This window comes from Synechococcus sp. MIT S9451 (assembly GCF_047304725.1).
Classification (GTDB): domain Bacteria; phylum Cyanobacteriota; class Cyanobacteriia; order PCC-6307; family Cyanobiaceae; genus Synechococcus_C.
The window spans coordinates 494538-604911 of sequence record NZ_CP138971.1 but is presented as its reverse complement, the minus strand read 5'-3'; the positions used below and the strand labels follow the sequence as shown (position 1 = coordinate 604911).

113 protein-coding genes (2 of these 113 only partly in view) are annotated in these 110374 nt (G+C 60.1%); 65 read left to right on the top strand and 48 right to left on the bottom strand.

The features are described from left to right. The 3 genes in view from SIB72_RS03305 to eno are tightly spaced (at most 1 nt apart) and all read right to left on the bottom strand, a layout consistent with a single transcriptional unit that may run on beyond the window. On the bottom strand, positions 1 to 309 hold the 5' portion of the coding sequence (locus tag SIB72_RS03305; protein WP_413744585.1) for a hypothetical protein. Its footprint begins 462 nt before the window's first position; only the first 309 of its 771 coding nucleotides appear in the window; its start codon is at positions 307 to 309; its stop codon lies beyond the left edge, outside the window. Position 310: 1 nt separating this feature from the next. Then, a complete protein-coding gene (locus SIB72_RS03300) occupies positions 311 to 1087 on the bottom strand; it encodes a phytanoyl-CoA dioxygenase family protein (protein WP_413745028.1) in 777 nt (258 codons plus the stop codon). Further along, positions 1087 to 2379: a phosphopyruvate hydratase gene (eno, locus tag SIB72_RS03295; protein ID WP_413744584.1), complete on the bottom strand. Its 1293-nt coding sequence runs from the start codon at positions 2377 to 2379 to the stop codon at positions 1087 to 1089. Before eno ends, SIB72_RS03300 begins: the two co-directional genes overlap by 1 nt. A gap of 99 nt (positions 2380 to 2478) precedes the next feature. On the opposite strand from eno, the gene gloA reads away from it, so the two are divergent. From gloA to rplL, 8 genes are all read left to right on the top strand, one after another. Continuing rightward, positions 2479 to 2880, top strand: a complete 402-nt coding sequence (gloA, locus tag SIB72_RS03290; protein ID WP_413744583.1) for a lactoylglutathione lyase — start codon at positions 2479 to 2481, stop codon at positions 2878 to 2880. 17 nt (positions 2881 to 2897) lie between these two features. After that, positions 2898 to 5771 (top strand): AAA family ATPase, encoded by a 2874-nt coding sequence (locus tag SIB72_RS03285; RefSeq protein ID WP_413744582.1) that lies wholly within the window; start codon positions 2898 to 2900, stop codon positions 5769 to 5771. A 76-nt stretch (positions 5772 to 5847) separates the two neighbouring features. Next, the gene (secE, locus tag SIB72_RS03280) at positions 5848 to 6087 is read left to right on the top strand and encodes a preprotein translocase subunit SecE (protein WP_115016143.1); all 240 of its coding nucleotides are present in this window, start codon (positions 5848 to 5850) and stop codon (positions 6085 to 6087) included. Positions 6088 to 6150: 63 nt separating this feature from the next. After that, entirely contained in the window at positions 6151 to 6810 is a 660-nt protein-coding gene (gene nusG / locus SIB72_RS03275) for a transcription termination/antitermination protein NusG (protein ID WP_115016069.1), read from the top strand. Between the two features lie 109 nt (positions 6811 to 6919). Further along, positions 6920 to 7345: a 50S ribosomal protein L11 gene (gene rplK / locus SIB72_RS03270; protein ID WP_115016070.1), complete on the top strand. Its 426-nt coding sequence runs from the start codon at positions 6920 to 6922 to the stop codon at positions 7343 to 7345. Positions 7346 to 7428: 83 nt separating this feature from the next. Continuing rightward, on the top strand, positions 7429 to 8136 hold the full coding sequence (gene rplA, locus SIB72_RS03265; RefSeq protein ID WP_115016072.1) for a 50S ribosomal protein L1: 708 nt from the start codon (positions 7429 to 7431) through the stop codon (positions 8134 to 8136). A gap of 280 nt (positions 8137 to 8416) precedes the next feature. Then, positions 8417 to 8944, top strand: a complete 528-nt coding sequence (rplJ, locus tag SIB72_RS03260) for a 50S ribosomal protein L10 (RefSeq protein ID WP_413744581.1) — start codon at positions 8417 to 8419, stop codon at positions 8942 to 8944. A 47-nt stretch (positions 8945 to 8991) separates the two neighbouring features. Continuing rightward, positions 8992 to 9384 (top strand): 50S ribosomal protein L7/L12, encoded by a 393-nt coding sequence (rplL, locus tag SIB72_RS03255; RefSeq protein ID WP_115016076.1) that lies wholly within the window; start codon positions 8992 to 8994, stop codon positions 9382 to 9384. Between the two features lie 278 nt (positions 9385 to 9662). Here the strand turns inward: rplL and SIB72_RS03250 are convergent, their stop codons facing one another. After that, complete coding sequence (locus SIB72_RS03250) at positions 9663 to 10391, bottom strand: DUF3747 domain-containing protein (protein ID WP_413744580.1); 729 nt, start codon at positions 10389 to 10391, stop codon at positions 9663 to 9665. A 59-nt stretch (positions 10392 to 10450) separates the two neighbouring features. On the opposite strand from SIB72_RS03250, the gene SIB72_RS03245 reads away from it, so the two are divergent. From SIB72_RS03245 to SIB72_RS03225, 5 genes are all read left to right on the top strand, one after another. Beyond that, positions 10451 to 11221 (top strand): ribonuclease H family protein, encoded by a 771-nt coding sequence (locus tag SIB72_RS03245; protein WP_413744579.1) that lies wholly within the window; start codon positions 10451 to 10453, stop codon positions 11219 to 11221. 7 nt (positions 11222 to 11228) lie between these two features. After that, on the top strand, positions 11229 to 12422 hold the full coding sequence (locus SIB72_RS03240) for a quinone-dependent dihydroorotate dehydrogenase (RefSeq protein ID WP_413745027.1): 1194 nt from the start codon (positions 11229 to 11231) through the stop codon (positions 12420 to 12422). 33 nt (positions 12423 to 12455) lie between these two features. Then, positions 12456 to 14084 carry a PilN domain-containing protein gene (locus tag SIB72_RS03235; protein ID WP_413744578.1) on the top strand — a complete coding sequence of 543 codons (1629 nt, stop codon included), beginning with the start codon at positions 12456 to 12458 and terminating at the stop codon, positions 14082 to 14084. Beyond that, on the top strand, positions 14081 to 14821 hold the full coding sequence (locus SIB72_RS03230) for a hypothetical protein (RefSeq protein WP_413744577.1): 741 nt from the start codon (positions 14081 to 14083) through the stop codon (positions 14819 to 14821). The genes SIB72_RS03235 and SIB72_RS03230 overlap by 4 nt, the downstream gene beginning before the upstream one ends. Before the next feature lie 87 nt (positions 14822 to 14908). After that, complete coding sequence (locus tag SIB72_RS03225; protein ID WP_413744576.1) at positions 14909 to 17152, top strand: type II secretion system protein GspD; 2244 nt, start codon at positions 14909 to 14911, stop codon at positions 17150 to 17152. Between the two features lie 16 nt (positions 17153 to 17168). Here SIB72_RS03225 and SIB72_RS03220 read toward each other — a convergent pair whose 3' ends face one another. Then, positions 17169 to 18020 (bottom strand): pentapeptide repeat-containing protein, encoded by an 852-nt coding sequence (locus SIB72_RS03220; RefSeq protein ID WP_413744575.1) that lies wholly within the window; start codon positions 18018 to 18020, stop codon positions 17169 to 17171. A 90-nt stretch (positions 18021 to 18110) separates the two neighbouring features. On the opposite strand from SIB72_RS03220, the gene SIB72_RS03215 reads away from it, so the two are divergent. Continuing rightward, on the top strand, positions 18111 to 19220 hold the full coding sequence (locus tag SIB72_RS03215) for a pyridoxal phosphate-dependent aminotransferase (protein WP_413744574.1): 1110 nt from the start codon (positions 18111 to 18113) through the stop codon (positions 19218 to 19220). A 14-nt stretch (positions 19221 to 19234) separates the two neighbouring features. Here SIB72_RS03215 and SIB72_RS03210 read toward each other — a convergent pair whose 3' ends face one another. After that, entirely contained in the window at positions 19235 to 20314 is a 1080-nt protein-coding gene (locus tag SIB72_RS03210) for a UDP-N-acetylglucosamine--N-acetylmuramyl-(pentapeptide) pyrophosphoryl-undecaprenol N-acetylglucosamine transferase (protein ID WP_413744573.1), read from the bottom strand. 42 nt (positions 20315 to 20356) lie between these two features. Between SIB72_RS03210 and SIB72_RS03205 the strand changes: the two genes are divergently transcribed. Further along, on the top strand, positions 20357 to 21154 hold the full coding sequence (locus SIB72_RS03205) for a hypothetical protein (protein WP_413744572.1): 798 nt from the start codon (positions 20357 to 20359) through the stop codon (positions 21152 to 21154). A 42-nt stretch (positions 21155 to 21196) separates the two neighbouring features. On the opposite strand, the gene SIB72_RS03200 is transcribed toward SIB72_RS03205, so the two are convergent. Further along, the gene (locus tag SIB72_RS03200; RefSeq protein ID WP_413744571.1) at positions 21197 to 22126 is read right to left on the bottom strand and encodes an NAD(P)-dependent oxidoreductase; all 930 of its coding nucleotides are present in this window, start codon (positions 22124 to 22126) and stop codon (positions 21197 to 21199) included. Between the two features lie 75 nt (positions 22127 to 22201). Between SIB72_RS03200 and SIB72_RS03195 the strand changes: the two genes are divergently transcribed. Next, a complete protein-coding gene (locus SIB72_RS03195) occupies positions 22202 to 22651 on the top strand; it encodes a hypothetical protein (RefSeq protein WP_115121169.1) in 450 nt (149 codons plus the stop codon). A gap of 53 nt (positions 22652 to 22704) precedes the next feature. On the opposite strand, the gene SIB72_RS03190 is transcribed toward SIB72_RS03195, so the two are convergent. Beyond that, positions 22705 to 23910, bottom strand: coding sequence for a phosphoglycerate kinase (locus SIB72_RS03190; RefSeq protein ID WP_115121170.1), 1206 nt, complete (start codon positions 23908 to 23910; stop codon positions 22705 to 22707). 101 nt (positions 23911 to 24011) lie between these two features. Here SIB72_RS03190 and SIB72_RS03185 point away from each other — a divergent pair, with 101 nt between their 5' ends. From SIB72_RS03185 to SIB72_RS03175, 3 genes are read left to right on the top strand one after another with little or no spacing between them, the layout of a single operon-like run. Beyond that, positions 24012 to 24395 carry a universal stress protein gene (locus tag SIB72_RS03185; RefSeq protein ID WP_115121256.1) on the top strand — a complete coding sequence of 128 codons (384 nt, stop codon included), beginning with the start codon at positions 24012 to 24014 and terminating at the stop codon, positions 24393 to 24395. Next, on the top strand, positions 24392 to 25270 hold the full coding sequence (gene ylqF / locus SIB72_RS03180; RefSeq protein WP_115121171.1) for a ribosome biogenesis GTPase YlqF: 879 nt from the start codon (positions 24392 to 24394) through the stop codon (positions 25268 to 25270). The genes SIB72_RS03185 and ylqF overlap by 4 nt, the downstream gene beginning before the upstream one ends. Beyond that, positions 25267 to 26268: an RluA family pseudouridine synthase gene (locus tag SIB72_RS03175; RefSeq protein ID WP_413744570.1), complete on the top strand. Its 1002-nt coding sequence runs from the start codon at positions 25267 to 25269 to the stop codon at positions 26266 to 26268. The genes ylqF and SIB72_RS03175 overlap by 4 nt, the downstream gene beginning before the upstream one ends. Positions 26269 to 26420: 152 nt before the next feature. Here SIB72_RS03175 and SIB72_RS03170 read toward each other — a convergent pair whose 3' ends face one another. From SIB72_RS03170 to SIB72_RS03155, 4 genes are all read right to left on the bottom strand, one after another. Continuing rightward, on the bottom strand, positions 26421 to 27533 hold the full coding sequence (locus tag SIB72_RS03170) for a transporter substrate-binding domain-containing protein (protein ID WP_413744569.1): 1113 nt from the start codon (positions 27531 to 27533) through the stop codon (positions 26421 to 26423). Positions 27534 to 27714: 181 nt separating this feature from the next. Beyond that, entirely contained in the window at positions 27715 to 29544 is a 1830-nt protein-coding gene (locus SIB72_RS03165) for a CHASE2 domain-containing protein (protein WP_413744568.1), read from the bottom strand. Further along, a complete protein-coding gene (locus SIB72_RS03160) occupies positions 29541 to 30224 on the bottom strand; it encodes a FecR domain-containing protein (protein ID WP_413744567.1) in 684 nt (227 codons plus the stop codon). The genes SIB72_RS03165 and SIB72_RS03160 overlap by 4 nt, the downstream gene beginning before the upstream one ends. Before the next feature lie 558 nt (positions 30225 to 30782). Continuing rightward, complete coding sequence (locus SIB72_RS03155) at positions 30783 to 32405, bottom strand: ABC transporter ATP-binding protein (RefSeq protein ID WP_413744566.1); 1623 nt, start codon at positions 32403 to 32405, stop codon at positions 30783 to 30785. Positions 32406 to 32461: 56 nt separating this feature from the next. Between SIB72_RS03155 and SIB72_RS03150 the strand changes: the two genes are divergently transcribed. Beyond that, on the top strand, positions 32462 to 34795 hold the full coding sequence (locus SIB72_RS03150) for a RelA/SpoT family protein (protein ID WP_413744565.1): 2334 nt from the start codon (positions 32462 to 32464) through the stop codon (positions 34793 to 34795). On the opposite strand, the gene SIB72_RS03145 is transcribed toward SIB72_RS03150, so the two are convergent. Further along, entirely contained in the window at positions 34786 to 36234 is a 1449-nt protein-coding gene (locus SIB72_RS03145) for a sensor histidine kinase (RefSeq protein ID WP_413744564.1), read from the bottom strand. The two genes, SIB72_RS03150 and SIB72_RS03145, sit on opposite strands and share 10 nt — an antisense overlap. A 2-nt stretch (positions 36235 to 36236) precedes the next feature. Continuing rightward, positions 36237 to 37196 (bottom strand): phosphate/phosphite/phosphonate ABC transporter substrate-binding protein, encoded by a 960-nt coding sequence (locus SIB72_RS03140; RefSeq protein ID WP_413744563.1) that lies wholly within the window; start codon positions 37194 to 37196, stop codon positions 36237 to 36239. A gap of 82 nt (positions 37197 to 37278) precedes the next feature. Between SIB72_RS03140 and SIB72_RS03135 the strand changes: the two genes are divergently transcribed. Next, on the top strand, positions 37279 to 38763 hold the full coding sequence (locus tag SIB72_RS03135; RefSeq protein ID WP_413744562.1) for a protein adenylyltransferase SelO: 1485 nt from the start codon (positions 37279 to 37281) through the stop codon (positions 38761 to 38763). On the opposite strand, the gene SIB72_RS03130 is transcribed toward SIB72_RS03135, so the two are convergent. Then, on the bottom strand, positions 38703 to 39221 hold the full coding sequence (locus SIB72_RS03130) for a DUF2062 domain-containing protein (RefSeq protein ID WP_413744561.1): 519 nt from the start codon (positions 39219 to 39221) through the stop codon (positions 38703 to 38705). The two genes, SIB72_RS03135 and SIB72_RS03130, sit on opposite strands and share 61 nt — an antisense overlap. Positions 39222 to 39324: 103 nt before the next feature. On the opposite strand from SIB72_RS03130, the gene mnmE reads away from it, so the two are divergent. Then, positions 39325 to 40719: a tRNA uridine-5-carboxymethylaminomethyl(34) synthesis GTPase MnmE gene (gene mnmE, locus SIB72_RS03125; protein ID WP_413744560.1), complete on the top strand. Its 1395-nt coding sequence runs from the start codon at positions 39325 to 39327 to the stop codon at positions 40717 to 40719. On the opposite strand, the gene SIB72_RS03120 is transcribed toward mnmE, so the two are convergent. Continuing rightward, positions 40652 to 42265 (bottom strand): NCS2 family permease, encoded by a 1614-nt coding sequence (locus tag SIB72_RS03120; RefSeq protein WP_413744559.1) that lies wholly within the window; start codon positions 42263 to 42265, stop codon positions 40652 to 40654. The genes mnmE and SIB72_RS03120 overlap by 68 nt on opposite strands. Before the next feature lie 31 nt (positions 42266 to 42296). Here SIB72_RS03120 and nadC point away from each other — a divergent pair, with 31 nt between their 5' ends. The 3 genes from nadC (at position 42297) to argS (ending at position 45809) form a co-directional block, all read left to right on the top strand. Beyond that, positions 42297 to 43208, top strand: coding sequence for a carboxylating nicotinate-nucleotide diphosphorylase (nadC, locus tag SIB72_RS03115; RefSeq protein ID WP_413744558.1), 912 nt, complete (start codon positions 42297 to 42299; stop codon positions 43206 to 43208). 74 nt (positions 43209 to 43282) lie between these two features. Continuing rightward, positions 43283 to 43972, top strand: a complete 690-nt coding sequence (locus SIB72_RS03110; protein WP_115121186.1) for a response regulator transcription factor — start codon at positions 43283 to 43285, stop codon at positions 43970 to 43972. A gap of 49 nt (positions 43973 to 44021) precedes the next feature. After that, positions 44022 to 45809, top strand: a complete 1788-nt coding sequence (gene argS, locus SIB72_RS03105) for an arginine--tRNA ligase (RefSeq protein WP_413744557.1) — start codon at positions 44022 to 44024, stop codon at positions 45807 to 45809. Between the two features lie 18 nt (positions 45810 to 45827). Here the strand turns inward: argS and SIB72_RS03100 are convergent, their stop codons facing one another. Then, positions 45828 to 47531, bottom strand: coding sequence for a protein adenylyltransferase SelO family protein (locus SIB72_RS03100; protein WP_413744556.1), 1704 nt, complete (start codon positions 47529 to 47531; stop codon positions 45828 to 45830). Positions 47532 to 47658: 127 nt separating this feature from the next. Between SIB72_RS03100 and SIB72_RS03095 the strand changes: the two genes are divergently transcribed. From SIB72_RS03095 to SIB72_RS03075, 5 genes are read left to right on the top strand one after another with little or no spacing between them, the layout of a single operon-like run. Further along, complete coding sequence (locus tag SIB72_RS03095; protein WP_413744555.1) at positions 47659 to 48780, top strand: pyridoxal phosphate-dependent aminotransferase; 1122 nt, start codon at positions 47659 to 47661, stop codon at positions 48778 to 48780. A 58-nt stretch (positions 48781 to 48838) separates the two neighbouring features. After that, a complete protein-coding gene (locus tag SIB72_RS03090) occupies positions 48839 to 49771 on the top strand; it encodes a DUF3365 domain-containing protein (protein WP_413744554.1) in 933 nt (310 codons plus the stop codon). Positions 49772 to 49776: 5 nt separating this feature from the next. After that, a complete protein-coding gene (locus SIB72_RS03085; protein ID WP_413744553.1) occupies positions 49777 to 50688 on the top strand; it encodes a phosphate/phosphite/phosphonate ABC transporter substrate-binding protein in 912 nt (303 codons plus the stop codon). Then, entirely contained in the window at positions 50688 to 52847 is a 2160-nt protein-coding gene (locus tag SIB72_RS03080) for a protein kinase domain-containing protein (RefSeq protein WP_413744552.1), read from the top strand. The genes SIB72_RS03085 and SIB72_RS03080 overlap by 1 nt, the downstream gene beginning before the upstream one ends. Further along, entirely contained in the window at positions 52844 to 53860 is a 1017-nt protein-coding gene (locus SIB72_RS03075) for an asparaginase (protein WP_413744551.1), read from the top strand. The genes SIB72_RS03080 and SIB72_RS03075 overlap by 4 nt, the downstream gene beginning before the upstream one ends. A 25-nt stretch (positions 53861 to 53885) precedes the next feature. Here the strand turns inward: SIB72_RS03075 and SIB72_RS03070 are convergent, their stop codons facing one another. The 6 genes from SIB72_RS03070 to prfB all read right to left on the bottom strand — a co-directional run bounded on the left by SIB72_RS03070 (position 53886) and on the right by prfB (position 57619). Continuing rightward, positions 53886 to 54581, bottom strand: a complete 696-nt coding sequence (locus SIB72_RS03070) for an MBL fold metallo-hydrolase (protein WP_413745026.1) — start codon at positions 54579 to 54581, stop codon at positions 53886 to 53888. Between the two features lie 68 nt (positions 54582 to 54649). After that, entirely contained in the window at positions 54650 to 55258 is a 609-nt protein-coding gene (locus SIB72_RS03065) for an anthranilate synthase component II (RefSeq protein WP_413744550.1), read from the bottom strand. Positions 55259 to 55266: 8 nt separating this feature from the next. Then, positions 55267 to 55704, bottom strand: a complete 438-nt coding sequence (locus SIB72_RS03060) for a diacylglycerol kinase family protein (protein WP_244281662.1) — start codon at positions 55702 to 55704, stop codon at positions 55267 to 55269. 25 nt (positions 55705 to 55729) lie between these two features. After that, entirely contained in the window at positions 55730 to 56323 is a 594-nt protein-coding gene (ybeY, locus tag SIB72_RS03055; protein WP_413744549.1) for an rRNA maturation RNase YbeY, read from the bottom strand. After that, positions 56323 to 56487: a DUF3285 domain-containing protein gene (locus SIB72_RS03050; RefSeq protein WP_115121197.1), complete on the bottom strand. Its 165-nt coding sequence runs from the start codon at positions 56485 to 56487 to the stop codon at positions 56323 to 56325. Before SIB72_RS03050 ends, ybeY begins: the two co-directional genes overlap by 1 nt. A 3-nt stretch (positions 56488 to 56490) precedes the next feature. After that, positions 56491 to 57619 (bottom strand): peptide chain release factor 2 gene (prfB, locus tag SIB72_RS03045; protein WP_413745025.1). Its coding sequence is split into 2 segments (ribosomal slippage): positions 56491 to 57543 and positions 57545 to 57619, totalling 1128 coding nucleotides; the frame shifts between segments, so codons are not numbered across the junction. Between the two features lie 81 nt (positions 57620 to 57700). Here prfB and grxC point away from each other — a divergent pair. The 3 genes from grxC to SIB72_RS03030 all read left to right on the top strand — a co-directional run bounded on the left by grxC (position 57701) and on the right by SIB72_RS03030 (position 60979). Beyond that, complete coding sequence (gene grxC / locus SIB72_RS03040; protein ID WP_413744548.1) at positions 57701 to 57961, top strand: glutaredoxin 3; 261 nt, start codon at positions 57701 to 57703, stop codon at positions 57959 to 57961. Between the two features lie 12 nt (positions 57962 to 57973). Beyond that, positions 57974 to 58897: a glutathione synthase gene (gene gshB / locus SIB72_RS03035; protein WP_413744547.1), complete on the top strand. Its 924-nt coding sequence runs from the start codon at positions 57974 to 57976 to the stop codon at positions 58895 to 58897. Positions 58898 to 58969: 72 nt separating this feature from the next. Next, on the top strand, positions 58970 to 60979 hold the full coding sequence (locus SIB72_RS03030; protein ID WP_413744546.1) for a S9 family peptidase: 2010 nt from the start codon (positions 58970 to 58972) through the stop codon (positions 60977 to 60979). Here the strand turns inward: SIB72_RS03030 and SIB72_RS03025 are convergent. Continuing rightward, positions 60941 to 62392 (bottom strand): isochorismate synthase, encoded by a 1452-nt coding sequence (locus tag SIB72_RS03025; protein WP_413745024.1) that lies wholly within the window; start codon positions 62390 to 62392, stop codon positions 60941 to 60943. The genes SIB72_RS03030 and SIB72_RS03025 overlap by 39 nt on opposite strands. 68 nt (positions 62393 to 62460) lie before the next feature. Here SIB72_RS03025 and menA point away from each other — a divergent pair, with 68 nt between their 5' ends. The 4 genes from menA to SIB72_RS03005 are packed head-to-tail and all read left to right on the top strand — an operon-like array spanning position 62461 to position 65976. Continuing rightward, positions 62461 to 63441: a 2-carboxy-1,4-naphthoquinone phytyltransferase gene (gene menA / locus SIB72_RS03020; RefSeq protein WP_413744545.1), complete on the top strand. Its 981-nt coding sequence runs from the start codon at positions 62461 to 62463 to the stop codon at positions 63439 to 63441. Positions 63442 to 63446: 5 nt separating this feature from the next. Beyond that, on the top strand, positions 63447 to 64439 hold the full coding sequence (locus SIB72_RS03015; protein ID WP_413745023.1) for an o-succinylbenzoate synthase: 993 nt from the start codon (positions 63447 to 63449) through the stop codon (positions 64437 to 64439). Beyond that, on the top strand, positions 64436 to 65701 hold the full coding sequence (locus SIB72_RS03010) for an AMP-binding protein (RefSeq protein ID WP_413744544.1): 1266 nt from the start codon (positions 64436 to 64438) through the stop codon (positions 65699 to 65701). The genes SIB72_RS03015 and SIB72_RS03010 overlap by 4 nt, the downstream gene beginning before the upstream one ends. After that, positions 65698 to 65976, top strand: a complete 279-nt coding sequence (locus SIB72_RS03005; protein ID WP_413744543.1) for a TM2 domain-containing protein — start codon at positions 65698 to 65700, stop codon at positions 65974 to 65976. Before SIB72_RS03010 ends, SIB72_RS03005 begins: the two co-directional genes overlap by 4 nt. Positions 65977 to 66175: 199 nt before the next feature. Here the strand turns inward: SIB72_RS03005 and SIB72_RS03000 are convergent, their stop codons facing one another. Then, a complete protein-coding gene (locus SIB72_RS03000; protein WP_413744542.1) occupies positions 66176 to 66631 on the bottom strand; it encodes an acyl-CoA thioesterase in 456 nt (151 codons plus the stop codon). Positions 66632 to 66638: 7 nt separating this feature from the next. Further along, a complete protein-coding gene (locus tag SIB72_RS02995) occupies positions 66639 to 66917 on the bottom strand; it encodes a hypothetical protein (protein WP_413744541.1) in 279 nt (92 codons plus the stop codon). 623 nt (positions 66918 to 67540) lie between these two features. Here SIB72_RS02995 and SIB72_RS02990 point away from each other — a divergent pair. Continuing rightward, on the top strand, positions 67541 to 68224 hold the full coding sequence (locus SIB72_RS02990; protein ID WP_413744540.1) for a hypothetical protein: 684 nt from the start codon (positions 67541 to 67543) through the stop codon (positions 68222 to 68224). A 63-nt stretch (positions 68225 to 68287) separates the two neighbouring features. Here SIB72_RS02990 and SIB72_RS02985 read toward each other — a convergent pair whose 3' ends face one another. Together SIB72_RS02985 and SIB72_RS02980 are read right to left on the bottom strand one after the other, a co-directional pair. Beyond that, positions 68288 to 68698, bottom strand: coding sequence for a DUF2752 domain-containing protein (locus SIB72_RS02985; RefSeq protein WP_413744539.1), 411 nt, complete (start codon positions 68696 to 68698; stop codon positions 68288 to 68290). A gap of 25 nt (positions 68699 to 68723) precedes the next feature. Further along, complete coding sequence (locus SIB72_RS02980) at positions 68724 to 69908, bottom strand: NAD(P)H-quinone oxidoreductase subunit H (RefSeq protein ID WP_413744538.1); 1185 nt, start codon at positions 69906 to 69908, stop codon at positions 68724 to 68726. A 44-nt stretch (positions 69909 to 69952) separates the two neighbouring features. On the opposite strand from SIB72_RS02980, the gene rsmH reads away from it, so the two are divergent. Next, positions 69953 to 70879 carry a 16S rRNA (cytosine(1402)-N(4))-methyltransferase RsmH gene (gene rsmH / locus SIB72_RS02975; protein ID WP_413744537.1) on the top strand — a complete coding sequence of 309 codons (927 nt, stop codon included), beginning with the start codon at positions 69953 to 69955 and terminating at the stop codon, positions 70877 to 70879. On the opposite strand, the gene SIB72_RS02970 is transcribed toward rsmH, so the two are convergent. Next, positions 70872 to 71618 (bottom strand): hypothetical protein, encoded by a 747-nt coding sequence (locus tag SIB72_RS02970; RefSeq protein WP_413744536.1) that lies wholly within the window; start codon positions 71616 to 71618, stop codon positions 70872 to 70874. The genes rsmH and SIB72_RS02970 overlap by 8 nt on opposite strands. A gap of 58 nt (positions 71619 to 71676) precedes the next feature. Next, positions 71677 to 72861 (bottom strand): cysteine desulfurase family protein, encoded by a 1185-nt coding sequence (locus SIB72_RS02965; protein WP_413744535.1) that lies wholly within the window; start codon positions 72859 to 72861, stop codon positions 71677 to 71679. Positions 72862 to 72864: 3 nt separating this feature from the next. On the opposite strand from SIB72_RS02965, the gene SIB72_RS02960 reads away from it, so the two are divergent. From SIB72_RS02960 to SIB72_RS02935, 6 genes are read left to right on the top strand one after another with little or no spacing between them, the layout of a single operon-like run. Then, on the top strand, positions 72865 to 73398 hold the full coding sequence (locus SIB72_RS02960) for a hypothetical protein (protein ID WP_413744534.1): 534 nt from the start codon (positions 72865 to 72867) through the stop codon (positions 73396 to 73398). A 41-nt stretch (positions 73399 to 73439) separates the two neighbouring features. After that, complete coding sequence (locus SIB72_RS02955) at positions 73440 to 74189, top strand: response regulator transcription factor (RefSeq protein WP_413744533.1); 750 nt, start codon at positions 73440 to 73442, stop codon at positions 74187 to 74189. After that, a complete protein-coding gene (locus tag SIB72_RS02950) occupies positions 74189 to 75214 on the top strand; it encodes a pseudouridine synthase family protein (RefSeq protein ID WP_413744532.1) in 1026 nt (341 codons plus the stop codon). The genes SIB72_RS02955 and SIB72_RS02950 overlap by 1 nt, the downstream gene beginning before the upstream one ends. A gap of 15 nt (positions 75215 to 75229) precedes the next feature. After that, a complete protein-coding gene (locus tag SIB72_RS02945) occupies positions 75230 to 75826 on the top strand; it encodes a hypothetical protein (RefSeq protein ID WP_413744531.1) in 597 nt (198 codons plus the stop codon). A 13-nt stretch (positions 75827 to 75839) separates the two neighbouring features. After that, positions 75840 to 77006 (top strand): DUF2157 domain-containing protein, encoded by a 1167-nt coding sequence (locus SIB72_RS02940; RefSeq protein WP_413744530.1) that lies wholly within the window; start codon positions 75840 to 75842, stop codon positions 77004 to 77006. Next, entirely contained in the window at positions 77003 to 77497 is a 495-nt protein-coding gene (locus SIB72_RS02935) for a hypothetical protein (protein ID WP_413744529.1), read from the top strand. The genes SIB72_RS02940 and SIB72_RS02935 overlap by 4 nt, the downstream gene beginning before the upstream one ends. A 28-nt stretch (positions 77498 to 77525) precedes the next feature. Here SIB72_RS02935 and bchM read toward each other — a convergent pair whose 3' ends face one another. Both bchM and SIB72_RS02925 read right to left on the bottom strand, forming a co-directional pair. After that, complete coding sequence (bchM, locus tag SIB72_RS02930; protein WP_413744528.1) at positions 77526 to 78239, bottom strand: magnesium protoporphyrin IX methyltransferase; 714 nt, start codon at positions 78237 to 78239, stop codon at positions 77526 to 77528. Positions 78240 to 78269: 30 nt separating this feature from the next. Continuing rightward, positions 78270 to 79439 carry an N-acetylglucosamine-6-phosphate deacetylase gene (locus tag SIB72_RS02925; protein ID WP_413744527.1) on the bottom strand — a complete coding sequence of 390 codons (1170 nt, stop codon included), beginning with the start codon at positions 79437 to 79439 and terminating at the stop codon, positions 78270 to 78272. Between the two features lie 95 nt (positions 79440 to 79534). On the opposite strand from SIB72_RS02925, the gene purE reads away from it, so the two are divergent. Next, positions 79535 to 80065, top strand: coding sequence for a 5-(carboxyamino)imidazole ribonucleotide mutase (gene purE / locus SIB72_RS02920; RefSeq protein ID WP_413744526.1), 531 nt, complete (start codon positions 79535 to 79537; stop codon positions 80063 to 80065). Positions 80066 to 80120: 55 nt separating this feature from the next. Further along, the gene (locus SIB72_RS02915; RefSeq protein WP_115121219.1) at positions 80121 to 81173 is read left to right on the top strand and encodes an AI-2E family transporter; all 1053 of its coding nucleotides are present in this window, start codon (positions 80121 to 80123) and stop codon (positions 81171 to 81173) included. Here SIB72_RS02915 and cysC read toward each other — a convergent pair. Next, positions 81154 to 81801, bottom strand: a complete 648-nt coding sequence (gene cysC, locus SIB72_RS02910) for an adenylyl-sulfate kinase (protein WP_413744525.1) — start codon at positions 81799 to 81801, stop codon at positions 81154 to 81156. The two genes, SIB72_RS02915 and cysC, sit on opposite strands and share 20 nt — an antisense overlap. A 75-nt stretch (positions 81802 to 81876) precedes the next feature. Continuing rightward, entirely contained in the window at positions 81877 to 82203 is a 327-nt protein-coding gene (locus SIB72_RS02905) for a translation initiation factor (protein ID WP_413744524.1), read from the bottom strand. Between the two features lie 38 nt (positions 82204 to 82241). Between SIB72_RS02905 and SIB72_RS02900 the strand changes: the two genes are divergently transcribed. Both SIB72_RS02900 and trpB read left to right on the top strand, forming a co-directional pair. Then, positions 82242 to 83201 (top strand): class I SAM-dependent methyltransferase, encoded by a 960-nt coding sequence (locus SIB72_RS02900; protein ID WP_413744523.1) that lies wholly within the window; start codon positions 82242 to 82244, stop codon positions 83199 to 83201. Positions 83202 to 83240: 39 nt separating this feature from the next. Then, a complete protein-coding gene (trpB, locus tag SIB72_RS02895) occupies positions 83241 to 84497 on the top strand; it encodes a tryptophan synthase subunit beta (protein ID WP_413744522.1) in 1257 nt (418 codons plus the stop codon). A gap of 18 nt (positions 84498 to 84515) precedes the next feature. Here trpB and hrcA read toward each other — a convergent pair whose 3' ends face one another. Together hrcA and SIB72_RS02885 are read right to left on the bottom strand one after the other, a co-directional pair. Then, a complete protein-coding gene (gene hrcA, locus SIB72_RS02890; RefSeq protein WP_413744521.1) occupies positions 84516 to 85514 on the bottom strand; it encodes a heat-inducible transcriptional repressor HrcA in 999 nt (332 codons plus the stop codon). Between the two features lie 41 nt (positions 85515 to 85555). Next, positions 85556 to 85918 (bottom strand): rhodanese-like domain-containing protein, encoded by a 363-nt coding sequence (locus SIB72_RS02885; RefSeq protein ID WP_413744520.1) that lies wholly within the window; start codon positions 85916 to 85918, stop codon positions 85556 to 85558. A 75-nt stretch (positions 85919 to 85993) separates the two neighbouring features. Between SIB72_RS02885 and SIB72_RS02880 the strand changes: the two genes are divergently transcribed. From SIB72_RS02880 to SIB72_RS02840, 9 genes are read left to right on the top strand one after another with little or no spacing between them, the layout of a single operon-like run. Then, entirely contained in the window at positions 85994 to 87640 is a 1647-nt protein-coding gene (locus tag SIB72_RS02880) for a DUF3352 domain-containing protein (RefSeq protein ID WP_413744519.1), read from the top strand. Continuing rightward, positions 87618 to 88118 (top strand): SixA phosphatase family protein, encoded by a 501-nt coding sequence (locus tag SIB72_RS02875; protein ID WP_244281658.1) that lies wholly within the window; start codon positions 87618 to 87620, stop codon positions 88116 to 88118. Before SIB72_RS02880 ends, SIB72_RS02875 begins: the two co-directional genes overlap by 23 nt. Before the next feature lie 19 nt (positions 88119 to 88137). Next, a complete protein-coding gene (locus tag SIB72_RS02870) occupies positions 88138 to 89334 on the top strand; it encodes a citrate synthase (RefSeq protein ID WP_170953933.1) in 1197 nt (398 codons plus the stop codon). A 60-nt stretch (positions 89335 to 89394) separates the two neighbouring features. Further along, positions 89395 to 90513 carry an NADH-quinone oxidoreductase subunit NuoH gene (nuoH, locus tag SIB72_RS02865; protein ID WP_170953937.1) on the top strand — a complete coding sequence of 373 codons (1119 nt, stop codon included), beginning with the start codon at positions 89395 to 89397 and terminating at the stop codon, positions 90511 to 90513. Positions 90514 to 90567: 54 nt separating this feature from the next. Beyond that, positions 90568 to 91209, top strand: a complete 642-nt coding sequence (gene ndhI / locus SIB72_RS02860; RefSeq protein WP_115016267.1) for an NAD(P)H-quinone oxidoreductase subunit I — start codon at positions 90568 to 90570, stop codon at positions 91207 to 91209. Further along, complete coding sequence (locus tag SIB72_RS02855) at positions 91206 to 91808, top strand: NADH-quinone oxidoreductase subunit J (protein ID WP_115016268.1); 603 nt, start codon at positions 91206 to 91208, stop codon at positions 91806 to 91808. Before ndhI ends, SIB72_RS02855 begins: the two co-directional genes overlap by 4 nt. 40 nt (positions 91809 to 91848) lie before the next feature. Next, positions 91849 to 92178, top strand: a complete 330-nt coding sequence (nuoK, locus tag SIB72_RS02850) for an NADH-quinone oxidoreductase subunit NuoK (protein ID WP_115016271.1) — start codon at positions 91849 to 91851, stop codon at positions 92176 to 92178. Between the two features lie 19 nt (positions 92179 to 92197). Continuing rightward, positions 92198 to 93154: an NAD(+) kinase gene (locus SIB72_RS02845; RefSeq protein WP_115121227.1), complete on the top strand. Its 957-nt coding sequence runs from the start codon at positions 92198 to 92200 to the stop codon at positions 93152 to 93154. A 9-nt stretch (positions 93155 to 93163) separates the two neighbouring features. After that, positions 93164 to 93664: a CYTH domain-containing protein gene (locus SIB72_RS02840; protein ID WP_413744518.1), complete on the top strand. Its 501-nt coding sequence runs from the start codon at positions 93164 to 93166 to the stop codon at positions 93662 to 93664. Between the two features lie 206 nt (positions 93665 to 93870). On the opposite strand, the gene SIB72_RS02835 is transcribed toward SIB72_RS02840, so the two are convergent. After that, on the bottom strand, positions 93871 to 94122 hold the full coding sequence (locus SIB72_RS02835) for a helix-turn-helix domain-containing protein (RefSeq protein ID WP_413744517.1): 252 nt from the start codon (positions 94120 to 94122) through the stop codon (positions 93871 to 93873). Positions 94123 to 94243: 121 nt separating this feature from the next. Here SIB72_RS02835 and SIB72_RS02830 point away from each other — a divergent pair, with 121 nt between their 5' ends. After that, complete coding sequence (locus SIB72_RS02830; RefSeq protein WP_413744516.1) at positions 94244 to 95140, top strand: methylenetetrahydrofolate reductase; 897 nt, start codon at positions 94244 to 94246, stop codon at positions 95138 to 95140. Here the strand turns inward: SIB72_RS02830 and SIB72_RS02825 are convergent. The 6 genes from SIB72_RS02825 to SIB72_RS02800 form a co-directional block, all read right to left on the bottom strand. Further along, positions 95121 to 96299: a nucleotidyltransferase family protein gene (locus SIB72_RS02825; protein ID WP_115121232.1), complete on the bottom strand. Its 1179-nt coding sequence runs from the start codon at positions 96297 to 96299 to the stop codon at positions 95121 to 95123. The genes SIB72_RS02830 and SIB72_RS02825 overlap by 20 nt on opposite strands. Positions 96300 to 96343: 44 nt before the next feature. Then, entirely contained in the window at positions 96344 to 97249 is a 906-nt protein-coding gene (locus tag SIB72_RS02820) for a segregation/condensation protein A (protein ID WP_115121233.1), read from the bottom strand. A gap of 73 nt (positions 97250 to 97322) precedes the next feature. Continuing rightward, complete coding sequence (locus SIB72_RS02815; protein ID WP_413744515.1) at positions 97323 to 97712, bottom strand: lipopolysaccharide assembly protein LapA domain-containing protein; 390 nt, start codon at positions 97710 to 97712, stop codon at positions 97323 to 97325. Positions 97713 to 97790: 78 nt separating this feature from the next. After that, on the bottom strand, positions 97791 to 99455 hold the full coding sequence (locus SIB72_RS02810) for an NAD(P)H-quinone oxidoreductase subunit 4 (protein WP_115121235.1): 1665 nt from the start codon (positions 99453 to 99455) through the stop codon (positions 97791 to 97793). 128 nt (positions 99456 to 99583) lie between these two features. Beyond that, positions 99584 to 101584 (bottom strand): NAD(P)H-quinone oxidoreductase subunit 5, encoded by a 2001-nt coding sequence (locus tag SIB72_RS02805; RefSeq protein WP_413744514.1) that lies wholly within the window; start codon positions 101582 to 101584, stop codon positions 99584 to 99586. Between the two features lie 34 nt (positions 101585 to 101618). Continuing rightward, on the bottom strand, positions 101619 to 102320 hold the full coding sequence (locus SIB72_RS02800; protein ID WP_115121266.1) for an NnrU family protein: 702 nt from the start codon (positions 102318 to 102320) through the stop codon (positions 101619 to 101621). A gap of 172 nt (positions 102321 to 102492) precedes the next feature. Between SIB72_RS02800 and SIB72_RS02795 the strand changes: the two genes are divergently transcribed. Beyond that, positions 102493 to 103506: a LysR family transcriptional regulator gene (locus SIB72_RS02795; protein WP_413744513.1), complete on the top strand. Its 1014-nt coding sequence runs from the start codon at positions 102493 to 102495 to the stop codon at positions 103504 to 103506. Here the strand turns inward: SIB72_RS02795 and SIB72_RS02790 are convergent. Both SIB72_RS02790 and SIB72_RS02785 read right to left on the bottom strand, forming a co-directional pair. After that, entirely contained in the window at positions 103503 to 104108 is a 606-nt protein-coding gene (locus tag SIB72_RS02790) for a DUF3172 domain-containing protein (RefSeq protein ID WP_115121237.1), read from the bottom strand. The genes SIB72_RS02795 and SIB72_RS02790 overlap by 4 nt on opposite strands. After that, positions 104105 to 104452 (bottom strand): NAD(P)H-quinone oxidoreductase subunit M, encoded by a 348-nt coding sequence (locus SIB72_RS02785; RefSeq protein WP_115121238.1) that lies wholly within the window; start codon positions 104450 to 104452, stop codon positions 104105 to 104107. The genes SIB72_RS02790 and SIB72_RS02785 overlap by 4 nt, the downstream gene beginning before the upstream one ends. A 105-nt stretch (positions 104453 to 104557) precedes the next feature. Here SIB72_RS02785 and pds point away from each other — a divergent pair, with 105 nt between their 5' ends. Both pds and SIB72_RS02775 read left to right on the top strand, forming a co-directional pair. Beyond that, entirely contained in the window at positions 104558 to 105976 is a 1419-nt protein-coding gene (gene pds, locus SIB72_RS02780; protein WP_413744512.1) for a 15-cis-phytoene desaturase, read from the top strand. Between the two features lie 3 nt (positions 105977 to 105979). After that, positions 105980 to 106888, top strand: coding sequence for a phytoene synthase (locus SIB72_RS02775; protein ID WP_413744511.1), 909 nt, complete (start codon positions 105980 to 105982; stop codon positions 106886 to 106888). Between the two features lie 87 nt (positions 106889 to 106975). Here the strand turns inward: SIB72_RS02775 and SIB72_RS02770 are convergent, their stop codons facing one another. Next, entirely contained in the window at positions 106976 to 107404 is a 429-nt protein-coding gene (locus SIB72_RS02770) for an RNA recognition motif domain-containing protein (protein WP_115016300.1), read from the bottom strand. Positions 107405 to 107465: 61 nt separating this feature from the next. After that, entirely contained in the window at positions 107466 to 108743 is a 1278-nt protein-coding gene (locus SIB72_RS02765; RefSeq protein ID WP_413744510.1) for a CCA tRNA nucleotidyltransferase, read from the bottom strand. On the opposite strand from SIB72_RS02765, the gene SIB72_RS02760 reads away from it, so the two are divergent. From SIB72_RS02760 to SIB72_RS02750, 3 genes are read left to right on the top strand one after another with little or no spacing between them, the layout of a single operon-like run. Further along, the gene (locus SIB72_RS02760; RefSeq protein WP_115121241.1) at positions 108742 to 108993 is read left to right on the top strand and encodes a Ycf34 family protein; all 252 of its coding nucleotides are present in this window, start codon (positions 108742 to 108744) and stop codon (positions 108991 to 108993) included. The genes SIB72_RS02765 and SIB72_RS02760 overlap by 2 nt on opposite strands. Then, entirely contained in the window at positions 108990 to 109610 is a 621-nt protein-coding gene (tsaB, locus tag SIB72_RS02755; protein ID WP_413744509.1) for a tRNA (adenosine(37)-N6)-threonylcarbamoyltransferase complex dimerization subunit type 1 TsaB, read from the top strand. The genes SIB72_RS02760 and tsaB overlap by 4 nt, the downstream gene beginning before the upstream one ends. Before the next feature lie 5 nt (positions 109611 to 109615). After that, the gene (locus SIB72_RS02750; RefSeq protein WP_413744508.1) at positions 109616 to 110197 is read left to right on the top strand and encodes a YdcF family protein; all 582 of its coding nucleotides are present in this window, start codon (positions 109616 to 109618) and stop codon (positions 110195 to 110197) included. Here SIB72_RS02750 and SIB72_RS02745 read toward each other — a convergent pair. Beyond that, positions 110167 to 110374, bottom strand: partial view of a lysophospholipid acyltransferase family protein gene (locus SIB72_RS02745; RefSeq protein WP_413744507.1) — the 3' end only. It continues 479 nt past the right edge of the window; the window shows 208 of its 687 coding nt (coding positions 480–687); the start codon falls outside the window, past its right edge; its stop codon occupies positions 110167 to 110169. The genes SIB72_RS02750 and SIB72_RS02745 overlap by 31 nt on opposite strands.

Genomic DNA, 110374 nt, shown 5'->3' with positions numbered 1-110374 from the left:
CCCGTGGCGATCCAGTGCCAGATCGCTGAGCTCAGCCGTTAACAGAAAGAGGCTGGTGCAGATATCCACCGTGGGTGCCAGTTGCTGGCGACGCTGCTGGAGCCATTGCCAGCGCAGGTCATCAAAGTCGGGTTGCCTGTGCTGCTGGATCAGCAGGGGTGCTGCATCCATGCCGAATTCGTGGACGGCATCGGGGAGGCTGCAACTCAGTGCTGTAGAGCCCATTTTGGGCAGGCACTGAACGAACACATGGCGGCCATGCTTCCGGCCGGTTGCAATGGCAGCAGAGAAGTCGCGGAACCGGATCATTTCAGAGCACTGGATGTCGGCTCCCTTGCACCAGTGCTCCTTCAGCCTCCGCGCCGAACAAGGTGCACAAAGTGGTGCTGCGCATACGAGCGCCAGCCGGCCCCGCAAACCCTGGTGGATTGGCACACAGACGGGTCCCTTCCGCCACAAAGGCCACCCCTAGGGCGCGGCGCCAGTGCGGAGTGTTGTTGGCCGGCCCGTAATGCCAGACCTGCCCCTGGTGGATGTCCACATCTCCGGGTTGCATCGCCGGAAGCTGACGCATCGGTGCTCCATGGCGAACCAGCAGCCGACGCAGGCTGGCTTGGTCCGGCACATCGCTCTGCTCCGGCGGCAGCATGGCTGTTCCCTCTGCATAAACCAAGGTGCAGTGCTCAGGGATTGGATCGAGGGGGATCCAGCAGGTGTAGGACTGGCGATCGATGGGCAGGAAGTCGCGATCTCGGTGCCATGGGGTCCCCTGCCCTCCTGGGGCCTTGGTTAGCAGATCAAACTGCAGCGGTCGGATGGCTGCTAGCCCACTCACCTGTTTGACCGCTGCCACGAGGTCTGGCGCGGTGAGGAGGGCGAACAGCTCCTGGTGAAAGCGGTCAGCGGTGAGGTGGCTGCCGTCGGCCTGGATGCCCAGCAGTGCTTCCCGGCCAGCTTGTTGGCCCTGGTTGACCGCGCCGGTCTTCAGAGTCTCGTTGATCGTCGCCAGCCATTCAGAATCAAGCAGCTGGGGCACCAGCCAGTGCCCTGCTGCTTTGTGTTCTGTGTCAGGACTAGGGCCCGCGATCAGCCGTTGCCGCGGGGGCCTTGGCCAGCAGCACCGGCGTAGACGGCCTGGCTGCCCAGTTCGTCTTCGATGCGCAGCAGCTGGTTGTATTTGGCGACTCGCTCACTGCGGCTGAGGGAGCCGGTTTTAATCTGTCCGGCGCGGGTGGCGACGGACAGGTCGGCGATGGTGGTGTCTTCGGTCTCGCCGCTGCGGTGGCTGATCACGCTGGTGTAGCCGGAGCGGCCAGCCAGGTCGATCGCCTGCAAGGTTTCGGTGAGAGAACCAATTTGATTCACCTTGATCAGGATCGAGTTGGCAATGCCTTGATCGATGCCCCGCTGCAGGCGCTTGCTGTTGGTCACAAACAGGTCGTCACCCACAAGCTGCACCTTGCCGCCTAGCCGCTCTGTGAGCAGCTTCCAGCCGTCCCAGTCGTCTTCGGCCAGCCCGTCCTCGATCGACACGATGGGGAAGCGGTTGACCAGTTGCTCCAGCTGGCCGACCATCTCGGCGCTGTCATAGCTGCCTCCATCAAAGGCGTAGCGACCACCGTTGAAGAATTCGGTGCTGGCCACGTCCAAGGCCAGGGCAATCTCATCACCAGGTTTGTAGCCGGCTTGTTCGATCGCTTGAACGAGGATGTCCCCAGCTTCGATGTTGCCCAGATTGGGAGCGAAGCCACCTTCATCCCCCACGGAGGTGCTCAGGCCGCGGTCGTGGAGCAGACCCTTGAGGGTGTGAAACACCTCGGTGCCCATGCGCAGGGCTTCCCGGAAGGTGGGAGCGCCGTGGGGGACAAGCATGAACTCTTGAAAGTCCAGGCTGTTGGCGGCGTGGGCCCCGCCATTGATCACATTCATCAGGGGGACCGGCAGCAGAGAAGCCATGGGGCCGCCCAAGTAGCGATAGAGCGGAAGTCCGACGCCGTTCGCGGCAGCACGCGCTGTTGCCATGCTCACGGCCAGGATGGCGTTGGCGCCGAGATTGGATTTGTTCTCGCTGCCGTCCAGCTCTTGCATGGTGGTGTCGACGGCCGCCTGATCCAAGGCCGAGAGTCCACAGAGGGCAGGGGCAATCCGGTCTTCGATGTGGTCGACCGCTTTGGTGACACCCTTGCCCATGTAGCGGTTGCCGCCGTCCCGCAGTTCATGGGCTTCATGGGCACCGGTGCTAGCACCGCTAGGCACAATCGCCCGGCCGCTGGCTCCGCCTTCAAGCAGCACTTCTGCCTCCACCGTGGGGTTGCCGCGGGAATCCAGCACCTCCCTGGCCACGATGGTGTCGATGACGAGATCGAGGGAATCGAGCACGTGCAGCCGGTCAAAGATGAAGAGATCCTATGGAATGCCCTCTGCCGCATCCCTGTGCTCTTTGGCACCATGCGGTGAGAACGGGCGGAACCACAGCGCATGCGCATGCTTCACACCATGCTCCGAGTGGGAGATCTGGAGCGATCCCTGAGCTTCTACACCGATGTTTTGGGGATGCAGTTGCTGCGCCGCAAGGACTACCCCTCTGGCCGTTTCACCCTGGCTTTTGTGGGCTATGGGCCGGAAAGTGACAACACGGTGCTGGAGCTGACCCACAACTGGGACACCAATCAGTACGCCCTTGGGGAGGGCTACGGCCATATCGCCCTCGGTGTGGATGACATTGATGGCACGTGCCGGATGATTGCGGATCGAGGCGGCCGTGTGGTGCGTGAACCAGGTCCGATGAAGCACGGCAGCACCGTGATCGCCTTTGTGGAAGACCCCGATGGCTACAAAGTGGAATTGATCCAGCTTTCGTCTCGTTCGGACGCTGCATAAACCAGGTTCAGCCCGCCATGACCTCTTCGGCCCGCTCCAGCGTTGAACCTCCCGCCAGTCTCACGGCTGAGCCTGATCGCTTCAGCGATGACGCCTGGGAGCTTCTTCTGGCCGGGCAGGATCTCGCCCGCCGTTGGCGTCACGGTGAGCTGGATGTGGAGCATCTGCTCCAGGTGTTGTTCAGCGATCGCCATTACAGCGAGCTGGTGGATGCCCTCAGCCTCGATTGCGAAGAACTGCTTGATCAGTTGGAGGGATTTCTGGCTGATCAGCCGATGGCCCGCGGCGATGAATTGTTCATCGGTGAGGATCTTGAGGAGTTGCTGGAAGAGGCCGACCGCTGTCGTGGTCTCTGGGGCTCCCGCCTGATCGAGGTGTCCCATGTGTTGATCGCCATGGGGCGTGATCCTCGCGTTGGTGCTGATCTTCTCGAGCGGCAGGGTCTGCCGGCAGACCGTCTTGAGGCAGAGGTGCGTCAATGGCGTCCGTCACAGCGCACCGCTGTTGCGCCGAGAGACGAGGCACTGGCACCTCTCCCGTCGCGGCCTCCGATGCAGTCGACTGGTGCACAAAGCTCTGCGCGCCGGCCTCCGGCTCCGGCCTCAGGCCCCCAGCCCACCAGCCCGTCCGCCGCCGACCCTGCCATGACCCGTCGGCGCAGCAGTCGCAGCGCCCCCGTGAGCTCGGTGGCGCCACCGGAGTCAACACCGGCCGCCGATCCACTCCTGGCCGATCAGGCGCCCGAGGCAGACGCCACGGCGCTTGCGCTTTATGGCCGAGATCTCACCGCCGCCGCGTCTGAAGGCAAGCTCGATCCGGTGATCGGTCGTGACTCCGAGATCCGCCGCCTGATCAAGGTTCTCTCCCGTCGCGGCAAGAACAATCCGGTCTTGATCGGTGCCCCCGGTGTCGGCAAAACAGCCATCGCTGAGTTGCTGGCGCAGCGGATTGTTGCCGGTGAGGTGCCGGAGTCTTTACAGGGTCTTCGTCTGGTTGCTCTCGATGTCGGCGCTTTGATCGCTGGAGCCAAGTTTCGCGGCCAGTTCGAGGAACGCCTCCGCGCTGTGCTTGCCGAGGTGAGCGACCCCGATGCAGGGGTGGTGCTGTTCATCGATGAGCTGCACACGGTGGTGAGTAGCGACCGAACCAGTGCTGATGCCGGCAGCTTGCTCAAGCCCGCTCTGGCGCGGGGGGATTTGCGTTGCATCGCCGCCACAACGCCAGAGGACTACCGCCGCACGGTTGAGAAGGATCCCGCTCTGCATCGTCGCTTTCAGCAGGTTCCGATCCTGGAGCCCTCCCTCGAGCTCAGCGTGGAGATCCTGCGCGGTCTCAAGGAACGCTACGAGCTGCACCACGGGGTCACCATTACCGACGAGGCGGTGGTGGCATCCATCCGCTTGGCTGATCGCTACATCAGCGACCGTTGCCTGCCTGATAAAGCCATCGACCTCATTGATGAAGCGGCTGCGCAATTGAAAATGGATGTGACCTCCAAGCCCCAGGTTGTGGAGGATGCGGAAGCAGAGCTGCGCCGCGTGGAGTTGTCGTTGCTTGCAGCGGAGCAGGCACCGGAATCGGAAAGGGTGCAGCTCCAGCGTTCCAGGCTTGAAGCATCCAGCCACTTGGAGAACTTGCGGGATCGTTGGCAGGCTGAACGGGACCAGCTGGCGGAACTGCGGCAGTTGTTGCAGGACGATGAAGACTTGCGGCATGCGATGGCGGAAGCCGAACGCAGCAGTGACCTCGAGGAGGCGGCCCGACTGGAATACGACCAGTTGCATCGCGTTCAGCAGCGCCGCCACGATCTCGAGCAGGCCCTGGCCGAGGCCCAGGCGGCCGGTACGGCTCTACTGCGTGAGCAGGTTGAGGCTGGCGATATCGCCGACGTGGTCGCCCGCTGGACCGGCATCCCGGTGCAAAGGTTGATGGCGGGAGAGCGCCAGAAGCTGCTCGAGCTTGATGTTCACCTTGGTGAACGCGTGATTGGTCAGCCAGAAGCGGTGCAAGCTGTTGCCGCTGCCATCCGCCGTGCCCGGGCTGGGATGAAGGATCCGCGTCGTCCCGTGGGTTCTTTTCTGTTCCTGGGCCCCACAGGTGTGGGCAAGACGGAGTTGGCCAAGGCTTTGGGTGCTCTCTTGTTTGACGAGGACGAGGCCCTGGTGCGTCTGGACATGAGCGAATTCATGGAGCGCAATGCTGTGGCGCGCCTGCTTGGTGCACCCCCTGGCTATGTCGGCTACGAGGAGGGTGGGCAGCTCACGGAGGCGGTGCGTCGTCGCCCCTATGCCCTTTTATTGCTGGATGAGGTGGAGAAGGCCCATCCAGATGTGTTCAATGTGTTGCTGCAGGTGCTGGATGATGGCCGCCTCACCGATTCCCAGGGCCGCACGGTTGATTTCCGCCACACCGTTGTGGTGATGACCAGCAACTTGGCCAGCCGCGCCATTCTTGATACGGCCCGCCAGGTTCAGCAGGAGGGCTCGGATGTGGAAGCCCTGGAGCGGGCCCTTGCTGGGCAGGTGGATGACGCCATCGGCCGTCAGTTCCGTCCGGAGTTTCTCAACCGTATTGATGAAGTGATCCGCTTTCGACCTTTGGGGGTCGACGATTTGGAGCGGATCGTGCGCCTGCAGTTGGAGGACCTCTCGCTGCTGATGGCGGAGCAGGGGCTGGCCCTTGAGGTGGATCCTCCGGTGGTCAGGGCTCTGGCGGAACTTGGTCATGAGCCCGAATACGGAGCGCGCCCCCTGCGTCGTGTGCTGAGGCGCCATCTGGAGAACCCGCTGGCGACTGAACTGCTGGAGGAGCGTTTCACTGGAGCGAAGACGGTGCGTGTCAGTGCCGGGGAGACGTCGGCAGATCCCTTCCGATTCGCTGCGGACTCTTGACGAGAAAGGCATCCGGTATGGTGTCTGTTTGCCGGCAGGTGCCTTTGGTACCGGCGTCAGCACCGGCCGAGGATCCGTGACCACCCCCACCTCCGAGGACACAGCAGCGACCAAGCCTCAGGCCCCCTCTGGCGATAGCCGGAAGGGAGGGTTTGTTGCCGCCACTTTGGAAGAGCTCAAACTCGTGGTCTGGCCCACCCGTCAGCAGCTGTTCAGCGAATCAGTCGCTGTGATCTTGATGGTGAGTCTGTCGGCTGCTGCGATTGCATCAGTGAGTCGTTTCTTCGATTGGTCGGCCTCTCAGGTGTTTCGTTGATCAGCGGCAATTCCGGTCGTGATCTGTTGTTCTCGTCTTTCAGTTTTTACTTCTCCTTCGCCCGTGTCTGACGTCGACCTCACTGATCAGAGCGCTGATGTGCTCGAACTGCCAGCCCCCAACGAGGGTGAAGTCGGTACGGCTTCGGTGGCACGCACAGCCATTGCCCGCTGGTACGCGGTGCAAGTGGCGTCCAGTTGTGAGAAGAAGGTGAAGGCCACCCTGGAGCAGCGAGCTGTCACCCTCGGCGTCAGCAACCGCATCCTTGAGATCGAGATTCCCGAAACGCCCGCGGTCAAGATCAAGAAGGACGGCAGCCGTCAGTCCACCGAGGAGAAGGTCTTCCCCGGATACGTACTGGTGCGCATGGTTCTGGATGAGGACACGATGATGGCGGTACGAAGCACCCCCAACGTGATTAATTTCGTCGGGGCTGAGGACCGTCGTGCCACTGGTAAGGCCCGTGGTCATATCAAACCCAGACCTCTGAGCCGTTCGGAGGTGGATCGCATCTTCAAGCGGGCGGCAGAGAAGAAGACTGTGGTCAAGGTTGATCTCACCGAAGGTGATCAAATCCTGGTGACCGCCGGGCCCTTTAAGGATTTCCAAGGCGAAGTGATCGAGGTCTCGGGCGAGCGCAGCAAGCTCAAGGCTTTGCTGTCGATTTTCGGGCGGGAAACCCCGGTCGAACTCGAGTTTTCCCAGGTCAGTAAACAAGGCTGATCCAGCGGCGGCCGTCTCCCTGCGGAGGGCGGCCTCTGAGGTGGTTCACCACCTCGCCGCACCTGCCCCGAGGGTCAGGTGATCCGCAGATGTCCAACCCCGCTAGCCGATGGCCAAGAAAGTCGTAGCTGTGATCAAGCTGGCCCTTCAGGCCGGCAAAGCCAACCCTGCACCACCGGTGGGCCCTGCCCTCGGTCAGCACGGGGTCAACATCATGGCGTTCTGCAAGGAATACAACGCCCGCACGCAGGACAAGGCCGGGTTCGTGATTCCGGTGGAGATCTCGGTCTTCGAAGACCGCAGCTTCACCTTCATCACCAAGACGCCTCCGGCGTCGGTGCTGATCACCAAAGCCGCTGGAATCCCCAAAGGTTCCGGTGAGTCCGCCAAGGGAAGTGTTGGTTCCATCAACCGCGCCCAGCTCGAGGAAATCGCTAAGACAAAGCTGCCCGATCTCAACTGCACCAGCGTTGAGTCGGCGATGCGCATCATTGAAGGCACCGCCCGCAACATGGGCGTCGCCATCAGTGACTAACGCGTTCAGCCTTTCAGCGTTTTCCGCATTCCGTTCACCTCATTGGGGGAGACCTTTCCGGTCGCCTGCACCCCGTACCTGTCATGCCCAAACTCTCTAAGCGTCTGGCCAGCCTCGTCGGCAAGATCGAGGACCGTGCCTACGAACCTCTTGACGCGATCAAGATCGTCAAGGACAACGCCAACGCCAAATTTGACGAAACGATCGAAGCGCATGCGCGCCTTGGCATTGATCCCAAGTACACCGATCAGCAGCTTCGCACCACCGTCGCTTTGCCTGAAGGCACTGGTCAGACCGTGCGCATTGCCGTGATTTCTCGTGGTGAGAAGGTGGCCGAGGCCAAGGCTGCTGGTGCCGAGCTCGCCGGCGATGACGATCTGGTGGAGACCATCGCCAAGGGCGAGATGGATTTCGACCTGCTGATTGCCACCCCCGACATGATGCCCAAGGTGGCCAAGTTGGGTCGTGTGCTTGGTCCCCGTGGCCTGATGCCGAACCCCAAAGCTGGCACCGTCACGACCGATCTGGCTTCGGCGATCAAGGAATTCAAGGCCGGCAAACTCGAATTCCGTGCCGATCGCACTGGCATTGTTCACGTGCGTTTCGGCAAGGCAAGCTTCTCTGCTGAAGCCCTGCTGAATAACCTCAAGACTCTGCAGGAAACGATCGACCGCAACAAGCCCTCTGGCGCCAAAGGTCGTTATTGGAAGAGCCTTTACGTGACCTCGACCATGGGTCCCTCTGTGGAAGTGGATGTCACGGCGTTGCAGGACATCGCTCAGGACGAGTGATCACTGCGTCGAGTCGTTCAGAAGGCAAAGCCTCCACCTTGGTGGGGGCTTTGTTGTAAGTTGGGCAACTGGCGAAAGCCAGACGGGCACGCGCCCGGCCAAAGACAGCAGGTGATCGTGTTGGTTGAAGACCTGCTCTTCAACCGATTGATATAAGCCCTGCCGAGGACAACGCAACGATTTTTCTCCCTTTGGGATTGGATCGGCACGCGGCCTCGATTCCTTCGGGAATTGCAACGGCTGCGTGCCCAGCTTGTTCCCCCGATCCGATCCAATTCCTATGGGCCGCACGCTGGAGAGCAAGCAACAGATCGTCGAAGAGCTCAAGCAGCTTCTCGGCGAGGCCGAAATGGCACTGGTCCTGGATTACCAGGGTCTTTCCATCAAAGAGATGTCTGATCTGCGGACTCGTCTGCAGGCCAGCAATGGTGTGTGCAAGGTGACCAAAAACACCTTGATGCGCCTGGCTATTGATGGTGACAGTGCTTGGTCGGATCTCAAGTCCCTGCTGTCGGGCACCAACGCCTTCGTTCTGGTTAAGGGCGATGTTGGTGGTGCCGTGAAGGCTGTTCAGTCCTTCCAAAAAGACACCAAAAAATCCGAGACGAAAGGCGGCCTTTTCGAAGGCAAGCTCCTCTCTCAGGACGAGATCAAAGCTATTGGCGATCTTCCTTCCAAGGAAGTGCTTATGGCCCAGATTGCCGGTGCCGTCAACGCAGTGGCCACCAAGGTGGCTGTTGGCATCAACGAGGTTCCCTCCGGTCTCGCTCGGGCGCTCAAGCAGCACGCCGAATCCGGCGACAGCTGATCGTCTTCGACCCGACTGTTTTTTTGATCTGTTGCTGATTCCCAACCATGTCTGCAAAAACCGACGAAATCCTCGAATCACTGAAGTCTCTTTCCCTGCTTGAAGCTTCCGAGCTGGTCAAGCAGATTGAAGAGGCCTTTGGTGTTTCCGCTGCCGCATCTGCCGGTGTGGTGATGGCAGCCCCTGGCGCCGCTGGTGGTGCTGGTGGTGAAGCCGCAGAAGAGAAGACCGAATTTGATGTTGTGCTGGAAAGCTTTGATGCTTCGGCCAAGATCAAGGTCCTCAAGGCTGTGCGCGAAGCCACTGGACTGGGCCTGGGCGATGCCAAGGCCATGGTCGAGGCTGCTCCAAAGGCCATCAAGGAAGGCGTGTCCAAGGACGACGCCGAAGCCGTCAAGAAGGCCATCGAAGAAGCAGGTGGCAAGGTCACCCTCAAGTGATCCTCCGGTCGGAGTTCGCTCCGGCTGCACCCTTTGCTTTTGAACCGGTTGCCCCTCAGGGGGTAGCCGGTTTTTTCATGGCTCCTCCCCGATGGCGCATAAAAAAACTCCGCCGAAGGCGAAGTCAATCAGGGAGGCGCATGGCAGGCGTCTGGCCTTGTTTCGACCCTGCAGAGGCGCGCAACACTCCTCACACATCTGTTTTGTAGATGCTGGGCTCTGATCTGCCTCCCCTGGGGTGGCGCTCTGGTAACTGTCCAGCTGGTCCTGCCCTGGACTCAGGGGCGGAAGGGTATGACCTCTAGCCGGATCGGCCCCTTCCCAAGCCGGTTTGTGTTGCGAGAGATCAGTTGTGGGGGGCGGGGGGCGCTGATTCCCATCCTGCTGGCTCCGGTGGATGGTCGTTGTCCAGCCTTGGCCAGCAGCGTGGTGGTCGGTTCAGCGTGGGCGAAATACACATGGCTGAGGGTGCGTCCTTTGTAGGCCCGACGTTCCAGGCTCCAGCCCGGTTCGAGTTTTAGTTCGACGAAGGCATCCCGCTTCCGTTGCACTTGTTCGGAGCGGGCTACCACGATCGGCACTGCTCGGTTGGGATCGAAGGCGGTGAGCACAAGCCCCCGGCGGTCACTTTCGATCCGTAGGCGGAAGGCGGAATCCATGTCGCTGCCGCCAGTGCGCAGTGAATACCCATTGCTATCGAGGTATCGGCTGCAGATGCCGGTGAAATCAAATCCGTTGAGCGCAGGATTCACCAGTCCATCGCTGCGCTTTTCCCAACACAGCGGGCGGGTTTTGATTTGCTCCAGAACCAGCAGTGTCCAGCGGTCTTGACCTACGGCCCTGGCCAAGACCGCGAAACGTTGTTCATCGAGCGGTTGGCTGTCAAACAAGCTTGCGGCTGCAAGCGGGATGCCAGCCGCAGTCAGCCCGGCGGCCACCACAAGGGCTGCAGCTGTCCTTGGCCCGAGGGGCTGCGGGCTCCGCTGGTCGGGGTAGGTTCGCGGCATTGCTTTGGGCCCGCGGGGGAAGGAATCTGTGTTCTACCGAATTTGGCGCGGAGAAACCAATGGTTGAGGGCCGCGGACGGGTGATTGCGGCAGCCACCGATGGGGCTTGCAGTGGCAACCCAGGGCCTGGAGGCTGGGGCGCACTGCTGCGCTTTGAAGACGGCAGCGTTGAGGAGTTTGGTGGCTTTGCTCCCGCAACGACCAACAACAGGATGGAGCTCCAGGCGGCGTTAGCTGTGCTGGAGCGTCTGCAGGAGCTGCCACGCCATCCCGACCTCCGCCTGCGCACCGATAGCAAGTATTTGATTGATGGACTGAGCTCCTGGATGAAGGGCTGGAAACGGAAGGGATGGAAAACCGCAGCGGGTAAACCCGTGCTCAATCAGGATCTTTGGAAGGCTCTCGATGCAGCCCGTCTGGATGATGTGCCTCTGGCTTATGTGAAGGGGCATAGCGGTGATCCCGACAATGAGCGCGTGGACCAGATTGCGGTTGGTTTTTCTCGCGGTCAGTCGCCCGTCTCCACCAGGGCTGGAGTCGTCAATCCAGCTGCTGAGGCTGTCGTATCTCGCGCTGATCCCAACGAGCAGGATCAGGCCCCCCCAGCCCTTGTCAGGCTTTTGAGCCGGCTGGAACTGGCCGACCGTTTGGCGGATGGGGGCTATTCGCTCACGCCGATTGAACTGGCCCAGCTTGTGGAACAACCGCTGGCCAGGCTCGAGCAGAAAAAGGACGCTTGGCGTTGGCGCGATTGGGAGCTGCAGCCAGTGGAGCAGGGAAAGCGATGGCGGTTGCACCGTGGCGCGGCAGGATCAAAGCAGTCGGGATGAGGACGGGATGGGTCAACCGTCGCCTATGGCCAGTGGAGCTTCAGGCCCAATGTCTGCCGGAGGCTTCTATCAACGTTGGTTAGGCCCCGTGTTGGCCAACGATGAGGGTGTGGATGCAGAGCAGCTCAGCCGAACGGCGCTGACCGCTTTAGGACAGGCCAGTCTGCGCCGGAGCTGGCCCGGCATCTCCACTGTGCTCGATGGCGTCTCCTCCGAGTTGCAACGTCGGGATCTACGCCTGGAGCAGGTGTTGTTTGGCTGTCGTTTCAGCAATCCAGTCGGTCTGGCAGCTGGATTCGACAAGAATGGAGTCGCAGCAGGAATCTGGGATCGTTTTGGTTTTGGTTTTGCCGAGGTGGGGACCGTCACCTGGCATGCCCAGCCGGGAAATCCACGCCCTCGTTTGTTCCGATTGGCCCAGGAACAGGCAGCCCTGAATCGCATGGGCTTCAACAACGATGGTGCTGAAGCGATGCTGCGCACCCTGGAGCGCCAGGCTCTGCCACCTCCGGGGCAGCGTCCTGCGGTGTTGGGGATCAATCTTGGCAAGTCGAAGATCACCAGTCTGGAGCTCGCTCCCGACGACTACGCCTCCTCCCTCGAGTTGCTGGCGCCGATGGCTGATTACGCCGTGATCAACGTCAGCTCCCCGAATACTCCCGGGCTCAGAGATCTTCAGGACTCCGCTCAGCTTCGACGGCTGGTGGAGCGGTTACGGCGTCTCCAGGCTTGCCCACCTCTGTTAGTGAAGATTGCGCCAGACCTGGAGGATGACGCCATCGATGCCATTGCGCGAATGGCCTATGAGGAAGGGCTGGCGGGGATCATTGCCGTGAATACCAGCCTTGACCGCCTTGGACTGGGTGATCGGGTCATGCCTCAGACCGGACAAACCTTGGCTGAGGAAGCCGGTGGTCTGAGTGGGGCGCCTCTGCGGTATCGCGCCCTGGAGGTGATGCGTCGCCTCAGGGCCAGCGCCGGTCCTTCTCTGCCGTTGATCGGAGTGGGTGGCATTGATTCGCCTGAGGTGGCATGGGAACGGATCACAGCCGGCGCCTCTCTGATTCAGCTTTATACAGGCTGGATTTTTCAGGGGCCCGCTCTGGTCTCGCGGATTTTGGAGGGGTTGAGCCTTCAGTTGGATCGCCATGGCTTCCGCAATCTCACTGATGCGGTGGGCAGCGGCGTGCCCTGGCAATGATCGATACCCTTCACGTAGGGCTGAATCCCGTGCTTGGAGCTGGCTGACCTTCTGGATCGAGTACCAGCGCTTCGGCGTCTGGATGTGCTTTCCCATGCCTTTGCTCCGCGTCAAAGGGTGGTGATGGCGGTGGAGGGCGACAGTCTCACCCTCTCGTGGTTGAAGGATGGCAAGCGTCAATGGCGTTGTGAGCGCTTGCCGGCAGATCTCTGTCGTGATGGCCTGCCGATGCAGCGTCAGGCTTTAGGCGAATTGTGTGCCGATTTGCTGCTGGATAGTGGCCTGTCCACGCCTGGGGTGGATCTGGAGTTACTGCTCCCTCTTCAGGCCTGTCAGTGGCGTTTGCTCGAGGGTGATGCAGAACTGACGGTGCTGGATGGAGAGGCGTTGCGTCAGCTGCAGCCCAGGCTTGATTGGCCCTTCAGCCTCGAGGATGCCTATTTGGCGCTGCATGCATCTGTGGGCACGCCAACGATGTGTGTGCTCGTCGGTACCCAGCGCTTGATGCTGCAGGCCTGGGTGGATGTGGTTGAAGCGGCCGACCTACGTCTGCATCGGGTCGATTGGTTGCTGGCCTCCGCCTGGAGTGGTCTGGTCGGCTCCTTTGATCAGGTGCCTGACGAACTGATTTGGCTGATCCGTAGCCGTGGTGGATGGAGAGTGCTGTTGCTGCGCCATGGGTTCCCGGAGTTGGATCGCTGGCTTGGCGACGTTGAGCTTTCGCCAGACTTGGCTAAGGCTGAGGCTCTTCAGGCTGAACTGAAGGCCATGCTTTTGGCCTGGGATCGTGATCATCGCCCCGCCCAAGCTCAGCCGCAGTGGGAGCGCACTTGGTGGATTACAGCTCTTCCTCAGGACCGGGAACAATGGTTGCCGTGGCTTGGGGCGATCGCGGAAGGACCGGTGCGGGGCTTTCCCCAGGGAGCGACTGCTGGTCTTGTGTCCACAGAAAACCCGCTGATGACTCTGGCTCTCGATGGGGGAGACAGGCTGGATTTGTTGGCGGAACGACGGCCGGAGTTGGGTCTGTCGCCTGCCGCTCCACCCGTTAGAGAAAGCCGAAACTTGCTTCTCCAGGGTGCTGCATGGGGTGGTGGCGTGCTGCTGCTCACCCTGGTTGGGCTGGGGGTGATGCGTTGGTGGGAGACCTATCAGCGCCAGCAACTGGAAGCCTTGCTGCCTGTGGAGCAGACGATGTTGGCGACTGAGGCAAAGCTGCGCCGGCTGAAGCTGCGGACGGCGAGCCTTGAGAAGGACAACAGGCAGATCGCTCAGCAACTTGTGGCGGTGCGTTCCGGTTCAGCCCTTCTGGAGCAGTTGCGCCGTATCACCCCTCAGGGGGTTCAGCTTCAGGATCTCAGCGTGAATGGTGATGCGATCAGTGTCAGCGGTGTCGTGCAGGCAGGGGGTCGCCCTGGCCCGTTGGAGCGAATTAATTCCCTGGTGTTGGCCATGGCCGCCTTGCCTGCCTCGAAGGATGAAGGAGTCAAGGTGGTGAAGATCACACGGACTGAGAAAGGGGACGGCTCGGTTGTGAGCTTCAGCCTCACCTGGGGCCTTGATCTCTCGGTTCAGCCAACTTTGGCGGAGTTCGAGGCGCTTGGTGCGAAGGGGATGGCCGAGCGCTTGCGGCTGCTGCAGTTAAAGGGGGTGGCACTGTGACCAACCTCAGCCCCGAACTGCCAGCTTGGCAGCGGCGTTTCACCCGCGAGCGCGTGCTGGTGGGATCCCCGCTATTGGGTCTGCTGGTGGTGATCCTTGTATTGGTGGGCGTTGATGGCTGGCCTCGCTTTGGACGCCTGCAGCAGCAGCAGCAGCGACTTGAGGAGCTGCGCCAGAAGCAGGGAGCCTTACCTGGCTTGCAGCGGCAACTTGTGAATGCACAGATCCGGGCCCGGGAGGAGGAGGAGCAACAGGCCCTACTGGTGGATCTGATTGCCGGCCGGGAACGGATTCAGACCTTCTTGGCCCAGCTCAGCCGGGAGGCGTCTTCCACAGGAGTGGTGATCGAGCTGTATGAACCGGAGGCTTCAGCCCTGCCGCCGGATGCCGGGCCGCCCGGTTCTCCCAATCGCTCCAGTGGCTCGCAAGCAGAGGAGCAGGGCAAGGATCCACTGATGAACCTCGGCTACAGCAAAACGAGTGTGTTGTTCCAGGCCAAGGGTTCGTACGCAGCATTGCAGGCGTTTCTTCGCAGGATGGAAAACCTCCAGTTGCTCGTTCAGCCCAGTGACCTCGCCCTCCAGGCCCTGGATGATCAAGCCAATGTCCAGGAGCCGGGTGTGGTGGTTCGCCCTCTCACCCAATTGAAGTTGCGCTTGAGTTTCTTTGATAAAACAGTTGGGGAGGCCAACCCCTCTGCTTCAGGTGCGGGCCGCTCAGAGGCCTGGCGTTCCTAATCCTTTGACATTTCGGTCGCACCCCGCTGGCTGAGGTCGGATGCGATCGATACCATCCGCCCATCACGTGATGTTGGTGGCCGGCCCATGACTTCTTCCCGGCGACTGACGCCTCTTGTGCTGGCGTTAGCCCTGGGGGGGGCGTGCCTGGATGGGGTGGCCCTTGCCTGGAACGGCAGTGGCCAGGCCCTTGCGCAGAGTCAGCACCAAGGGAGCATGCAGCTCACGTTGCGGCGTCAACCCAATGCGCTGGAAGTGGTTCTGGAGGGAGTGGGATCGAAGCCACTGTTGCAACAGCGTCTGAATGACGGTGTTTGGGAGGGGCGACTGCGGACCCAGGGCACGCCAGGGCTTCGGCGTGGCCCTCAGACCCTGAGCTTGCCCTCGCTGGGGATTGAGGCCGTGTCGCTCAGCGGTGGTGGCGATACCTATCGGGTGACAGTGCGGCAGGCCACTGGTCAGAGTCTGAAGGATCCCGTGGTGAGCGCTGATGGCCGCAATTTGATCCTGACCTTTGACGGCTTGGGAACGCCCCAGTTGCAGACCGGACGCCTGGATCTCAACACGCCAGGACGGGTCTCCCAGCAGCGTTATGCCCCCCCCTTGCGTCCTCGGGCGATCGCCCCGCCGCTAGGGGACATGGCCGTCGGCACCATGGTGCTGCAGAACCGCAGCTACGTGAATGTGAGTGGGCCGTCTGTGACGCTCACGCTTAAAGATGCTCCTGCGAAGGATGCTCTGATGGCCCTGGCTCGCCTAGGCGGTTATGGCTTCGTGTTTGTGGATGATCCTGGTGGGGCGGATGCCGGAGCCACAGACGCTTCCGCTGCGGACTCGGGGGCGGATGCCCAGGCCAAGACTGGTCGGCCCGTTTCGATCGCCTTTCAGAACGAGTCTTATTCCAGGGCGCTGAACGGAGTGCTCTTGGCTTCTGGTCTGCAAGGCAAGCTTGATGACCGTACTTTGCTGATTGGACCGACAGTCGCTGCCAAGACGTTTGGCCCTCAGATGTCGAAAGTGATCAGATTGAACCAAGTCAGTGCGCGAGCAGCGGCTGAGTATTTGGGGAATCTTGGAGCCACCGTGAATTTCACCAACACGGTGACAGTCACCTCAGGAGAACCTGCTTCTCAAGGCACCGCTGATATCAGTAATGCAACGTCTCAAGAGAAATCGACCATTACGCAGACCGAGAGCTATGGCGCCTCAACAGGTCCATTAAGAGGGCTTGTGGTGACGACAGATTCCAGGCTTCAGACGGTGACACTCGTGAGTGATTCCAAGCTCGTGAAAATTGCCGAGGGCTATCTTCGGCAGATTGATTTACGCCAGCGTCAGGTTGCACTTTCGGTTCGAATTCTTGATGTCACTCTTGATAATGATGCTGCTATCAGCAATAGCTTTGCCTTCCGCTACGGCAATAATTTCATCGTGAGTGATCGTGGTGAGCTTGTTGGTGCATTTGGCAATTTTTTGCCTCCCAACGACAATAACTTTAATGCTATTGCTGGAGATGCGCAGAGCGGAAAGCGGCAAAGGATCACGTCAACTGGGGCGGATGCACAAGTGGCGCAGGAAATTCTTGAGCCCCTGGATCCAGCTCGAGTTAATCCCGGCACGATCTACCCAAAGGACAACTTTTTCGACTTTATTAAGGCGCTCATCACGTCCAATAGTGCGAAGACATTGGCTGCTCCCACTCTTATCCTTAGTGAGACCCCTCGCGAGATTGCTGGTGGTGCGGAGGTCTCCTCCTCTGGTGGTGACTCGGCCTTGAGTAACGCCACGATTGGTCGTCCTAGGGCGAATGAATCCTTTGTGACAGTGGGTACTCAGGAAATCGTGAGCTATGCCGTTCAGGCTGGGCAGAATGGTGCACCTAATACGTGCCAGCCAGAGTTTGGAACTGCAGGTCTTGCATTTGGCGCGAGGGTTTCCAAAATTGATGACAATGGGTTTATTTCTTTTGCTCTTTCGCCCGCAATTTCTGCTGTGACCCGCTTGGAGGATGTGCCCAATTGTGGCCCCATCAGTATCCTTAGCTCCCGCCGCTTGGATACAGGTAGCTTGCGTGTTCGCGATGGTCAGACGCTGATTCTTACGGGTGTCATTCAGGATAGAGATATCCAGCAGGTGAGAAAGTGGCCAATTCTTGGCGATCTGCCTTTGATTGGTCAATTCTTTCGGCAATCCAATGCCTCTCGTAGCAAAAATGAATTGGTCATCCTGGTAACGCCGCGCATCATTGATGATCAGCAAGGCGGTACCTATGGCTATGGATATCAGCCCTCGATCCCTGCCGCACGGCAGTTGACAGGTTCCAGCTACTGAGCTGCCAGCGCGCTATTCAGAAGCCCACTCCCATGGGGGCTAGCACCTTCACCGCCAGTGGCGCCAGAGCCTGCGTCACAGACGCCACTCCGCTGAGAATTTGCCCGCCCCAACCGTTGCTGTGAGGCTTGCCAACGGTCTCCGTCCGTCGTTTCTGAACGCTGGTGGCAGCCTGCTGAAGTTGCGCCACGACCTCGACATTGCCGCGCTGTTGGTAGAGGACGGCCGCGTAACGGAAATCTGCAGCGGCGAACGAGTCCTTCGCCTGTTCCGTACGGCAGATTCCTCGAGCCACCCAGCTCAAGGGCTCGTGCGGGTGGCGTCGGATTGCATCGCTGAACAACTGTTCGGCCTCGGACCAGCGGCCGGCCTGAAAAGCCTCGACTCCAGCGTTATGTAAGGCCGCATGGCTGCGTGTGCCGTGAGTAATGCCGCTGGCGCCTTGCCAATGCGCCTCCTCGAGGGCGTTCGGGCTGAGCTGGGCACCGCTCAGATCGGCTTCACGCAGGTCTGCTCCATACAGGTTGCTGCCCCTGAGATCGGCCCCCCGAAGCGAGGCGCCACGCAGGCTGCTGAAGTTGAGATCGGCGCCGCTGAGGTTCGCTCCATCAAGGCGAGCTTGCCCCAGATTGGTGCGCATCAATTGTGCGCCTCGAAGGTCGGCATCGCGGAGGTCGGCGTGGACTAGATCCGCGTCAGCCAAGTTGCATTTCGGGCAGTGTTTGTTCTGCAGCAGCGACAGAACCGCATCGTTGGCATGAGCCGGCCGGGGTTGTGATGACGATGCAATCAACATCGCAACCAGGATCCAGCGATGTCCCAGGGCGGCCATGGCACTGCGTAGCTGTGGGTTGGTTGTATCGGTCATTGATCGTCCCGTCGAGGCGTTGTCGGTCTGACCTGTTGCGGGGGGGATGGGGCTGGAACGGCAGGATGCTCTGATCTGGAGTCAGCTCCCTTGACCAGCCAGGGTCCCGCCCATGGCGGCAATCTCAGCGATGAAGCGCGGAGGCTGGGATGCGACCCGCGCCGGCTACTGGATGTGAGTGCGTCGCTGGTGCCGTTTCGGCCGCCTTCAGTGATGCGTCGGGCCTTGGCCGCGGCGATCGATGGCAGTGCTCTGCGTGATTATCCCGATCGAGGCCAAGCAGACTTGCGAGAGGCGATTGCGCAGCACCATGGCGTTGATGCTGAGTCTGTGTTGCCCGGCAATGGGGCTGCTGAATTGTTTACCTGGGCCGCTCGTGACGCGGCTGCTGTGGGCGTCAGCCTTCTCCCCACTCCAGGATTTTCGGATTACGTCCGCTCACTGAAATGTTGGGATGGCGCTCTGTTGCCCTTGCCATTGCCGTTGTCCTGGGGTGATGTGTGGCCTCAGTTCTTCCCGGAGACCGCACTCTCAGGACATGGCTCTGATTGTTTGTGGATTACCAATCCTCATAACCCCACCGGTCAGCTCTGGGATCTGAAATCGTTAACGCGTTTGTTGCCTCGCTATGCCCTCGTGATTTGTGACGAGGCATTCCTGCCCTTAGTTCCTGGAGGGGAGGCTCAGTCCATGATTCCACTGCTGCAGGACTATCCAAATTTGGTGGTCATTCGCAGCCTCACCAAGCTGTTTGCTGTTGCCGGTTTGCGTTTGGGCTATGCAGTGGCGTCTTCGCAGCGTCTGCAGCGTTGGGCAGCCTGGCGAGATCCATGGGCTGTGAATGGACTGGCTCTGGCTGCAGGAGTGGCGGTGATGCGTGATCGATCGGGCCTTCAGCGCTGGACGCAGAGGGTCCACGATTGGGTTCAGCATGAGCTGCCTTGGCTTCGTGCTCAGCTTGATGACCTGCCTGGGCTGCAGTCGTATCCCAGCAGTGCGAATTATCTGCTGGTGGAAGCCAAGCATTCACTCATGGCCCTGCGCGAAGGGGTCGCGCGGCGTGGAGTGTTGCTGCGTGACTGCCGTTCTTTCGAAGGCCTGGGAGAGTGTTGGCTTCGGATTGGTCTGCAGACTCGCGCCAACAACCGCCGCATCATCCATGCGTTACGCCAGGAGCTGGATCATCAGCCCTTGGTTTGATCGGTGCCACGAGCTCAATGGCCGACTAGCTCATGCAACAGCCGCACTAGTTGGTGTTCGGCATCGCGCACGGCGAGTTGTTCCATGCCTGCTGCCATCGTGATTAAAGGATCAGCAGCTGGATCACAACTGCGCAGACGTGGTCCCAGGAGACGCCAGAGGGTGTTTCGCAGCGTGTGGTGTTCAGGCTCGTGTTGGTGCACGATCACGGCGGCGCCCAAGGCGGCGGCACAGGCTGCATTGGCATCCTGGTGTTGATCGGCAGCCTGGGGGAACGGCACCAGAATGCTGGCTGTGCTGGTGATGGCGAGTTCGCTCAGGCTGCCGGCTCCAGCTCGGCTGATGGCCAGATCGGCATGTTGCAGCAGCCCTGGAATCTCATCGCTGAAGGGTTGTTCCGCCAGTTGTGGGTGCTTCAGGCTGCCTGCTTCGGGATCGTTACTGCCACTGAGGTGCACCACCCGGCAGCCGGCTTCGAGCAGATCGGGTAGGACGGCACGCACCATTCGATTCAGACCGACGGCGCCTTGGCTACCGCCCATCACCAGCACGAGCGGCCCTGTGCCGGACGGCACCCAGTTCGGTAGGGGTTGGGGCGTGAGAAAGCTTTCGCGCACCGGCGTACCGGTGACGACGGCTTTGCAGCCGGGAATGCGTTCCACCGCTGTTGGTAGACCAACCGCCACCTTGGTGCAAAAACGGCCTAACAGGCGGGTCACCCGACCCGGAATGGCGTTCGATTCATGCAGCACCACAGGGATGCGGCTCCAGCGGGCCGCCAAAATGGCTGGTGCAGCGATGTAGCCGCCGGTGGTGAAGACCACCTGCGTGTGCTCCTGCTCGATGAGGCGCCGCACGTCCTTGCTGGCGACGATCAGTTGAATCAGCTGAAGCAGTTTGCGCAGCCCCCGCCCCTGCAATCCTCCCGCTTTCACCGTGATCAGTCTGAAGCGGTCGGGAACCAGTGAGGTTTCCAAGCGATCAGGTACTCCTAGCCATCGGCTGCTCCAGGAGGTGGGCAGCGCCTCGGCAACAGCGAGCGCAGGAAAAAGATGCCCGCCGGTACCGCTGGCGGCGATCAGAAGCCGTGACATGGCAGCGGGCATGGCGCGAACAGGCGCCCTAACTTAAGGGTGATGCTCGCAACTGTTGACGTGCTGCAACCTCTTTCGCGGATCGGCAGCATTTTGGGCCGCTCCTCTCTGGGATCCCTGATGCTGGGCACGCTCCTCTCGGTTGCGGTGTCTCCTCTGGCTTGGGCTCCTGTTGGTGCCTCAACAGAGGGGCAGGAGCTTGTGGGCAGATTGGAGCAGGCTCTTAATGCTCCGGATCAGGCTGGTTTGGACGACCTGATTGTTCCGCAGCAACGAGATCAGCTGTTGCTGCGCTTGCGCCGTTTTGCTCAGCGCTTCCCCAACGCCCGCTGGCGCCTTTCCGTCGGTTCTCCTTTGGCGGATGGACGGCTGCCGGTCGGTGTGGCCATCACCGGGACCACTGAAAAAGATGATCTTCTGTTTTCCTTGGATGCCCGCCAGCAACTCACTCTCATCACGGAAGGAGGCTTGATCAGCGGCCAGGAGTTGCGCCAGGATCAATCCGTGCTGGCGAGTTCCCGAGAGCCGATCGCGGTGACGTTGTTGATTCCTGATGCGGTGCTGACGGGAAGCCGTTACGACGTGGATGTGGTTCTGGATGAACCGCTTGGAGATGCCCTTCTCGCCGGCGGATTGACCGGTCTCACACCTCTTCAGGTTCGCGAGCAGCGCAGTCCAGACATCCAGCTTGAGCCGCTTGGCGGCGGTGGATTGTTTAAGTCGGTTCAGGCGCCTTTTCAGGCTGGTGTTCAGACCTGGGCCGCCATGTTGGTTCATCCCGACGGTGTGATCACTGTCACCAAGCAGGTGCGGGTTGTGAACGAACAAAGTGAGTTGTGAGCGCAGGCGACTCTGCGTTCTGGATCGGCATCGCTTGATGCGCTAATCCTCGAGATCCTGCGTTGCCTGGCTGTTCGGCACCCCTCTGCGCAGCACCCCTCTGCGGAGCACGGACACATCAGCATTCCCGAATCCTTGCTGCATCAAGGCCTCTTCCTGCTCTCGTACGGCTGCGGTGATCGGTAGGGTCAGGTCACAGTTGTCTGCTGCTTGCAGGGCGATCCCCAGATCCTTGTGGTGCAAGGCCAACTTGAAACCAAGGGGGTAGTGGTCCGCAAGCATCGCTGCTGAACGGTGCTCCAGCGCCCAAGAGCCAGCGGCCCCATTTTTGAGTGCCTGCACCACCTGCTCCATCGGCAGTTGTAGATGTTGCCCCAAGGCGACCGCCTCGGCCACGGCGGCGTAGCTGCCTGCGACGAGTACCTGATTGATCGCTTTCACCTGTTGTCCTGCCCCGACAGGGCCGAAGTGGTTGATGGATCCACCGATGCTTTCCAGGACAGGTCGGGCTCGATCCAAGTCGGCGGCCTCGCCGCCACAGAGCACAGTGAGCGTGCCGGCTTTGGCACCTTCCGTTCCGCCTGTAACTGGGGCATCCAGATACTGCACGCCCCTTGCGCTCAACCGCTTGGCCATGGCCTGGGAGGTTGCCGGCGCGATCGTTGAGCAGTCGATCACCACACTTCCGGGGGTTAGCGCGGGGCCTGCTCCGTGCTCTCCCCAGAGCACCGTCTCCACAGCAGCGTCATCGCTGACGCACAGCACCAGCGCCTGGCATCCAGTCACAGCGGCGGCGGGGCTGGCACAGGCAAGGGCGCCGTCCAGGGCTGGGTCGGTTTCAGGCGTTCGGCTTCGGGTATGCACCCTGAGGCTGTAGCCGGCTTGTCGCAGAGTGATCGCCATCGGTAGCCCCAGGGCGCCGAGGCCCACGCAGGCCAAGTGGGCGGGGGGGTGCAGGTCAGATCTTGTCATCACTGGCGGATGTTCTGGTCAGATCCTCGCGGGTTATCACCCACAGCATGGAACGGTGATTCGACTTTTTGCGTGATGACCGCATCCACGGGTTGGCAGCGTTTCTGTTTGATCTCTTGTGCAGCTTTCACTGCTTCGTCCCTGCAGGCCTGGAGCGCTCAGGTGGAGGCCCGAGATATCAGCGGTGAGCGCTTGGCCCTCACGCAGGCCCAGAAGCAGGCCCTCTTCAAGGCTCGCCGGGACTGGGAGCTGAGCAGCTATCCCCAGCGTTTGGCCCTGCTCAAGAATCAGCAGCGTTGTGTCAAAGATGCTTCCAGCCTGGATGCCTACCGCAGCTGCAAGCATCGGCAGCATCAGGCTCGTCGGGCGTTACTCAAGCAGGGGCGCAAGCAGATCAATCGCGAGCGGGAGCGGTTGGGGCTGTTGCCGATGCCTGAGCGTTCTGTTCGCCATCGCCGCCGCGGGGCCGTTGACTCAGATCCGTCAAAAGGCCATTCCTGGTGGAACGGCCCGGCAACGAACTGATCAAGGTTGGATCGGCGATTGGGTCACCACCGATCCGATCCAGGCACGTCTGATCAGGCTGCGTCGAGGGCAGACACGCCAGGCAGCACCTTGCCTTCCAGCAGCTCGAGGCTGGCGCCACCGCCGGTGGAGATGTGGGACATCTTGTCGGCGAGGCCAGCCTTCTCCACAGCTGCCACGGAGTCACCACCGCCGATGATCGTGCAGCAGCCCTTGCCGCTGAGGTCGGCCAGGGTGGTGGCAATGGCGTTGGTACCACCAGCGAATTTGTCGAACTCGAACACGCCCATGGGGCCGTTCCAGATCACGGTCTGGCAATCAGCCAGGGCGTCCTGGAACACCTGCACAGAGTCAGGACCGATGTCTAAACCCATCCAGCCGTCGGGGATGGCATCCACCTTCACGGTCTGGCTGTTGGCATCTGGGGCGAAGTTGTCAGCCAGGATCACGTCGGTGGGCAGCAGGAACTGCACGCCTTTGGCTTTGGCCTTGGCTTCCAGCTCCTTGGCAAGTTCCAGCTTGTCTTCTTCCACCAGGCTCTTGCCCACCGAGAGGCCACGGGCCTTGTAGAAGGTGAAGATCATGCCGCCACCGACGAGGATCTTGTCGCACTTGTCGAGCAGAGCCTCGAGGACGCCGATCTTGGAGCTCACCTTGGAGCCACCCACGATTGCGGCCAGAGGACGCTTGGGAGCATCGATCGCTCCCTGCAGATACTGCAGCTCTTTCTCCATCAGGAAGCCGCCGACACTGGGCTTCAGGAACTTGGTCACACCCTCTGTTGAGGCGTGAGCACGGTGGGCTGCACCGAAGGCATCGTTGACGTATACATCGGCGAGGCCGGCGAGCTTCTCGGCGAAGGCTGGATCGTTCTTCTCTTCTTCAGCGAAGAAGCGAACGTTCTCCAGCAGCACCACATCACCGTTGGCCATGGCGCCCACCTTGGCTTCGGCGTCGGGGCCGATGCAGCTGTCGGTTTTGGTCACGGGCTTGCCCAGCAGCTCGCTGAGGCGGGCTGCCACGGGGGTGAGGCGCATGCTGTCGTTCACCTGACCCTTGGGACGGCCGAAGTGGGCCGAGAGGATCACCTTGGCGCCCTTGCCGATGAGATCGTTGATTGTGGGCAGGGCGGCGCGGATGCGGGTGTCGTCGGTGATTGCACCGGCGTCGTTCAGGGGCACGTTGAAGTCAACCCGCACGAGAACGCGTTTGCCGCTGAGGTCGGCGCCGGTGAGGCTGGCCAGGGAACGCTTCGCCATGGGGTTGTGTCGTGCGGTAAGAAAACGAGGGGAGATTAACCCGGGTGGCGCTGATCTGGCGCTAGACCGTCCATATCGGTTCTGCCCCCGTGGAGGAACGCATGTTCAACACCGTTCTGTTCCCGATCGATCAGAGCCGTGAGGCGATCGAGATCGCAGGCAAGGCTTTGGAGTTGGCCCGTCGTCATGGCAGCAGCATGGTCTTGCTGTCGGTGGTGCAGCCAGAACGACCAGAAATGCATGACCATGCAACGGTTGCGCCCTTGCTGGAGCAGGCCCGCAGTCGTTTTGAGCAGGCTGGGGTGTCCTGTGAGCTGGTGGAGCGAGAAGGGAAGCCCGCCTTTGAGATCTGCAATGTGGCCGACGAGTTGAATGTGGATCTGATCGTGATGGGCACCCGCGGAGTGAATCTGGAAGACGACACGGAAAGCACGGCAGTGCGTGTGATTCAGCTGGCGCCCTGTCCCGTGCTGGTGGTGCCGTGAGCACCCCCCCGATTCAGTGGTACCCAGGCCATATCGCCAAGGCGGAGCAGCAACTCAAGCGCAATCTGGACAAGGTTGATCTGGTGATTGAGGTGCGTGATGCCCGCATCCCTTTGGCCACTGGTCACCCCCATCTCAGCCGCTGGGTGAAGGGCAAGCAGCACCTCCTGGTGATCAACCGGCGAGACATGATTACCGCCGAGGCGCGGGAGGCCTGGCAGCAGTGGTTCAAGAGCCAGGGCCAAGCCACGGTTTGGTGTGATGCCAAGGCCGGAACTGGGGTGAAGCAGTTGCAGCAAGCGGCCATCCGCGCTGGCAATCAACTCAATGAACGGCGCCGAAACCGCGGCATGCGCCCTAGGCCGGTGCGGGCGCTCACTCTTGGCTTTCCGAACGTCGGCAAATCTGCCTTGATCAACCGCTTGGTGAAGCAGAAAGTGGTAGCGAGTGCTCGCCGTGCGGGCGTGACGCGCACGCTGCGCTGGGTGCGTGTGGGGCAGGATCTGGATCTGCTCGATGCGCCAGGGGTGCTGCCACCGCGGCTGGATGATCAGCGAGCAGCCCTCTTCCTCGCCCTTTGCGATGACATTGGCCAGGCGGCCTACGACGGTGAGCTCGTCGCTCAGGCTTTTCTCCGCTTACTGGCTGATCTGGATCAACGCCAGGCTTCCGGGGCCTCGCTGACACGGGTGGAGGGGCGTTATGGCGTTCCCCTCAGCGCTGATACGGCAGACCCTGCCTACTGGATGCAGGCCGCGGCAGAGAAGCACACGTCGTCAGACACAGCGCGGATGGCTCAGCGTCTGATGGACGATTTCCGCAAGTCGGCACTCGGCAGCATCTCTTTGGAGCTGCCTGCGGAGCCGGCAGCGTGAGCGCGCAAAGGCAACGCCGTGAGCGTCCGCTTCTGCCTGAGGAGTCGTTCAGCCAGTCCTTCGGGGAAGGCGAGGGGGAACTGGTCACCCTCACCTACCCCAAGCCCTTGCCGATGCGCCTCGATCGCTGGTTAGTGAGTCAGCGCACGGAGCAGAGCCGTGCGCGGATTCAGAAATTCATTGATGCCGGTTTCGTGCGCGTGAATGGGAAGACCGGCAAGGCCAAAACACCACTGCGGAAGGGAGATGAGGTGCAGCTCTGGATGCCGCCGCCTGAGCCTTTGCCGTATCTCAAGCCGGAGCCGATGGAGCTTGATGTGCTCTTTGAGGACGAGCACCTGATCGTGATCAACAAACCAGCTGGGCTCACGGTGCATCCGGCACCCGGCAACAAGGACGGCACGCTCGTGAACGGCCTGTTGCATCACTGCCCTGACCTGCCAGGAATCAGTGGCAAGCTGCGGCCAGGGATTGTCCACAGGCTGGATAAAGACACCACAGGTTGCATCGTCATTGCCAAGAGCCAGGAGGCGCTTGTGAAGCTTCAGGTTCAAATCCAGAAGCGGATCGCCTCACGCGAGTATCTGGCCGTCGTGCATGGCCTTCCCCAGGGTGATTCCGGTTCCATCGTGGGTGCCATCGGTCGCCATCCCGCAGACCGCAAAAAATACGCGGTGGTGAGCGGTGAAAGCGGTCGTTACGCCTGTACGCACTGGAGCTTGCAGGAGCGGCTTGGCGATTATTCATTGCTCCGTTTCAAGTTGGATACCGGTCGTACGCACCAGATCCGTGTGCACTGCGCCCATATGAACCATCCGGTGGTGGGTGACCCCATTTACAGCCGTTGTCGCAAGTTGCCGATTGATCTGCCTGGTCAGGCGCTGCATGCGTTCCAGCTGGGCCTCGATCATCCGATTACCCGGCAACGGATGGTGTTTGAGGCACCGCTGCCTCCTGTGTTGGACAAATTGCTGACGGTGCTTCGGCGGCGACTCTGATGGCCGATCGGTTGTTGAAAGGAGGGTCAAGTGGTTGCAATAGACCCGTTAATCTTTCGATCTTTTGTTGGCCTCTTTGGGGCTTTTTCTCTGGGCCTGCTGTGGCTGATTGAACCCTTTTTGATTGTGATGGCCTGATGTACCTCTTTTGATTAGCGCTGCATCCAGATTCTGCTCAATTTTGCGTGGCTGCCGTCGTAGTAGCTTCTGGCAATTGCGTCGTTGATGGTTTGGGCGCGTTCGTCACGGTTGAACTCCTCCGAAATGGCAAAGGCCATAAAGAGGGTCATGAGTTTGTCTGATGCAGCAGAGATCTTGGGTTCAGGGGGCATCGTTCTCAGTGCCGTCTTCATGGTGAGCATGTCGTCGAGAATGGCATCGGCCTGGCCAGTTTGTAGAAGATGAATACAGGTTTCGGCTACATCACAGTCAATGGTTTTGGCACCACTGCTCTTCAGGATTGAGGTTTGGATGTAGCCAGGGATGGCGGCGAATGTGGAGTCCTGAAGAGTCTCCAAGTTGATCTCGTCCATCGGCTTGGCCACATTGATCGCTTGATCAGTGCTGGCTATTTTCAGGATGTATGATGCGAAATAGCCAGTCAGAAGAACCCTGGCAAAGAGCGAAGCAATCGACATCAGGCGACTTCTCGTTCGTTGCGTGTGGTCGGTTGAGAGCAGCAGGGTTTTTTGCAGAATGAAGACCAGTTGATGTCGTTTCTGGTTGTCGGCTAGTTCCGGTCTGTGGCGCTCCATGAGCCAGACCGGAACAGCAAAGATGCAGGCGATGAGGATTAGGCCCAGGAAGATCAGTAATACTTCTTTTGAGAACAGGATCTGCAGAAGCCTGATGGCTGTCGAATCCTCCTTTTTGAGGGTGTAGATCTTCAGGTCACTGCTTGCTGTGGGGAAGGAAAAACGGAAAATCTTGCTGCGGTTCTCATTGATCAGAACTCCTGAGATCGCGAGGTCTGCCTTGTTTGTGCTGATGTCTGCCAGTAACTCCTCAAAGCTGTTCGCTTTGCGAATGCGGTAAGGGATTTGGCGCGTTTCAGCGATCATCCGCCACAGGTCAATCTCAAATCCAGCGGGCACCCCTTTCTCGTTCATCGCGTAGGGCGGATTCGGAAACCAGATCACATCCACTGGATCCAGTTCTGTTGGCCTGTTGTGATTGGCTTGTGCTCGGCTCTGAACACCTGTCAAGCAGCAAGCGCACAGCGCACAGAGGCTTAGCACCAATGTGGCTCGGATCCGGCGGGGCATCTCAGTGATGCAGCGATAAGGACTAGTCAAGACGACCGCATGCTCGCGTCTGCAGTCCATTGACAGGTTTGGGCTGGATCCAGTGGCCGTTGCGATCAATCCTTGGGCGCTTCAGCCAAACTCTTGCTTGAGCGAGCTTGGATCATCATCCTTCGGGTCTTCGCGCTGAGCTCCTGGTGCATCACTCTTCGCCGATCAGTTTGATGAAGCCAAACACCTGGATCGGTTCCGGCCAGCCTTTCAAGGCCTGAGGGCCAAGATCGACAACCTCGACTGCATCCTCAACCAGGGCGAGGAGCTCTCCGCTGATCAGGATCGGGTACTCCTGGAATTGCCTGGTGAGGCCCTCGAGGCGGCTGGCGACATTCACCGTTGCCCCAATCACGGTGAACTCCAGCCGATCGCGTGAACCGAGGTTTCCGGCGATTAGATCCCCGAAGTGAAGGCCGATCCCCTGGCTTAGCGTTGGCTGTTGTTCCGCTGCGAGCTGGGCATTGAGCCTTGCCAGGCTCTTCTGCATCGCCAGCGCTGCTCGGATCGCCGCCAGTGCTTCCTCTCGATCACCGCGTGATTCCGGAATCCCGAATTCAGCCATCAGTGAATCTCCGATGAACTTATCGAGCAGTCCGTCCTCGGCGATGACAGCGCCGGCCAGCCCATCGAAATAGGCATTCAGCAGGTTAAAGAGTGTCTTGGCTTCGAGCTGGGAGCTGAGGCTTGTGAAGCCAACAAGATCGGTGAATAGAACCACGCAGCGGCAGTGCTGACCTCCGAGTTGGGTCCCGAGTCGGTCCGGTTCCTTGAGAATCTTCTGGAGCAGTCGCGGTGAGACGCGCCGTTCCAGCACACGCCGTAGCTCATCTCGTTCTCTGTTTTCCTGCAACCAGGTTTGTGCTGCTTTGGTGCCTCCGCCCAGCAGCAGTCCTGCAAGCACTGTGGCTTGGGGTAGCCAACGTTGGAACCCCAGCCAGATTGTTCCTGTCAGCAGCAGGCTCAGGCTGATCAGGAGCAGCGTCGTGAGCACGATTGCTCGGCTCGAACGCGCTCGGAGCAGCAGCAGCCCTGCCAGCGCGATCCATCCGATCAGCAGCGGAATCTCCCAGGAGGCTTGTAGTGGAAGCAGTCCTGTGTTCTCCGCCACGGCGGCGATCGCCACGGCCTGGACCTCCACCCCGCTGACCGGGCCAAAGGGGGTTTCCTGCTGCTGGCCCATGGCAGCAGCGGTGGAACCGATCAGGACGAGTCGGTCTTTCCAGACCGAGTCCGGCTGCGTTTCAAGCTGCCAAGCCGGCACCATCGGCCAATCACCTGCTGGCCCGCTGAACGGCAGGCCAAGAGCTTCGCGGCTTGGCGGGCGATCGTTCGCAACAAAGGCCAGTGCCGTTGGATGCGGTCCGGGCAACGTTCCTAGTTCATCTTCGTTCCAGTTGCTGCCGGGGATGGCTCGTACTTGTCCCCTTTCGCTGAGCAGCAGTGTGGTCAGGCCAATCCTTGGCCATGGCCAGAGAGGGAGTACAAGCTGGCGTTGTTCAATGCCGTCGTTGCTGTTGCGTTCGAAATCAGCGGCAAGTGTGATGCGATCCCTCCAGGGGGAGAGGCGATCCAGGAACTGCTGGTCATCCTCTGGGCCGTATGCACTGGGATTGGCAAACACGATGTTGAAAATGACGCCTCGAGCACCACGCTCCAGCACATACGCGGCGAGTTCGGCTTGCAGTGATCGAGGCCATGGCCACGGTCCCATGGCCTGGAGTAGGGGTGAGTCACTCCTCTCTTCCGGGGTGAACAGCACATCCACAGCAAGTGATGTCTCGTCGATCGCAACGATCACTGGGTCGTTCGAGGGAGGCTTGCGGCCATGCAGCAAGATGGCGAGGCTTTGGAGTTCAACGTCGAGTTGCTCCAGCATTCCGATGGGTAGGCCCTGCCGCAGTGCCGGCATGCCGATCAGGATGGGCACCACCAATGCCAGCCCCCACCCCCAGAGGCGAGGGTTTGGCAGTCTCCTCATAGATCGGCCGTACTCGGAGCCTGGTTTAGAACGGCTTCCACTTCAGGCATGGTCTGCATGGGTGCCTGGAAGCCATTGAGCAACTGGCTCTTCCGACGCCGGGTCATCGCCTGTTTGCGTGTCAACGGACGAGGTCCACTCCATGTGGCGGTGCTGTCGTCATAGGTGAGGACCTGCCCACCATTGAGCGAGAAGGCTTCGCCGGAGTCGGCCTGGACGCTGACGTCCCCTTCCCAGCTCAGAAAGATGATCTTGTCACCTTGGTCATCGATGAAGAGGGTCGTGCCACGGATCGCGGCGGTGGCAATGCGGGTGCGGATCTGAAGTGGTGTGACCCTTGGTCCGCCTGGAGCGATCCAGGCGATGATCTGACCGCTGCGGTGGTTGATCGTGTTGCCATTGATCTGAAGCGATGCGTTGCCTCCCATGCGAAAGCTGCGGTTGCCCTGGTTCATCTGGATTTGCATCCGCCCGGGTTTGGCTGTTCGCAGCACTGTTCTGTTCTGCAGTGGCTGCCCTTGCGTTGCCACACGTTCCGTTTTCCCGTGCGGGCGTTGAAAGGCAGGTTGTGAGACCACTTCCTCAATCCTGGCGATTGGTTTGTTCTGGGCTGATCCAGGCGCCGCCATCAACATCCCGGAGCTGATGGCGATGATCGCGATTGTGCAGGCAGATCTCATTTGTGCAGCCTGGGGTCTCGCCCATTCTGATGAGGAGATTGGCAGTGGGCCATTGCACCAGCTTGCTCTCCACGTTGCAGGCTTGACCTGATTCCACTCATTCGATCCGCCTGGATTGCCTCTGCATGCATCTCCGCCATGAAAAAGGTGGTCACTGCCAAGTGTTGTCGCTTGCGCAAGAACAACCTGGCACCCAATCACGCCTGAACGGATGCTGTTTTCTGCTCCATAGCCAGCGGTGGTTGAACTATTTTTGGCGTGGTTTAGCAACCATAGTTAATCCAAGTTTCAACCATTTTGTGTGGCGAAAGCCAATGCACCTGTCAAGCCGGTGTTGTCATCAATGGCGACCTCATTAGCAATGAAATGGGACCTGCTATTTGTGTGGGAATAATCGCTGGCATGGCTTGGTCCTCCCACTGCAGCCGCGTATAAATAGTCCCATGTTGAGACGTTCAGAGGTTGGCAGTGTTCTGCCTTGTCGATGACATCGTAACCTCAGCGATTCCACATGCTTTTGTTGTACCCCCCCCCCCCAGGGAGATGCGACTCACACTGTCAAGTCGGTAAGCGCGGGCATGCATCCACCAGCTTTTGTGTAATTGCAGCCTTGGGACGGGCGAGCATCTGATCGCCTGGGCCTTGTTCCACGATCCGGCCGTGATCGAGCACGATCACCTGGTGGCAGAAGCCGCTGGCTACGGATAGATCGTGGGTGACGAACACCATGGCCAGTCCAAGGCGGTGTTGCAGTGTGCGCAGCAGGTTCAGAACGTCTGCCTGAATCTCTGCATCCAGCATGCTCACGCTTTCATCACAGATCAGCACTTTCGGCTCCAGAGCCAGAGCTCGGGCGATCGCCACTCGTTGCTGTTGTCCTCCGGAGAGCTGCCGGGGACGCCTGTTCTGGAATTGTTCTGCGGGTGAGACTCCCACGAGTTCCAGCAATTCCCTGGCCCGCTCCCGGGCTGCTGTTTTGCTTCGCAGACCATGAATCAACAGAGGATCAGCGATGGCATCACTCACGCACATCGCCGGATTGAGGCAGGCGAGTGGGTCCTGGAACACCATCTGGATTGAGCGTCTGAGCAGACGCTTTCGGGCCCCTCGTTGCTGCAGCAGATTGACCCCCTGAAGCCAAACCTGGCCTCCCCGGATCGGACTCAGTCCCATCAGGGCTCGGCAAAGCGTGCTCTTTCCGCAGCCGGATCCTCCCACCACGCCCAGGGATTCACCTGCCTGAACTTGGAAGCTCACGCCATCGACGGCCTTCAGCCAACGTGGGGACCATGGAGTGCCGCCAAGGTTGTGCCAGCAGCGCAGTTCCTCTACCTGGAGCGCTGTCGTGGCAGTCGGAGCTGATGGGGTGTTCCCTCCTTCCCGTTGCCGTGCCGCCTTCACCAGCCTCTGCCCCACCCTTGAGCTGGGTTGGGTGAGGACTGTTGTGCTGCTGGAGGTCTCCACGACCTTCCCTCCATCCAGCACGGCCATGCGATCGCACCAACGATGGGCCATGGCAAGGTCGTGACTGATCAGAAGCAGGGCACTGCCAAGCCCGTCGCAGAGCTGGCGCAGTTCCGCCATGACCTGCCCCGCCACGGCCACATCCAGGCTTGTCGTGGGTTCATCAGCGATCACGAGCGGGGGCTGGAGACAGATGGCCAACGCGATCGCCAGGCGCTGGCGCATGCCACCGCTGAATTCATGGGGGTAGGCGTTGAAGCGGTCGGCACCGATGCTGACCCGTTCCAGTAACTCTTCGGCTCTCTCTCGCTGGGCTTTCAGCGGCATCTCAGGACCGTGGGCACGCAAGGTGTCGAGCAAGTGCCCTCCCACGGTCATGAGGGGGTTGAGCCGTGTCATCGGGTCCTGGAACACCAGTCCCACCGCTTCACCCCGAAGCTGCTGCAGATTCCGTCTGCTGAGACCGCGGGGGTCACGGCCGTTCAGCCTCAGCGTGCCCTCGCAGACACTTCCAGTGGGGAGCAACTGCAGTGCAGCTTTCGCAACGGTGCTTTTGCCGCAGCCGGAGGGGCCAACGAGCGCCAGGTGTTCCCCGGCTGTGATGCGTAGATCAAGGCCATTCAGGGTCCACTGCTCGGCGCCTGGATAGCGCAGATGCAGCTGCTCCAGTTCCAGCACCGCCTTCCGCTCGCTTGCGTGGCCTGGGCGTTGGCTCATGGATGGCGGTTCAGGGCACATGACTCCAATACCATGGTTCAACCCTGCCGGGTCGGATGCTGAAGGGCACCTCTGCGTCAGAACCGACACAGACCGATGCGGTCTGTGCTCAGCCGCCCGCCGGTCTACCCACTGTTCGTGCCCATCCGATCCGCAGTATTGAGGATTACGGCATACCCCTGCCCGAGTGGCTGCAGGAGTGCCTGAAGCATGTGCCCCCTGGTGCGGGCTACAGCTGCCCCACCGATGCGGAGGCCTTGCTCGCTGCAGCCTTCGATTTCGCTTTCCAGCTGCATGAAGGCCAGTTCCGCGCCAGTGGTGATCCCTACATCATTCATCCTGTTGCGGTCGCGGATCTGCTGCGCGATATCGGAGCTAGTGCTCCGGTGATCGCCGCCGGCTTCCTCCACGATGTTGTGGAAGACACCGATCTCACGCCAGAGCAGCTGGAGGCTCATTTCGGGGCTGAAGTGCGTTCTCTCGTGGAGGGGGTGACCAAGCTCGGCGGGCTGCATTTCACCAATCGCACCGAGGCTCAGGCTGAGAACCTGCGCAAGATGTTCCTGGCCATGGCCAGTGATATTCGTGTGGTCTTGGTGAAACTCGCGGATCGCCTGCACAACATGCGCACCCTGGGAGCGCTCAAGCCAGAGAAACAGGAACGTATTGCTCGTGAAACCCGTGAGATCTACGCCCCTTTGGCCAACCGTCTTGGCATTGGCCGGTTGAAGTGGGAATTAGAAGACCTCGCCTTCAAGCTTTTGGAGCCCGAGGCTTTTCGCGAAATTCAAGAGGAGGTCGCGACCAAGCGCAGTGAACGGGAAGAGCGACTGGCAGTGACCTTGAAGCTTCTGGCCGACCGGCTGTCTGCGGTGGGGCTCGAGAGCTGTGAGGTGACAGGTCGCCCGAAGCATCTCTATGGCATCTGGAGCAAGATGCAGCGCCAGCAGAAGGCGTTTCACGAGATCTATGACGTTGCGGCGGTGCGGATTATCACCCCCAATCTTGAAACGTGTTATAGGGCTCTGGCGGTGGTGCATGACACATTTCGTCCGATCCCCGGCCGCTTTAAGGACTACATCGGTCTTCCTAAGCCCAATGGTTATCAGTCCCTGCATACAGCAGTGATCGGCCGGCATCGGCCGATTGAAGTGCAGATCCGAACGGCCGAGATGCATCAAGTGTCGGAGTTCGGGATCGCGGCGCATTGGAAATACAAGGAGGGTGGTTCACCAGCTGCTGGTGGCGACACCGAACGCTTTAACTGGCTGCGGCAACTGGTGGATTGGCAGCAGGAGGGCGGTAACGACGATCACAATGACTACTTGGCCTCGATTAAGGAAGATCTCTTCGATGAAGAGGTTTTTGTGTTTACCCCAAAGGGAGAAGTGGTGGGGTTGCGCAAAGGTTCGACCGCTGTTGATTTTGCTTATCGCATTCATTCAGAGGTGGGAGATCATTGCCATGGCGTACGCATCAATGACCAGCTCTCGACATTGTCCACATCACTGCAAAACGGTGATTTTGTTAATATCCTCACCAGCAAGACGGCTCACCCCAGCCTCGATTGGCTGAATTTCGTTGCTACGCCAACGGCACGTAATCGCATCCGTCAATGGTATAAACGCAGCCATCGTCAAGAAACGATCCAGCGCGGTAAGGAACTGTTGGAGCGTGAGCTGGGGCGTAGCGGCTTCGATTCCCTGCTCTGCAGTGAGGCGATGACACGCGTTTCCGAGCGTTGCAATCTTCACAGCACCGAAGACTTGTTGGCTGCTCTTGGTTTTGGGGCTGTCACCTTGCATCAGGTGCTGAATCGCCTGAGAGAGGAGATTCGTCTGCAGACCGAGGCTGAAGCCCAGCCCCTCAGCAATGAGGATGTGGCTCGCAAGTTGGTGGAGCATCAGGCGGATGCTCCGCCGCGGCAACGGCCTGGCGAAATTCAGCCGATCCTCGGACTGGAGGGGCTCGACTACCGCCTCGGAGGCTGTTGTAGTCCCCTGCCTGGTGAAGCCATCGTTGGCACAGTGGCTCTCGGCAACCATGGCATCACTATCCATCGCCAGGAGTGCGCCAACATCGAGGCAATCCCAAGTGAACGGCGACTCCCGGTGCGCTGGAATCCAGATGCCAGCCGTCATGGCCAGCGTTTCCCGGTACATCTCCGCATTGATGTGATCGATCGTGTTGGGATTCTCAAAGACATCCTGATGCGACTCTCGGATGGATCGATCAACGTCAGTGATGCGCGTGTGAAAACTGCCTACGGCAAGCCGGCGCGCATCGAGCTGTTGGTCGAGCTAGGCAGTGCTGATCTGCTGCAGCGCACGATGCATCAGATCCGTTCGATGGCGGATGTGCTCGACATTGCCCGAACCGGTCAGGCTTGAGTGATTAATGGCAGCTCAAGGCTGAATTGGCTGCCTTCCCCCACCGTGGAACGCACCGTGACAGTGCCGCCCATAGCTTCCATCAGCATCTGCACAATCGACAGCCCCAGGCCTGAGCTGCTCTGTCCCTTCGGAATGGAGACGCCTTCGGCGCGGGTGAATCGTTCGAAGATGCGTTCGAGTTGATCGGCCGGTATCCCCTGGCCCTGATCTTCGACAATGAGACGAACGGTCTTTGGGTTGGGCCTGACTTCAAGGGAGATTGGGCTGTCTGGGGCGGAGTATTTGACGGCGTTGCCGATCAGGTTGCTGATGCACTGCACCAGCCGGTCAGGATCACCGATCACTTCAAGGGCAGGCAGCCCCTTGAGGTTGTCGCGGATTGGATTGGTGTGGGCGGCTCTCGCCAGCCTCAGGCCATGTTCCAGGCTCGGCATCAGGTCGAAAGGTTCGCGTCGGATCGAGAGCTGGTGGTTGTCGGCACGGCTGAGGTCGAGCAGATCGCTGAGCATGCGGTTCAGCCTCAACACCTCTTGATTGGCAATCCCGAGAGCATTGCGCTGTTGCTCAGCTAGCGATTCCCCTCGATTCAGAACCGATTGAATAAAGCCAGAAATCACCGTGAGGGGGGTGCGGAATTCGTGGCTGATGGTGGAAGCGAACTGTTTTTGATTACTGGCCGAGAGTTGAAGTCGTTCAACCATCTGATTGAACTCTTGCAGAATTGGTAGGAGTTCTACTGGGGCCCCAGCGGTAGAGAGAGTCGCGGCCTGCAGGGTGTTGAGCTCAATTTCTGAAAGCTCCCGACTGATGCTGCGGATGGGTTTAAAAATGCGGCGGGCCGCGATGATCAGAATTGCAGTGGTTAGGAGAATAAGGGTGAGTTCAGAGGCCAGCTTGATCATCATCTGGGCGTGGATCAGCGGCATGCTGTAGAGCGGCCTCAGGTAAACGAAATGGCCTGTAGCGGCACCGCCTGGAAGCTTGATCGCTTTCAGCGCGACCGCTTCATGTTCGTCGTTCTCGACCATGGCAAACCCCCGTGGTGACGCCACAGCTCGGTCTGCCAATGCATGCAAGTGCGTCTGGCTGAACAGAACATGGCTACCGCGGGTACTGGCCAGTCCGCCATTGCCCACGATCATGCCCACCTTGCCGTCATAGAGACGCAGTGGTTTCAGGAAGCGTTGGTAGTCCTGGATTGTGCAACAGCGTTTGGCTTGCTCTGCCGTGAGTTGATCGAGTTGATCATTGACATCTTTGAGCGGTGCGATTGCCTGCCTATCAAGCTTTTTCTCCAGGAATCCTCTAAGGAAAATTTGTCGCAGTTCACGGGTGATCAGCAGGCTTGCAAGGGATTGTGTGAGCACAACCGTCAGGCTGATCAAGAGAAAGCGACGGGCCAAAGACCAGCGTTTTGCAGGCTGAGGGCTGGGCATGCTCACAGGTTCTGACATGTGGGGAATCCACCGGTAGAGGCATGCACATCTGCCACCTTCTGCAGTGTCTGTTTGGGGAAGGATGGATTGGGCTTCTCAAAGCCCTGATACCCCCATGTTGCGAGAACGCGTTGGTGCTCTGGCCGCTCTGGATTGAGGGCCAGTAGTGCTGTGGCCACTTTCTTCAGCTGCTCATGTTTCAGGCTCTGAGCAGGGTGAACCGCCGTGACAACAAAGTCATTACGGCTGAGTTCGCTCTGCCAAACAACGCTGACCTTGTCTCGGACCTCAGGGGCAATGGCCTGGAGCGGATCGCCGCTGAGGCTGGGAATGAAGGCCAGGTCAATGCTGCCATCGGCGACCAGTAAGGGCAAATGGTTGGTATTGGGTTCGTGGAAACATTCGCTGATGCTGAGAAACGGCACTTCCTGCTGATGCAGATGCAACAGCGGCTGTAAAAAGGTCGAGCCTGAAGCGCGGCTGCCGAAGCCGACGCTCTGGTTTTGGACGATGGAGAGAGGTGATCTCCCATTACCCCGCTCTTGGATGTTCTCGAGACTGGCGCTGTTGGCAATCAGGATGCTGCGAAACGAGCGCTTCTGAATGACAAGGGGCGTCACCTTGGGGTTGTTGTGCAGGAGTTTGAAGCCGCCATATAGACCAATGGTGATCAGGTCAACGTCACCATCGCGGAGCATTTGATGGCTGTGTTCATAGTTAATTGCAGGAACGTAATCAATGCGTAGTCCTGTGGCTTTCTCCAGGTAGGGAATGACGATTGCCATTCGTTGGTTGATCACCTCTTGGGTTTGGTAAGGCTCTTCGGCAAGGCGTAGATCTGGCGGTGAAGATGTAGGGACACTTTTGTTGTTGTTCTCTTTGCAGCTCGTGATCAGTAGCCCCATGCAGATGCTGGCGACCAGAGTGAGTTGTCTTGACACCTGAATCATGGTGGAGCCCATCACAGCAGCCTAGGAATTCAGTGCCCACCGAACAGTTGTTGATGGGGTGATCGCTACGATTCTGCGACGAAGCTTTGGCTCCATGGGGTTCAATGGACTGCTATCGCTGCCCTTTGAAGCTTCTATTGAGTCCCTGGGTGAGGCGTTCTGGGATCCAGTTCAGGCGGCTGATTTTCCACAGACGCGCCTGCGATTTCGCAACGATGCCCTCCTGCAGCAACTTGGAGTGGCTCCCGAGACCATTTCCGATCACGATTTCGAGCAAGCTTTTGGAGGGTTCCAGTGTCGTCAGCCGCTGCTGGCCCTCCGATATCACGGTTATCAGTTCGGCACCTACAACCCCCAATTGGGGGATGGACGAGGCTTCCTTTATGGCCAGCTGCGAGACACCCATGGCGATCTTCAGGATCTCGGGACCAAGGGCAGTGGCACCACTCCTTGGAGCCGTGGTGGTGATGGACGTCTCACCTTGAAGGGAGGCGTGCGAGAGGTCATCGCTTCTGAAGCACTGCATCGCCTGGGCGTGACCACCAGCAGAACACTCTCGCTCATTGAAACTGGCGAAGAACTTTGGCGTGGTGACGAACCATCGCCTACGCGTAGTGCGGTGATGGTGCGCATGGCCCGTACCCATCTTCGCTTCGGCACCTGTGAGCGCCTCCTTTACTTGCGGGATCGCAAGGGTCTGGAGCGTTTGCTTCGCCATGTGGTTGCGGTGTATTACCCCATGCTTTCTGCAACCTGGCCGGCAGCTGCCGGTGATCATGCAGCACTGGAAAGGCAGTTGTTGGCCTTCTATGGCGAGTTGGTGCAGCGGGTGGCGCGATTGGCGGCTGAATGGATGGCGGCCGGCTTTGTTCACGGTGTGCTCAACACCGACAACATGTCGCTTGTCGGTGAAAGTTTTGATTACGGACCCTTCGCTTTTCTGGAGGCCTGGGATCCGGGCTTTACGGCAGCCTATTTCGATCAGACTGGGCTCTATGCCTACGGTCGCCAGCCGGCGATCTGCCATCACAACTTGCGACTCCTTCAGGATCCATTGGCAATGCTGTTGCCTCGGGAGCGGATGGAGCAGGCTCTCGACGGCTTTAAGCAGGTCTATCAAACGCATTACAGGCATTGCCTGCTGCGGCGCTTAGGTCTTGATTCGGATCTGCTCTGTCAGACAGCGCATGCCGATCAGTCTTTGGATTTGGTCGCTGCCACCCTCGATCTGCTGGCGTCTTGGCCGGTGGGCTATGGCGATTTATTCACGGGTTTGCAAGCGTGGGTTCACCGCCATGGGTTGCCACAAGAACCGGATGGTTTGGGCCCGTTTGTTCCGGGAGTCGAGGCACCGCCACGCCAGGTCTGGCTGGCCTGGCGTGATGCCTGGTGGCATGCCCTTCAGGTTGAGCTCAAGCTCAAAGACCGATCCCGTTCTGTGTTGGAGCGGCTCGATCGATTCAACCTGGCGCGTACGCCAAGTCGTTCTCTGATCGAAACCCTTTGGGAGGAGATTGATCAGCGGGATGACTGGGAGCCCTTGTTCGCCTGGCTCGCGGAGGTGCGCCTCGCCAATTGAGCACCATGCGGTCGGGAGGGCTTCAGGCGGAACAGCCACCAAGCGAGGGATCCGAGCGACAGCGCGAAGATGAGACCAACGATGCTCGATCCGAGCAGAAGACGGCTGGTGAAGCTCCAGCTCTGATGCCAGAGCGTGGATTTGTTGATGCCGGTGAGTGTGGCTGTGGCTGCTCTGCCCATCAGCGCATCTCCCACGCGGTAGTTGAACCAGTAGAGCGGCAGGTAGGTGAACGGATTGCTGATCCAGGTGCCGGCAGCGGCCAGCAGGTGGTTGCCCCGAACCACGCTGGCCAGGCCAATGCCAAGCAGGGTTTGCAGTCCAAAGAAGGGGAAGCAACCGCAGAAGACACCAGCGGCCAAACCCCGGGCGCGCTGACCAGGACTGCCTTCCTGTTCCCAGAGCCACCGAAGCCAGCGGCGACAGCGTTTGATCAGGCTGTGCTGCCACCGGACCATGGGCTACGGGCGCTTCGGGGGCGAATGACAGACGGCGGAGATCGTAGGAAGGAGCTCTCTTCGGCGTCGCCATGCTCGGCCTCGCATTGCCTCTGATGTTGTGATGTCTTCATCTGCGAGCGGAGTCCCTGTCCTGCCGGACACGATCGCGGCGGTGGCCACAGCTGTTGCGCCTGGTCAGGGAGGTATCGCCGTGATTCGTCTGTCTGGACCCATGGCCCAGCGGGTGGTGCGGACGATCACTGTCTTCCCCGGCAGTCAGGAATGGCTGAGCCACCGGGTGCTGTATGGCCACGTGGTGGCGGCCGACGGCCATGAGCGGCTCGATGAAGTGCTCGTGCTTGTGATGCTCGCTCCCCGTAGTTTCACTGCCGAAGATGTGGTGGAAATTCATTGTCATGGCGGTGTGATCGCCGTTCAGCGGGTCATGGCAAGGGTTCTGGAACAGCCCGGTGTCAGAAGGGCCCTACCGGGTGAATTCAGCCAGCGTGCGGTTCTGAACGGACGTTTGGATCTCACGCGTGCTGAGGCAATCACCGACCTGGTGTCAGCCCGAAGCCAGCGTGCGGCTCAGTTGGCAATGGCGGGTCTCGATGGGGGGATTCAGCGCCGGGTCGTTGCGCTGCGAGAGCGGTTGCTTGATCAGCTCAGTGAGTTGGAGGCCCGTGTTGATTTCGAAGATGATCTCCCTCCGCTTGATGGTCGGGCCCTGCTCGAAGAGCTGCAGGAGGTGCGCGCCACCCTCTTGGAGCTGGTGGCCGACGGTGCGCGGGGAGCCGCTTTGCGCACGGGTCTGCGCGTGGCCTTGGTGGGGCGTCCCAATGTCGGCAAGAGCTCTTTGTTGAACCGCCTCAGCCGCCGTGAGCGGGCGATTGTCACCGATCTGCCCGGTACCACGCGTGATTTGCTCGAGAGTGAGATTGTGCTGGAGGGTGTGCCGATCACTCTCCTCGACACCGCTGGGATCCGAGCCACCACGGATGAAGTGGAGCAGTTGGGGATTGCCCGCAGCCATGACGCCCTGGCCAGTGCCGATTTGGTGCTGCTTCTGTTTGATCTTGCAGCAGGCTGGACGGTGGAAGATCAGGCCCTGTATGAACAGATTCCTGGTGCAGTGCCCCGTCTTCTGGTTGGCAACAAGCTGGATTTGACCAACAGCGCCGCTGAGGGTGCACCGTCGTCGCCTGCGTTGGATGTGCGCCTTAGTGCCCAAACCGGAGACGGCGAACCGGCTTTGGTGCAGGCCCTACTCGCCCAGTGCGGATCCCTCAGTGAGCAGTCGCTCCTGATCGCGCTCAATCAGCGTCAGTCCGATCTGGCGGCTCGTGCGGCGGAGGCCTTGCAGCGCAGCGAAGAGGTGGCGGCCCAAGGCCTCCCTTGGGATTTCTGGACGATTGATCTGCGCCAGGCGATTCAAAGCCTTGGCGAAATCACCGGGGAGGAGCTGACCGAGGCTGTGTTGGATCGGATTTTTTCGCGGTTCTGCATAGGAAAGTGAGCACGGTGACTGCCGCATAGGCCAGCGCCCAGGGTTGACCGGTGCCCCAGCCCAGTTCCAGCGTTGTGTCGCTGCTGGTGAACTGCCAGGCATGAATCACGCCGAACCAGGCCAGTACAGCGGTGATGCCACTGCACACGCTTGCTGCGAGGAAGCGTTGCTCAATGGCGTAGACAAGCCATGCAGCGAGCAACATCGCTGTGATGATCTGGCCCTGCTCTAGAGCAAAAAGGCCATCGGCCCACACGTCCATCGAGCTCAGTCTTGGCAGAATTGCCTCGTTGAAGGGTTGATCACCACTGCCCAGGCCTCCTGTGCGAAGCCCCGCCTTGAGGAGCTGGGCCCCCCACCCGGCCAGCCCTGGCAGTAGGCCAAGAACCACTGCCGGTGTATGGCGCCCCTGCGTGGCTTCAAACGCCTGGGCGGTCATGGCCACCCCGAGGTACAGCACGATCGCCATGCCGGCGTCGATCGGAATCAGCAGTGCCAACAGGCCGAATAGGCCGAACAGGCAGGCCCCGGCCATGACGAGTCCGTTCAGCCACGAATAGGCCGAGCGAGCTCCCAGCGTTTTGAATCCCGGATGGCCGATGTAGAGCGTGGTGGGGAAGCAGGAGCCCAGGCCGGCTGCCACGAGCGTGCCGATGCCATCAATCAGCAGACATGGGCGCGTGGGGTAGGCATCACCGGCGGCTTCAGCACTTTCCAGGTTCTGCAGCGACCCCACCACGTTGAACAGGCCCATGGGCAGGATGACGCCCAGCCAGGGGAGAAGTTCGTTTCGGTTCTCCCAGAGCGCCCTTAATTGAAGGGCTGGGATGTGGACACCAACCGCTGCCATCGACTCGGACCAGGCTGCAGTTGTCGGCGCGGTTAAGCCACTCCCCCAGGCGAGCACGATGCCGACCAGTAGCGCCATCAAACCGGTGGGCAAGGGCCATCGCACTCTTGCGACGTAACCCAGCAAGATGATGGCCAGTGTGCTCAGGCCCACCAGGGGGTGAGCGAAGGTGCGCAGCAGGAAGCCCAGGGCGATGTAGCCGAGCGCGATTCCTGCCAGGGTGGAGAGCAAGGCGGCTCGCGGAAGCCATCGCCTTAGCCGATCGGCGCAGGTGGCTCCAGCTGTTTCGATCAGGCCTGAGCCGAGACAGGCCACCATTCCGGCATGCCATGACTGGCTGACTGCCTCTGCTTCCGAGAGTCCTCCGTTGAGAGCTCCCAGCTTCACCGGCAACATCACCAGGAAGACGTAGGCAAACAGGCTGACGGTGTTGATGCCGTAGGGCAGTGCTGTGCAGTCATTCCGACCTTCTCGTCCTGCTAGTTGGTGGGCCATGCGGGCATAGGCCACGTTTCCCACGAGGATGCTCAGCCCTGCGGCCGGGAGGATTTGCCCGAAAATCAGGCCATCGGGAAACCCCAGAACTGTGCGACAGAGTCCGACGATCAGGAGGATCTGAATCAGGTTGTTCAGCCCGAGGGCCAGCAGGCCATCCAGGTCGCCCGGCTGCCAGGGCAATCGACCGGTGGGTGTCGTTCCTTTCATGGCTGCTTTGAGCCGCAGATCATCATGAGAGATGTTCTCGCAATCCCTGGTTTTGGCTCGAGCGGATCTCACCATCACGCCCCGGTTGCGCCGACAGCTGGGTGATTGGCTCCAGGAGGATCTCGGCCGCGGCGATCTCACTACCCCAGCGCTGCAGGGTCGCCAGGGTCAAGCGCACTGGGTCGCGAAGGCCGATGGCGTCTTCTGCGGCGGTGTGCTCGTGGAACCGTTGTTGCGTGAGCTCCAGCCTCCGAATGGTGGATGCAATCTTCACGTGCTCGTGGCCGATGGGGCGCCGGTGAAGGCCGGTGATCGCTTGCTGGAGTTGGAGGGGCCAGCCCCGCTCCTGGTTGCCCTGGAGCGCACGGCCCTCAACCTGGCCATGAGGCTCTCCGGGATCGCTTCGGCAACGGCAACTCTTGTGGCGATGCTTGAAGGCACAGGTGTTGCCCTCGCGGATACGCGCAAGACCACCCCAGGCCTGCGGGAGCTGGAGAAATATGCGGTGCGCTGTGGTGGTGGGATCAACCACCGCATGGGTTTGGATGATGCGGCGATGCTGAAGGAGAACCATCTGGCCTGGGCCGGCAGTGTGGAGGCTGCGATTGTCCTGGTGCGAGCCCAGGCCCCTTGGCCCGTTCGCGTGATCGTGGAGGCAGAAACCTCAGATGAGGCCTATGCCGCCGTTGCGGCAGGTGCAGATGGTGTGTTGTTGGATGAGTTCACGCCGGAGGCACTGATCACCTTGGTGCCTCAGCTTCGACAGCAGGCTCTTGAACGATCGGCTTCTGGCTCGGTGCTACTGGAAGCCTCCGGGATCCATCCGTCTGCTCTCGGTGCGTATGCCGCCACTGGGATTGATCTGATCTCCACTAGTGCTCCAGTCACCCGGAGCAGCTGGCTTGACCTGAGCATGCGCTTTCGAGGTCAGTCACTGGTCTGAACTGCTGCGTTGCCCCTGGAACGGTTGATGGAATCCCAGGTCGTTCCTAGCGTTTTTGCAGTTCCTCCGAGCTGATGCCTGGATCAACGCCGACGGTGTTTCTGGCCGACGATGAGGCCAACATCGTGATGTTGCTGGAGATGGAGCTCGAGGCTGAAGGTTTCACGGTGGTGACCGCCGCTGATGGCATTACGGCCATCAAGGCGTTGCGAGAGGCGCCGCCTGATTTAGCCCTGCTCGACTGGAACATGCCCGGGATGACCGGCTTGGATATCTGTCGGCGCTTGCGGGAGACCGGTGTGTTCCTGCCGGTGATCATGATCACGGCCCGCGATGAAATGGATGATCGCGTCGCCGCGCTCGATGCGGGTGCAGACGACTTCATCTCCAAACCCTTCAACGTGCGTGAAGTGCTGGCTCGCGTGAAGGCCTTGATGCGCCGCTCCAAGGGGTTTAGCTCTGACGTGCTTCAGGTGGGTGACCTGGTGCTGAATGGTGCTGAACGAACCAGCGCGATCCAAAGCCATCCCTTGGTGCTCACCGTTCGGGAGTTCGATCTGCTCGAGTGCTTCATGCGCCATCCCCGTCAGGCCCTCTCGCGCGCCCAGTTGATCCAGCATGTTTGGGGAGACGATTATTTCGGCGATGAAAATGTGGTGGATGTGTATGTGCGTTATCTGCGCAAGAAGCTGGAGGCCACCGGTGCAGAACGGGTAATCCAGACCGTGCGGGGTGTGGGCTTCGCCCTGCGCATGGAGGGTTAGCCCCTCGCCGGGGGATGATCGGGGGCTGACTCCGTCTCCGCTGCTCTCCATGCTGCGCATCGCCCAGGCCCTCGAAACCCAGTTGCGCGAAGCGATGCAGCGGGCCTTCCCGGACGCATGGGACGCGACGCAAGGTGTAGGGCTGGATCCCCAGCTGGCGCCTGCCAGTAAGCCGGAATTTGGTGACTTTCAGGCCAATGCTGCCCTGCCTTTGGCCAAGCCGCTAAAGCAGGCTCCGCGGCAGATCGCGACGGCAATTGTGGAGCAGCTACAAAGCGATGCCGGCTTCACTGCTCTCTGCCTGGATCCACAGATTGCTGGCCCAGGCTTCATCAATCTCACGATTCGCCCCGAGCGGTTGGCGGCAGAGGTGGCGGCCCGCCTAGGGGATGACCGGCTCGGGGTCCCGTTGGTGGAGAACCCGACTCCGGTGGTGGTCGACTTCTCGAGCCCCAACATTGCCAAGGAGATGCACGTGGGCCATCTGCGCTCCACAATCATTGGCGACTCTCTGGCGCGGGTGCTGGAGTTCCGCGGCCATCCTGTGCTGCGCCTGAATCATGTGGGCGACTGGGGCACCCAGTTTGGGATGTTGATCACTCACCTCAAGCAGGTGGCTCCCGAGGCGCTCGACACCGCCGATGCCATTGACCTCGGTGATCTGGTTGCTTTCTACCGGGAAGCGAAGAAGCGCTTTGATGATGACGAGGCTTTTCAGACCACATCCCGCGATGAGGTGGTGAAGCTGCAGAGCGGTGATCCGCTGTCGCTGAAGGCCTGGGGCCTGCTCTGTGACCAGTCGCGGCGGGAGTTCCAGAAGATCTATGACCGGCTCGACATCCACCTAAGTGAGCGTGGTGAGTCGTTCTACAACCCTTTCTTGCCGGCAGTGATCGAAGGGTTGAAGCAGGCCGAGCTCTTGGTCACTGATGACGGTGCCCAGTGCGTGTTTCTTGAAGGGGTCAGTGGCAAGGACGGCAAGCCGCTGCCCGTGATCGTGCAGAAGAGTGATGGCGGCTTCAACTACGCCACTACTGACCTGGCTGCGATCCGTTATCGGTTCGCGCCTGCGCCTGATGGTGATCAAGCTCGCCGGGTGATCTACGTGACTGATGCCGGTCAGGCGAATCACTTCACTGGGGTGTTCCAGGTGGCTGACCGTGCGGGTTGGATCCCTGATGGTGGGCGCCTCCAACATGTACCTTTCGGCTTGGTGCAGGGGGAAGACGGCAAGAAGCTCAAGACTCGCTCGGGTGACACGGTGCGCTTGCGCGATTTGCTGGATGAGGCGGTGGAGCGGGCCGATGCTGATCTTCGTGCTCGCCTGAAGGACGAGGAGCGCGCGGAATCAGAGGCGTTCATTAGTCATGTGGCCGGCACGGTGGGCTTGGCGGCGGTGAAGTACGCCGACCTGAGCCAGAACCGGATCACCAACTACCAGTTCTCCTTTGATCGGATGCTGGCGTTGCAGGGCAACACCGCTCCCTATCTGCTGTATGCGGTGGTGCGCATTGCAGGGATCGCTCGCAAGGGTGGTGATCTGGATGCCTCAACGGCTCAGCTGCAGTTCAGCGAACCTCAGGAATGGGCGCTGGTACGGGAGCTGCTCAAGTTCGATGCCGTGATCGCCGAGGTCGAGGAGGAGTTGCTCCCCAACCGTCTCTGCAGCTATCTGTTTGAGCTCAGCCAGGTGTTCAATCGTTTTTATGACCAGGTGCCGGTGCTCAAGGCCAATCCGGAGGCCCTGCCTTCCCGTCTGGCCCTCTGCCGCCTCACCGCTGATACCCTCAAAGCCGGTCTCGGTCTGTTGGGCATCGGCAGCCTGGAACGGATGTGAGTCCACTCCAGACAGGTGTCAGGACGAGCAGCTGTAGTGGGAGATGCCCCCAGCGTTAAAGAACTCTCGAGGCTTGAGGCGACAATACTTTGCTTGTGTTGTCTCGACTTGGTCGCCATAGGGCGTGCTGAACACCTCCTGTAGCTCGTGGATCAGCTGGTTGTCTCCTTGCTCCGCTTGCTGATAAGCGGGTGCAATCAGCCATTCGCGCCAGGTGATGCTCGGGTTCGCCCGTTGCATCCGAGTGACTGCCTCAGAGGCATCGCCGTGAGCGGTGATCTGCTCCCGCCAGCGATCTAGCCAGTTCGTCCAGGCTCTCTTTAACTCTTCGGATGCGGGTAGATAGAAGCTGTCTTCCAGGGCAGCAAGGTGTTCTGGAAGGTGGGAGAGCCGCTGGAACACAAGGGTGTAATCCGCCCGCGATTGCGCCATCAAGGCCAGCAGCTCTCGGACCAATGCAGGGTTTGGCGTGCTCAGCCCAAGCTTGCTGGCCCACATGGCATCGAGGGCCTTCTCCATGACAGCGGCAAAGCTTGCATGGATCCGATCCAGGCGCTTCAGAGCCTCTGAGTCACCATGAAGCAGCGGGCGGAGGGCTGTCCAGAACATCTGGAAATTCGCTTCGGCCGCGGCGGGTTGGTTGAAGAAGCTGAAATGCTCGCCTCCTCCTGTCCAGGGTTGAAAGCGGGGATCGAACAGTTCACAGAAGCCGAAGGGTCCGTAATCGAGGGTGAATCCGCCTGCGGCGCAGTTGTCGCTATTGAAGTTGCCTTGGCAGTAGCCAACGCGGATCCAGTTGGCGACCAAGGTCGTGAGACGATCCCGAAAGAGTTGCGCCAGCTCAACCACCTGATCGGTGAAGGGCAGGTTGGCGTCAATGTCAGAGCGGTAATTGCGTTCGATTAGATGGGCTGTGATTGTCTGCAGTTCCTCAAGCGCCTGTGGATGCGCTTCACTGCGGGCTCGGCGGGCGAACAGCTCTAGTTGTCCGACCCGTAGAAAGGATGGCGCTACCCGGGTTGTGATCGCGGCGGCATTGGTCACCATGACGTCGGGATCCAGCGACCTGGAGTGGTCTGCATACCAGGGGCGTCGCACGCTTTCAGCATGCGAGGCATAGAGCGTCAGTGAGCGTGAGGTGGGTACCCCGAGGGCATGCATGAACTCTTGGGCGAGAAATTCACGCACACTGGAGCGGAGCACTGCGCGGCCATCGGCCCCCCGGCAGTAGGGCGTGGGGCCGCCACCCTTCAGTTGCATCTCCCAGCGCTTCCCTGCGAAAACGCCTTCGAAGATCGACAGGGCCCGACCATCTCCGTAGCCGTTCCCAGTTCCAAAAGGGCACTGGCGAACGTATTCCGTGCCATAGATCGACAGGGCATATCCCGTTGCCCAGCCAACCTTGCGCATCGGTTGTTGGGCGACTGAGAGGTCGCCGGAGAAGAAGCGGCGAAAGTCGTGATCGTGCGCCAAAGCGTCCTGGAGCCCAAGCTCTCGAAACAAGGGGCCGCTGTGGCTGACGTACTGCGGGTCGTGGAGTGGGGTGGGTGTCACGGGCACGTAATGGCCTGAGCGCACTTCACGGGCCTGGTGGTCGTTGCCGTCTTCCCTGCTTTCTGGGTCGGGCGTTAGGGCATGGATCAGCGAGTAATCAGCGTGTTGCGCCAGATCTTCAACGCTGGCGATCAGAGCTGCGGCCTTCTGGGAGGAGGTTTGGGTCATGGCTGCCGTTCACGACGTGATCGTGGCGGATCTAGTGATCACTGTGTTGCAGCCGTCGCCATCAAGGATGTGATGAATGGCTGATCGCCACCGACAATGGCAGTGATACGACCTTTCTGGAGATGTGATGACGCAGCCACCCTCAGCGGATGGCGTGATCCGTGCTCGCAGTGATGTGGAGCGCCTCAAGGCTTACAGCGCTCCCCTGGAGGGAAGGCGGGGGATGCTGCGTCTCGATTTCAATGAAAACACGATTGGACCAAGTCCCAAGGTGGTGGAGGCACTTCGTGCGATCCCGGCCGAGCAGCTGGCGGTCTATCCCGAGTACGACGGCCTCAGGGAGGCGGTCGTGGCCAATTTGGCTGCGTTGCCAGCCGGTCTAGCTCATGATCTTGCCCCCGCTTGCGTCGGGGTGTTCAACGGAGTGGATGGGGCCATTCATGCTGTTTTGCAGGCCTATGGGGGGGCAGGTGACACCCTGCTCACCACCAGCCCCACGTTCGGGTACTACGCCCCATGCGCCGGCATGCAGGGGATGGCGATTGAGGCGGTGCCGCATCAGATGCCTGGATATGGCTTCCCGTACGAAGCGGTGATGGCAGCTCTGGCCCGATCCCCTCGGGTGTTGATGCTCTGCAATCCAAACAATCCCACAGGCACGCGCCTGGAGGCCGATCGGGTGCTCTCTCTTGCGGCTGCGGCGCCTAACACCCTCGTGGTTGTGGATGAGCTTTATGAGGCATTCACCGGCGACAGTGTGCTGCCCATCATCGATTTCAACGCAACGCCGAATCTGTTGGTGTTGCGTTCTTTGGCGAAAACTGCCGGCCTTGCTGGTCTCCGTATCGGCTTCGCCATCGGCCATGCCGAGGTCGTGGATCGTGTGTCTCGGGTTACCGGCCCTTACGACGTCAATAGCTTGGCGGTGACGGCCGCCTTTGCTGCGCTGGAGGATCAAGCTTTTGTCGATACCTACGTCGCAGAAGTGTTACGCGCCCGTGAGTTTGTCGTGTCTGAACTTGAGCGAGCTCGGGTGCGTTTCCACGTGGATGGAGGCAACTATCTACTGCTCTGGCCCTGCCGTCCTGCCTCTGCTGTTGAGGCCGAGCTGCGCGATGCCGGCATCCTGGTGCGCTCGATGGTTGGTAAGCCCCAGATCGATGGATCACTCCGAGTGAGTCTTGGCAGCACTGAACAGATGCAGCGCTTCTGGGAGACGTATCGGCTGATTGACGGTCTGCCGGAATGACCTGTGAAAACCTGGTTTGCCCACTAGTTTGTGAACAAAAGAGCTGTCGTTGGGGTTGATGTCACCGATCAAGCGGTTGTTCCCAGAGCCAGGGCAGCGTCCGTTGCGTCAGCAACTTGCGATCACGCTCACCGCCATCCTGACGCTGTCGATTCTGGTCGCCGTACTTCTACTGAATTTGCTGTTCGGCTGGCAGGCACGGGAGCTGATTGATCAGCGGGCTGCGTTTTTTATGGACGCAATGTTGTCGGTGCGTGCCTACACCAGCAAAAAAGTGAATCCAATTGTGGCGCCCCTCAATCAAGGCGCCGGACTGTTCCGGCCCGAGGCAGTGCCCAGTTTTTCGGCCCAGACGGTGGCGGGCTTGCTCAAGGACAATCCCGATTACCGCGAATATTCCTATCGAGAAGCGGCTCTTAATCCCACCAATCTGCGTGATAAGGCCGATTCGTTTGAAACTGGAATCATTGAGAAGTTTCGGCGCGATCCTTCTCTCAAGCGCCAGTCCGGCAGCAAGGCAACGCCATTAGGGGTGGTCCATTTCGTGGCCCAGCCGATCAAGGTCTCGAAAGAAAGCTGCCTCGTTTGCCATTCCACGCCTCAGAGAGCGCCTGCCAGTCAGCTCTTGGCTTATGGAGACAGCAGTGGCTTCGGCTGGAAGATGAATGAAATTGTTGGCACCCAGATCGTCACCGTGCCCCAAAAGGCAGTGTTTGCAGCCAAGGATCGCTCCCTGATCGCCACCGCAGGGCTGATGACGTTGGCTTTTGCAGGAGTGGGAATTATCACCAATGTGGTTCTGAATCAGTTGATCCTCAGACCGATGCGTGAGATCAGCCGCAAGGCTGAGGAGGCGAGTGTGATCCCTGCCACCGTGAATTTTGAGGAGAGGGAGCGTCGTGATGAGATTGGTCTGCTTGCGCGCAGCTTCGAGCGCATGAAACAGAGCCTGGCGATCTCGATGCAGATGCTCAAGGATCGCAAGGGTTAGGGGGGATGAAGCGCTGGCTGTCGTTGTTGGCCTTGCTGCTCACCTCCGCCTGTGGAGGGGTGCCCCGTTCTGATGTCTCCCTCTGTGGCTCCGGTGGTCGGCTGAGGGTTGGCCTGGTCGGAGCCGAGGAGGGACAGCTCGAGTCAGCTGCTGGTGTTCTGGCTGATCGTGAACAGTTCCGCTTGCGCGAGCTGCTGACGGTGGCCAGCCGGTGTGAAGTGCAATTAGAGCCTGTCGTCAGTCCGGAGCAGGCCCGGCTGCGCTTGAAGAACGGAGGTTGGGATCTGGCCTTTCTGCCTCCGGGACTGACGGCTTATGCGCTCGAGCAGAACGGAGGCTACGGGCTTGTGCGTCAGCTGGGTCGGCGGGGCAATTCCAAGTCACAGCTGCTGGTCAAAGCCAGCCGTGGTTTGACGAGTAGGGCTGATCTTCGCGGTCAGCGTCTCGGCTTGTTGCCGCGAGGGTCGTTGAGCGGTTTCTACTTGCCACTGTTCAACCTCCACGGCTTGCGGTTCTCCGAAGTGCATTACGCCCTTAGTTATGCCCGCCTGCGCGAGATGCTTCACGACGACAAGGTTGATGTGATCGCCTGGGATGGGGCAATCCCCCACGGCATGGATGGCTTTGAGGTGCTCCATGAAGACTCCCATCTGATTCCCCTAGGGGCGCTAGCCCTTAGTCAGCCCCTGTTGCAGGCGGATCACCAACCGTTTCTGCGTCAATTGGATGAGAATGTCACTCAACTACCGAGATCTCTGGGCTACGCCAGCGGAGTCCTCCCTGAACCGTATGCACTGAAGGAACTGAGGGCGATTGTGGCCGCTGTTGAGGGTTGGTCTCTACCTCAGGGTGGTCAGGCCTACACCGTTTATGGAGCGAAGTCGGCAACCATCGCTGGTCAGGGAGGCAATCGCTGATGCCGGAACAAGCTCGTCATCTCCGCGCCATCGTCTTCAGTGATGTGGTCGATTCCTCTCTGAAGATCTTTGCCGATGAACTGATCGCGATTCAGCGCATCAAGGAAGACCTGTCATTGATTCGCGACGCGGTACAGAGCCATGGGGGACTGCTTGTGAAATCCCTCGGGGATGGCTTGTTGGTGACCTTCGATGGACCAACCCAGGCGCTCCAGTTCATTCAGTCGGCCGTGGAGGCTCTGAGTGCGCGCGGACGTCAGTCGCTTGCCCATCGCTTCGGGCTGCACACCGGTGAAATTTATGCCGATGGCGATGACATTCTTGGCCAGGGAGTGCATCTCGCCTCTCGGCTGCAGACTGTCAGCCCCGCGAATGGTGTGGCTTTCACCCGTTCCACCTATGAGCTGATCGACCCTCGCTTCCGTCAGCTGGCCTGGGGGATGGGTGATGTGGAGTTGAAGGGTCTGCCAGAGCGGATGGATCTTTACTGTCTCGGTCCCGAGGAGCTGCTGCGCTTTGGTCGCGTTCCTTTGGAGACGGGCTTGAACGTGGATGCGCTGCTGCAAGACACCCCTTATTCCGTCGTTCGCCCCCTGAGTCGCTCCAAGGAACGCAACACGCTGCTGCTCCAGGAGCGTCAGCGTGACCGTCAGGCCGTGCTCAAGCTGATTCCCGCCGATGCGGCTCTGGAAGAGGCGTTGCGGGTGGAGTCGGCGTGCCTCGATCGACTGCGCCATCCTCGAATCCCCAGGGTGCTGGATGTCTATGCCCAGGGAGGAATCTTCTGTTTCATTCAGGAGCACATCGCTGGACCATCCCTGCATGGATCCCTCGACCTGTTGCGTCGCAAGCAGCGGCTAGCGGAGTTGTTGCGTCAGGTGCTGCAGGTGCTGGAGGTGGTGCATGCCGCAGGTCTGGTGCATGGCGACATTCATCCGGCCAACCTCATCCTTCCGGACAGTGATGGCGCTCCTTTTTTGGTGGACTTTTCGCTCTTACGGGCGCGTACGGAAGCCAAGCGTCAGCAGCCTGAGGGGGGTGAGCCAAGCTTGTCTGAGTTGGGTCGGCCTTATTTCACAGCCCCTGAACGGGCACGTTTTGGTCGGATTACGCCGGCTGCTGATCTCTATGCCCTCGGGGTGTCAGCTCTGCTGCTGTATTGCGGTGGAGAGCCGTCGACTCTGTACGACGAGACGTTGGCTTGCTGGAAGCTTGAAGGGCTCGATTTGGAGGTACAGCGTTGGCTGGCTCCCCTGCTTGAGGATCAGCCTGCCAGACGGTTGAAGCATGCCGCTGATGCCCTTCAGTTGCTGGATCAGCCATCGCCGGTGTTGGTGAGCCATACCGCTCCGCAGTCGCCGTTGCCGACCCGCTCAACGGTGGATGGGCCTCGGCAACCGGTCAGCAAAGTCGCTTTGCATGACCATCTGGTGGTGATTTATGGCCCGATGGTTGCGCTGCTGCTGGAGTCGACGCCCTCCACGATTGAATCCCATCAGCTGCCCTCATTGCAGGAGCGATTGGTGGGTGCAGGACTCGCCCTGGCTGATGTGGAGGAGGCGATGCGCAAGGCCCAGTTGAAAATGCCTGATGTCCCTGTCGGGGGGGGCATCGAAACCATGGCTCCTCTGGAGCCGTCAGTGGTTGTGCCACAGGCTCAAGCTGCTGCACCTGAGGCAGGTTTACAGGTGGCGTTGCTTGCCCTGCTTCGAGATCGTGTCGGGCCGATTGCGGATTTCATCTGGACCACTGAGCTTTGCGAAGCGGCGCAGCATGATCCGGCCTTTCTCCGCACCCAACTGCAGAACTCCTCCGTGCCGGTTGCTGTGATCGACGAACTGCTGGCGAAGGCGGCAACCCTTTCCGCGCAATTGTCTGCCTCTGAGGGTGAAGCGTTATCAGTTCCTGCCCCGAATACAGCTCCCCTGCCTGTCTCAAGGGCTGAAGAGGAATCTGCAGCTCCTGCTGTGCTTGAAGATGACCAGCTGCGTGCCCATCTCACCGAACTGATCGGTCCGATTGGCCTGACGGTGTTCGAGCAGGTGCGAGATGTCTCCAAAACCGATCAGCCTCGGGCCGTGTTGGAGGCCCTGCGACGTTATGGCGTTGATGAGGCTTTATTGGATGAACTGGCGCTCCGCTTTGGCCTCACCAGATGACGCTGTTGGCGAAGATGCTCCCCTCTGTGTTGTTGCTGAGCACCGGTGGCACGATCGCTGGCCGCGGTGATGCCAGCACCCGCTTGAACAGCTATGCAGCTGGTGCTCTCAGCACCGAAGAGCTTTTAGCGGCAGTGCCTGAGCTGCATCAGTTGGCCAGCTTTCAAGTTGAGGCCATTGCCAGCGTTGACAGTGCGGATTTGCAGTTTGCGCACTGGAATCAGTTGGTGTTGCGCATTCGCGCGGCCTTTGCGGCTGATCCGCATCTTGTGGGAGTGGTGATCACCCATGGCACCAATACCTTGGAGGAAACTGCCTGGTTGCTGGATCTGTTGATCGACGATCCGAGGCCAGTGGTGTTGGTGGGGGCGATGCGTCCAGCGACGGCTTTGAGCGCTGATGGCCCTCTCAATCTCTTTCAGGCTGTGCAGGTGGCGGTCAGCTTGAAGGCCAGGGGGCTGGGGGTGCTGGTGGTGATGGATGGCGAGATTCACAGTGCTCGTGTTGTCAGCAAGGTGGCGACGCAGGGAGTGGGTGCGTTTGCAAGCCCTGGTGCTGGCCCTCTGGGTTTGTTGGATGATGCCGGTGTCCATCTGCCTTCGGAGAGAACCCAGCGGGAGATACCTTTTGCGGGACTGCAGCTGCCGGAACTGTGGCCGGAGGTGGCGATCCTTCATGGTTGCGTCAATCCACCTGCTGCCTTGATCCAAGCCCTTCTCATGGCAGGGGTGGAGGGGCTGGTGTTCACCGGGACCGGTGCTGGTCAGCTTTCTGCGTTGGAGCGAAGGGCCTTGGAGGCCTGGAGCGGTTCTCTGCCTTTGATGCTGCGCTCGAACCGCTGTGGTGCAGGGCCGGTGCATGGTCATGCTGATGACCATCAACTTGGGCTGTTGCCAGCCGGCACCCTCAATCCTCAGAAGGCGAGGGTGTTGCTGTTGCTCGCTTTGATCGCAGGTCTTGATCGTTCTGGATTGCAGCGACTGCTTCAGGCGACATCAATGACGGTGGGCTGACTGAAACGGCTGCGGTTGGGGCCGATCAGCGCATCACGTCGATCACCGTGTTGTCACCCAGGCTGCTCGGAAGCGTGAGCGTGGTGCCCACGCGCTGCACTTTGATGCCGCCTAAGGAATCCAGAAATGGCTGAACACCAGTCTGATCGCAACCGACGGGTGCTTCACCGCTCACGTATTGCACGGGAATCACACGGCGGGGGTTGAGGGCTTTCACGACCTCAGCAGCTTCCTTGCCGTTGTACACCTTGCCCCCGCCGCCCACGCCGATGATCAGTACATCAGGGCGCCCTAGTAGCACCTTGTCTTCGCCGCTGAGCTTGGCGGCGGTACCGCCGAGGTGGGCAAAGCTCAGTCCACCCTGCTGCCAACGCCACAGGGTGGACTGGCCGTAACGGCGTCCCCCGATGCGGTCATGAGGGGCGGAGAAGCCTTCCAGGTTCAGGCCGCCTACCCGGAAGGAACCAGGTCGGGAAAGGAAGGTTCCGTTGGCGATGCGGGCCCCTTCATCTGGGAGTTCGGAACTGGCCAGGATCACGTTCGCCGTGACCCGTGGTTCCGCAAGACCCTTGGCACAACCCACGGCTCGGAACGGGTTGATCAGTACCGACTGGCCACCACCATTGATCAGTAGGGCGCTGTGGCCATAGTTGGTGATGGTGACGCCACCGGCCTGGGCATGCAGGCTTCCCCCCAGGGTGATGGATGCACCGAGCAGCATCGCTGCGGATCGGACTGCCGTGGTCGGCTTGCGAGCGGGCATGGAGTGGATCCGACTGGGCTTGGAAACTAGCAGTGGTGTGCTCCCGACTCAGCTTGACGTAAGAAGTTGGCTAGCAGCTGGTGGCCGGCTTCGGTGAGCACGCTTTCAGGGTGAAACTGCACTCCCTGAAGGTGGGGATAGTCACGGTGTCGCAGACCCATCACCATGCCGTCCTCGAGCCAGGCGGTCACCTCCAGGCAGGAGGGGAGACTGTCGCGCTCGGCCACAAGGCTGTGATATCTGGTGGCGGTGATGGGTTGGGGTAGTCCGGCAAACACCCCTTCCCCTTGATGCAGCACAGGTGAGGTCTTGCCATGCATGAGTTCAGGGGCACGCACCACACGACCGCCATAGACCTGGGCCAGGGCCTGATGGCCGAGACAGACCCCGAGGGTGGGGACCCTGGGAGACAGTTCGCGAAGCACGTCGAGGCACACGCCTGATTGGTCCGGGTCACCCGGGCCTGGTGACAGGAGGATGGCCTCTGGATTGAGGCTGCGGATCTCGCCAATGCTGAGGGCGTCATTCCGCTCGACGCGCAGATCAGCAGCGACCGGGTGTTCGCTCGCCAGCTCACCGAGATACTGCACCAAGTTGAAGGTGAAGCTGTCGTAGTTGTCGATCACCAGAAGCATGGCTCTGATTATCCCTGAAGGCGCTCCACCAGTGGCGGCAGCAGCAGGAGCAGGGCGATCAGCATTGAGCTGATTGCAGCCACCAGTACAGCGGCGGCGGCACAATCCTTGGCGATCCGAGCAAGGGGGTGAAAGCGCCGTCCGATCGCCAGATCAACGACCGCTTCCATCGCGGTATTGAGAAGTTCCAACACAAGCACCGCTGCGATGGTGAGCACCAAAACAGCCATTTGCAGGGCAGGGAGTTGCAGCCCGATCCCAAGGCTGAACACCACGGCCCCAATCACAACGTGAATGCGAAAGTTTCGTTGGCTGATGAAGCTGTAGCCCAGTCCCTGAGCGGCATAGCGGAAGCTGGAAGGCAGGTCACCGGCAATGGTCCAGGCCCCGCGGTGGGCAGCATGACGCGCTGTGCGCCGAGCCTGAGTTGGACTGGTTTGGCTCAGATCCTCAGGCACGGTGGATGCGCTCTCAGGGTGCAGTAGTGAGTTCTGAAGTCGCGTCACGACCACCCTCCCTTTGGCCCAGAACCATACCGCTCTTGCCAAGAAGTTGCTCCTGGCAGCGCAGCATCGCTGACAGCAGTGCCTCGTTGGGGTGATCCCAGCCGAGCAGGTGGAGAAAGCCGTGGCTGACGAGCCAGCGCAGTTCCCAAAGCAGATCATGGCCGTGGTCGCTGGCCTGTTTGCGGGCTGTCGGCACGGACACAATGATGTCCCCCAGCTCCAGGCATGGTGCCTCGATCAGTGGTGGTGCGTCGTCAAGGGCGGCAAACGAGAGCACATCAGTGGATTCCTGTTTGTTGCGCCAGCGGCCGTTGAGGTCGGCGATGGTCGCATCATCGGTGAGTTGCAGGCCCAGGCTGAATCCCTTTGCCTGTCGTACCGATGCAGGACAAGCGGGCGGCTGCAATGTTCTCATCGTCTGCAGCCAAGCAGTCAGCTCCTTGCGCCAGTCCTCTGAAGCGCTGAGGCGAGTGTGCTCTGTCTTGGAATCCGCGTCAGCGTGAAGGATCGTTGGTGCTGGATCAAATGCGAGATCGAGCTCGAATGCAGGCCTGGTCATTAAGGAAGGCTGGGACGTCCGAGCCAAGCCACCAAAACAATGAAGGCGAGGAAACCCACGCCAGTGAGGCCAAAGTGCAACAGGCTTTTGCTGCCCTTGCGCACCATGTTGCGCATGGCCTGCTTGACGAAGCTGGGGGCGTTGTCGTTCACCGTTTCATTCATGCGTCAGCTCTCGTCTTCACGGCCTGGGCTGTCGACACCCTGGCGCAGCAGAGCCTGAATGAAGGGGTCGAGATCACCGTCCATCACCCCTTGCACATCGGTGGTCTCCTCCTGGGTTCTTAGATCCTTGACCATCTGATAGGGGTGAAATACATAATTGCGAATCTGATTTCCCCAGGCTGCTTCAACAATGTCGCCGCGGATGTCGGCGATTTCCGCAGCGCGTTGTTCTTGGGCGATGACTAGCAGCTTGGCTTTGAGCAGCGCCATGGCCTTTTCCTTGTTTTGAAGCTGGGAACGCTCTTGCGTGCACCGCACGGCTAAGCCCGTGGGGATATGCAGGATGCGGACAGCGGTTTCCACCTTGTTCACGTTCTGGCCACCAGCACCACCGGATCGGCTGGTGGTGACTTCTAGATCCTTCTCTGGGATATCGACATCCACGTCTTCGTCCAGCATGGGCATGACCTCCACACCGGCGAAGCTGGTTTGACGCTTGTCGTTGGCGTTGAACGGTGAGATACGCACCAGCCGGTGGGTGCCTTTCTCGTTATGGAGATAGCCATAGGCGTAGCGGCCCTCGATTTCGATCGTGGCGCTCTTGATGCCTGCTTCTTCTCCTTCGGAGAGTTCGTCCACGCTCACCGACATCCCATGGTCTTCTGCCCAGCGCGTATACATGCGCAGGAGCATCTGGGCCCAGTCCTGGGCATCGGTGCCGCCGGCGCCCGCATTGATCGAGAGAACGGCTCCTTCCTTGTCGTATTCCCCACTCAGTAGCCTCTCCAGTTCCCAGCGATCCAGTTCGCTACGCAGTTTGGTCAGACCGGTCTGGGCCTCAGCGAGCATGTCGTCGTCGGGCTCCAACTCATAAAGCTCAAGGGTTGCCTCCGCATCGTCCACGGCACGACGCCATTGCAAGAGCTTTTCCAGTTGAGCTTTCACCTCATCGAGGCGGCGCATTTGCTTCTGGGCGTTTTGTTGGTCGTCCCAGAAACCCGGTTGGGCTGCGAGTTGTTCGAGGTCCTGCTGCCTGGCCTTCAGTGCAGGAACGTCAAAGACAGTCCTGGGCATGGCCCAGGCGGTCAGTGAGCTCGGAGAGGTCGCGCTTGAAGTCAGTGAGGTCGAGCAACGGTGAGGGTTTTTCCATTGATCCGACGCTATCAGCGTGGTTGGCCTGCATAAGATTCCCCCTCACCCGTTCTGCAAAGCCATGGCCAAGGTTGAGATCTATACCTGGCGCACCTGCCCCTTTTGCGTGCGCGCCAAGGGATTGCTTGATCGCAAGGGTGTGAGCTTCCACGAGATTTCCGTCGATGGTGATGAGCCGGCCCGTGATGCCATGGCTGATCGGGGCAATGGCCGGCGCAGTGTTCCCCAGATTTTCATCAACGACCGTCACATCGGTGGCTGTGATGAGCTGCATGCGCTGGAGCGTGCCGGTGACCTCGATGCGCTTCTGGCGCAGGCCTGATCGGAGGTTCCGATGCGCCAGTTGTTTGTGATGGATCCGCTGGAGCGGATCAATCCGGTCAAAGACTCCACGGCTGCCCTGATGCAGGCTGCCCAGAGGGCCGGTCATGAAGCGTGGGCGTCGACCCCTGCTGATCTCATCGCCTTGGGTGATGAACCGCTTGTCGTTGCGGTGCCTGTGCAGGCTGAACCCTGGCTCACGATTGGCGAGCCGCAGCGACAGCAGCTCCAGACCTTTGACGCGATTTGGATGCGCAAAGATCCACCCGTTGATGAGGCTTATCTCTATGCAACCCATTTGTTGGAGGTTGCCGAGCGGGCTGGGGCATTGGTTCTCAACCGGCCTTCCTCGTTGCGCAGCTGGAACGAAAAGCTCGGAGCCCTGCGTTTCAGCCGTTGGATGGCCCCGACCCTTGTGGCCGGTCGGATTTCCGAGTTGGAGGCCTTTGCCCATGCACAAGGCGAAGTCGTGCTCAAACCTCTCGGAGGCCGTGCCGGTCTGGGTGTGGTGCGGGTGTCAGCTCAGGCTCCAGGCCTGGGCGCGCTGCTGGAGCTGGTGACGGAGCAGGGGCGTTTGCCAGTGATGGCCCAACGCTTTCTGCCCTCTGTAACCGATGGCGATAAGCGCATCCTGCTGGTGGACGGGGAACCTCTCGGAGCCGTGAATCGCAAGCCGAAGGAGGGTGAGTTCCGTAGCAACCTGGCCGTGGGAGGGCATCCGGAGGCCACCGAGCTCAGTGACCGCGAGCATCAGATCTGTGCAGCCTTGGCACCAGCCCTGCGTGCAGAGGGCCTGTTCTTCGTCGGCATCGACGTGATTGGCGGCATGCTCAGCGAGATCAATGTCACCAGTCCCACTGGGATCCGAGAGGTGGAACGGCTCATGCAGGTCCCTCTCGCTGATCGGGTGATCGAACGTCTGAGCGCGCAACGCTGAGTCCCTCTGCGTTGTCTCGTCACTTTGGGACAGGGTCGCCACAATTCTGTTGGTGCTTCAGGGGAATTGGTGATGCGTAGGCGCACGGTGATGCTTGGAGGGTTGCTGCTCTCGGGCCTGGTCTTCAGTCAGGTTTTGGTCCCTGTTGCCGTGACGGCGGCGGAGCCACCGCCATTGATTCCGCGCGAGGTGCTGTTCGGTAACCCTGAGATCGCCGGGGTTGACCTCAGCCCCGATGGCACCCGCATCGCCTACCTCGCTCCTTACGAAGGAGTCCTCAACCTCTGGGTCCGTGATCTAGATGGGCGTGAAGAGCCCCGTCTGCTGACCCGGAAGACGGATCGGCCGCAACAGGGTGCTCGATGGACGCCTGATGGCCGCTTTTTGATCTCTAGCAGAGATGCACAGGGAGATGAAAACACTGTGCTGGTCAGAATTGACCCAAGCACAGGCGAGACGGTTGATCTCACGCCACCATCTGGTGTCTTGGCGCGTGTCAATGCTGCAGATCGCGATGTACCGGGTGAATTGGTGGTTGGCCTCAATGATCGTGATCCTCGCTATCACGATCTTTATGTGCTCGATATTGCAAGTGGAGAGCGCAAACTGCTTCATCAAGTTGACGATGGTCGACCCGTCGCAGTGGATCGCCTCAATGGTGAGTGGCATCCCTATCTGCGCTCTGAGGAATTGGCCGATGGCGGCGTGGTCTATGAGCTTCGTTTGCCTGGTGAGAAGGAGTGGCGCCCCTTTCTTCAATTCGATTTCGAAGATGCTCGCTTGTCTGGGCCAGGAGGGTTCACCCGTGATGGTCAGTGGCTGTATGGGCAACTGAGCACGGGGGAAGATAAACCTCGCCTTGTGCGTTGGAGTCGTGAGGAGCTGGAGCGCTGCACGACCGACTGTGGTTTTGAAGTCGTGCACCGTGCAACGAGTGGAGCGTTGGGCATCGCGATGAACACGATTGAGACTGGCGTGCCTTCGGTGCTGGTCGAAACGGATTTGCGTAGTCAGCGTTTCATTTTGGATCCTTCGCTGCGCTCCGATTACGACGCCTTAGAACGTTTGGCGGGCTCCAATGAGTTCTCGGTTTTCGATCGCGACAGGAAAGATCGACTCTGGCTAGTTGTGGTCGCTTCCGATCGTCAGGGCGAGCAAATCTGGCTCTGGGATCGAGATCGCCGTCAGCATCAACGGTTGTTTTCAGTTCAGCCAAAACTGGACGATTACGCCCTGGCATCGATGGAAAGCCTCGACCTCAAGGCCCGGGATGGTCGGCGGATTCCGGCTTATCTAACGCGCACTCCCCTCGCCAGTGATGGCCCGCAGCCCCTTGTTCTGGTCGTGCATGGTGGCCCTCAGGCCAGAGATTATTGGGGTTTGAATCGTACCCATCAGTGGCTTGCTAATCGGGGCTATCACGTGATGAGTGTGAACTATCGCGGCAGCACTGGTTTCGGAAAGGCGCATCTGCTGGCAGGAGAAGGTGAGTGGTATGCCCGGATGCAGGATGATCTGGTGGACGCCGTTGGTTGGGCGGTTGATCAGGGCATTGCTGACCCTGACAAACTGGTGATCAAGGGCGCGTCCTATGGCGGCTATGCGGCTTTGGCAGGATTGACGCGTGATCCAACGCTATTTGCAGCGGCGGTTTCAGAAGTCGGACCCTCGAATCTCCGCACATTGTTGGAAGCGATTCCTCCTTATTGGGCAGCCACTCGCATCAATTTTGACCGCATGATTGGTGTCGGCAGTGTTGACCTCGATGCCATTTCTCCGATCAATCATGTGGATCAGATTCAACGCCCTCTTCTGTTGGGTCACGGTGCCAATGATCCGCGGGTCAGCTTGCGGGAGAGTGAATCCATCGCAGCTGCAATGACGGCTCGCCAATTACCGATTGATTTTGTTGTGTTTCCTGATGAGGGGCATGGCTGGGCCAATCCACGTAATGCGTTGGCCTGGGCAGCGTTAGAGGAGCACTTTCTTCATCAACACATCGGTGGGCGCGTGGAGCCCTTCGGTGATGTGCTCAAGCAGTCCTCAATGGACTGGCGTCTGCGTTCGCTGCCGACCCCCTGAGCGCAGGTCGAGCTGGTCGGCTAGTACGGCCAGCTTCAGAGCCACCTCCTGAAGTTCTTTCTCAGCCAGTGATCCACGCACGAGGCCGGCCCCTGCGGTCAGGTCGAGGCGATGGCCGCGGGCATGGCCGCAGCGGATCGCTACCCGTAGTTCCGCATCCCCAGCGCTGTCGATCCAGCCCACTGGGGCGGCATAGCCTCCGCGTTCAAACGGCTCCAGACTGCGCAGCCAGGTCATCGCCTCTCGCCGTGGCAAACCAGCCACGGCAGGAGTGGGGTGGAGTGCACCGGCGAGGGTCAGGGGTTGATGGCCGCTGGCTGCCGCGGTGATCGGGGTGTGGAGATGCACCAGATGTCCGTGTCTTGCCAGCTGAGGGCGCCGTGGCCGACGTGGGCTGAGGCCCTGCTGCTGCAGGTGCTCAGTGATCGCTTGCACCACGAGCTCATGCTCGCGCCGGTCCTTGTCCGATTGCAGCAGAGCTTCGCCGCTGTCCCCCTGTCCTGCAGTTCCAGCCAGGGCGTCGCTGCGGAGCTGGCCGCCGCGCAGGCTCAGCAGGCGCTCCGGGGAGGCCCCGAAGAAAGCGTCAGCAGCGGAGCGTTGCCAGAGGAAGCGGCAGCTCCCAGCTTGCTCATGGCGCAGCCTGGCGAGGAGCGGAAGGGGATTGAGCGTGTCGCGCAGGGCGATGCTCTGGCGCACTGCGAGCACAAGTTTGTGCAGATCGCCCCGATTGACCAGTTCGATCCCCTGCTCAAGCGCCGGGGCATAGCACTGCTGCCAGGGCACGTTGGTGGTCACGGCACCGATCGGTCCTTGCCAGTGCTGAGAGTTGGCATTGGCAGTCGGGGCCTGCAGGCGTTGATGCATCGCCCACAGTGTTTCCACCAAATCGCGCACATCGCCGCTTTGGTGAGCCAAGCCATGGATTCTTAGCCAGCCCTGGCGGCCATGACGGCTTAGTTGCCATCGGGGCAGGACCGCTTGGACGGCTGGCGTGGTGTCGGCTGGTGGCTGGGCTTGTCGTTGCTGTTCGTTCGGATGGGAGAAAAAAGAAAAGGCCAACAGCACCCGGCTGCGGGCTTGGGCTGGTGCGTGGGGGCTGGCATCGATGAGGCGGGCCAGGGTGGCATCGCTGAAGCGTTGCGCCAGCTCAAATCGTTTGGGGCCAGCGAGGTCGAGGTGATGACAGCGCCCGCTGGCGGCCAGGCAGAGGCCAGGTGCGCCATCCCAAAGAAAGCGGAACGGATGAGTTGCTTCCAGCAGCGGTAGTTGCTCTAACGGGTCCACTCCTTGCAGGGGAAGGGCCATGCTGAAGACCCCGTCGTCGACCCGCTGCCGTTCCCAGATTCGCAATGCAGCGGCCAGCACGTCAGGGAACCGTGCTGCATCCAGGCTGGAGGCGGAAGCGGCCTGCATCCGACGTGGAGAAGACACCGTGCTGCTCAAATGTATGGGCCTTCGTATGGGCCGGAGGGCTTGAGTCCATGCCAGACCCGCAGGCTGTTGCATCCCGTTACGCCCCGCACCCGGATCGGCGGCGCCTCTGGAAGGCCGCGATCAAGTGGCCGATGTATTCCGTGGCTGTTATGCCGGTGCTTTTGGCCGCCGGCTGGCGACTGGCGGAAGGTCATTCGGTGCGTTGGAGCCAGGCGGTCGGTTTTCTTGTGGCAGCGGTGCTGCTGCTGCTGTGGGAAAACCTCAGTAACGATCTCTTTGATGCGGACACCGGGGTGGATGCCAGGGGGAAGCCCCACTCGGTGGTGGCTTTGCTTGGACGTAAGCCGCCGGTTCGGTCTTTGGCTTGGCTGGCATTGCTGCTGGGCCTGTTGTTGATGCTGTTTCTGGCCTTGCGCAGCAGCGTTGCGGTGCTTGGTTTGGTGGCGATCAGCTGCGCGATCGGATACGTGTACCAAGGCCCTCCATTCCGCCTGGGTTATCTGGGTTTGGGGGAACCGCTTTGCTGGTTGGCTTTCGGTCCCTTCGCGACCGCTGCAGCCCTCTTGGTGCTCGCCCCAGCGGCTCATGGCGTTGAGCAGCTCCCCATCCCCTGGGGACCAGCCTTGACGCTGGGCTCTGGTCCAGCCCTTGCCACCTCGTTGGTGCTGTTTTGTTCCCACTTTCATCAGGTGGAGGAAGACGCAGCTCATGGCAAGCGCTCTCCTGTGGTGCGTCTTGGTACGGCCAGGGCTGCCGCGCTGATCCCTTGCTTCGTGGTCGGCACCCTGGCCCTGGAATGGATCCCTGTGGTGCAGGGGGAATGGCCGTTGACGGCTCTGCTTGGAGCGCTGGGCTTGCCCGCCGGTGCAGCCTTGATCCGCTTACTGCGTCAGCATCACCATGAGCCTGAGCGCATTCAGCACAGCAAGTTTCTGGCGTTGCGCTTTCAGGCCCTTAATGGGTTGGGTTTGAGTGCTGGTCTGGCGATCAGTCCTCTGCTGGGATGGGGCCAGCAGGCAGCAGGGTGATGACGATGGGGCTGAGGCTGCAGATCAGGCCCTACTCCTTTGTGCTCACCCGTTCCCTGCGTAACGCCGCCGGTGAGTGGCAACAGCGCCGAGGTTGGTTGCTTCGCCTGGAATCTCCCTCAGGTCGTTGCGGTTGGGGTGAAGTGTCGCCGCTCGATTCCGTCGAACAACAGCGGTGTGCTCGCGCGATGACTGAACTCGCTGGCACGTCCAGCCAGAGCCTGACGGAGGCTGATCTGGAGCGGCATGTGATGGTCAGCCCTGGTGCTGTGGCCTTCGGTCTTGGTGCTGCTCTGGCGGAAGTGCAGGAACTCGTGGGTGGAGCGGCTGGAGAGAGCTGGTTGCCCGCCCCGTCTTCAGCTCAGTTGCTGCCGGCGGGTGGTGGGATGCCTGCGGCGTTGGAGCGGCTCCTGGCGGAGAGTCCGGCGCAGGAACATCCCTTGACTGTGAAATGGAAGGTGGCCGCGACTGCAGATGCCGAGGAATGGCGCCTGCTGGAGTGGTTGCGTGATTCCTTGCCCCGCCGCTCCAAGTTGCGATTGGATGCCAATGGCGGCTGGTGTCGCCAGACAGCCCAGCGCTGGGTCGAGACCCTCCAGGGCGACCCTCGCTTGGAGTGGTTGGAACAGCCCCTGATGGCGGACGATCTGGAAGGGCATCGCAGCTTGTTGGCTCGGGTGCCTGTGGCCCTGGATGAAGGCCTGCGCAAGCACCCAGCCTGGAGGGAACACTGGCCCGGTTGGCAGGTGCGCCGGCCCAGTCTTGAGGGAGATCCCAGGCCATTGCTGCGCCAGTTGCAGCAGGGCGTGCCGCGGCTGATGCTGAGCACGGCGTTTGAAACAGGCATCGGTGCCCGCTGGCTTGCCCATCTCGCGGCTTTGCAACTGCAGGGGCCGACACCGACAGCTCCAGGGCTGGCCCCGGGTTGGTCCCCGCAGGGACCCTTGTTCAGCTCTGATCCGGAACAGGTCTGGGCTGCTTCAGAGGCGATGGCATGAGTGTGCTCAGAGTCATGCGCGTGGAGCCCACCCGGTGTGCAGGGGTGTTGAAGGAGTTGGCTTTAGCCAGCGCTGGTGGCGGTTGGATCTGGCTTCAACCAGCTGAAGGCGATGGCGAGCTTGCAGTTGCGGCCTCCAAGCTTCCTGATGGTCCAGGAATCATTCTTGCTGGGGGTGGATCCCAGCGGTTCCGCAGCCTCTGTTTGCAGCCCTTTGCGCATTTGGACTATTCGGCAGCAGCGACCGGTCGCTGGTTGAAGGCCCTTGGGATCGATCCCAGCCAGACCTTGGTGCTGAACCCGCTGCCGTTGCATCACATGAGTGGCCTGATGCCGTGGTGGCGTAGCCATCTTTGGGGGGCTCAACATGCCTTGCTGCCGCTGCCGCTGATGCGTGATCCACAGAGGCTTCTGGATCACTGCAGGGCGCTCAGAGATTGGGATTGCAGCCCGATGGTGGTGTCGCTCGTTCCCACTCAGCTGCGTCGTTTGCTTGCCCATGCTCAAGGGGTGCGCTGGTTGCAACGGTTTGCTGTGGTCTGGGTTGGTGGAGCAGCGCTGCCGCAGGATTTGGCTGATCACTGCCGACGTTTGGGGGTGAGGCTGTCTCCCTGCTATGGGGCGACGGAAACGGCAGCGATGGTGGCAGCCCAGTGTCCTGAGCAGTTTCTGGCAGGCGAGTCCGGTTGTGGCGCTCCCCTTGATGATGTGGAGTTGCACCTGGATTCGCAGGGTGCACTCATGGTGCGCGCCGATCGGCTTGCGATCGGTCGTTGGTGTGAGGGTGGGCTTCAGCCATTGACGGACGCCAACGGTTGGTGGTGCTCAGGAGATGCGGCGACTCTGCGCTGGAGTGCTGATGAAATCACGCATCTCACGATTCAGGGTCGTCTGGATGGGGCGATTCACTCGGGCGGCGAGACCGTTTTCCCAGAGCAACTGGCGCAACGCTTACTGATGGATGCCCACAAGCGGCAGTTGCCCCTGGACGCGGTGCTGTTCCTGCCTGTGGAGCAGGTGGAGTGGGGGCAGAGGCTGGTGGCTTTGGTGCGTTGCCATGAGGCCGTGGCGGCTAATCCAGACTGGCCATCGCTTCAGTTACAGCTGCAGCAGCTCAGCAGTCACTGGCGACCGGCGGAACGTCCGATTGCCTGGCATCAGTGTCAGGAATTAGAGCCCACGTTGGCAGGCAAATGGCAACAAAGTCGTTGGCAAGCTTGGCTGCGTTTGCAAGACTCTGCCCAATCGAGCTTTCAAAAATGAGCACGTTGTCTGAGTCTGATGTCAACAACAAGAAGCTGGCAGCTGGCCTGTTGGGGATCTTTCTCGGAGCCTTCGGGGTTCATAAGTTCGTTCTTGATTATAATAATGCAGGCGTCATCATGTTGGTGGTGAGTATTGCTGGTGGCGTCGTTACTTGCGGTGCTGCAACTGGAGTGATGTCAATTATTGGCATGGTTGAGGGCATTATTTACCTTACAAAAACTTCCGATGAGTTCCGTGAGGCTTATATCGATCAGCAGAAGCCCTGGTTCTGATCATGCTCCATCTTGTTAGACGTTTTGCGCCCACCACTGTGTTGCTGTTGGCGGCTTTCTTGAGTACCTCAGCATTGTCAGAGCACACACATGACGGCTTTCACCTGCTTGTGGTGATGGGCTGCATGCTTCCTCTGCAGTGCGCTGCTCTGTTCTGGGCTTGGCACCGCTCACAGCAATCATCAAATGCGGGCTGGGATTAGACACTGCTGATCTGTCCCATGCTGGAGGCTTCCAGCCATCGATCAATGGGCTCCGGCAGAGGACACCTCTGTCGAGAACTTGTGTCGATTGCAAGATGGCGGATAAGCCCATTGCCTACCTTGTCACCAAGAACAGTGAAGGCTGTCTTGACCTCAAAGCAGCCTGGGTTGATTCGTTCTGGTTGCAGGGTGAGGCAAAGCTGATCTCCTCCATGCACGGGTCGCACAAAGTCGGCTTCGCAATGAATCACGGGTAGGGCGATTTGAGGCCTGTGTTCCTGATCGCGGCAGCCTGGAAACACCACGGCGGCTGCTACTCCGTAGCGTTCCAGGCTTTCCTCCCAGGCTTCATGGCACCAGCGCAGGAGCTGATGGAAATGCATGACGCCTGCCGCATCAGTGTCACCAAAGCGCACGTGGCGTTCAAGCTCGAGCCAACTGGCTTGGTTCATACAAGTCTCAGTTCACAAACCAGCTTGCTGTCCATGCTGTGAAGACGGCGAAGGATAGAGCGCTGAGCATGGTCACCATAAAGCCCATTAAAATCGATGAGTATTTTTTGGTTAAAAGTAGTACAAAGGACATCAGTGTTGCTATTAAGCTAAGGGCTGCACAGGCAATGTTTGTCCATTTTCCGAGTTCTGGTAAAAGCTCGAAATTGGTCAGCATGCCGATCAGTGCATTGGCTAAATCCAAGCATAAAACTCCAATCAAGATCGTAATGGGAATCACGCTCATTGGTTCAATGCTCTAGACGTCTAAATAGTATAAGACTGAGTTGAGCCTATTCCTTCTAAAAAGTGTCAAGATCGACTTGTGTCGTCTTCGTCGATGCCTCCCTTGGGCTTTGCGCTTCTGTGGGGAAGGCTGATTAGAAAATATGCCTGAATGTTTCTTCACTCCAATGTTCATCCGAACCCTGGCGGCCGATCAAGCAGTCTTGACGTGACTGTGCTCTGTGTGGTGTTCGAGTGGTGGATTGACCTGATGGCTTAGTGCGCGTGATCAATAGTTGGTCGGCTCCTTGTTTTATGCAGGCCTTGTTCTTTGATCGTTATTGGCGTTCTGCTTGCCGCAGGCTCGTGATCAACGAGTCCAGCAAAGAGCATCATGATGTCGGCTGCCTTGTGACCATTAATGGTGAGAATAAGGGCAGATCTTCGGGTAATTGCTATCAGCAGAGCGTATCTTGAGGCTCATGAGTGTGACCTTGCTCTCGGCTTTGTTTGATGTGTTTTGCCGAGTGAGGTCAAGTCGCACATTGTTTGGGTGACGTTAAGGTTGTGTTGTTACGGAATTTGCTTACCAGGTGGCAAGGCCTGTAGCTAAAAGATAGTATTTGCAGTAATTGACCTTGACTTGTGACCTCGTTTAGCGCCAGCTCCACCCTGCGAGATGCTTGGAAGGACACGATTGCCCATGTCCCGACGCTTCTTCTGACCTGGTTGGCTTCGGTTGTTGTAGGAATTATTGGGCTGATTGTTTATTACGTTATTTTCTTTGGGTTTGCAGCTATTGATGACGGCTCAGGCGCCGGAGCCGGAATAGGAATGATTCTTAGTCAGGTCAGTAATGTTCCTTTCTGGATCCTGCAGAGTCTGATTGGTGTGATGTTCACCGCGATTCCTGCTCTTTATTATCAGCGTGGTGAAGTGGTTGGCTTCTCCGATGTTTATTCGGTCTTGATGTCTCGGCTTGGGCGCTATGTCATAGCGGGTGTTCTGTTTACAGTTGCATCAACTATAGGGATTTTCGCTTGCGTGCTTCCGGGGTTGATCATCTTTGCGTCGATGCCGGTCTACGTGAACAAGGTGTTTACGACTGATCAGGGCGTTTGGGATTGTTTCACTTCCTCCTTTGCGTCCGTCTACGGTTCTGATAAAGGTTGGGCTTTGGTGGGTATTCAATTAATGGCCTTCCTGCTTGCTTTTGTGACTTGCGGCTTCTGCATTGTTGGCCTGATTGTGTATGTGCCAGTAGTGACTTTCTTTATCCAGCTCTACGTTTCACGTTCTGGTCTGGTTAGTGCCTCTTCATCTGTCTGAAGAGTGAAATCCTAATCAGAGTTTGATCATTTTATCGCCGCCCTTTTGTGTAGGGCGGTTTTTTTATGGGCTTGGGAATCCGGGAAAGCCCTTGAGGTGAAGGGCATAGCTGAAGAGGATCCGCAGCATCCAGTAGCTGAACAGTGCTGATGCCGCTATGGCTAGTGCGGCGAAGGATAGTTGTTTGGGTATCAGCCTGTTGGTTCGGATCGATGCAACGCTCCAGATCACAAGTGTTGCTGCTGCAATGGGCCCAAACAGGTGTAATTCGATTGAGCGATCGAGTTGTCCAGTCAAGGCCGCAGAGGTGGCTCGCGTCAGGAAACAGCCTGGACAGGGGATGCCTGTTAAGGCACGGAAAGGGCATCCCCAGCCGGGCAGATGAGGCTGCCAACCCTTCAACCAGAGATAACCCGTCAACGCGGAAGGAATCAGGTGGCCGGCATGCTGGAGTCTGCGCAGGAATATATTCATTCAGCGTTCTCGTCCGGCTAGATCGTTAGCGATCCACGGATCCCATGATCACGTCGATCGAGCCCAGGATCGCCATGATGTCGGCCACCTTGTGGCCTTTGAGGATGTGGGGAAGGATCTGCAGGTTATTGCTGTCGGCAGCGCGGATCTTGAAACGCCAGGGGGTGACATCGTTGTTGCCCTGGATGAAGACACCGATTTCGCCCTTGCCAGATTCCAGTCTTGTGTAGAGCTCACCATTGGGAATCTTGAAGGTTGGAGCAACCTTCTTGGCCACATACTGGTAATCGAATCCAGCGAATTCGCTCTTTTTACCTTCGGCCATTCGCTTGGCTTCGAGGTTTTCGGTTGGGCCTCCGGGGATCATTTCGCAGGCCTGCCTCAGGATGCTCAGAGACTGGCGCATCTCCTCGATCCGAACGCGGTAGCGGGCGAAACAATCACCTTCTTTCTCTGAGACGACCTTCCAGTCAAAGTCGTCGTAGCACTCGTAGTGATCAACTTTGCGAAGGTCCCAGGGCACGCCTGATGCTCGCAGCATGGGGCCGGACAGGCTCCAGTTGATTGCCTCATCGCGGCTAATCACCCCCAAGCCTTCGATGCGGCGCCGAAAGATCGGATTGTTTGTGATCAGCTTTTCGTATTCATCAATCTTCGGGCCGAACCAGTCGCAGAAATCGCGGCACTTTTCCAGCCAGCCAAAAGGCAGATCTGCAGCAACACCGCCAATTCGGAAGTAGTTGTTGTTGATCAGGCGCTGGCCTGTCGCTGCTTCCCAGAGGTCATAAATCATCTCCCGCTCGCGGAAGATGTAGAAGAAGGGGGTCTGAGCACCCACATCTGCCAAGAAGGGACCCAACCAGAGCAGATGGTTGGCGATGCGGTTCAGCTCAAGCATCAGCACCCGGATGTAGCTCGCCCGTTTCGGCACCGGAATGTCCGCCAGGCGTTCCGGGGCATTGACCACGATCGCCTCGTAGAACATGCCCGCCGCATAGTCCATGCGGCTCACATAGGGCACGAACATCACGTTCGTGCGGTTCTCGGCGATCTTCTCCATGCCGCGGTGGAGATAGCCGATCACTGGCTCGCAATCCACCACGTCTTCGCCGTCGAGGGTCACCACCAGCCTCAATACCCCGTGCATGGAGGGGTGATGGGGGCCGAAGTTGACCACCATCGGCTCCGTGCGCGTTTCCAGCTGCGTCATGGGGCCGTGGCAATGCGAACGCATCGAGATATTAGGAAGGACCCATGCCCGATCAGTCACAGCTCCCTGAAGATGGGTTCGTTCATGTGCCGGTGTTGGCGGCTCCGCTGCTGCAGGCATTAGCCGCCAGTGCTGATGCTCCCTGGCAGAACGGTCTGTTGATTGACGCAACCCTGGGGGGCGCTGGCCACAGCTCTCTGCTGCTGGATCGTTACCCGGGGTTGCAACTGATCGGCCTCGATCAGGACGCCACAGCCCGGTCTGCTGCGTCGGAACGCCTGCGGCCCTATGGAGAGCGGGCCATTGTTGTGGCGACCAATTTCGCTGATTTCCGGCCTGAACAACCTGTGGATCTGGTGTTGGCGGATCTGGGGGTGAGTAGTCCGCAGTTGGATGTGGCGGCCAGGGGCTTCAGCTTCCGACTCGATGGCCCGCTCGACATGCGCATGAATCCAGAGGCAAACACTGAAACCGCGGCTGAATTAATCGAGCGACTCGAGGAAGCCGCCTTGGCGGATCTGATCTACGCCTATGGGGAGGAGCGTTTGTCACGGCGGATCGCCCGTCGTATCAAGAACGATTTGGCTACGCATGGTGCGTACGCAGGCACCGCAGCTCTGGCTTACGCGGTGGCGGGGTGTTATCCGCCCAAGGCTCGCCGAGGACGGATCCATCCGGCGACACGTACTTTTCAGGCCCTGCGTATTGCCGTGAACGATGAGCTTGGGGTGCTCGATCGTTTGCTTCAGCAGGCACCCGATTGGCTTCAGCCCAGTGGAGTGCTGGCGATCATCAGCTTCCATTCGTTGGAGGACCGACGGGTGAAAACAGCCTTTTTGCAGGATGAACGCCTCGAGCGGATCACCCGTAAGCCATTGACTGCTGATGAGCAGGAACAGGACACCAATCCGCGAAGCCGCAGCGCCAAACTGCGGCTCGCCCGTCGCCTGCCCCTGTCGAAGATCAGCTGAGGAATCCCGTGCTGTCCTCACTTCCGAAGATCTGTCGGTAGGCGGCTGTGGAGATGCAGATCACCACTGGGAATGCTGCCAACAGGCCGACGCAACAGAGAAGCAGGCCGACGAGCAGGATCAAGGCCTCAATGATCAGAAGCAGCACCACCGACCACCAAGAAGGATCCACGCCGGAACGTCCGCTTTGGATCGTGTCGAAGGGATTGCCGTCCTGGATCAGGGCGATCCAGGGCAGAAACTTCTGGTTCACCGCCAGATAGATGAAGACGACGGCGGCTGTAATGGCGGGGATGAAGACCAGGGCCTCATTGAGCTGAGCGACTTGGCCACTGATCACAAGGCTGAGCGAGACGATGATGCCGAGAATGAGCGCCAGCACCAGCTGGTTAATGAACAGTCGACCGGCGGCTCCTCCGTCTAAGCGGATTAACTCTGAGAAATTGGGCTTCTCGCCATCAAGGGCTTTCCATGCACCTCGGATCAACCCGGTCACACCCCAGAGGCTAATGATCGTGCTGCCCAGCCAAGACACGACTAAGCCAATGATTTGAACAGTGGTGGAGGTGTTTCCGGCGAAAACCACGACCACATTGGCGATGGCCTGGAAGAGGGCCGATAGGACCCAAAAAAGGAGGACAAACAACACGAAGGGCCAGGGTGACTTCGTGAAGGCGTTCCAGCCGTCTTCGACGGCTCTCATCACCTGCAGTCTGGGGCTGCCGCTTGAATCGGTCATGACCAGGGTGTTGAGGAAAAGGACTCTCGCCGGAACGTAGCGATTTGAACGGTTGTTTTCAGTGTCCCTGCCGCAAACCGCTCACCACGTCACTGATCGCTTGAATCGCGCGGTTGATGTCTTCCTTCTCGGTCATCCTGCCCAGGCTCAGTCGCAGAGAGGCATTCGCCTCCTCTCGGCTGAGGCCAAGAGCTTGCAGCACATGCGAGGGGCTGCCGGCGCTGCAGGCGGATCCGCTGCTGCAGTGCAGCCTGCCTCGTAGGGCTTGCTGTAGGCGATTGCCGTTGATTCCCGCCACGTGGATGTTGAGGTTGTGGGGCAGTCGATGTTCGAGTGCACCGTTGAGCTGCACGCCTTCGACCTGCTCCTGCAGGCCGCGCCAAAGCTGGTTGCGCAGTTCCACCATCCGGAGGCTGCGGGCATCGAGATCCTCAAGGGCGAGCTCTGCTGCGCGGGCCAGGCCCACGATCAGAGGCACCGGTAACGTTCCCGGCCGCAAACCACGCTCCTGTCCGCCTCCGAACTGCAGGGGCTGCAGTTTGATCCCTTCGCCGACGACAAGGGCGCCGATGCCCTTCGGGCCGTAGAGCTTGTGGCCGCTGATGCTGGCGAGGTCCACGCCAAGGCGCTTGGGGTGAAAAGGCATGTTGCCGAAGGCCTGGGCGGCGTCGCTGTGTAGCCGGGCGCCCTGTGCATGACAGACGTCTGCCAGCTGCTCCAGAGGTTGAATCACGCCGATCTCATTGTTGGCGGCCATCACACTCACCAGCATCGTGTCGGGCTGCAAGGCGTCTTCCACTTGGCAGGGGGTGACCAAGCCGTCTACTCCCGTTGTGAGGAGTGTGAGGCGGAAGCCCTCCCTCTTCAGCTGCTGCAGGGGATCAAGCACAGCATGGTGTTCGGTGCAGACGCTGATCAGGTGGCCAGGGCGGCCCGCTTGCTCCGCCATCGCCCGGGCATGGCCCAGGAGGGCCAGATTGTTGGCCTCCGTGGCACCGCTCGTAAAGATCATCTGCTCTGGATCCACGTTCAGGCAGGCAGCGAGGCGGTCTCGGGCATCACTGACCCCGGCGGCTGCCGTCAGCCCAAGCCGATGCTGACGGCTCGAGGGGTTGCCCCATTGGATCTGCCACCAGGGCTCCATCGCTTCAACCACCTCAGGAGCGCAGGGTGTCGTGGCTTGAAAGTCCAGCGCCACAGGTTTCTCGTCCCTGGCGTTGCGTTGAGGAGGGCTTGGCAGCATGGTGTGACCTCAGCTCCCGATGCGATGCGCGCCGTTCAACGAACGCTCAGTCTGATCCTTCTGGTTGGTTGTGGCTGGATCGGCCAATCCGCCGGTGCGATCGAACGGGATGAATTGCTCGAAAAGATGAAACGCATGCGTCCGCAGGAGATGACGATCCTGGAGACCAGGACGATCGACGGTGGCACTTACACACTTGGCATCTTTTCGATTTCCTTGGACGCGACTGATCCTGATCTTCGTCGCTACAAGCTTTGGCAGGAATTTGCCAACGATCTCGTGGTGCCCACAGAGTCGGTGAACTGCAGCACCAAGGGCCCGTTGCGGGTCACCCGTGATGCCGAGGCCATCTATGTGCGTCGTCTGAATCCTGGTGGATTGGTCACCACAGCGAACCGAGAGGATCATCTTGTGTGGTGGGCGGCCTGCCAGCCCGATCAGGCTGGAATTGATCCATCCACCCTCACAGATACAGCACGGGGGCTTGGCTATTCCACTCTTCTTGTGGAATCGATCGAGACACTGCGTCTCCCCTAAGAGATAACACCCCTAGATTCCGTTCAGAACCTGTCAGGGCCATGACTTCCACCCCTCCCGGGGATGCAGATCCCCAGTCGATTGAAGCGTCCTCTCGTCCGGCCCCAAGGCTGTTGTTGGTGGATGATGAACCCGGGCTACGCACGGCGGTGCAGGCCTATCTCGAGGACGAAGGCTTTCAGGTGACCACGGCAGTGGACGGCCTTGACGGCTGGGAGAAGGCACAGCAGCTGATGCCGGATCTCGTGATCAGCGACGTGATGATGCCCCGCTGCGACGGCTACGGTTTGCTCGAGAAGATGCGTGGCGACGAACGCCTCGGGGGGACCCCGGTGATCTTCCTAACCGCTAAGGGCATGACCGCCGACCGCACCCAGGGTTATGTGGCTGGCGTGGATGACTACATCCCGAAGCCGTTCGATCCGGATGAATTGGTGGCCCGCGTGCGCAACGTGGTGAGCCGGCAGGATCGCTTGCTGACAGAGGCGGCTCGCTTTGCCGATGCCGACGTTGGACAGATGGCTCGGCAGATCAACGAGATCCGTTCGATGCTCTCGGGTTCAGCTGAAGCCGCCGCTGCTGCTGATACGCCACAGCTCAGTTTCACCCCCCGAGAAGCAAGCGTGCTTCAACTGGTCGCCGAGGGTCTCATGAATAAAGAAATCGCGCGCCAACTGGAAACTTCGATTCGCAATGTTGAGAAGTACGTGAGCCGCCTGTTCATTAAGACCGGCACGTCCAGTCGTACTGAATTGGTGCGCTTTGCCCTCCAGCACCGTTTGGTGGATTGATGGCGGTGCCGTCGGGATGGCGACCGGCTGCGTTCAATCAAGGATGGACCTATTGCGACCAGGTTGTAGCTGATGAGCTAGGCCATCGCGTCAGTGAGGTGATGGCATCCCGCCATCGCCATTCGTCGGCCTCGCTCTGGGCTCAGAGATTGCAGGCCGGGCAGCTCTCCTGCAATGGCGAGCCGTTGCTTATCGATGCTGCGGTGGCCATCGGTGACCAGATTCGCTGGCAGCGTCCGCCTTGGCGGGAAGAGGCGGTGCCTGATCAGTGGGAGACGATCCACGATGACGGTGATCTGCTGGTGATCAATAAGCCGTCGGGTCTGCCGGTGATGCCCGGTGGAGGATTCCTGCTCCACACCCTCACGGCCCTGCTGGAGCAGCGCAGTCGGGAGCGAGGGGAGTCTCTGGTTCCCAAGCCCGTGCACCGGCTCGGTCGATTTACCTCGGGTCTTCAGGTGTGCGCGCGCCGGCCGGAGACTCGCGCTGCTCTTTCCGCCCATTTCCGGCCGCAGGGAGGGTGCCGCAAGCTGTATCAAGCCTGGAGCCAGCGGGTGGAGGGGCTGGATCTTGAGGTGCCTTTACAGGTCTGCACTGATGTGGTGGAACGCCCCCACCCGCTGCTGGGTTGGGTCTGGGGGCCAGAGCCGCCTGATGACGCTCGGGGCGCCGCGACCAGTGTGCGACGGCGACTCACCGCCCATTCCGAGCTGACCTTGTTGGAGCGAGGCGAGCAGGGCGATCGGCTTCAGGTGGCGATCACCACCGGTCGCCCCCATCAGATCCGCATTCATCTGGCCCAGCTGGGCAGCCCCCTGCTGGGCGATCCGCTGTACCTCCAGGGCCGTCACCTGGCCCCCTCTGCGACTCCCGGCGATGGGGGCTATCAGCTGCATGCCTGGCGCCTGGAGAAGCTGCCGATCAACGTTTTAGATGTTTTGGCCTTTGAGGCGCCGTTGCCTGCTCCATTCCTCACCGCTGATTTAACCCAGCCTTCACGACACCGTTGCCAGCATGGGCGGTAACGGCTGATCTTTTCTGTGCGAGTTCCCGTTGCTGGTTCCGCTGCTGCTGTCCTGCTGTTCATCGCTGGATGCGGACTGATGCCAAACACCAAGCGTGATCGGCAACCGCAAGCGTCGAAGGCGTTGCAACTGGCGTTCTGCAGCATCAAAAGCGGCCAGTTTTTTGATCAGAACAACGACGCTGTCGTGAGCGTGGGAGACCGGATCACTTATGTGGTCAGGGTGTCTCCGGTGCCGGAGGGAGGCACGCCGTCCTGCACCAATCCCACAGGCAGTTTCTACGGCGCTGAGCAGATCGTTGAGCGTCGCGAGGTTGGTAAGGGTCACTCGCAGTTCCTGACGGATCTGCAGGGAACGGTGATGCTGCCGGACGGCAATTTGCGTCTGATGGCCATGGGCACCATCCAGATCACGGATGGGGAGCGCTCTTTGCTGGCCCGCAGCGGGTCTCAAACGTTTGGCATGCAAACGCTCTTCCCTGGGTCACATGCATTGTCTGTGCAGGGACAAGGTGGGCAATTCGCAGGTTTGCTTGGTTCAGCGCAACTGAAGGTTGGCGATCCACCGCTGCTGGCGGTTCGTCTCTTCCCCCAGGTGACCTTGAAGAGTTGATCCCGTGGAGCCTTTGTCTGATTCCGTCCCGGCCTGGGACCTTCACCTTCAACGTTGGCGAGACGCAGGTCTGATTGATGACGCTGCGGCGGCATCGATCGTGGCCTGGGAACAGGAGCGTCTGCAAGGGCAACCGGCAAGGGCTCAGCCTGCGCTGACCTGGCCAGTGCGGCTGTTGGTGCTGGTGGGCTCGCTGCTGCTTGCGGCTGGTGTGCTGTTGTTTGTCGCTGCCCATTGGGATCAGCTCTCACCGCTCAGCCGGTTTGGATTGCTTTGGTTGTGCACTGTGGCGATGCATCTCGGTGGCCACTGGTTTGCGCAGCGTCTGCCTGTGATGTCGAAGGGGCTGCATGCGGTTGGAACGATCAGCCTGGGGGCTGGGGTGTTCCTTTGTGCCCAGATTTTCAACCTCGAGGTCAATTGGTCGCTCCGTTGGGGACTCCTGCTCTGGTCATTGGCGGCGGCGGCCGGCTGGTGGCTGCTGCGTCAGGGGCCGCAGCTGGTGCTGCTGAGTTTGCTGCTGCCCGGCTGGCTGGGGGCGCTGCTGGCTCTGGAGCTGGAGAGGTTCGACCCGGAGTTCAGTTCCTGGGCCGGGCTCCCCTGGGTCGTGAGCAGTGTCTTGTTGGCCCTCACCTATTTCTCGGCGCCGATGCGCCCTGTCGCTGGCCCTGCCCAGCGCGTGTTGCTCTGGGTCGGCGGGCTCTTGTTGCCACCCGGGTTGATTGTGTTGGCGCTGGCGGCGTCCTCTCAACCACCAATCCCGCTGCCGTCGACCTGGCCCATGCTGCTGGCCTGGGGGCTCTTGCTGGGGCTGCCCATGCTGCTGGCCTGGCTGTTGCGCCGCCATCGGGCCTGGCCGTTGGCCGTGGCATTGGTCTGGATTCTGGTGGACCTGCAGCTGCAAGGTCAGGAGCTCACAGTGCTCAGCTTTCTGTGGTGGGGGCTTGGTGCCATCGGTCTGATGGCTTGGGGGACGGCGGAGGCCCGTGCTGAACGAATCAATTTCGGCACCGCCCTGTTTGCCATCACCTTGATGGGGTTTTACATCGCTGAAGTGATGGGGCGCTTGGAGCGCTCGTTGAGCTTGCTCGGTTTGGGTTTGCTCTTTCTGGCTGGGGGCTGGGGCTTGAATCGTTTGCGTCGCTCGCTTTTGCCTGTTCAGAAGGAGACCCTGCAATGACAATGCGGCGTGCTGGTGTGTTTCTGGCGCTGTTCCAAGCCGGACTGTTGCTGCTGGTTGGCTTGAGCTTCTGGGTGGAGCGCCTCACCTCACCACGGCTCTGGACGCTGACGCAACCGGTGGATCCCAACCTCCCCATTCGTGGGCGTTACGTCAGCCTGCGTTTGCTCGTGCCGCTGTCGGGCGCCGAGACGTCTGAATCCACGACCCAGTCTGTCATTCTTCAGGCGCAAGGTGACCGGCTGGTGGCTCAGAACGATGGAGACGGTGAGCGCTATGCCGGTGAGTTGATTCGTCGGGACGGCCAAGCCCTGGTGGAGTTGACCGAGCCCCTAGCCCTGTTCATCCCTCCCGACGTCAACGATCCGTCGCGTCGTTCGCCCACGGATCCCCTCTGGGTTGAGGTGACGTTGCCGCGGAGCGGGGCGCCGCGGCCGATTCAGCTCGGTGTGCTGCGGCAAGGACGCTTGCGCCCCCTGAGCCTGCGTTGAGCTAATCAGCCGTAGGGCGGCGTCAACCTCAGGCCTTGCGGAACTCGATCAGGCGGGAGAAGTAGAAGGGGGCCTGGTTCAGGCTGCGGCGCACCAGCTTGAAGCCACAGGCTTCAGCGGCTTTGACGATGCCGGCTTCCTTGAGGGTGTACGCCCGGGTGGTTTTGCTGGGGCCGGGAAACAGTTGGCCAATTCCCTTGAGCAGTGCCAGCAGAGGGGTGTAAGGGGCGAAGCTCACGATCAGGCGCTCTTCGGTGAGGCTGCAGAGGTGTTTCACCATCTCTTCAGCTGCGGGCTGGGGGTAATGGATGAACACGTCGAGGCAGCAAACGGTGTGGAAAGAGCCGCGGATGCTTTCCAGATCGGATGCGCTGAAGTTGAGCTTGGCCATGTTGAGTCCGGCGTCACGGGCGCGGCGCTCGGCTTCCTTTGCCATCGCGTCCGAGATGTCGCTGGCCTGGATTGAGCCTGCGCCCATCGCGGCCAGGGGCAGGCTGAGGCTGCCCACACCGCAGCCGGCATCGCAGAAGCTCACGTTGGTGAGTTCGTTGCTGGTGTTGATCCAGTCGAGGACTTCATCCACGGTTTTCTGGTGGCCGATGCGGATGTTGCGCTGCACCTTGTTCACATCGTCGCTGTCGCTGTAGATGCGGTTCCAGCGATCGAAGCCAGTGGTTTCGAAATAGCCCTTCACCTCCTGCTTTTCGGTCTGCTTGTTGTTCAGCAGCTGCTCGGGAGCCATGGGCGGTCGAGGGGGCGGATCGCGGGGATCCTAAGCAGCGTGCCGCCAGCTGAGCTGATGGTCGCTGTTCCCCCAGCGCCAGCGCAGCAGGTCTTGGAGGCTTTGGCCCACCAGAAGGGTCTCGAGTTTCGCGGCGGCGTTCGCTTCCAGCACTTCTCGCGGTGCCAAGGTGGCGGCCCAGATCGACGCTTCAGGCCTGTCCCCCCACGAGGCCAGACGAATGGCGCCGTCCAGCAATGGCAGGGTGACCCCTGCCAGGGTGCCGTCTTCCAGTCGGCAGGTTCCTTTGTCCACCAGAAGCACCCGTTCGTCCCAGCGATGGCGACCATCTGCAAGGCCATAGGGCGCTAGGGCGTCACTGACTAAGACCAGTTGATCCCCCGCGAGTTGCTGGAGCAGTACCGCCATGGTGGGATGCACATGGACGCCATCGGCGATCAGCCCCATGGCAATGTCCCCTTGGCGACAGGCTTCCGCGATAGGGCCGGGGCCCCTGTGATGCAGCCCGGGCATGGCATTGAAGCTATGCGTGAGCATCGTCACGCCATGGTCAAAGCCAGTGATTGCCTGCTCGGCCGAGGCGTTGGTATGTCCTAGTGCGACGCAGATGTTGAGATCCCGCAGCCGGCTGATCACGGCTGCTGCCCCCTCCAGCTCCGGGGCGAGAGTCATCAAGGCAATCTCCGCCTCGAAGCCTCCAATGCGTGCGTCCAGTGCTTCAAGGCTTGGGGCGCAGAGATGCTCTCTGGGGTGGGCGCCCCGCCGTGCTTCTGCAAGGAACGGCCCCTCGAGATGGGCCCCGAGCAGATGACAGCGTTGGGGTTGCTTGTCCGTCCTGGCAGCCTGCAGGACTGCCAGGGATCGGCGTAGAGGTTCCACCGCGCAGGTGACGAGCGTGGGGCTGATCGCTTCCACTCCGTCTTGCCAGAGCTGATCCAGCAGCTTCAGGAGGCGGGGGAGATCAGCCTCCTGGAGTTCAGGGAAGGCCAGGCCCAGGCCGCCGTTGATCTGCAGGTCCACGCCCATGGGGCTGAGCCAGTCGCCCTGCCAGTCTTCGCCGGCCATGGCCGCACTGGGCTGCATCGGCGTCAGTGCGTGAATGCGTTGGCGATGATCCACCTCGATTGACCAGAATTCCGGCGATGCAGGATCTGTAGCGTCAGGACGTCGGGGCAGGCGGACGTTGGTGATCCGTCGCATGGCAGGTGACCGGAACGTGTCCGTGCGGGACGATGACAGTCTCGCCAGTTCGCACTCGCCCTGTCAGAACCGTGACCTCATTCCCCTCACAAGCGATGTCTGATCAGCCCCGGGTTGCGGTGATCATGGGCAGTGATTCCGACTTGCCCAGCCTGCATCCGGCGGTGAAGGCTCTCGAAGACTTGGATGTTTCGGTGGAGGTGCGGGTGCTTTCGGCCCATCGCACCCCTCTAGAGATGGTTGCTTTTGCTCAGCAGGCCAGGGATCAAGGTTTTCGGGTGATCGTGGCTGGAGCTGGTGGGGCCGCCCATTTGCCCGGCATGGTGGCCTCGCTGACAACTCTTCCTGTGATCGGTGTGCCGGTCCAGAGTCGGGCTCTTTCGGGCGTTGATTCCCTCCATTCGATTGTGCAGATGCCTGGTGGTATCCCTGTGGCCACGGTGGCGATTGGCGGTGGTCTCAATGCAGGCCTGCTGGCGGCGCAGATCCTCGCGGTCGCCGATCCTGCCCTCACGACTCGGTTGCAGACCTACCGCCAGAGTCTCCATGACACGGTTGTGGCGAAGGATGCCCGTTTGTTGGAGCTTGGGGCGAGTGTCTATCTCGAGAACATGATCGATCGCTGACGCCCAGCCACGCACTTGAGCGTCTGCGCACAATGAAGCCAATTCGCCCGTTGCCATGCCCTGGCCCTTTTGGCTGCGCTGGTCTTTGGCCCTTCCGCTGGTCACGCTCAATCTGTACGTGTGCCGGCAGCTCCTGCTGCCCCTGGCGCCTTTCCCTGCACTCTTTTTGACGGCGGCACTGATCGCCTTTCTGCTCGACATTCCAACGCGCTGGCTGATGCGCAGCGGGCTGCCCCGTTGGCTGGCGATCCTGTTCGTGACTGTGCTCACCGCCACGGGATTAGTGCTCGCTGCAGTCACCCTTGTGCCTTTGTTGATTGATCAGCTGGGCCAGCTGATCAATACCTTGCCCAGCTGGCTTGTGGCAGCAGAAGGCTGGATTAACCGGGTGCAGGACTGGTCTCTGCAGCGTGGACTTCCCAGTGATTTCGGTGATGTCAGCAGTGATCTGCTCACCCGCCTCAGTCGTGTTGCCAGTCAGTTCAGCCAGCGCCTGCTCGCCATCCTCGGAGCGACGCTCGGCACAACGATCAACACGGTGATTGTGCTTGTGTTGGCTGTGTTCTTTCTGCTGAGCGGGGATTCGATGACTGCCGGCCTGGCCCGTTGGCTGCCGGAGGCGTGGCGGGAGCTTGTGGTCACCACGATCACGGCAACATTCCGCGGCTATTTCGCTGGACAGGTGGTACTGGCGCTGATCCTCAGCCTCGGACAGATCGTGGTGTTCACCGTCTTGGGGATTCCTTATGGGGTGCTGTTCGCAGTGCTGATCGGCTTCACCACGTTGATCCCTTATGCCAGCGCCCTCATGATCGTGGCGGTCAGTGCCTTGCTGGCCATTCAGGATCCCCGCACTGGTTTAGAGATCCTTGCCGCCGCGATCGCTGTTGGCCAGATCGTCGATCAGGTGATTCAGCCTCACCTGATGGGCAATCTGCTTGGCCTGCAACCGGCCTGGCTGTTGATCGTCCTGCCCGTGGGGGCAAGGGCAGGAGATCTGTTCGGCTTTGGCTCCTTGCTTGGGTTGCTGCTGGCTGTACCCGTCGCCAGTTGCACCAAAACGTTTGTGGATGCCTGGCAGTCCGAGGTCAGGCCTGGGACGGAATAATGCCCTGGTCGATCAGGGCACGGACCACCTGGTTGACGCAGGCCTCCAGATCGCTGGCGCCGGTATCGACAGACAGCTCCGGTCTCTCCGGGGCTTCGTAGGGGCTTGAAATGCCTGTGAATTCCTTGATCTCACCTGCGCGTGCCTTGGCGTAAAGCCCCTTGGTGTCACGTTGTTCGCAAACGCTGAGGTCTGCTGAGCAGAAGATCTCGATGAAATCGCCGTTTTCCACCAATGCCCGGGCCTTGTCGCGGTCGGCGCGGAAAGGGGACACGAAGGCGGTGAGCACAATCACGCCTGCGTCGAGAAACAGCTTGGCCACCTCGCCGATGCGGCGGATGTTCTCCTCGCGGTCCGCGTCGGAGAAGCCCAGATCCTTGCAGAGGCCATGGCGCACATTGTCGCCATCAAGCACGTATGTGGCGAGCCCGCGCTCAAAGAGAGCCTGGTTCACGGCATTCGCGAGGGTGCTCTTGCCGGCACCGCTGAGGCCGGTGAACCAGAGGATGGTGCTGCGGTGCCCTCTCTGTTCGGCCCTGGCTGCCCGATCCACCGAGGCGTGGTGCCAGGCGATGTTGGTGGAGGCTCCCTGGTTCGTGAGATTGCCGTAGGTGGGCGTTGCGGACATGGAATCTGGCCTTTTCGGATCGCCATTGTCCCTCAGCTATGCCAGACGTGCCTTTCGGCTTCATCGTGCTGGGCCTCAACCTCCTGCCCGTTTGGGCCGGTATCCCTCTTTGGCCAGCAGCTCCAGGGTTAGTTCCACTTGATCCCCCTGCAGTTCCACCACCCCATCCTTGGCGGTGCCGCCGCTGCCGATGCGGCTTTTCAGTTTCTTGAGAAGACCTTTGAATCCGGCCGCATCAAGCTCGAGGCCGCGGATCACTGTCACAGTTTTGCCGCCCCGGCCACCACGGGTCGGTTGCACCCGCACGATCTGCTCAGCCTTGGGTGTCGAATCTGTTGCCGGACCACTTGGGCGCTGCAGACTGTCGCCGCTGCTGAATTCCTGCCAGCCTCCCTTTGGCATTGCCCTCCTGTCATCACCTCCATCCTGCCGTTCCTGCAATGACCGTTCCCGTCTCCGCTCCTCATTGGGCTGATTCAAGCCAGGGCCTCGGTCGCTGGATCGAGCGGCTGATCAGCATCGGTGTCTTGCGCAGGCCCCTGTTTTTTCAAGCTCGGCAGCTGATTATCCGTACCGCTGAACGCAATGGCATCCCATGGCGACGACGGCGTTCGGAACTCAGGGATGCAGCGACACCTCTGCTCGCTCAGAGCACCACTCCTGGTCTCTCACCTCCCGACTACTACCGCGTGCGGTTTCACGCTTATGAAGAAGGCAATCTCTGCTGGCAGGCCGCGGCAGAGGCTGAGCAGGCCACGGATGCGATGGCGTTGAGGGTTTGGCCTGAGGAAACACTCAGTCCAGGGCAGGCGCAGGCCCGCCTGAGGAATGCGATCCATCAGGCGGTGGAACCCATGCTCAGCGGTCGACTGGAGCAGGTGCTTGATCTCGGTTGTTCGGTGGGTGTCAGCACCCAGGCACTGGCTGATTGGCTGGCGGGTCGTGCTGCTGCGGCTGGGAAGGCTTCGCCACGGGTTGTGGGGCTGGACCTCTCCCCCGAAATGCTCGCCGTTGCAAGGGTTCGTGATGTGGACGGGGTCGTGGCGGAGTGGCGCCATGCGGCGGCTGAACACACCGGGTTGGCTGCTGGTTGTATCGATCTGATCAGCCTGCAGTTCGTTTGCCATGAACTTCCCCAGACGGCAACCCATGCCGTGCTGAAGGAGGCAGCCCGCTTGCTGCGACCTGGTGGCGTGCTGGTGATGGTGGATCAGGATCCAGCCTCCTCGGTCTTACAGGCCCTGCCGGCTCCAGTGGCCACCCTGCTCAAGAGCACTGAGCCGTATATCGAGCAGTATTTCGGCCTCGATATGGAGGCTGCCCTCCATGCCGCTGGTTTCCATGCCCTCGAGGTGAGTGCTTGTGATCCGCGGCATCGTGTGATCGCCTGCTTACGCTGATCCCACGCTTCAGCGTCCGCATGTGCGGTCGTTTGTTCTGTGACCAGCACCCTGCCTTCCCAGCCCACCGATGCGGATCTGGCCGTGAATGCCAGGCCTTCAGATCGGGGCAGATTTGGGCGGTATGGCGGCCAGTATGTGCCGGAAACCCTGATGCCAGCTTTGGCTGAGCTGGAGCTAGCCGCCGCCAAAGCTTGGAAGGATCCCGCGTTCACTGCTGAGTTGGATCGACTTCTGCGCAGCTATGTGGGGCGTGAGACACCTCTCTATGAAGCCGAGCGCCTCACCAACCATTACCGCCGCGCCGATGGTGGTCCGCGCATCTGGCTGAAGCGTGAGGACCTCAATCACACCGGTGCCCACAAGATCAACAATGCCCTTGGCCAGGCGCTTCTTGCCCTGCGCATGGGCAAAAAGCGGATCATCGCCGAAACAGGGGCCGGCCAGCATGGTGTGGCTACAGCCACGGTGTGTGCCCGATTCGGTCTGGACTGTGTTGTGTATATGGGCGCCGAAGACATGCGTCGTCAGGCGCTGAATGTTTTCCGCATGCGTCTTCTCGGTGCCACTGTGCAACCTGTGACAGCTGGGACAGCCACCCTGAAGGACGCCACCAGCGAAGCAATTCGCGACTGGGTAACGAATGTGGAAACCACCCACTACATTCTCGGCTCGGTTGCGGGTCCGCATCCCTATCCGATGCTCGTGCGCGACTTCCACGCTGTGATCGGTGAGGAGGCCAAGCGACAGTGCCAGGAATCCTTTGGGCGTCTGCCGGACGTGCTGGTGGCCTGCGTTGGCGGTGGATCAAACGCCATGGGCCTATTCCATCCCTTTGTGCAGGACAAGGCTGTACGCCTGATCGGGGTAGAAGCGGCCGGTGATGGTGTCGAGACCGGGCGTCATGCGGCCACGATCACTGAAGGGCGTGTCGGTGTCCTGCACGGGGCCATGAGTCTGCTCTTGCAGGACGGTGACGGTCAGGTCCAGGAAGCCCACTCAATCAGCGCAGGCCTCGATTACCCCGGCGTTGGCCCAGAGCACAGCTATCTGCGTGAGATCGGTCGGGCTGAGTATGGCGCCGTTACCGATGCGCAGGCTTTGACAGCTCTGCAGCTTGTGAGCCAACTCGAGGGCATCATCCCCGCCCTCGAAACGGCCCATGCCTTTGCCTGGTTGGAACAGCTCTGTCCCACCCTCAGTGACGGTACTGAAGTTGTCCTCAACTGTTCCGGTCGTGGAGACAAGGATGTGAACGCAGTGGCAGAGCGATTAGGAAATGCGCTGGGTGCTTGATCCCCAATCGTCTGGTCTCTACGACAGAAGCCGTTCAAGGGTCCGGGCTACTGACTGCACGGCTGCCAAAGCAGTGGCATAAGCCATGCGCATGGGGCCGACCAGGGCTACCTGGCCGATTCCTTCGCCTCCGCTGCGATAGGGAGCCTGCACCACAGAACACTGGTGCAGGGCTGTCTGAGGATGTTCCTGCCCGATCCAGACACCACCGCAGGGATGACAGTGGCTTGGGGCGAGGGCTGTGGGTTGTTCATCCATCAGTTCCAGCAGCGGCCGGACCCGAGAGCTTTGGCTGAATTCCGGCTCGGCGATCAATCGAGAGACTCCGTGAAACACACTTCTGGACTCTTGCGGCGTCTCCAGTTGCTGATGGCTATGGATCGCATCCTGCAGGGCTCGACCACAGTCCTGCAGTTCCAGTGGCAGCGATTCCCAAGCGATTTGGCCATTGCCGTTGTGCTCCAGCTGCCTCCGTGTCCACAGCTCGATCGCTTCGATTTGATGCTCACTTCCGTGGGGAAGGCGAAGGTTGAGATGGCTTGCCTGGCTTGAGTTCTGAACCAGCATCACCAGAAGACGCTCCTCACTGCGCACCAAGCGGAGTGCTTCGAGAGCCGGTTGCAACCGGGTCGGGTGGGTGATCAGGCTCATCAGGCCTGTGAAGTCGGTGAGGCGCCGGGCCATCTGTTGGAGCAGATCGTCGAGGGCGGCCCAGCGCAGGCTGAGTTGGGTCAGTTCTTGCTCCAAATGTTGAGCGGCTGCTCCCGGCGGTGGTAGCAGGCAGTCCACGTAATGGCGGTAGCCGCGAGGGCTGGGCACGCGGCCTGCGGAGGTATGGGGCTGGGTGAGCAGTCCCCGCTGCTCAAGGGCTCCCATCGCGTAGCGCACCGTGGCTGAGCTCGCCTTGAGGCCAAAGCGCTTGACGAGCGTGCGGCTGCCCACCGGTTCAATGGTGTCGACATAGTGGTGCACCGTGGCTCGCAGCACTTCCTGTTGTCGGCTGGGCAGGGGTTCCAAGACGTTGGTGTCACCACCTCGATCGTACGGGGCGTGTTCGCTTAGTACCGCGGCACGCCAGGGTCCACCTGCTGGCTCCAGGCATCAATGCCGCCTTCCAGATTCCAGACGGTTAGGTCAGGGCGTTGCGCCAGTAGCCAGCAGCCGAATTGCCAGCTGCGCACCCCGGCATGGCAGACCACAACAACATCTTGGTCACCATTGAATTGGTCCAGGAGATCGTCCATCCAGCGATCGGCTGCGCTGAGGGGCAGATGCAAGACATCACCTGGAAACGCTGCGACAGCCAGTTCCTGGTCTTCTCTGACATCGACAATTCTTGGAGGGTTTGCGTCCTCAAGCAGGTGTTGAAGATTCACCGCTGAGAGGGGTTTGGGCCGGCCTGCGGCATCGGGGTTGATCATCGATTCATTCTGAATCCCCCTGGCATCTGCCCCGGAATGGACAAAGATGTCGTCAATTGGCTTGATCGCCGGCCCATGAAGGCCCGCTCTTTTCTTCTCGCTATCGCCGCCTCGGTGCTGCTCCTGCTCACCTCGGCTGCAGGGATTTGGTGGACGATGGCTCGGCAGAGTCCTCTGCGCCAAGCCCAGCGTCCGCTGGAGCTGCCTCGGGCAGCTCAGTTCGTGCCGAGTCAGGCGGCTCTGAGCCTTCATTGGCTCATGGATCCCGGGCGATTGCCAGCCTATGCAGAGGCCGTTGCACCCTCGAAGCAGCGCCGTGCTGCCCGTGAGGCTGTGCAACAGCTGCGTGATGGGGCTTTTGCTCTGGCCGGGCTGGAGTACAGCGATGAGTTGTCCGACTGGCTTGGGCCTGAAGTGAGTCTCGCCCTGCTCGATTCGGGCGGAGATGATGGACGCCTGGGCTGGGTGCTGGCTCTTTCCAGTCGGGATCCAGATGGTCCGCGGCGGTTTTTGCAGCGTTTCTGGCAGACCCGCAGTTTGGCCGGCACAGATCTGCAGGTCAGTAGTTACCGCGGTATGGGCGTGATTAGTGGCCGTGGTGCCTTGCTGGGGCGCGATCCTCAGCCCCTTGCCACGGCTTTGATCGACAATGATCTCCTGCTGCTTGCCTCGGGTCGAGGCGTGCTTGAACAGGCCCTCGATGTCTCCCAACTCGACGATCAACATCAGCTCGGTGATGCTGATCTTCAGCGTCGCTTAACCGAGCTTGGCGATGGGGTGGCCCTGGTCACGGCATCCCCTCAGGCGCTCGGTTCATGGCTGGGCCTGCCTGCTGAGCTGGCGAACCATTCCGACTTGGATGGGTTGGTGGCGTCCCTAGGTGTCCAAGGGGCTGATCTGGCGGTGGATGGAATGCTGCGTTTCCGGTCTCCCGTGGTGGCGGCAGAGGCCTCCAGCACTGACGCAGCCGCAGCTCGTGAGGCTCTCTTGGAGTTTGCAGGGGGCAGCGCCGATGCCCTAGCGCTGCTCACCAATCCCTCTGCCCTATTGGAGATGGCCAACGACGATCCTCAGGCGCAATGGCTGGGCCCATTGCTACGGGGACAGCTCCAGGCCTTGGCGTCCCCGGCTCTGGATGCCATTAGTGCCCGGAATGACGGCCCGATGCTGTGGGAACAGCAGCCGCAGGGATGGTTGGTGGGGACTGAGGCAGGGCGTCCGGGATTTGATGCTGTCGATGCCGCCCTGAGCGCAGAAGGCCTGGCCGCTTCGTCACTTGATGCTGAACGTGGTCAGCTCACGGTTTGGACCCGTTTACAGCGCAAACGCAGTCATGGTCAGGAGTCGTTGCAGGCTGAGCTGGCGGTGGCCCTTGCCCGTGAGGGACGTCAGGAATGGTGGGGGGAAAGTCTTGACACGGTGCAGCAGCGTCGCGATGACAAGCCACTCCAGCAGCGCTTACAGCAATTGAAGGCGTTGGAGGACCAACAGCTGCCGCTGCCCCAGCAACTGGCACTGGCCGCGCCCCTCAGTCGTGAACAGCTGCAGCGTTGGCGCCCCTGGACATTGGTGCAGACCGTGGCAGGTCGCTCCCTGTTGGATCAGGTGCAGGGGTTGGCCGTGGCTGTGGGGCCGGACCCCACGGATGACACGGCGTTATTCGCTGATCAGGCTGGTGGTGGCAACACCCTGCGCTTGCGTGCCCTGCTCAACCTGGGTTGATCTCTTCCTGCTTCGTCATGGGATCGCGGTGGAACGCTTTGCGGGCCGCGATCACCCCGACCGTTCACTAACTCAGCGCGGTCGACAACGCGTCGATGCTGTGCTGACACACCTGGTGACGGCGGGTCTCCGTGCCGATCGCTTGATCTCTAGTCCATACGCTCGGGCCTTGGAAACGGCGTGGCTGGCCTACCGCGCCGGCTTGGCACCTGAACCGGAGTGCTCATCCTTTCTCAAGCCGGGTGGCGATCATCACGCCCTGCTCCCCCAGCTCCAGGGGCGATGCCTGTTGGTCGGCCATGAACCTGATCTCAGCGCTTTTGCCGCTGCCCTTCTTGCAGCCCCACCAGGGCTCTTGCGCATGCGCAAAGCGGGCTTCTGCCATCTGCGATGGCCGAGCACAGAGCTGCCTGTCGTCGGGACCGCGCGCTTGGAGCTGTTGTTGCGGCCAGGGCTGCTCTTGCGCGGCGCCGATTAGGTTGCACTGGCGATGCAGGTTGGGGGTGGGACAGTCTTCAGTTGAGGAGATCCGCCACGAGCGGACAGGCATCGTTTTCCGCCCCGGGCTGGATGGGGTGCCTGCCACCCAGTCGTCCATCTGTGACATCGACGGTCAGCAGGGGCGTTTGTCCTATCGCGGCTATCCGCTGGAGGAACTCGCCGCCGAGAGCACCTTTCTGGAAACGGCTTATTTGCTGATTTGGGGTGAGCTGCCCACCACTGACCAGCTCAAGGCCTTCGAGCATGAGGTGCAGATGCACCGGCGGGTGAGCTTCCGGGTGCGGGACATGATGAAGTGCTTCCCGGCCACCGGTCACCCCATGGATGCCCTGCAGTCGAGCGCAGCATCCCTTGGATTGTTCTATTCCCGTCGGGCCATTGACGACCCCAAATACATCTATGCGGCGGTGGTGCGGCTGATCGCCAAGATCCCCACGATGGTGGCTGCGTTCCAGCTGATTCGCAAAGGCCAAGATCCGATCCAGCCCCGCGACGATCTGGCTTATTCCGCCAATTTTCTCTACATGCTCACGGAGCGGGAACCTGATCCGTTTGCCGCCCGCATTTTTGATCGCTGTCTGATGCTTCACGCCGAGCACAGCCTCAATGCCAGTACGTTCAGTGCTCGAGTCACGGCGAGCACGCTCACCGATCCCTACGCGGTGGTTGCGTCTGCAGTCGGGACCTTGGCCGGTCCTCTACACGGCGGCGCTAATGAAGATGTGCTGGCCATGCTGGAAGAGATCAGCTCTCCTGATCAGGCGGCGGCTTATCTCGATGACGCGATTGCGAATAAGCGCAAGGTGATGGGCTTTGGTCACCGGGAATACAGGGTGAAGGACCCTCGGGCGGTGATTCTTCAGGCTCTGGTCGAGGAGATGTTTGAGCGCTTCGGTCACGACGAGCTCTATGACGTCGCCCGCGCCCTGGAGGCTGCTGCCGAAACCAGGCTTGGACCGAAGGGCATCTATCCCAATGTCGATTTCTATTCCGGACTCGTCTATCGGAAACTGGGGATCCCCCGCGATCTGTTCACACCAGTGTTTGCCATTTCCCGGGTGGCAGGTTGGTTGGCCCATTGGCGGGAACAGCTCGGTGCCAACAGGATTTTCCGTCCCTCGCAGATCTACACAGGCAGTACCCAGCGCAGCTGGATACCGCTTGAAAGCCGCCTCCCGACTGCGGGCGCCTAAGTTGCTTCCATCTCACCCCTGAACATGGTGACCTCCCTTGCCACCACAATGACGGCCCTGGTGAGCCCCGGTTTGGACCTGGAGTTCAGTTTCAGCCAGGCATTGCAAGGACTCGGCCTGTCTCCTGACGTCGCTCATCTGCTTTGGCTGCCCCTGCCGATGCTGCTGGTGCTTGTGGCGGCTGTCGTGGGTGTGCTGGTCACGGTTTGGCTGGAACGCAAGATCTCGGCGGCCGTTCAGCAGCGCATTGGCCCTGAATACGCTGGTGCCCTTGGGGTGCTTCAGCCGCTAGCTGATGGCCTCAAGCTGCTGGTGAAAGAGGACATCATTCCGGCTCGGGCCGACAGCGTGCTGTTCACACTTGGCCCGGTGCTCGTGGTGGTGCCGGTCATCTTGTCTTGGCTGATCGTCCCTTTTGGCCAGAACCTGCTCGTGAGCAATGTGGGGGTTGGCATCTTCCTCTGGATCTCGCTTAGCAGCATTCAGCCGATTGGCCTGCTGATGAGCGGCTACGCCTCCAACAACAAGTACTCCCTGCTTGGCGGATTGCGGGCTGCGGCCCAGTCGATCAGCTACGAGATCCCCCTCGCTCTGGCTGTCCTGGCTGTCGTGATGATGAGCAATTCCCTCAGCACGATTGACATCGTCGACCAGCAGACCGGTGCCGGTTTGCTCAGCTGGAATATCTGGCGTCAGCCCGTGGGCTTTCTGATCTTCTGGATCTGTGCTCTGGCTGAATGCGAACGTCTTCCTTTCGATCTTCCGGAAGCAGAGGAAGAGCTGGTCGCCGGGTATCAGACCGAGTACGCCGGGATGAAGTTCGCCCTCTTCTATCTCGGCAGCTACATCAACCTGGTGCTTTCTGCCCTGTTGGTGTCGGTTCTCTATCTCGGCGGGTGGGGCTTCCCGATTCCTGTGGAATGGCTGGCAGGCTGGATGGGCCAGTCGGTGGATGCACCGCTTGTGCAGGTGATCACAGGCACCGTAGGCATCGTGATGACGGTGCTCAAGGCTTATCTGCTGGTCTTTTTTGCCATCCTGTTGCGCTGGACCACCCCGCGGGTCAGGATCGATCAGCTGCTCAATCTGGGCTGGAAGTTCCTTCTCCCGCTTGCCTTGGTCAACCTATTGGTCACAGCTGCACTGAAATTGGCCTTTCCCGTGGCTTTCGGCGGTTGAATCCGCCTAGCCCCGCCCCCCTCGTTCTCACACCGTTCCACTTCCTCCCAGGCCATGTTCGGATTCCTCAAGCAGGTTGGTGACTACACCAGGGATGCCGTTGATGCGGCACGCAACCTGACCCAGGGATTGGCAGTCACGTTTGACCACATGCAGCGTCGTCCCGTGACGGTGCAATATCCCTACGAAAAGCTGATCCCGTCCGAGCGTTATCGCGGCCGGATTCACTACGAATTCGACAAGTGCATCGCTTGCGAGGTGTGCGTTCGGGTCTGTCCCATCAACCTGCCAGTCGTCGACTGGGTGATGAACAAGCAGACCAAGAAAAAGGAGCTGCGCAACTATTCGATCGACTTCGGTGTCTGTATTTTCTGTGGCAACTGCGTGGAGTATTGCCCCACGAATTGTCTGTCGATGACTGAGGAATACGAGTTAGCAGCCTTCGATCGCCACAGCCTCAACTTCGACAATGTCGCTCTTGGTCGTCTGCCCACGAGCGTCACCACTGATGCTTCCGTGCAGCCACTTCGGGAGCTCGCCTATCTGCCTGTGGGTGAGATGGATCCCCATGGTGTTGCTGCTGACCGTCCAAGGGCGGGTCAGCTTCCTGATCAGGTGCTGGCTTCGATGCCCAAGTCGGCAGCGGATGGGGGAGAATCCTCTTCGACGACCACCAAGGAGGAGAACGCAGGATGACGATTGCTGCCTCAACCCAGCTCATCTGCTTCCTCGTTCTCGGCGCTGTGATCGCGATTGGCGGCCTGGGCGTTGTGCTGCTGAGCAACATCGTTTACTCCGCCTTTCTTCTGGGTGGCGTTTTCATGGCTGTGGCTGGCTTGTATCTGCTGCTCAATGCCAGTTTTGTGGCAGCGGCCCAGGTCTTGGTCTATGTCGGAGCGGTGAACGTCTTGATCCTGTTCGCGATCATGCTCGTGAATAAACGGGAAGATCTGGAACCGATCAAGGGCCTGCCAACGCGTCGCTTGCTCTCAGGAGGAGTCTGCGCCGGTCTGTTTGCCTTGCTGGTCAGGGTTGCTTTCACGACCCCCTGGGCCGTGCCTGGCCCAGAGGCCGTCGGTGAGGGCGCAACCGTTCGGATTGGTGAGCACCTCTTCACCGATTACCTTCTGCCCTTTGAGCTGGCTTCCGTTCTTCTGCTGATGGCGATGATCGGCGCGATCGTTTTGGCCCGTCGAGATGTGCAAGCAACGGATCTGGGCACGGGGCAGTCGGCTGATCAGGGACTGATTGAAAAGTCCCGTACCCCTCTCTTGGTGGATCAGCCCCCCGCCTGAACCGGTGCTGTTCTGAATCTCTTCCTTTTATCTGCACCCCATGTCTGAGCTGCTGAACGGATCCGTACCTCTCGAGGCGTATCTTCTGCTGGCTGCAGTGTTGTTCTGCACCGGTGTCTGGGGTCTGATCAACAGCCGTAATGCAGTGCGCGTGCTGATGAGTATCGAGCTGATGCTTAATGGGGTGAACATCAATCTGATGGCCTTCTCCTCCTATGTGGATGGTGATTTAATTCGGGGCCAGGTGTTCGCTGTTTTCGTTATCACCGTGGCTGCTGCCGAGGCAGCCGTGGGTCTTGCGATTCTGCTGTCGCTTTATCGCAATCGCGTCACAGTGGATATGGAACGCTTCAACCTGCTGCGCTGGTGATCTCCGGCGCCTACGCCCCATGCGCCTTGATCGGGTCTGGTTGATTTACAGAGCAGATAGCTTGGCTGCCTTGCGGGAAGCCAGGCGCTGCGCTGACGACCTCACCTCTCTCGGGGCCGAGGTCACCCTGGCCATGAGTGGCCCGAAGGCCAATCCCTTCCCTGGTCTGATGGCCTCCGAACCCACATTGCCCAATGTGGCTGTTGTGCTCGGAGGCGATGGCACCGTTCTCGGAGCAGCTCGGCATCTGGCGGTGCATGACGTGCCGATTCTCTGTTTCAACGTGGGGGGGCACTTGGGTTTCCTGACCCATGACTCCACCATGCTGGGTGGGCTTGAGCTCTGGCAGCGTCTGATTGATGATCAGTTCGCTCTGGAGCAGCGCATGATGCTGCAGGCAACGGTCCATCACGGCCGTGACCTCCGCTGTGCAATGGAGGACGGCAGCCGCTCCCAGGTTCCTGCGGATGCCTCCGATGCGCTGGAGCGACATTGGGCCCTGAACGATCTTTACTTGCGCCCCCATCGAGAAGACCTCGCCCCCACTTGCATTCTCGAGTTGGAGATCGATGGTGAGGTGGTTGATCAGGTGCGCGGTGATGGGCTGATCCTGGCCACGCCGACGGGCTCGACGGGCTATGCCATGGCCTCAGGTGGACCCATCCTGCATCCAGGGATCGATGCGATCATCGTTAGCCCCATTTGTCCGATGAGTTTGTCGAGTCGGCCGGTCGTGGTGCCTCCTCGCTCTCGGTTGATGATTTGGCCACTGGGTGAAGGGGAACGGCCTGTGAAGCTCTGGAAAGATGGAGTGGCAGGTGCCGTTCTGGAGCCAGGTGAATGCTGCATGGTGCAGCGTGCCCCCCACCATGCCTTGATGCTCCAATTGGATAGAAAGCCCTCCTATTACCGAACACTGGCGCAGAAGCTTCACTGGGCGGGCAGTCTTGTCGCTTCGGAGCCATCCCCCAACTGAGGCGATCCCATGCCCCTTGAGATCGAACGTCGTTTTCTGGTCCGATCGGAAGGGTGGCGGACCCTCGCTGGAGCACCCCAGTCGCTTCGACAGGGTTATTTGGCCACTTCTGAGCAGGGGATCACCGTGAGGATGCGGATTCGCGCAGAGCAGGCAGCGTGGTTGACCCTCAAGGCTCCAGCCGCTGGCTTCGCCAGCCATGAGTTCGAATATCCATTGCCACTCGATGATGCGGAAGCGCTTTGGGAGCTTGCTCCCCATCGACTGACCAAGATTCGCTATGGCCTTGATCTTCCTGGTGGTGACTGGGTGGTGGATTGCTTTACGGGGGAGAATGCACCCTTGGTTTTGGCGGAGGTGGAGCTGCCATCGATGCAGACCTCTGTGGTGATTCCTGACTGGTGTGGACAGGAAATCACGGGTGACAAGCGTTGGAGCAACGCTGCCTTGGCCTTGCAGCCCATGAAGCTATGGCCCCAGGCTTTGAAAGCCTCTTTCGATTTGCTTTAGATTTGGGGAGAAGGTGTCGTGCCTCTCCGGCGCGGAATGCACCCTGGGATCAGGAGACGCGGCGATGTACGGCCTTTATGACACCGATGGGATTCTTCGCTTCATGGGTGGAGACCGTGAAGCTTGTGAGGCTTACGCCGCTCTGTTCTCGCTGCCCCTCGCCAGCTGTTCTTTGCTGCCAATGCCCCGCCCTGCAGCCCAAGTGTTCAGGAAGCGTCGCTCTCGTCGTGAGGGAGCACGCAGCAGTTAAAGCCATCCCGGCAGATCTTGCCGTGATCCATGGCCCAGTTCAGCAGGGCCACGCGGTTCTTGGACCCTGTTTTCGTGAAGACATTGCTCACGTGGTTGTCCACCGTGCGCTTGCTGATGGTGAGACGTTCGGCAATTTCCTGATTGGTCAGCCCTTCAGCCACCAGTTCGATGATCTCAAGCTCGCGGCTAGACAGGGAAACATTCATTGAGCCCGGGGTGTTGCCGCTGCTCATCGTCCCCGTCTCTTCATCGTCACTTCATCCTAGGCACGTTCTGGCGGTGTGATCCCGATCGCCCATAGTGACGGCTGGGAGAAGACGATTAGAGATGGACAGCACGGCGCTGCAGCACAGTCTGGCGGCTGGTCAGCCAACCATTACGGCAGAAGTGATGCCTCCCAGAGGCGGTGATGTGCGCCATACCCTGGCGATGGCGGCAGCCTTGCGTGGCAGGGTGCACGCTGTGAATGTCACAGATGGCAGCCGTGCTGTGATGCGCATGAGCAGCCTGGCGGTGTGCCGGTTGCTGCTGGATCACGGGATGGAGCCGGTGCTGCAGATCGCCTGTCGCGACCGTAATCGCATTGCTCTTCAAGCCGATCTGCTTGGCGCCCATGCCCTCGGTATCCGCAATCTTCTCTGCCTCACCGGTGATCCTGTGACCGCCGGGGATCAGCCCAAGGTGCGTCCGGTGAATGAGCTGGAATCAGTGCGTCTCTTGCATCAGGTCACGGCTTTCAACCGCGGCGAGGACCCAGTCAAGGGTGATCTGGCCGACGGACCCACGGCTTTGTTCGCCGGTGCTGCCGCTGATCCACACTGCTCCAGCCAGAGTGGTCTTTTGAGGCGCCTCGAGCGCAAGCGGGAGGCTGGCGCACGCTTCCTTCAGACCCAGATGGTGATGGATGGGGCAGTGCTGGAGAGGTTCTGCACAGATCTGGCTGCACCCCTAGAGCTGCCGGTGCTGGCCGGGGTATTTCTGCTGAAATCAGCCAAGAATGCCGGCTTCATCAACCGCATGGTGCCTGGAGCCTGCATTCCTGATGCGCTGATCGCCCGCTTGGAGGCTGCGGAAGATCCTGCCGCCGAGGGGATTGCCATCGCGGCGGAGCAGGTGAAGCGCTACATGGGGATTGCCCAGGGTGTGCATTTGATGGCTGTGCGTGCAGAGGAACGGATTCCTCTGGTGCTTGAACAAGCGGGTGTTAGCCCGGTGTCGGTGTGAGATCTGTACCGAGCAGTTCTGCCATGGCCTTCTGCTGAGGTGATGGCTCGATCAAATCCGCTCGTCTGGCATCGGTGATCAGCCAGTCGAGGGCAGCTTCCTGAAGGTCGAAATGGTCGCCATTGCGGCCAACGCAGTAGCGACCAAAGACAAGCTTGTCGACCAACTGCACCCCTGCACCGATCCGTGAGTAGTCAAAGATGATCGAGTTGTCGATCACCGCGCCTTCGCAGATCGAGCAGCTTGGCCCGATCATGGTTGGGCCTATCAGGGTGGCGCCGTCTTCAATCTGGGTCATGCCACCGACGTAGATCGGTCCCTGAACGTTGATCTTGTCCCAGTTGGCAGCGACATTGAGGCCGGTGTAGACCCCAGGACGAACTTCCTTGCCGGGGATGCCAACCTGGCGCACTTCGCCCATCAGCACACTGCGAATCGCCTGCCAGTAATCAGGGACCTTGCCGATATCGACCCACTCGAAATCCATCGGCAGGGCGTAGAAGGGGGCTCCTTGGGACACCAGCTTGGGGAAGAGATCCGAGCCAATGTCAAAGGGCTGGCTTGAGGGGATGTGTTCGAAGATCTCCGGCTCAAAGATGTAGATGCCGGTGTTGATGGTGTCGCTGAGCGCTTCGTCGATGCTGGGCTTTTCTTGGAAGGCACTGATTTTGCCCGCTTCATCGGTCACCACCACGCCGTAGCTGCTCACCTGGTCACGAGGCACTCGCTTGGTGACGATGCTGGCGATCGCTCCCTTTTCGCGGTGGCGGCGAACGGCTTCGCTCAGATCAAGGTCAATCAGGGCGTCGCCACAGAGCACCACAAAGGTGTCATCAAAGAAGGGTTGGAAGTCCTGAATCTTCTTGAGACCACCAGCGGAACCCAGCGCATCGCCAATCAGTTCACCGTCTTCGATGCGGCCTTCGAAGCTGTAGGCGATCTCAACCCCAAAGCGCTGACCGTCGCGGAAATAGTTCTCGATCTCTTCGGCCAGGTGAGACACGTTCACCATCACCTCTGTGAAGCCGTGTTCCTTCAGCAGCTCCAGGAGAAATTCCATCACTGGCTTCTGCAGGATCGGAATCATTGGTTTTGGGATCACATGCGTGATCGGCTGCACGCGGGTGCCCTTGCCTGCCGCCAGGATCATCGCCTTCATGGACGCATCAGGCCTCAGATCGATAGGTCAACATAAGGGCCAGATCAGGCTGCAACCGCTTCTCCGGCCGGCACAACAGCTGGCACGTTGAGCTTCGTAATCGGCAGTTGAGCCATGCTGCCTGACGCTAGGAGTCGTTTGAGCTGCAGTGGGCCATGCAGCGAGTCTCCCTGCTGCAGTTCGATCTGTCCCTGAGAGGACAGAAACAGAAGCGCCCAGAACACGCCGACGCGGTCGGTGTCGAGATCGGGCGCTGCCACTTCGCCCCAGCGCTGCACCAGCTGTTCAAAGTCCATCCAGTGCAGAACGTCTTCCCAGCTCTGCAGAAATTGACCCAGGGCAGCCGTTGTTTCCGGCAGCTTTTCTCGGTGTGCAAGCGCGGCCACCTGGGCAATGGCTTCGCGGTTGCTGAAGCGTTTTGCTTTCTGCCGACGCCGCATCTCCAGCTCGTCGGTCTCGAGTTGATCAGCGATCGATTCCAGCTGTTCGATCAGTTCACCCAACGTCACCGGCCGACGAAGCGGGGGAGGGGCGACAGGCCGTCTTTCCAGATGCCGCTCTGGTCGTCGTGGCAGGTTGAAGTCGGGATCAAGCCAACCCTGATCTCCCAGCTCAGGTTCGAAACCCTCCTCAAAGACCGGTTCCGGCGGGAAGGTTTCCGCCTCGAGAATTTCGGCCTTGAGGCCTACCAGCACAGACGCGGCCAGAAAGGCCTCACTGCTGTCTGCCAGGTCTTTCTCGTAGCTACCTCCCTGACCTTGAAGGGCTGCAGCCACTTGACGAGGCACGTCAATCCTTTGACGCAGCTGGTCGAGGAAGCCATCAACCACTGCGATCACGTCAACATCCCAGGGGTCGAGATCCCCCCTCTGGGCTGCATCTTGAAGCAGGCGGATGGCGAGGCGTGCTCCTGCATCAGCTCTTTGGTTTCGGCTGATCTCGGGCAACATCACACACTTGCTGAACGCAAGGTATCGAGCCCTCAGCCGCTCCGCCAGCGATCAGACAGGGGATTCGCCTGACTCAGGAAGCACTGACATCGAGTTGTTCGACGTCACTGTCTTCGTCATCGCTGGCGGATGTCTTGGCAGAGGGGAGGAGGCCGAGCTGGGTTTCCACCGTGGAGCGATAGCGGTTGAGATCGGTTTCAAGCTCCTGGATTCGAACCTGCTGGGCTTGATATTCCTCGTCTTTGCCCACGGTGATCACCGTGTTGAGCATGCCGCTCCAGGTGGCGAAGAACCAGGCGGAAACGGCACCGATGCCTGAAGACAGCAGCAGTAGGGCTGCCAGTGGCATGGTGTATTTGAGTCCTGGCAGGACATGAACCGTCGTGGCAGCAGTGTTCTCAAGCGTGAAAAACACCATCGCCAGGCCGAAGGCGAAGATCAGGCTGAAGTTGATCTGACGCATGGCAGCAAGCAGTCGCGTCTGAAAATTACGAGCCTTGTTGGTCGTCGTCCGTTCAGATCGCCGAACGGACGAAGTTCGTTACGCCTGCGGGATGGATGGAGCCTGGATGAGGGTGGACACAATGGGTGAACTCCGAATCAGCGGAGCGGTTGGTTGGGTGATCCGTTCCATCGCCACCACATCCCGGTTCACAAGTGCTTCGATTGAGCTGCTGTAGCTGTCGGTCATCAGGCGGGGATAGAGGCCGATACCGATGATGGGCACCAAGAGGCAACCGATCACGTACACCTCGCGGGGCTCCGCATCCACAAGGTTCGTGTGCGACACCAGTTCGCTGTTCTCCTTGCCGAAAAAAATCTCGCGAAGCATCGAGAGCAGGTAGATCGGTGTCAGGATCACACCCACGGCGGCTAGGCCTGCGATCACGATCCGGAAAGTGAGGCTGTAGGCCTCGTCAGTGGCAAAGCCGGCAAACACCATCAGTTCGCTCACGAAGCCGCTCATGCCAGGCAGCGCCAGGGATGCCAGGGAGCACACAGTCCAGAGGGCGAACATCACCCGCATTTTCTGCCCCACGCCGCCCATCTCATCCAATTGGAGGGTGTGGGTGCGGTCGTAGGTGGCTCCAACAAGGAAGAACAGACTGGCGCCAATCAGGCCGTGGCTGATCATCTGCAACATCGCTCCGCTGGTGCCAAGAGAGCTAAAACTGCCGATGCCAATCAGCACGAAACCCATGTGGCTGATTGAGCTGTAGGCGATCTTGCGTTTGAGGTTGCGTTGGGCGAAGGAGGTCAGGGCGGCGTAAATGATGTTCACCACGCCAAGCACCACAAGTAGAGGGGCGAACTGAGCGTGGGCCTCCGGCAGGATCTCTGCGTTGAAGCGCAGCAAGGCGTAGCCGCCCATCTTCAGGAGGATGCCCGCCAGAAGCATGTGCACCGGTGCCGTGGCTTCCCCATGGGCATCAGGGAGCCAGGTGTGGAGCGGCACAATCGGTAGCTTCACGCCAAAGGCGATCAGCAAGCCTGAGTAACAGAGCAGTTGAAAGCCAGTGCCGAAGCCTTTTTGGGCCAGCACGCTGTATTCGAAGTTGGGTGTGCCACCGCCGAAGAAGCCCATGGCCAGGGCTGCCAGCAGAATGAAAAGAGAGCTCCCCGCGGTGTAGATGATGAATTTGGTGGCTGCATATTGACGCCGCTTCCCACCCCAGATCGCCAGCAACAGGTAAACGGGGATGAGCTCCAGCTCCCAGGCAAGGAAAAACAGGAGCATGTCTTGCACAGCGAAAACGGCGATCTGGCCGCCATCCATCGCCAGGATCAAGAAGAAGAACAGCTTGGGCTTGAAGGTGACAGGCCAGGCGGCCAGCACCGCCAATGCGGTAATGAAGCTGGTGAGCAGGATCAGCGGCATGGAGAGACCATCCGCGCCTAAGGCCCATGTGAGGCCTAGATCCGGGAGCCAGCTCACCCGTTCGGATAGCTGCAGGCCGCTGACCCCTGGGTCATAGCCATTGAGATAGGCGGCAACGGTGATCAGAAAGGTGATCAGGGCGATGCCCAGCGCGAACCATCGCACTTGTTTCCCCTCCCCCTGGTCGGGGAAGAAAGGAACGATCAGGGCGCCGACGATCGGGAAAAGGATCGAAAGGCTCAGCCAGGGAACCCCCGCTGCGATCGCAGTGGCGGGGATGCCCACCGTCTGAGGATCAAAGGGAGGGCTGACGGCAAACTCCAGCACGTGCAAGCCTTTTCAGGTCTGCGTGGAGTGTAGAAACGTCTGGCCACTTGGCAGCTTTCCATCTGCTTTGGGACACACAGCGTCAGACAACCGGGTGGATCCAAGTGAGGCCAGGCTCAGCTGATTGGTCAGCCGAGGGCTCCGAACAGCACCACCATTGCGATCACTCCGCCAAACACAATCAGGGCGTAGAACTGAACTCGGCCTGTCTCGAAATACTTCAGACCTTCGCCGCTGCCAAGGGTCAGGAGGCCGGTCAGATTGACCACTCCGTCCACAACCTTGGCGTCCACTTCCAGCACCTCTCTTGCCAGTTTGCGGCTGCCGCGAACGAAGAGTTTTTCGTTGATGGCGTCTAAATACCATTTGTTGGCCAGGAAGGCATTGAGCGTCGGCACACGGGCTGCCACCAGTTCTCCAAGATCAATGCGATGCAGGGCATAAGCCAGCACCGCGATGGTGATTCCGGTCAATGAGATGGCAACAGAGGCTCCAGCAAGGGGTAGAAATTCACTCCAGCTGAAGTGTTCTGCCATCTCAGCGGCTTCCTCGGGGTTGAGAAGACCGGCGAAGCGACTGTTCCAGGGGGTTCCCAGCAGACCGATCAGGACGGAGGGCACTGCGAGCACCGCAAGCGGCAGCGTCATTGGCCAGGCCGACTCATGCACGCTCTCAGCGTGGTGCCCATGGGCGTCATCGGCACTCTTGCCTGCGGCAGCCAGCAGCTCGGCCTGAATCGTTTTGTCGTTGCCTCGAAACTCTCCCTCGAATGTGAGGAAGTAGAGGCGGAACATGTAAAAGGCGGTCATCCCGGCTGTGAGGAAGCCGACAGCCCAGAGCAACGGATAGGTGTTGAAGGCCTGGCCAAGAATCTCGTCCTTGCTCCAGAAGCCAGCCAGCGGAGGAATGCCACTAATGGCCACACAGCCGATCAGAAATGTGATCGCTGTGATCGGCATCTTTTGGCGCAGGCCTCCCATCAGACGCATGTCCTGAGCGAGGACAGGTTCATGCCCCACGACATCTTCCATGGCATGGATCACTGAGCCGGAGCCGAGGAAGAGCATGGCCTTGAAGAAGGCATGGGTCACCAGATGGAACATGCCGGCGACAGGAGCTCCGCAGCCCATCGCGAGCATCATGTAGCCGAGCTGCGACACAGTGCTGTACGCCAGCCCCTTTTTCAGGTCCATTTGGGTGAGAGCGATTGAGGCTCCCAGGAAGCAGGTGATGGCACCGACGACGGCAATGACCAGGCCGACGCTGGGGAATTGGGCGTAGAGGGGCTCGAGGCGTGCCACCAGGAAGACGCCTGCCGCCACCATGGTGGCGGCATGGATCAGGGCGGAGATGGGCGTAGGGCCCTCCATCGCGTCGGGTAGCCAAACGTGCAAAGGGAACTGGGCCGATTTGGCCATCGGACCCATGAACACGAACAGACAAAGGGCAATCGCGGCCCAGCCAGGCACCGTGCCATTGCTCATGGCAGCGGAGAGCCCATCGGCGATTCCCTGGAAATCAAAGCTGCCCGTAGCCCAGAAGAGGCCGAGAATGCCGAGCAGCAATCCGAAGTCGCCAACACGGTTGACGATGAAGGCTTTTTGAGCGGCGTGGGCTGCACCGTCGCGGTCGTACCAGAAGCCCACGAGTAGGTAGGAACACATGCCCACCAACTCCCAGAACACGTAAATCTCAAGCAGGTTGGGGCTAATCACCAGACCCAGCATTGAGCTGCTGAAAAGGGCCAGGTAGGTGAAGAAGCGCACGTAGCTCTTGTCGTGCGCCATGTAGCCGTGGGAGTAGATCAGCACCAGAAAGGCGATGGTCGTCACCAGGGCAAGCATTACGGATCCGAGTGGATCCACCACGAAGCCCATCGGCAGGCTGAAACTGCCTGCACTGGCCCATACGAAGAGATGCTCGACCGGAGGTGCTCCTCCAAGTTGTTCAAACAGCACCGCGTAACTGATCACCGCGGCAGCTCCGACACAGCTGAGCAGGAGAACGGCCACCGGCTTGCGCAGCCGGTTGATCGTGCGGTTGAAACTGATCAGTCCCAGGCCTGTGATCAGTGCTCCAATCAGCGGGAGCACTGGGATCAACCAGGCGTAATCAGCGGCCGAGTGCATCCGGTCGAGGCAGGCTGAGAGGAGTGTAGGCAGCTCAGCCGAGCAGGCTCTCTAGCCGTGAGTGCAGAAAGGCAGTGGTGCCGATCGGAATCCAGCGGTGGGCCCACCAGAAAACCCCCACGGCGATTGCAATTCCTAGTTGGGCTGGACGCAGGAACTCACTCCATATCAAGTGTTGCCGACCATCCAGCACAGCCACGAAGGGCAGGACTGAGGTGTTCGCGAGTAATTCATCGAAGGCTGTGCCGAATCGCTGACGCAGGCGGCGGTCGCCATGCCAGATCGCGAAGAGGTGATGACCAATCAGGCCGATGCAGGTGACAAGCATGAAGCTGCTGCCGATCCAAAGGGCATGGCTGAAGCACCAGAGAACCTGGCCGATGGCTTGAGGGTGGCGGCTGATCCGGATGACCCCCGTTGCATACATGCGCACTTGGGGCTTAAGCACTGCTGGAATCTCCAGCAAGTTGTAGGTGGCTGGATAGAGGAAGAGAAAGCTGATGGCTGTCAGCAGCCAAATCACTGGAATGATTCCAGGCGTGCCTTGGAGATTCCAGAGGCGCAGGCCGTCATAGCGGTGGGCCAGAAAGTAACCGATCACGACCACCGCGGCAGGAATGCTGGCGGCGGCGAATAGCAGCCGCCATGCCCTGGCCCCGATGCGTTTCTCGGCCTGAGTGCGCAAAGCTGCACCGCCGCTGTGGATCACCGCGAACAGCACCAAGAGGCCCAGCATCACGAGGCTGGTGTGGTGAACGGTGCCAGGGATGGCTTCGGCCACGGAGTGCTGCTCTCAACAATCCGCTGATTCTGGGAGCTGGTGTGTCCGGCGGTGAGCGCGTGATCCATCAACGCCGCCATCCCACCTACAGTTTTTGTGTTCTTCCTGCCCGGGTGCGCAGGCCCCTATGGCCGATCTGCCCTTCACCCTGGATCAACTGCGCATTCTGCGGGCCATCGTCAGCGAGGGCAGTTTTAAAAAAGCAGCTGACAGCCTGTTTGTGACCCAGCCGGCGGTGAGCCTGCAGATTCAGAACCTCGAGAAGCAGCTCGAGGTGTCGCTGTTCGACCGTGGGGGTCGCAAGGCCCAGCTCACAGAGGCCGGACATCTGCTGCTCGGCTACTGCGACCGGATCCTCAGCCAGTGTCATGAGGCTTGCCGTGCTCTTGATGACCTTCACAACCTCAAGGGAGGCTCACTGGTGGTCGGTGCCAGTCAGACCACAGGGACCTATCTGATGCCGCGGATGATCGGCCTATTCCGGCAGAAATATCCGGATGTGGCGGTTCAGCTACATGTGCACAGCACCAGGCGCACTGGCTGGAGTGTTGCCAATGGTCAGATTGATCTGGCGATCATCGGCGGCGAACTACCGCCTGAGCTGAATGAGCTGCTGCAGGTTGTGCCCTATGCCAGTGATGAACTGGCACTGGTGCTTCCGGTCAAGCACCCTTTGGCCCGGTTGATGGAGCTGAGCAAGGACGATCTCTATCGGCTTGGTTTTGTCTGTCTCGATTCCCAATCCACCACGCGAAAGATGGTGGACCAGTTGCTGGCCCGTTCTGGGCTTGATGTGCAGCGGCTGCGCATCGAGATGGAGCTCAACTCGCTCGAGGCCATCAAGAATGCTGTCCAGGCCGGATTGGGGGCAGCTTTTCTGCCGGTGGTCTCGATCGAGAGAGAGCTCAATGCCGGCACGCTCCATAAACCAGCGGTGGTGGATTTGCAGGTGCGCCGACAGCTGAAGTTGATCAGTCACCCTGCCCGGTACTGCTCCAGGGCGTCAGATGCGTTCCGTAGGGATGTCCTGCCGCTCTTCGCCAGTCCTGATAGCCCTTTGCGTCAGCTCCGTAGCGGTCAGGCTCAACAGCAGGCCCCGGCTGAGAAGTCAGCCGGGGATGCTGATGCCCGCGTCACTTAGAACTGATCGGCCTCTGGGGTTAGCCCAACGGTGTCATCAGCGACGCCCTTCGTGATGAATTTGTTCTCGCGGATGTCGGTCTGATAAACGCAGCGCACAAATGGTTTATCGCGAATCGAGCCGATGTAAGCGAAGGTGTTCATCCGTTGTTTGCACTCCCGTTCCTGTTCCTGTGTGATCGCCCCCTCTTTACGCAGCACAGACCAGTTTTCTCTGCGGATCACACAGCCGGCCTGAAGCGCTGGCTGGGTCACGAAGCTGCTGACGGGGTTCATGGTTGTGTACATCTCCAAATCCATGACATAGGCACTGGCTCCCCACCTTTTGCAGAACTCCGGATCAGGAACAGCCATGTCCAGTTGCTGACTGCTGGCGATGTTGCCCTGATCGCCCTGGGTGGTGCTGGTCACGGCACTACCAATGCCGATTCCCACCACAAGAATTCCCGCCAGCACAGCCACGCTGCCGGTGTTCAATGTCAGCCCTCCAGGACCAGACGGACCTCCACCTTGAGGTGGGGATGGGGGCCGGGAACGCCTGGGCCTGGGCCGTTCGTAACCCCCTTGGTCATAGCGCGGGCGGTCGTAGGGGGAGCGGCTCACAGCAGTTCAGGAGATCGGGGCAGGCCCATCGAATAGTTGAGGACGCGACAATCGGGGTTGTAGCTCAGTTCACCAGCCTGAAGCAGCTGCCGGATGCATCCCTCGAGTTCTGTGCCGATGCGGCGAAGGTTGTAGTCACTCAGTTCGGCACCGCTGTGGCTGTCCACAAGATCCCTAAATCGCTGCTGAACAGTGGCAACGGTGCTGTCAGTCCAGATGAATTCGTTGTCCGGATCAAGGTCCAGGGTGAGCTGCTCGGGGTCTGGAACGAGGTTCTTGTTCTCCACCTTGGCTGTAAACAGCCGTACGTGACGGGTGGTGCACTTCAGCAGGGTCTCGGCCATGGCAACAACGATCCCCGAGGGGATCAGGACGGCGGTTGAACCGACTTTAGGAAGCAAGTGGGGGTGGGCTGCTTTTAAGGTTGTTTGCAATTTCAGAGCACCACCATGCGCATCGCTATTGCAGGAGCCGGTCTGGCGGGACTCTCCTGTGCGAAGTACCTGGCGGATGCTGGTCATACGCCGGTGGTGCTTGAGTCGCGTGACGTTCTTGGCGGCAAGGTTGCGGCCTGGAAGGACGAGGATGGGGATTGGTATGAGACAGGTCTGCATATCTTTTTCGGGGCCTATCCGAACATGTTGCAGCTGTTCAAGGAGTTGAACATCGAGGACAGGCTGCAGTGGAAAAGTCACTCGATGATTTTCAATCAGCCTGAAGAGCCCGGTACATACAGCCGTTTCGACTTTCCCGATCTGCCTGCTCCAATCAATGGTGTGGCAGCCATCCTTGGCAATAACGACATGCTCACGTGGCCGGAAAAGATCAGTTTTGGTCTTGGCCTGGTTCCTGCGATGCTGCGAGGTCAGGGCTATGTCGAGGAGTGCGATCAATACTCATGGACGGAATGGCTGCGTCTGCACAACATCCCTGAACGCGTCAACGATGAGGTGTTCATCGCCATGAGCAAGGCTCTGAACTTCATCGATCCTGACGAAATTTCCTCCACTGTGGTGCTCACAGCACTGAATCGTTTCCTGCAGGAGAAGAACGGTTCCAAGATGGCTTTCCTGGATGGAGCGCCACCGGAGCGGCTCTGCCAGCCGATTGTTGAGCACATTGAAGCGCTGGGTGGTGAGGTGCATCTCAACAGCCCTTTGCGGGAGATCAAGCTCAACGACGACGGCAGTGTTGCGGCCTTCCGGATTGGCGGCCTCGATGGCCAGGGGAGCCGTGACATCGAGGCCGATGCCTATGTGAGTGCATTGCCGGTGGATCCTTTCAAGCTGTTATTGCCCGAGCCCTGGCAGCAGATGGAGGTCTTTCGCAAGCTGGATGGCCTGCGTGGTGTTCCCGTGATCAATTTGCACATGTGGTTCGATCGCAAGCTCACCGATATCGACCATCTGCTCTTTAGTCGATCGAAACTTCTCAGCGTGTATGCCGATATGAGCATCACCTGCAGGGAATATGAGGACCCTGATCAGTCCATGCTCGAGCTGGTGTTCGCTCCGGCGAAGGATTGGATTGGACGTCCTGATGAGGAGATCATCGAGGTCACCATGGGCGAGCTCAAGAAGCTGTTCCCGATGCATTTCAGTGGTGACAACCCCGCCATCCTGCGGAAATACAAGGTTGTCAAAACGCCCCTCTCGGTTTACAAGACCACGCCGGGCTGTCAGCAGCTGCGTCCGGATCAAACCACGCCGATCAAGAATTTCTTCTTGGCCGGCGACTACACCATGCAGCGCTACCTGGCTTCGATGGAAGGTGCTGTGCTCAGCGGCAAACTCTGTGCCGCTGCGGTAGACCGCAAGCGTGACCAGCTGGCATCATCGACCCCTGTCAGCTCGCCGGTGTCGGCCTGAGTCATGCCCCTCGCCGCACCGGATCTCGACGCTGCCTACGAGAGTTGTCGGCAAGAGACCGCGACTTGGGCGAAAACGTTCTACCTCGGAACGCTTCTCCTCCCTTACGAGAAACGAAGAGCGATTTGGGCGATCTATGTCTGGTGTCGTCGCACGGATGAACTGATGGACAGTGCCGAGGCCCAGGCCAGGCCTGTGTCCGAGCTGGCGGATCGACTCGATCGCTGGGAAGAGAACACCCGTGGGATCTTCTCCGGGCAGGTCACGAGTGACCTGGATGCGGTGATGGTGGACACCCTTGAGCGATTCCCCCAGTCGATCCAGCCCTATCTCGACATGATCGAAGGGCAGCGTATGGATCTCACTTGGACGCGCTACGCAACCTTTGACGATCTTCGCCTCTATTGCTATCGGGTCGCTGGCACTGTGGGTCTGATGACCCAGGGGGTCATGGGGCTGGATGCGGCTTACACCACGGCACCCTGGAGCGACGTGCCGAACACGTCGGATGCAGCAGTCGCCCTTGGTATCGCCAACCAGCTCACCAATATCCTTCGCGATGTTGGCGAGGATCGTGGCCGCGGCCGGATCTATTTGCCTCAGGAAGATCTCACCCGTTTTGGCTATAGCGAGGAGGATCTGCTCGCTGGACGTCTCAACGATGCCTGGCGGGAACTGATGGCCTTTCAATTGGAACGGGCTCGCGCTTGGTTTGCTCGCTCAGAGGCTGGTATCCGCTGGCTGTCAGCTGATGCACGCTGGCCGGTATGGACGTCATTGCGTTTGTACCGCGGCATCCTCGACGTGATTGAGCAGCTGGACTATGACGTCTTCCAGAACCGGGCCTATGTGGGTCGTCTAGGCAAAATGCTCGAATTGCCCCGTTCGTTTGTGATTGCTCAGACGCGCTGAGTCGGCAGCTCTCAGGCTCGGCCACCAGCCATCAAAAAAAGCCTGAGATTGAACTCAGGCTACTGAGGGGTCAATCAGACCGTTTGTTCAGACAGCTGTCTTCTGGTTGCCCAGGAGATCCTTGAGCTTGGAGAGTTCACCAGCCCAGCGGGGGTCAGGAGCTTCTTCTGCCTTGGCATCGCTATGAACCACTTTGTTCACAGCTTTGCGGGCGGTACCAGGTGCATGGGAGGCCCCAGGACCTCGGCGGCCACCACCGGCATTGTTGTCGCGACGCTCTGAGCGCTCGACCCGCAGGGCGTTGCCGCCAAAGTCCTTGCCGTTGAGCTGCTCAATGACGGCATCAGCGACTTTCTCGTCGTTGATGTTGGCAAACCCAAAACCGCGGCAGGTGCCGGTTTCACGGTCGAGTACGGCTTTGAAACGGATTCCTTCCCCGATGCTGGCGAGCTGACTCTCAAGCTCCTTGGAATCAAAAGACTGCGGCAAGTTGCCGACGTAAAGGCGAACGCTCATGGGAGGAGGGGAAGGAACAAAGATCCGGTCAGTTCGATCAGTGTCGACACTGCAATGGCAGTTAATCACAGCGTGGTCGGCTGGCTGGGGCGTCTGCCGAGGCCTGTCCCTGTTCCTGTAACCATGCCCGGGCTGTAGCCAATGCGACTTTTTGACTGCTCAATCGCCCGAATGCCTGCTCCAGCGCCAAGTGTCGCAGCAGACGACCAAGGAGAGGCCCTGGGGCGATGTTCAGCTCTGTCTGGAGGGTGTTGCCGTCGAGGGGCGAGCGAGGATGAAAAAGGTGGTCATCCGGATTTCGCCAGCGCTCCAACCATTGTCGCTGGGTGGCTGCCGGTAGCTGAACGATCAGAGCAGGTAGATCGGCAGCCAATTCGGAGTGAAGGCGGAGACGTTCCTCCGGGGGCAGGCTCGCAAAGCTTTGGCCGTCATCTTGTGACAGCCAACGTCGTAGCTGGCAGCAGCGATGGATCTGCCTGCGACTAAAGCGCAGTTGCTTGAGGCCATCGTCGCTCAAGAGCTGGGTGAGGCGGAGAAGCGGCAGCGCTAGCTGGCGTTCCTCAGCGCTGAGCAGGCTGCTTTGCTGCTCGAGTTGTGATCCTGGACCTGATCCTGCTTCAGCATCCAGCATCGACCAGGGCTGCAGCAGTTGGCTGCTTTGCAGTTGATCCATGGCTTGGTCAGCACCCGGGGCCTCTACGAGCTTGGTGAGTTCCGCCTGGATTCGTTCCGGTGCAGCTTGCGGAAGCCTGTGGCTGTGGCGCTGGAGCAGCGGCCAGGTGGAGGTGGCGATTGTGAAGCCCAGCTCTGCGGCGATGCGGATGCCGCGCAGTAGACGCAAGGGATCATCGATCAGGTTGTGTTCCCCCACGGCCGTCAGCAAACCTGCCTTGAGATCAGCAAGACCGCCGGTTGGATCAACCAGCCTTGGGCTACTGCCCAGTTCCAAGGCAATGGCGTTGATCCGGTAGTCGCGGCGTTGGAGATCCGCTTCCAGGTTTTGACCCTCCTGTCGGGCGAGGTCGATCGTCCAACCCTGCACCACGAGCCGGGCCATGTCGCGTGCTTCATCCAAGACGACGCAAGCCCCGCCATAGATCTTTGCGAGTTGTCTTGTGGTGTGCAGGGCGCCGTCTGGGACGATCAGGTCGAGATCTGGGGTGGGGCTCAGACGACCCAGCAGTGCATCGCGCACAGCTCCACCCACCAAAGCGCTGCCTGCCGGAAAAGCAGTTGTGGGAACTGGCCATTGCTCTGGAGCCAGTGCCTTGAGCAGCAAACTCGTCTGAAGTGTCGGTTCGGCCTCCAGAATGGGACCCTCAGCGGCTGGGGGAGGCATGTGCATCTGCGTTGATTGCCGCTGGGTCGATCGTTGTCAGGCCTATCACGCGGTGGAACGCCAACATGGCGCACTCCATCTCACGCAGCACCCGGATGTGGTGCCGGAGCAACCCAAGATTCACATCAGTGTTGTTGATCTTCCCGGTGGTGGTGCGGGTGTGGAGTGGGATGTGCGTCATTGCGGCAGCTTCGAGTCGGAGCCCGGTCGCTGGCAGCGTCTCCGACCAGGTGCGGAGCTGCCCCGATGAGTCGTTGGCTGCTGGCGTTGCATAGTTCCACGCCTGTACTGGGAGTGGCGGCTCTCGACGTCGATGATCCAGTGGACAGTCGGCGTCTGATCACACAGCCGGCTGGGCGGGGGCTCACGAACAGCCTTCTTGGTGCGGTGCAGGATGTGTTGCCCGCTGCGTGCTGGCCCTCCATCGCGCGTTTGGCTGTGGCCATTGGACCCGGTGGTTTTACCGGGACCCGCCTGACGGTGGTGATGGCGCGCACGTTGGCCCAGCAACTCGATTGCCCACTGGATGGTGTGAGCAGTTTCGCGTTGATGGCCTCAAGGTTGGCGAGGGAGGTGCCGCTGGCATCACCTCAGGAGCCGTTCTGGATAGTGCAGGACTTGCCGAGACGTGGTCAGGTTGGTGGCGTCTATCGCCTGCAACCAGATGACCGTGTTGAAGAACTGCAAGTGCCCCATCTTCTTGAGGAAGGGGCACAGCCGTCGCCGGCTTTGACCATGGCTGAGAACGTGGCAGAGGATGTCGGCCGTCTGCTCGATCTCTGTCTGCTGGCCCATCGCCGTCAGGAACCAGCACCCTGGCATGAGGTGCTGCCTATTTATCCCACCTCTCCGGTCGGAGTGGTGTGAGGGCGATGCGCAGGCGCTGGCGGTGGATCGCAGTGGCTGGGGTGCTGGGTGCTCTCTGTGCAGGACCGCTTCAGCCCTATCGGCAGGCGTTATTCACCGATCAGGGTCCAGAGCGGATCTTGGTGCTCGGCGGCGATGTGGATCGGGAGAGGGTCGGGCTCAAGTTGGCGCGGCAGATGCGCTTACCGCTGGTGGTGAGCGGCGGAAGTAACCCGGAGTATGCCCACTGGCTGATGGAGGAGGAAGGGCTCTCGGAGGGACAGGTGGTGCTGGATTACCGCGCCTCCGACACCCTCGGAAATTTCACCTCGTTGGTGGATGATCTCCAGCGTGATCGCGTTCAGCACGTGTTGCTGGTGACGAGTGAGGATCATCTCCCCCGGGCCCTGATGGTGGGATCCGTGGTGGCGGGCAGCCGGGGCATCCGTCTCACCGGAGTGCCGGTCGCTTGCTCTGATCGTTGTGAGCTGGAGAGCGCAGGCAAGCGCTGGGGAGATGGCCTTAGGGCCCTGGCCTGGGTTCTGACGGGTCACGACCTGAAGCCATGGGCTCGTGCTCAGTGGGACCGATTGCTGAGCAGGCCCTGATCCAGAAGTGCATTGATGCGTCGCTGCAGTTCCAGAGTGGTGGCTTCCAGATCTGGTTTGCGACGGCTCGCCGGAGGTGGAAGCGGTTCTCCGATCCGCAGCTGGATCGGCACCAGTCTTGGCACGCTTTGGCCTGGACCAAGGGCCCTGTGGCTGTTGATGATGGCCACAGGCAGA

What these genes read in the sequence shown, in the direction of transcription:
- gloA (WP_413744583.1), top strand. Translation starts at nt 2,479, where the DNA reads ATGCGCATGCTTCACACCATGCTCCGAGTGGGAGATCTGGAGCGATCC.
- SIB72_RS03285 (WP_413744582.1), top strand. Translation starts at nt 2,898, where the DNA reads ATGACCTCTTCGGCCCGCTCCAGCGTTGAACCTCCCGCCAGTCTCACG.
- rplK (WP_115016070.1), top strand. Translation starts at nt 6,920, where the DNA reads ATGGCCAAGAAAGTCGTAGCTGTGATCAAGCTGGCCCTTCAGGCCGGC.
- rplA (WP_115016072.1), top strand. Translation starts at nt 7,429, where the DNA reads ATGCCCAAACTCTCTAAGCGTCTGGCCAGCCTCGTCGGCAAGATCGAG.
- rplJ (WP_413744581.1), top strand. Translation starts at nt 8,417, where the DNA reads ATGGGCCGCACGCTGGAGAGCAAGCAACAGATCGTCGAAGAGCTCAAG.
- rplL (WP_115016076.1), top strand. Translation starts at nt 8,992, where the DNA reads ATGTCTGCAAAAACCGACGAAATCCTCGAATCACTGAAGTCTCTTTCC.
- SIB72_RS03250 (WP_413744580.1), bottom strand. Translation starts at nt 10,391, where the DNA reads ATGCCGCGAACCTACCCCGACCAGCGGAGCCCGCAGCCCCTCGGGCCA.
- SIB72_RS03245 (WP_413744579.1), top strand. Translation starts at nt 10,451, where the DNA reads ATGGTTGAGGGCCGCGGACGGGTGATTGCGGCAGCCACCGATGGGGCT.
- SIB72_RS03240 (WP_413745027.1), top strand. Translation starts at nt 11,229, where the DNA reads ATGGGTCAACCGTCGCCTATGGCCAGTGGAGCTTCAGGCCCAATGTCT.
- SIB72_RS03225 (WP_413744576.1), top strand. Translation starts at nt 14,909, where the DNA reads ATGACTTCTTCCCGGCGACTGACGCCTCTTGTGCTGGCGTTAGCCCTG.
- SIB72_RS03220 (WP_413744575.1), bottom strand. Translation starts at nt 18,020, where the DNA reads ATGACCGATACAACCAACCCACAGCTACGCAGTGCCATGGCCGCCCTG.
- SIB72_RS03210 (WP_413744573.1), bottom strand. Translation starts at nt 20,314, where the DNA reads ATGTCACGGCTTCTGATCGCCGCCAGCGGTACCGGCGGGCATCTTTTT.
- SIB72_RS03205 (WP_413744572.1), top strand. Translation starts at nt 20,357, where the DNA reads ATGCTCGCAACTGTTGACGTGCTGCAACCTCTTTCGCGGATCGGCAGC.
- SIB72_RS03200 (WP_413744571.1), bottom strand. Translation starts at nt 22,126, where the DNA reads ATGACAAGATCTGACCTGCACCCCCCCGCCCACTTGGCCTGCGTGGGC.
- SIB72_RS03195 (WP_115121169.1), top strand. Translation starts at nt 22,202, where the DNA reads ATGACCGCATCCACGGGTTGGCAGCGTTTCTGTTTGATCTCTTGTGCA.
- SIB72_RS03190 (WP_115121170.1), bottom strand. Translation starts at nt 23,910, where the DNA reads ATGGCGAAGCGTTCCCTGGCCAGCCTCACCGGCGCCGACCTCAGCGGC.
- SIB72_RS03185 (WP_115121256.1), top strand. Translation starts at nt 24,012, where the DNA reads ATGTTCAACACCGTTCTGTTCCCGATCGATCAGAGCCGTGAGGCGATC.
- SIB72_RS03170 (WP_413744569.1), bottom strand. Translation starts at nt 27,533, where the DNA reads ATGCCCCGCCGGATCCGAGCCACATTGGTGCTAAGCCTCTGTGCGCTG.
- SIB72_RS03165 (WP_413744568.1), bottom strand. Translation starts at nt 29,544, where the DNA reads ATGAGGAGACTGCCAAACCCTCGCCTCTGGGGGTGGGGGCTGGCATTG.
- SIB72_RS03160 (WP_413744567.1), bottom strand. Translation starts at nt 30,224, where the DNA reads ATGAGATCTGCCTGCACAATCGCGATCATCGCCATCAGCTCCGGGATG.
- SIB72_RS03155 (WP_413744566.1), bottom strand. Translation starts at nt 32,405, where the DNA reads ATGAGCCAACGCCCAGGCCACGCAAGCGAGCGGAAGGCGGTGCTGGAA.
- SIB72_RS03150 (WP_413744565.1), top strand. Translation starts at nt 32,462, where the DNA reads ATGCTGAAGGGCACCTCTGCGTCAGAACCGACACAGACCGATGCGGTC.
- SIB72_RS03145 (WP_413744564.1), bottom strand. Translation starts at nt 36,234, where the DNA reads ATGCCCAGCCCTCAGCCTGCAAAACGCTGGTCTTTGGCCCGTCGCTTT.
- SIB72_RS03140 (WP_413744563.1), bottom strand. Translation starts at nt 37,196, where the DNA reads ATGGGCTCCACCATGATTCAGGTGTCAAGACAACTCACTCTGGTCGCC.
- SIB72_RS03135 (WP_413744562.1), top strand. Translation starts at nt 37,279, where the DNA reads ATGGGGTTCAATGGACTGCTATCGCTGCCCTTTGAAGCTTCTATTGAG.
- SIB72_RS03130 (WP_413744561.1), bottom strand. Translation starts at nt 39,221, where the DNA reads ATGGTCCGGTGGCAGCACAGCCTGATCAAACGCTGTCGCCGCTGGCTT.
- mnmE (WP_413744560.1), top strand. Translation starts at nt 39,325, where the DNA reads ATGTCTTCATCTGCGAGCGGAGTCCCTGTCCTGCCGGACACGATCGCG.
- SIB72_RS03120 (WP_413744559.1), bottom strand. Translation starts at nt 42,265, where the DNA reads ATGAAAGGAACGACACCCACCGGTCGATTGCCCTGGCAGCCGGGCGAC.
- nadC (WP_413744558.1), top strand. Translation starts at nt 42,297, where the DNA reads ATGTTCTCGCAATCCCTGGTTTTGGCTCGAGCGGATCTCACCATCACG.
- SIB72_RS03110 (WP_115121186.1), top strand. Translation starts at nt 43,283, where the DNA reads ATGCCTGGATCAACGCCGACGGTGTTTCTGGCCGACGATGAGGCCAAC.
- argS (WP_413744557.1), top strand. Translation starts at nt 44,022, where the DNA reads ATGCTGCGCATCGCCCAGGCCCTCGAAACCCAGTTGCGCGAAGCGATG.
- SIB72_RS03100 (WP_413744556.1), bottom strand. Translation starts at nt 47,531, where the DNA reads ATGACCCAAACCTCCTCCCAGAAGGCCGCAGCTCTGATCGCCAGCGTT.
- SIB72_RS03095 (WP_413744555.1), top strand. Translation starts at nt 47,659, where the DNA reads ATGACGCAGCCACCCTCAGCGGATGGCGTGATCCGTGCTCGCAGTGAT.
- SIB72_RS03090 (WP_413744554.1), top strand. Translation starts at nt 48,839, where the DNA reads ATGTCACCGATCAAGCGGTTGTTCCCAGAGCCAGGGCAGCGTCCGTTG.
- SIB72_RS03085 (WP_413744553.1), top strand. Translation starts at nt 49,777, where the DNA reads ATGAAGCGCTGGCTGTCGTTGTTGGCCTTGCTGCTCACCTCCGCCTGT.
- SIB72_RS03080 (WP_413744552.1), top strand. Translation starts at nt 50,688, where the DNA reads ATGCCGGAACAAGCTCGTCATCTCCGCGCCATCGTCTTCAGTGATGTG.
- SIB72_RS03075 (WP_413744551.1), top strand. Translation starts at nt 52,844, where the DNA reads ATGACGCTGTTGGCGAAGATGCTCCCCTCTGTGTTGTTGCTGAGCACC.
- SIB72_RS03070 (WP_413745026.1), bottom strand. Translation starts at nt 54,581, where the DNA reads ATGCTGCTCGGTGCATCCATCACCCTGGGGGGAAGCCTGCATGCCCAG.
- SIB72_RS03065 (WP_413744550.1), bottom strand. Translation starts at nt 55,258, where the DNA reads ATGCTTCTGGTGATCGACAACTACGACAGCTTCACCTTCAACTTGGTG.
- ybeY (WP_413744549.1), bottom strand. Translation starts at nt 56,323, where the DNA reads ATGACCAGGCCTGCATTCGAGCTCGATCTCGCATTTGATCCAGCACCA.
- SIB72_RS03050 (WP_115121197.1), bottom strand. Translation starts at nt 56,487, where the DNA reads ATGAATGAAACGGTGAACGACAACGCCCCCAGCTTCGTCAAGCAGGCC.
- grxC (WP_413744548.1), top strand. Translation starts at nt 57,701, where the DNA reads ATGGCCAAGGTTGAGATCTATACCTGGCGCACCTGCCCCTTTTGCGTG.
- gshB (WP_413744547.1), top strand. Translation starts at nt 57,974, where the DNA reads ATGCGCCAGTTGTTTGTGATGGATCCGCTGGAGCGGATCAATCCGGTC.
- SIB72_RS03030 (WP_413744546.1), top strand. Translation starts at nt 58,970, where the DNA reads ATGCGTAGGCGCACGGTGATGCTTGGAGGGTTGCTGCTCTCGGGCCTG.
- SIB72_RS03025 (WP_413745024.1), bottom strand. Translation starts at nt 62,392, where the DNA reads ATGCAGGCCGCTTCCGCCTCCAGCCTGGATGCAGCACGGTTCCCTGAC.
- menA (WP_413744545.1), top strand. Translation starts at nt 62,461, where the DNA reads ATGCCAGACCCGCAGGCTGTTGCATCCCGTTACGCCCCGCACCCGGAT.
- SIB72_RS03015 (WP_413745023.1), top strand. Translation starts at nt 63,447, where the DNA reads ATGGGGCTGAGGCTGCAGATCAGGCCCTACTCCTTTGTGCTCACCCGT.
- SIB72_RS03010 (WP_413744544.1), top strand. Translation starts at nt 64,436, where the DNA reads ATGAGTGTGCTCAGAGTCATGCGCGTGGAGCCCACCCGGTGTGCAGGG.
- SIB72_RS03005 (WP_413744543.1), top strand. Translation starts at nt 65,698, where the DNA reads ATGAGCACGTTGTCTGAGTCTGATGTCAACAACAAGAAGCTGGCAGCT.
- SIB72_RS03000 (WP_413744542.1), bottom strand. Translation starts at nt 66,631, where the DNA reads ATGAACCAAGCCAGTTGGCTCGAGCTTGAACGCCACGTGCGCTTTGGT.
- SIB72_RS02995 (WP_413744541.1), bottom strand. Translation starts at nt 66,917, where the DNA reads ATGAGCGTGATTCCCATTACGATCTTGATTGGAGTTTTATGCTTGGAT.
- SIB72_RS02985 (WP_413744539.1), bottom strand. Translation starts at nt 68,698, where the DNA reads ATGAATATATTCCTGCGCAGACTCCAGCATGCCGGCCACCTGATTCCT.
- SIB72_RS02980 (WP_413744538.1), bottom strand. Translation starts at nt 69,908, where the DNA reads ATGACGCAGCTGGAAACGCGCACGGAGCCGATGGTGGTCAACTTCGGC.
- rsmH (WP_413744537.1), top strand. Translation starts at nt 69,953, where the DNA reads ATGCCCGATCAGTCACAGCTCCCTGAAGATGGGTTCGTTCATGTGCCG.
- SIB72_RS02970 (WP_413744536.1), bottom strand. Translation starts at nt 71,618, where the DNA reads ATGACCGATTCAAGCGGCAGCCCCAGACTGCAGGTGATGAGAGCCGTC.
- SIB72_RS02965 (WP_413744535.1), bottom strand. Translation starts at nt 72,861, where the DNA reads ATGCTGCCAAGCCCTCCTCAACGCAACGCCAGGGACGAGAAACCTGTG.
- SIB72_RS02955 (WP_413744533.1), top strand. Translation starts at nt 73,440, where the DNA reads ATGACTTCCACCCCTCCCGGGGATGCAGATCCCCAGTCGATTGAAGCG.
- SIB72_RS02950 (WP_413744532.1), top strand. Translation starts at nt 74,189, where the DNA reads ATGGCGGTGCCGTCGGGATGGCGACCGGCTGCGTTCAATCAAGGATGG.
- SIB72_RS02935 (WP_413744529.1), top strand. Translation starts at nt 77,003, where the DNA reads ATGACAATGCGGCGTGCTGGTGTGTTTCTGGCGCTGTTCCAAGCCGGA.
- bchM (WP_413744528.1), bottom strand. Translation starts at nt 78,239, where the DNA reads ATGGCTCCCGAGCAGCTGCTGAACAACAAGCAGACCGAAAAGCAGGAG.
- SIB72_RS02925 (WP_413744527.1), bottom strand. Translation starts at nt 79,439, where the DNA reads ATGCGACGGATCACCAACGTCCGCCTGCCCCGACGTCCTGACGCTACA.
- purE (WP_413744526.1), top strand. Translation starts at nt 79,535, where the DNA reads ATGTCTGATCAGCCCCGGGTTGCGGTGATCATGGGCAGTGATTCCGAC.
- SIB72_RS02915 (WP_115121219.1), top strand. Translation starts at nt 80,121, where the DNA reads ATGCCCTGGCCCTTTTGGCTGCGCTGGTCTTTGGCCCTTCCGCTGGTC.
- cysC (WP_413744525.1), bottom strand. Translation starts at nt 81,801, where the DNA reads ATGTCCGCAACGCCCACCTACGGCAATCTCACGAACCAGGGAGCCTCC.
- SIB72_RS02905 (WP_413744524.1), bottom strand. Translation starts at nt 82,203, where the DNA reads ATGCCAAAGGGAGGCTGGCAGGAATTCAGCAGCGGCGACAGTCTGCAG.
- SIB72_RS02900 (WP_413744523.1), top strand. Translation starts at nt 82,242, where the DNA reads ATGACCGTTCCCGTCTCCGCTCCTCATTGGGCTGATTCAAGCCAGGGC.
- SIB72_RS02885 (WP_413744520.1), bottom strand. Translation starts at nt 85,918, where the DNA reads ATGATCAACCCCGATGCCGCAGGCCGGCCCAAACCCCTCTCAGCGGTG.
- SIB72_RS02880 (WP_413744519.1), top strand. Translation starts at nt 85,994, where the DNA reads ATGAAGGCCCGCTCTTTTCTTCTCGCTATCGCCGCCTCGGTGCTGCTC.
- ndhI (WP_115016267.1), top strand. Translation starts at nt 90,568, where the DNA reads ATGTTCGGATTCCTCAAGCAGGTTGGTGACTACACCAGGGATGCCGTT.
- SIB72_RS02855 (WP_115016268.1), top strand. Translation starts at nt 91,206, where the DNA reads ATGACGATTGCTGCCTCAACCCAGCTCATCTGCTTCCTCGTTCTCGGC.
- nuoK (WP_115016271.1), top strand. Translation starts at nt 91,849, where the DNA reads ATGTCTGAGCTGCTGAACGGATCCGTACCTCTCGAGGCGTATCTTCTG.
- SIB72_RS02845 (WP_115121227.1), top strand. Translation starts at nt 92,198, where the DNA reads ATGCGCCTTGATCGGGTCTGGTTGATTTACAGAGCAGATAGCTTGGCT.
- SIB72_RS02840 (WP_413744518.1), top strand. Translation starts at nt 93,164, where the DNA reads ATGCCCCTTGAGATCGAACGTCGTTTTCTGGTCCGATCGGAAGGGTGG.
- SIB72_RS02835 (WP_413744517.1), bottom strand. Translation starts at nt 94,122, where the DNA reads ATGAATGTTTCCCTGTCTAGCCGCGAGCTTGAGATCATCGAACTGGTG.
- SIB72_RS02830 (WP_413744516.1), top strand. Translation starts at nt 94,244, where the DNA reads ATGGACAGCACGGCGCTGCAGCACAGTCTGGCGGCTGGTCAGCCAACC.
- SIB72_RS02825 (WP_115121232.1), bottom strand. Translation starts at nt 96,299, where the DNA reads ATGAAGGCGATGATCCTGGCGGCAGGCAAGGGCACCCGCGTGCAGCCG.
- SIB72_RS02820 (WP_115121233.1), bottom strand. Translation starts at nt 97,249, where the DNA reads ATGTTGCCCGAGATCAGCCGAAACCAAAGAGCTGATGCAGGAGCACGC.
- SIB72_RS02815 (WP_413744515.1), bottom strand. Translation starts at nt 97,712, where the DNA reads ATGCGTCAGATCAACTTCAGCCTGATCTTCGCCTTCGGCCTGGCGATG.
- SIB72_RS02805 (WP_413744514.1), bottom strand. Translation starts at nt 101,584, where the DNA reads ATGCACTCGGCCGCTGATTACGCCTGGTTGATCCCAGTGCTCCCGCTG.
- SIB72_RS02800 (WP_115121266.1), bottom strand. Translation starts at nt 102,320, where the DNA reads ATGCTGGGCCTCTTGGTGCTGTTCGCGGTGATCCACAGCGGCGGTGCA.
- SIB72_RS02795 (WP_413744513.1), top strand. Translation starts at nt 102,493, where the DNA reads ATGGCCGATCTGCCCTTCACCCTGGATCAACTGCGCATTCTGCGGGCC.
- SIB72_RS02785 (WP_115121238.1), bottom strand. Translation starts at nt 104,452, where the DNA reads ATGGCCGAGACCCTGCTGAAGTGCACCACCCGTCACGTACGGCTGTTT.
- pds (WP_413744512.1), top strand. Translation starts at nt 104,558, where the DNA reads ATGCGCATCGCTATTGCAGGAGCCGGTCTGGCGGGACTCTCCTGTGCG.
- SIB72_RS02775 (WP_413744511.1), top strand. Translation starts at nt 105,980, where the DNA reads ATGCCCCTCGCCGCACCGGATCTCGACGCTGCCTACGAGAGTTGTCGG.
- SIB72_RS02770 (WP_115016300.1), bottom strand. Translation starts at nt 107,404, where the DNA reads ATGAGCGTTCGCCTTTACGTCGGCAACTTGCCGCAGTCTTTTGATTCC.
- SIB72_RS02760 (WP_115121241.1), top strand. Translation starts at nt 108,742, where the DNA reads ATGTGCATCTGCGTTGATTGCCGCTGGGTCGATCGTTGTCAGGCCTAT.
- SIB72_RS02765 (WP_413744510.1), bottom strand. Translation starts at nt 108,743, where the DNA reads ATGCCTCCCCCAGCCGCTGAGGGTCCCATTCTGGAGGCCGAACCGACA.
- tsaB (WP_413744509.1), top strand. Translation starts at nt 108,990, where the DNA reads ATGAGTCGTTGGCTGCTGGCGTTGCATAGTTCCACGCCTGTACTGGGA.
- SIB72_RS02750 (WP_413744508.1), top strand. Translation starts at nt 109,616, where the DNA reads ATGCGCAGGCGCTGGCGGTGGATCGCAGTGGCTGGGGTGCTGGGTGCT.